79 protein-coding genes, 4 tRNA genes and 2 pseudogenes are annotated in these 99,897 nt (G+C 63.4%); 37 read left to right on the forward strand and 48 right to left on the reverse strand.

The genetic code is table 11. The features are described 5' to 3' along the window. The 4 genes and pseudogenes from AC19YT_RS13660 to AC19YT_RS13675 all read left to right on the forward strand — a co-directional run. Positions 1–120, forward strand: a pseudogene (locus AC19YT_RS13660) (IS30 family transposase); the annotation flags it as partial. Between the two features lie 191 nt (positions 121–311). Next, a complete protein-coding gene (locus tag AC19YT_RS13665; protein WP_500610449.1) occupies positions 312–1,148 on the forward strand; it encodes a CvfB family protein in 837 nt (278 codons plus the stop codon). 200 nt (positions 1,149–1,348) lie between these two features. After that, entirely contained in the window at positions 1,349–1,477 is a 129-nt protein-coding gene (locus AC19YT_RS13670; RefSeq protein ID WP_003184145.1) for a PA1414 family protein, read from the forward strand. A gap of 94 nt (positions 1,478–1,571) precedes the next feature. Then, positions 1,572–2,165 (forward strand): tRNA-uridine aminocarboxypropyltransferase, encoded by a 594-nt coding sequence (locus tag AC19YT_RS13675; protein ID WP_500610450.1) that lies wholly within the window; start codon positions 1,572–1,574, stop codon positions 2,163–2,165. Here AC19YT_RS13675 and AC19YT_RS13680 read toward each other — a convergent pair. The 3 genes from AC19YT_RS13680 to AC19YT_RS13690 are packed head-to-tail and all read right to left on the reverse strand — an operon-like array spanning position 2,162 to position 7,066. Further along, positions 2,162–3,517: an HlyD family type I secretion periplasmic adaptor subunit gene (locus tag AC19YT_RS13680; protein WP_500610451.1), complete on the reverse strand. Its 1,356-nt coding sequence runs from the start codon at positions 3,515–3,517 to the stop codon at positions 2,162–2,164. The genes AC19YT_RS13675 and AC19YT_RS13680 overlap by 4 nt on opposite strands. 9 nt (positions 3,518–3,526) lie before the next feature. Beyond that, positions 3,527–5,686, reverse strand: a complete 2,160-nt coding sequence (locus AC19YT_RS13685; RefSeq protein WP_500610452.1) for a type I secretion system permease/ATPase — start codon at positions 5,684–5,686, stop codon at positions 3,527–3,529. A 21-nt stretch (positions 5,687–5,707) separates the two neighbouring features. Further along, a complete protein-coding gene (locus AC19YT_RS13690; RefSeq protein ID WP_095107357.1) occupies positions 5,708–7,066 on the reverse strand; it encodes a TolC family outer membrane protein in 1,359 nt (452 codons plus the stop codon). A 548-nt stretch (positions 7,067–7,614) separates the two neighbouring features. On the opposite strand from AC19YT_RS13690, the gene AC19YT_RS13695 reads away from it, so the two are divergent. Beyond that, entirely contained in the window at positions 7,615–18,462 is a 10,848-nt protein-coding gene (locus AC19YT_RS13695; RefSeq protein WP_500610453.1) for a retention module-containing protein, read from the forward strand. An 80-nt stretch (positions 18,463–18,542) separates the two neighbouring features. Here the strand turns inward: AC19YT_RS13695 and lapD are convergent, their stop codons facing one another. The 4 genes from lapD to AC19YT_RS13715 form a co-directional block, all read right to left on the reverse strand. Further along, a complete protein-coding gene (lapD, locus tag AC19YT_RS13700) occupies positions 18,543–20,483 on the reverse strand; it encodes a cyclic di-GMP receptor LapD (protein ID WP_500610454.1) in 1,941 nt (646 codons plus the stop codon). Between the two features lie 21 nt (positions 20,484–20,504). Continuing rightward, a complete protein-coding gene (gene lapG, locus AC19YT_RS13705) occupies positions 20,505–21,209 on the reverse strand; it encodes a cysteine protease LapG (protein ID WP_095107361.1) in 705 nt (234 codons plus the stop codon). A 74-nt stretch (positions 21,210–21,283) separates the two neighbouring features. Next, positions 21,284–21,682, reverse strand: coding sequence for a YbaN family protein (locus AC19YT_RS13710; RefSeq protein ID WP_176465045.1), 399 nt, complete (start codon positions 21,680–21,682; stop codon positions 21,284–21,286). A 10-nt stretch (positions 21,683–21,692) separates the two neighbouring features. Next, positions 21,693–22,280 carry a UPF0149 family protein gene (locus tag AC19YT_RS13715; RefSeq protein WP_095107363.1) on the reverse strand — a complete coding sequence of 196 codons (588 nt, stop codon included), beginning with the start codon at positions 22,278–22,280 and terminating at the stop codon, positions 21,693–21,695. A gap of 275 nt (positions 22,281–22,555) precedes the next feature. Between AC19YT_RS13715 and recQ the strand changes: the two genes are divergently transcribed. Further along, positions 22,556–24,682, forward strand: coding sequence for a DNA helicase RecQ (gene recQ, locus AC19YT_RS13720; RefSeq protein ID WP_500610455.1), 2,127 nt, complete (start codon positions 22,556–22,558; stop codon positions 24,680–24,682). A 120-nt stretch (positions 24,683–24,802) separates the two neighbouring features. After that, positions 24,803–25,237, forward strand: coding sequence for a MarR family transcriptional regulator (locus tag AC19YT_RS13725; protein ID WP_095107365.1), 435 nt, complete (start codon positions 24,803–24,805; stop codon positions 25,235–25,237). A 56-nt stretch (positions 25,238–25,293) separates the two neighbouring features. Here AC19YT_RS13725 and AC19YT_RS13730 read toward each other — a convergent pair whose 3' ends face one another. Then, positions 25,294–25,809 (reverse strand): cytochrome b, encoded by a 516-nt coding sequence (locus tag AC19YT_RS13730; RefSeq protein WP_095107366.1) that lies wholly within the window; start codon positions 25,807–25,809, stop codon positions 25,294–25,296. 391 nt (positions 25,810–26,200) lie between these two features. After that, on the reverse strand, positions 26,201–28,390 hold the full coding sequence (locus AC19YT_RS13735; protein ID WP_095107367.1) for a patatin-like phospholipase family protein: 2,190 nt from the start codon (positions 28,388–28,390) through the stop codon (positions 26,201–26,203). 71 nt (positions 28,391–28,461) lie between these two features. Between AC19YT_RS13735 and AC19YT_RS13740 the strand changes: the two genes are divergently transcribed. Then, positions 28,462–28,749, forward strand: coding sequence for an Rdx family protein (locus tag AC19YT_RS13740; protein WP_500596936.1), 288 nt, complete (start codon positions 28,462–28,464; stop codon positions 28,747–28,749). Between the two features lie 41 nt (positions 28,750–28,790). Here the strand turns inward: AC19YT_RS13740 and AC19YT_RS13745 are convergent, their stop codons facing one another. After that, the gene (locus AC19YT_RS13745) at positions 28,791–29,081 is read right to left on the reverse strand and encodes a hypothetical protein (RefSeq protein ID WP_095107369.1); all 291 of its coding nucleotides are present in this window, start codon (positions 29,079–29,081) and stop codon (positions 28,791–28,793) included. A 151-nt stretch (positions 29,082–29,232) separates the two neighbouring features. Beyond that, positions 29,233–30,117: a DMT family transporter gene (locus tag AC19YT_RS13750; RefSeq protein WP_095107370.1), complete on the reverse strand. Its 885-nt coding sequence runs from the start codon at positions 30,115–30,117 to the stop codon at positions 29,233–29,235. Between the two features lie 192 nt (positions 30,118–30,309). On the opposite strand from AC19YT_RS13750, the gene AC19YT_RS13755 reads away from it, so the two are divergent. Next, positions 30,310–31,131, forward strand: coding sequence for a UDP-2,3-diacylglucosamine diphosphatase (locus tag AC19YT_RS13755; protein ID WP_095107371.1), 822 nt, complete (start codon positions 30,310–30,312; stop codon positions 31,129–31,131). Here AC19YT_RS13755 and AC19YT_RS13760 read toward each other — a convergent pair. Further along, entirely contained in the window at positions 31,128–31,439 is a 312-nt protein-coding gene (locus AC19YT_RS13760) for an Mpo1-like protein (RefSeq protein ID WP_095107372.1), read from the reverse strand. The two genes, AC19YT_RS13755 and AC19YT_RS13760, sit on opposite strands and share 4 nt — an antisense overlap. 166 nt (positions 31,440–31,605) lie before the next feature. Between AC19YT_RS13760 and AC19YT_RS13765 the strand changes: the two genes are divergently transcribed. Then, entirely contained in the window at positions 31,606–32,667 is a 1,062-nt protein-coding gene (locus tag AC19YT_RS13765) for an AraC family transcriptional regulator (RefSeq protein WP_095107373.1), read from the forward strand. On the opposite strand, the gene AC19YT_RS13770 is transcribed toward AC19YT_RS13765, so the two are convergent. Further along, the gene (locus tag AC19YT_RS13770) at positions 32,624–34,078 is read right to left on the reverse strand and encodes a TrkH family potassium uptake protein (protein ID WP_095107374.1); all 1,455 of its coding nucleotides are present in this window, start codon (positions 34,076–34,078) and stop codon (positions 32,624–32,626) included. The genes AC19YT_RS13765 and AC19YT_RS13770 overlap by 44 nt on opposite strands. Positions 34,079–34,198: 120 nt before the next feature. Here AC19YT_RS13770 and AC19YT_RS13775 point away from each other — a divergent pair, with 120 nt between their 5' ends. Then, positions 34,199–34,771: a nitroreductase family protein gene (locus AC19YT_RS13775; RefSeq protein ID WP_500610456.1), complete on the forward strand. Its 573-nt coding sequence runs from the start codon at positions 34,199–34,201 to the stop codon at positions 34,769–34,771. 119 nt (positions 34,772–34,890) lie between these two features. On the opposite strand, the gene AC19YT_RS13780 is transcribed toward AC19YT_RS13775, so the two are convergent. The 6 genes from AC19YT_RS13780 to AC19YT_RS13805 all read right to left on the reverse strand — a co-directional run bounded on the left by AC19YT_RS13780 (position 34,891) and on the right by AC19YT_RS13805 (position 39,060). Further along, on the reverse strand, positions 34,891–36,234 hold the full coding sequence (locus tag AC19YT_RS13780) for a sensor histidine kinase (RefSeq protein WP_500596944.1): 1,344 nt from the start codon (positions 36,232–36,234) through the stop codon (positions 34,891–34,893). 105 nt (positions 36,235–36,339) lie between these two features. Continuing rightward, positions 36,340–36,777, reverse strand: a complete 438-nt coding sequence (locus tag AC19YT_RS13785; RefSeq protein WP_500610457.1) for an LTXXQ domain protein — start codon at positions 36,775–36,777, stop codon at positions 36,340–36,342. Positions 36,778–36,957: 180 nt separating this feature from the next. Further along, positions 36,958–37,635 (reverse strand): response regulator transcription factor, encoded by a 678-nt coding sequence (locus AC19YT_RS13790; RefSeq protein WP_500610458.1) that lies wholly within the window; start codon positions 37,633–37,635, stop codon positions 36,958–36,960. Between the two features lie 7 nt (positions 37,636–37,642). Further along, positions 37,643–38,053 (reverse strand): SH3 domain-containing protein, encoded by a 411-nt coding sequence (locus AC19YT_RS13795; RefSeq protein WP_500596948.1) that lies wholly within the window; start codon positions 38,051–38,053, stop codon positions 37,643–37,645. Between the two features lie 109 nt (positions 38,054–38,162). Beyond that, positions 38,163–38,462, reverse strand: coding sequence for a YciI family protein (locus tag AC19YT_RS13800; protein WP_095107380.1), 300 nt, complete (start codon positions 38,460–38,462; stop codon positions 38,163–38,165). A 1-nt stretch (position 38,463) separates the two neighbouring features. Further along, positions 38,464–39,060 carry a septation protein A gene (locus AC19YT_RS13805; RefSeq protein WP_095107381.1) on the reverse strand — a complete coding sequence of 199 codons (597 nt, stop codon included), beginning with the start codon at positions 39,058–39,060 and terminating at the stop codon, positions 38,464–38,466. An 87-nt stretch (positions 39,061–39,147) separates the two neighbouring features. Here AC19YT_RS13805 and AC19YT_RS13810 point away from each other — a divergent pair, with 87 nt between their 5' ends. The 8 genes from AC19YT_RS13810 to arfB all read left to right on the forward strand — a co-directional run bounded on the left by AC19YT_RS13810 (position 39,148) and on the right by arfB (position 46,863). Further along, positions 39,148–40,011, forward strand: coding sequence for a PHP domain-containing protein (locus AC19YT_RS13810; RefSeq protein ID WP_500610459.1), 864 nt, complete (start codon positions 39,148–39,150; stop codon positions 40,009–40,011). Positions 40,012–40,024: 13 nt separating this feature from the next. Further along, positions 40,025–40,654: an L-threonylcarbamoyladenylate synthase gene (locus AC19YT_RS13815; protein ID WP_095107383.1), complete on the forward strand. Its 630-nt coding sequence runs from the start codon at positions 40,025–40,027 to the stop codon at positions 40,652–40,654. Further along, entirely contained in the window at positions 40,655–41,473 is an 819-nt protein-coding gene (locus tag AC19YT_RS13820) for a segregation and condensation protein A (RefSeq protein ID WP_095107384.1), read from the forward strand. It begins immediately after the preceding gene. Between the two features lie 12 nt (positions 41,474–41,485). Further along, the gene (scpB, locus tag AC19YT_RS13825) at positions 41,486–42,436 is read left to right on the forward strand and encodes an SMC-Scp complex subunit ScpB (RefSeq protein WP_500610460.1); all 951 of its coding nucleotides are present in this window, start codon (positions 41,486–41,488) and stop codon (positions 42,434–42,436) included. A gap of 7 nt (positions 42,437–42,443) precedes the next feature. Further along, a complete protein-coding gene (locus tag AC19YT_RS13830) occupies positions 42,444–42,635 on the forward strand; it encodes a DUF1289 domain-containing protein (protein ID WP_500596952.1) in 192 nt (63 codons plus the stop codon). A gap of 142 nt (positions 42,636–42,777) precedes the next feature. Further along, complete coding sequence (rluB, locus tag AC19YT_RS13835; protein WP_095107387.1) at positions 42,778–43,980, forward strand: 23S rRNA pseudouridine(2605) synthase RluB; 1,203 nt, start codon at positions 42,778–42,780, stop codon at positions 43,978–43,980. 875 nt (positions 43,981–44,855) lie between these two features. Then, positions 44,856–46,277: an amino acid permease gene (locus AC19YT_RS13840; RefSeq protein ID WP_095107388.1), complete on the forward strand. Its 1,422-nt coding sequence runs from the start codon at positions 44,856–44,858 to the stop codon at positions 46,275–46,277. Between the two features lie 172 nt (positions 46,278–46,449). After that, entirely contained in the window at positions 46,450–46,863 is a 414-nt protein-coding gene (gene arfB, locus AC19YT_RS13845; RefSeq protein WP_500610461.1) for an alternative ribosome rescue aminoacyl-tRNA hydrolase ArfB, read from the forward strand. A 62-nt stretch (positions 46,864–46,925) separates the two neighbouring features. Here arfB and AC19YT_RS13850 read toward each other — a convergent pair whose 3' ends face one another. From AC19YT_RS13850 to phhA, 5 genes are all read right to left on the reverse strand, one after another. Beyond that, positions 46,926–47,102, reverse strand: coding sequence for a hypothetical protein (locus AC19YT_RS13850; protein WP_095107390.1), 177 nt, complete (start codon positions 47,100–47,102; stop codon positions 46,926–46,928). Between the two features lie 71 nt (positions 47,103–47,173). Then, a complete protein-coding gene (locus tag AC19YT_RS13855) occupies positions 47,174–47,305 on the reverse strand; it encodes a hypothetical protein (RefSeq protein ID WP_256576508.1) in 132 nt (43 codons plus the stop codon). 149 nt (positions 47,306–47,454) lie between these two features. After that, positions 47,455–48,651, reverse strand: a complete 1,197-nt coding sequence (locus tag AC19YT_RS13860) for an amino acid aminotransferase (RefSeq protein WP_500596957.1) — start codon at positions 48,649–48,651, stop codon at positions 47,455–47,457. Continuing rightward, positions 48,651–49,007, reverse strand: a complete 357-nt coding sequence (locus AC19YT_RS13865; protein WP_095107392.1) for a 4a-hydroxytetrahydrobiopterin dehydratase — start codon at positions 49,005–49,007, stop codon at positions 48,651–48,653. The genes AC19YT_RS13860 and AC19YT_RS13865 overlap by 1 nt, the downstream gene beginning before the upstream one ends. 106 nt (positions 49,008–49,113) lie before the next feature. Then, on the reverse strand, positions 49,114–49,899 hold the full coding sequence (phhA, locus tag AC19YT_RS13870) for a phenylalanine 4-monooxygenase (protein WP_095107393.1): 786 nt from the start codon (positions 49,897–49,899) through the stop codon (positions 49,114–49,116). Positions 49,900–50,269: 370 nt separating this feature from the next. Here phhA and AC19YT_RS13875 point away from each other — a divergent pair, with 370 nt between their 5' ends. Then, positions 50,270–51,820 (forward strand): sigma-54-dependent transcriptional regulator, encoded by a 1,551-nt coding sequence (locus AC19YT_RS13875; RefSeq protein WP_095107394.1) that lies wholly within the window; start codon positions 50,270–50,272, stop codon positions 51,818–51,820. 228 nt (positions 51,821–52,048) lie between these two features. On the opposite strand, the gene AC19YT_RS13880 is transcribed toward AC19YT_RS13875, so the two are convergent. Beyond that, a complete protein-coding gene (locus AC19YT_RS13880; RefSeq protein WP_095107395.1) occupies positions 52,049–55,519 on the reverse strand; it encodes a hybrid sensor histidine kinase/response regulator in 3,471 nt (1,156 codons plus the stop codon). 187 nt (positions 55,520–55,706) lie between these two features. Between AC19YT_RS13880 and AC19YT_RS13885 the strand changes: the two genes are divergently transcribed. The 3 genes from AC19YT_RS13885 to AC19YT_RS13895 all read left to right on the forward strand — a co-directional run bounded on the left by AC19YT_RS13885 (position 55,707) and on the right by AC19YT_RS13895 (position 59,234). Continuing rightward, complete coding sequence (locus AC19YT_RS13885; RefSeq protein WP_095107396.1) at positions 55,707–56,018, forward strand: cupin domain-containing protein; 312 nt, start codon at positions 55,707–55,709, stop codon at positions 56,016–56,018. Positions 56,019–56,122: 104 nt separating this feature from the next. Beyond that, entirely contained in the window at positions 56,123–57,274 is a 1,152-nt protein-coding gene (locus AC19YT_RS13890) for a TDT family transporter (protein WP_500596961.1), read from the forward strand. 85 nt (positions 57,275–57,359) lie between these two features. Further along, on the forward strand, positions 57,360–59,234 hold the full coding sequence (locus tag AC19YT_RS13895) for an MFS transporter (RefSeq protein ID WP_500610462.1): 1,875 nt from the start codon (positions 57,360–57,362) through the stop codon (positions 59,232–59,234). 55 nt (positions 59,235–59,289) lie between these two features. Here AC19YT_RS13895 and sugE read toward each other — a convergent pair whose 3' ends face one another. Beyond that, positions 59,290–59,607, reverse strand: a complete 318-nt coding sequence (sugE, locus tag AC19YT_RS13900; protein WP_095107399.1) for a quaternary ammonium compound efflux SMR transporter SugE — start codon at positions 59,605–59,607, stop codon at positions 59,290–59,292. Between the two features lie 116 nt (positions 59,608–59,723). Beyond that, positions 59,724–60,644: a recombination-associated protein RdgC gene (rdgC, locus tag AC19YT_RS13905; RefSeq protein ID WP_095107400.1), complete on the reverse strand. Its 921-nt coding sequence runs from the start codon at positions 60,642–60,644 to the stop codon at positions 59,724–59,726. A gap of 160 nt (positions 60,645–60,804) precedes the next feature. Here rdgC and AC19YT_RS13910 point away from each other — a divergent pair. From AC19YT_RS13910 to AC19YT_RS13950, 9 genes are all read left to right on the forward strand, one after another. Further along, positions 60,805–60,880 (forward strand) — tRNA-Val (locus AC19YT_RS13910). Between the two features lie 19 nt (positions 60,881–60,899). Beyond that, positions 60,900–60,976 (forward strand) — tRNA-Asp (locus AC19YT_RS13915). Between the two features lie 187 nt (positions 60,977–61,163). Beyond that, positions 61,164–61,239, forward strand: a tRNA-Val gene (locus AC19YT_RS13920). Between the two features lie 19 nt (positions 61,240–61,258). Next, positions 61,259–61,335, forward strand: a tRNA-Asp gene (locus AC19YT_RS13925). Between the two features lie 251 nt (positions 61,336–61,586). Next, positions 61,587–62,300, forward strand: a complete 714-nt coding sequence (gene bamJ / locus AC19YT_RS13930) for a BamJ family beta-barrel-assembly machinery protein (RefSeq protein WP_095107401.1) — start codon at positions 61,587–61,589, stop codon at positions 62,298–62,300. A gap of 285 nt (positions 62,301–62,585) precedes the next feature. Next, positions 62,586–63,041 carry a YkvA family protein gene (locus AC19YT_RS13935; protein WP_500610463.1) on the forward strand — a complete coding sequence of 152 codons (456 nt, stop codon included), beginning with the start codon at positions 62,586–62,588 and terminating at the stop codon, positions 63,039–63,041. A 113-nt stretch (positions 63,042–63,154) separates the two neighbouring features. Further along, positions 63,155–63,496 carry a helix-turn-helix domain-containing protein gene (locus AC19YT_RS13940; protein WP_095107722.1) on the forward strand — a complete coding sequence of 114 codons (342 nt, stop codon included), beginning with the start codon at positions 63,155–63,157 and terminating at the stop codon, positions 63,494–63,496. Further along, positions 63,493–63,864, forward strand: coding sequence for a hypothetical protein (locus tag AC19YT_RS13945; RefSeq protein WP_003179080.1), 372 nt, complete (start codon positions 63,493–63,495; stop codon positions 63,862–63,864). Before AC19YT_RS13940 ends, AC19YT_RS13945 begins: the two co-directional genes overlap by 4 nt. Next, complete coding sequence (locus tag AC19YT_RS13950) at positions 63,865–64,266, forward strand: SEL1-like repeat protein (RefSeq protein WP_095107403.1); 402 nt, start codon at positions 63,865–63,867, stop codon at positions 64,264–64,266. On the opposite strand, the gene AC19YT_RS13955 is transcribed toward AC19YT_RS13950, so the two are convergent. Together AC19YT_RS13955 and AC19YT_RS13960 are read right to left on the reverse strand one after the other, a co-directional pair. Beyond that, positions 64,232–66,043, reverse strand: coding sequence for a bifunctional diguanylate cyclase/phosphodiesterase (locus AC19YT_RS13955; protein WP_095107404.1), 1,812 nt, complete (start codon positions 66,041–66,043; stop codon positions 64,232–64,234). The genes AC19YT_RS13950 and AC19YT_RS13955 overlap by 35 nt on opposite strands. A gap of 122 nt (positions 66,044–66,165) precedes the next feature. Further along, positions 66,166–68,241: a carboxy terminal-processing peptidase gene (locus AC19YT_RS13960; protein WP_176465046.1), complete on the reverse strand. Its 2,076-nt coding sequence runs from the start codon at positions 68,239–68,241 to the stop codon at positions 66,166–66,168. Between the two features lie 139 nt (positions 68,242–68,380). On the opposite strand from AC19YT_RS13960, the gene AC19YT_RS13965 reads away from it, so the two are divergent. After that, a complete protein-coding gene (locus AC19YT_RS13965; RefSeq protein WP_095107406.1) occupies positions 68,381–69,343 on the forward strand; it encodes a zinc-binding dehydrogenase in 963 nt (320 codons plus the stop codon). A 128-nt stretch (positions 69,344–69,471) separates the two neighbouring features. On the opposite strand, the gene AC19YT_RS13970 is transcribed toward AC19YT_RS13965, so the two are convergent. The 6 genes from AC19YT_RS13970 to AC19YT_RS13995 all read right to left on the reverse strand — a co-directional run bounded on the left by AC19YT_RS13970 (position 69,472) and on the right by AC19YT_RS13995 (position 74,791). Further along, positions 69,472–70,125 carry an HAD family hydrolase gene (locus AC19YT_RS13970; protein WP_500596968.1) on the reverse strand — a complete coding sequence of 218 codons (654 nt, stop codon included), beginning with the start codon at positions 70,123–70,125 and terminating at the stop codon, positions 69,472–69,474. 34 nt (positions 70,126–70,159) lie between these two features. Beyond that, positions 70,160–71,149: an ABC transporter ATP-binding protein gene (locus AC19YT_RS13975; protein WP_095107408.1), complete on the reverse strand. Its 990-nt coding sequence runs from the start codon at positions 71,147–71,149 to the stop codon at positions 70,160–70,162. After that, positions 71,146–71,946, reverse strand: a complete 801-nt coding sequence (locus tag AC19YT_RS13980) for an ABC transporter permease (protein ID WP_095107409.1) — start codon at positions 71,944–71,946, stop codon at positions 71,146–71,148. The genes AC19YT_RS13975 and AC19YT_RS13980 overlap by 4 nt, the downstream gene beginning before the upstream one ends. Further along, complete coding sequence (locus AC19YT_RS13985; protein ID WP_500610464.1) at positions 71,933–72,778, reverse strand: ABC transporter permease; 846 nt, start codon at positions 72,776–72,778, stop codon at positions 71,933–71,935. Before AC19YT_RS13985 ends, AC19YT_RS13980 begins: the two co-directional genes overlap by 14 nt. After that, positions 72,775–73,581 (reverse strand): alkaline phosphatase family protein, encoded by an 807-nt coding sequence (locus tag AC19YT_RS13990; RefSeq protein ID WP_500596971.1) that lies wholly within the window; start codon positions 73,579–73,581, stop codon positions 72,775–72,777. The genes AC19YT_RS13985 and AC19YT_RS13990 overlap by 4 nt, the downstream gene beginning before the upstream one ends. Before the next feature lie 142 nt (positions 73,582–73,723). Continuing rightward, positions 73,724–74,791, reverse strand: a complete 1,068-nt coding sequence (locus AC19YT_RS13995; protein WP_095107412.1) for an ABC transporter substrate-binding protein — start codon at positions 74,789–74,791, stop codon at positions 73,724–73,726. Positions 74,792–75,117: 326 nt separating this feature from the next. On the opposite strand from AC19YT_RS13995, the gene AC19YT_RS14000 reads away from it, so the two are divergent. Further along, entirely contained in the window at positions 75,118–75,831 is a 714-nt protein-coding gene (locus AC19YT_RS14000; protein ID WP_095107413.1) for a UTRA domain-containing protein, read from the forward strand. Here the strand turns inward: AC19YT_RS14000 and AC19YT_RS14005 are convergent. The 12 genes from AC19YT_RS14005 to minC all read right to left on the reverse strand — a co-directional run bounded on the left by AC19YT_RS14005 (position 75,807) and on the right by minC (position 94,746). After that, a complete protein-coding gene (locus AC19YT_RS14005) occupies positions 75,807–78,173 on the reverse strand; it encodes an efflux RND transporter permease subunit (protein WP_500610465.1) in 2,367 nt (788 codons plus the stop codon). The genes AC19YT_RS14000 and AC19YT_RS14005 overlap by 25 nt on opposite strands. 19 nt (positions 78,174–78,192) lie before the next feature. Then, a complete protein-coding gene (locus AC19YT_RS14010) occupies positions 78,193–79,374 on the reverse strand; it encodes a hypothetical protein (RefSeq protein ID WP_500610466.1) in 1,182 nt (393 codons plus the stop codon). Further along, the gene (locus AC19YT_RS14015; RefSeq protein WP_500596976.1) at positions 79,371–80,174 is read right to left on the reverse strand and encodes an outer membrane lipoprotein-sorting protein; all 804 of its coding nucleotides are present in this window, start codon (positions 80,172–80,174) and stop codon (positions 79,371–79,373) included. Before AC19YT_RS14015 ends, AC19YT_RS14010 begins: the two co-directional genes overlap by 4 nt. 55 nt (positions 80,175–80,229) lie before the next feature. Continuing rightward, positions 80,230–81,525: an aminotransferase class I/II-fold pyridoxal phosphate-dependent enzyme gene (locus AC19YT_RS14020; RefSeq protein ID WP_500610467.1), complete on the reverse strand. Its 1,296-nt coding sequence runs from the start codon at positions 81,523–81,525 to the stop codon at positions 80,230–80,232. A gap of 25 nt (positions 81,526–81,550) precedes the next feature. After that, positions 81,551–87,628 carry a type I polyketide synthase gene (locus tag AC19YT_RS14025; protein WP_500610468.1) on the reverse strand — a complete coding sequence of 2,026 codons (6,078 nt, stop codon included), beginning with the start codon at positions 87,626–87,628 and terminating at the stop codon, positions 81,551–81,553. 479 nt (positions 87,629–88,107) lie between these two features. Next, on the reverse strand, positions 88,108–90,261 hold the full coding sequence (locus AC19YT_RS14030) for a mechanosensitive ion channel family protein (RefSeq protein ID WP_500596980.1): 2,154 nt from the start codon (positions 90,259–90,261) through the stop codon (positions 88,108–88,110). Between the two features lie 75 nt (positions 90,262–90,336). Beyond that, the gene (locus AC19YT_RS14035) at positions 90,337–90,513 is read right to left on the reverse strand and encodes a hypothetical protein (protein ID WP_500596981.1); all 177 of its coding nucleotides are present in this window, start codon (positions 90,511–90,513) and stop codon (positions 90,337–90,339) included. Positions 90,514–90,606: 93 nt separating this feature from the next. Beyond that, complete coding sequence (locus AC19YT_RS14040) at positions 90,607–91,896, reverse strand: M18 family aminopeptidase (protein ID WP_095107420.1); 1,290 nt, start codon at positions 91,894–91,896, stop codon at positions 90,607–90,609. 85 nt (positions 91,897–91,981) lie between these two features. After that, positions 91,982–92,617, reverse strand: coding sequence for an RluA family pseudouridine synthase (locus tag AC19YT_RS14045; RefSeq protein WP_095107421.1), 636 nt, complete (start codon positions 92,615–92,617; stop codon positions 91,982–91,984). 133 nt (positions 92,618–92,750) lie between these two features. Then, on the reverse strand, positions 92,751–93,005 hold the full coding sequence (gene minE / locus AC19YT_RS14050; protein ID WP_019693048.1) for a cell division topological specificity factor MinE: 255 nt from the start codon (positions 93,003–93,005) through the stop codon (positions 92,751–92,753). Further along, on the reverse strand, positions 93,005–93,817 hold the full coding sequence (gene minD / locus AC19YT_RS14055; RefSeq protein ID WP_020295538.1) for a septum site-determining protein MinD: 813 nt from the start codon (positions 93,815–93,817) through the stop codon (positions 93,005–93,007). Before minD ends, minE begins: the two co-directional genes overlap by 1 nt. 191 nt (positions 93,818–94,008) lie before the next feature. Then, positions 94,009–94,746, reverse strand: coding sequence for a septum site-determining protein MinC (gene minC, locus AC19YT_RS14060; RefSeq protein WP_095107723.1), 738 nt, complete (start codon positions 94,744–94,746; stop codon positions 94,009–94,011). Between the two features lie 119 nt (positions 94,747–94,865). On the opposite strand from minC, the gene AC19YT_RS14065 reads away from it, so the two are divergent. The 3 genes from AC19YT_RS14065 to AC19YT_RS14075 all read left to right on the forward strand — a co-directional run bounded on the left by AC19YT_RS14065 (position 94,866) and on the right by AC19YT_RS14075 (position 99,790). Beyond that, on the forward strand, positions 94,866–95,795 hold the full coding sequence (locus AC19YT_RS14065; RefSeq protein ID WP_095107422.1) for a lipid A biosynthesis lauroyl acyltransferase: 930 nt from the start codon (positions 94,866–94,868) through the stop codon (positions 95,793–95,795). A 30-nt stretch (positions 95,796–95,825) separates the two neighbouring features. Continuing rightward, positions 95,826–96,977: a patatin-like phospholipase family protein gene (locus AC19YT_RS14070; RefSeq protein WP_500596984.1), complete on the forward strand. Its 1,152-nt coding sequence runs from the start codon at positions 95,826–95,828 to the stop codon at positions 96,975–96,977. 95 nt (positions 96,978–97,072) lie between these two features. Next, positions 97,073–99,790: an RHS repeat-associated core domain-containing protein gene (locus AC19YT_RS14075; protein WP_500610469.1), complete on the forward strand. Its 2,718-nt coding sequence runs from the start codon at positions 97,073–97,075 to the stop codon at positions 99,788–99,790. Here AC19YT_RS14075 and AC19YT_RS14080 read toward each other — a convergent pair. Further along, positions 99,780–99,897, reverse strand: a pseudogene (locus AC19YT_RS14080) (IS30 family transposase); the annotation flags it as partial. The gene AC19YT_RS14075 and the pseudogene AC19YT_RS14080 sit on opposite strands and share 11 nt — an antisense overlap.

The following is a 99,897-nucleotide window of genomic DNA, read 5'->3' on the forward strand; positions in this document are numbered from 1 at the left end:
CTGACCGTCGAAGCCGTCAATCGGACAGTAGCGAGGATCAATCTACGCCCGCGCAAGCGCTTGGGCTGGAAGACGCCGTACGAAGTGCATACAGGGGTGAGCGTTGCACTTATGTGTTGAATTCAGGACTCAAAAGAGGCGGCAAATAAATACGGGCGTTGCGCCGATTGCCCCAAGCGCAGCCTGACGAGCGGCTCGTCCGTGCGCTAAATTCAGGCGCCACAAGGACTTTTTTCCGCCGCGCCCGCAGCCTGCAGAACGGCGCCGGTAAACTCGGGTAGAATGCCGCCCACGCAATGAGGGTATTGGAAATGGCTTTAGTCGGACGCTACAACAGTTTGCAAGTGGTTAAACATACTAACTTCGGTTTGTATCTGGACGGCGGCGCCGATGGCGAAATCCTGCTGCCCAATCGTTATATTCCAAAAGATATTCCCAGCGAAGATGAAGACTGGCTCAACGTTTTTATTTATTTGGACAGCGATGACAAACTTATCGCCACCACCGAAACACCCAAAGTTCAGGTCGGTGAATTCGCCAGTTTGAAAGTGGTTGAAGTCAACAGCATCGGCGTGTTCCTCGACTGGGGCCTGCCCAAGGACCTGTTGCTGCCGTACTCCGAAGAAAAACGCCAGATGACCGCCGGCGAGTACTGCGTGGTGCATGTGTACCTCGACAAACACACCCGCCGCATCACCGCCACCGCGCGCCTGGACCGTTACCTGGACAAAACCCCGGCCAACTACCAAGTGGGCCAGGAAGTGGACTTGCTGGTGGCCGAAGCGACCGACATGGGCTTCAAGGCCATCATCAATAACAAGCACTGGGGCTTGATCCACAAGAACGAAATCTTCAAGTTCATGCGCGCCGGTAAAGAAGAAAAAGGCTTTATCAAAGAGATTCGTGCCGACGGCAAGATCAGCCTGAGCCTGCAACCGGTGGGTGAAGAAGCCGCCAGCAGCCTGAACTCCAAGATCCTCGCCAAGTTGCGCGAAAACAACGGCAGCCTGCCGGTCAGCGACAAAAGCGACCCGGCCTTGATTAGCAGCCTGTTTGGCGTCAGCAAGGGCAACTTCAAGAAAGCCATTGGCGCGCTCTACAAAGGTGGGCAGATCGTGATCCACGCCGACCGCATCGAGTTGAGCTGATTGCCTGAGGGGGATAGTGGCATTGAGCCGCCTAGCGCGGCGGTTTGCCGGCGTTTACGTGGGATGCGGGGCCTATTGCTGATGGATTCAGTAATAGATCATTGTAAGAACGAGCGAGCATTGCGTAGGAGTTAGGACTATTCTCTGTGAGAACACGTTCAAGACTCTCGATCGCACCGCATTACCCTGAAGGGGGCACCATGAAAGAGAAAATTCAAAACTGGCTCCACGACCTCGGTGTTGCGCTGGGTCTGATTGAACCGCCGCTGCAACCGGTGCCTATCCGCACGGACGACGAGCAACGCCGTCGCCAGCCGCGCCGCCGCTAACCCCCGCCCTTGAAGTGACCCAGGGCCTGATGCCGGTCAGGCCCACCGGTTTTCCCCTGTGCCCGCCCCGGGCTTTTTCTTTGTCCAGAAGCTTATGCCCCGCCCACACTGCCCGCGCTGCCTGCGCCCCGACACCCATTGCCTGTGCCCGCTGATCCCCAGCCTCGACAGCCGCACCCGGGTGCTGTTGTTGCAGCACCCCAGCGAGGTACGCCACGCGCTGAACACCGCGCGCCTGGCGGCGTTGGGCCTTAATAACGCTGAGTTGATCGTGGGCGAGGTGTTCGCCGACCTGCCGGCGCTGCTCGACCGCCCCGGTTACCAGGCGCGGTTGTTGTTTCCGGGCGAAGAATCCCAGGCGCTGCTCGCCTATGGGCCGGCGGAGCTACCGCTGTTGCTGGTGGTGCCGGACGGCACCTGGCGCAAGGCGCGCAAGCTGTTGCACCTCAATCCGCTGCTGGCCGCGCTGCCCCGGGTCAGCCTGGCGGCGGGCGCGGTGTCGCGCTACCGCTTGCGCAAGGCGCCGGGGCCGGGGGCGTTGTCCACTGTGGAGGCGATTGCCCAGGCGTTGCAGGTGCTGGAGGCGCCGGCCTCGTTCGAGCCATTGCTGCGCCCGTTCGAGGCGTTGATCGAGGGCCAGATCGCGGCGATGGGTGATGACGTTTACCAGCGCAACCACGGCGTCTAGCGTTCGCGCATCGCCTCGGTGCGAGCCTTGAGCACCGGTTTGAGCAGGTAATCGAGCACACTTTTTTCGCCGGTGATGATGTCCACGGTGGCCACCATGCCGGGGATTATCAGCAGCGGTTTGACGTCGCCGCCCAGGTGGTTTTTGTCGGTGCGCACCTGGATCAGGTAGAAACTGTTGCCCTTGTCGTCGGTGATGGCGTCGGCGCCGATCAATTCCAGCTTGGCGCTCAGGCCGCCGTAGATGGTGTAGTCGTAGGCGCTGAACTTGACCATAGCTTTCTGCCCCGGGTGCAGGAAGGCCACGTCCTGCGGGCGGACTTTGGCTTCGATCAGCAGGTTGTCTTCCAGGGGCACGATTTCCACCATGTCGCTGCCGGGTTGGACCACGCCGCCGATGGTGTTGACCTTGAGCTGCTTGATGACCCCATGCACCGGGGAGGTCACCGTGGTGCGGGTGACGCGGTCGTCGATGGCGATGCTGGTGGCGGTGATTTTCGACAGTTCGGCGCGTTTTTCGTTGAGTTCCTTGGCCGCCTCGGAGCGGAAGCTCTGCTCCGATTCATCGATCTTGCTCTTGATCTCATTGATCGCCGATTCGGCCCGGGGAATGGCCAGGGTGGTGGCATTGAGGGAACCGCGGATTTCCACGGCGGCGCGTTTGAGGCGCAGGATTTCCACCGGCGACACCGCCCCGGTGCCCACCAGGGGCGCGGACATGTTCATTTCCTGTTGCAGCAGCCCCAGGCTTGAGCTGAATTGCCCTTGTTTTGAGCGAAATTCCGCCAGTTCTTGGGTTTTTTGCCGAAGTTGCTCACTCAAGGTCCGTTGTTCGCTGGCCAACCTGCGTTGGCGCTGCTCGAACAGCGAGCGTTCGTCCTCGGCCACTTGCGGGGCCTTGGCCACCACTTCGTCGGAGAGCTTGAAGGGCCGGCCCTCGGCTTCGGCCGACAGGCGTTCGACCTGGGCGGTGAGGGTGAAGCGGTCCACCTCGCTTTCGCCCTTGTTGGAGCGAAACCGCGTGTCATCCAGGCGCAGCAGGGTGTCGCCCTTGTTCACCATTTGCCCTTCGCGCACGAAGATCTCGGTGACGATGCCGCCCTCCAGGTTCTGGATCACCTGCACCTTGCTCGACGGAATGGCCTTGCCTTCGCCCATGGTCACTTCTTGCAGCACAGCGAATTTGGCCCACAACAGGGCGCTGATGATAAGCGCGGCGGCGATCCACACCGTCAGGCGCGACCAGCGCGGCGAGTCTTCCTGGGCGACGCCGGCCACTTCGGGCATGAATTCGCTGTCGGCGTTTTTGTTGAAACGAGCGAAGTAGCCGCGCGGGGCAGTGGGGTTGGACATGGGCGCCTCCTAGACGGCCGCAGAGCCGACACGGCCCTTGCGCAGTGCATCGATGACCGCTTCCTTGGGACCGTCGGCGACGATCTTGCCGTTGTCCAGCACGATCAGGCGATCCACCAGGCTGAGCATTGAGGTGCGATGGGTGACCAGCAACAAGGTCTTGCCCGCGACCCAGGTGTGCAGGCGTTGGCGCAGGGTGTCTTCGCTGCTGTTGTCCATGGCGCTGGTGGGCTCGTCGAGCACCATGATCGGCGGGTCGAGCAGCAACGCCCGGGCCAGCAGCACAGCCTGGCGCTGGCCGCCGGAGAGTAATTGGCCGCGCTCGCCCACCGGGCGGTCGAAGCCTTGGGGGTGCTGGCGGGCCAGTTCGGTGACGCCGGTCAGCTCCGCCACTTCAAGCATCCGCGCGTCACTGATGTAGCGTGCGCCGAGGGTCAGGTTGTCGCGCAGGCTGCCGGCCAGCAGCGGCAGGTCATGGGCGACATAGCCGATCTGTTGGCGCAGGTCGGCCACGTCCAGTTGCCGCAGGTCCAGGCCATCGAGCAGCAGTTGGCCTTCGTCGGGGGCGTAGAAACCCATCACCAGGCGCCCCAGGGTGCTTTTGCCCGAGCCGCTGCGGCCGATGATGCCGATGCGCTCCCCCGGTTTGACGCTGAAGCTGATGTTGTGCAGCGCCGGCGCGCCTTGCCCGGCGTACTGGAAGGTCACCTGGCTGACGTCCAGCGCGCCTTGCAACTGGGTGCGTTCCAGCGGCCGCTGCTTGGCGTCGCGTTCCTGGGGCAGGCCCATCAGGGCGTCGGTGCTGCGCATGGTCAATTGGGCTTGCTGGTAGCGGGTGATGAGCCCGGCGATCTGCCCCAGGGGCGAGAGCACGCGGCTGCCGAGCATGTAGGTGGCCACCAGGGCGCCGACGCTGAGGCTGCCGGCGATGATGCTGTAGACCCCGGCGATGATGGTGGTCATGCCACATAACTGCTGGATGAACAGGGTGCCGTTGGTGGCCATGGCCGACAGGTTGCGGGCATGGCTGTCCAGGCGCGTGAGGGCGCCGTGGGTGCTTTCCCATTTGTGCTGGCGCTCGCTTTCGGCGCTGCAGGCCTTGAGGGTTTCCAAGCCACTGAGGGTTTCGATCAGCAGGGCCTGGCGTTCGGCGCCCAGGGACAGGCTTTTTTGCACGGTGTCGCGCAGGCGTGCCTGGATCACCATGGCAAAGCCGATGGTGATGGGGAACGCCAGCAGCGGGATAACCACCAGCCAGCCGCCGAGCAGGCCGATCACCACCAGCATCAGCACCGCGAAGGGCAGGTCGATGAGGCTGGTCAGGGTCACGGCGGTGAGGAACTCACGCAGGCCCTGGAAGTCATGGATGCTCTGGGCAAAACCGCCGATGGTGGCCGGGCGGGCCTTCATCGACATGCCGGTGATGCGCTCAAACAGCGTGGCGGAGAGGATCACGTCGGTTTTCTTGCCGGCGGTGTCCAACAGGTGCGCGCGCACCACCCGCAGCACCAACTCGAACCCGGTGCCGATCAACAGGCCCACCGACAGCATCCACAGGGTGGACGTGGCCTGGTTGGGCACCACGCGGTCGTAGGTCTGCATGACGAACAACGGCACCATCAGGCCCAGCAGGTTAATCAGGAAACTGGCGAGGATCGCGTCGCTGTACAGCCAGCGCGACAGCTTGAGGGTGTCGCGAAACCACGCCTCTACCCGGGGCACCAGGGGCGTGCGCAGGTCTTCGAGTTCGTGGCGCGGCCGGGCGAAGAGGGCCTGGCCGCTGTATTCCTCGGCCAACTCTTGGCGGCTGACCCACTGCTCGCCGCCCTCGGCTTCGCTGGGCAGGATCAGCGCCTTGTCGTCCTCGCTCCAACGGCGCAGTACGGCGGTGCGGCCGTTGTTGAGGATCAGCAGCACCGGCAGGTTTAGCGCAGAAATGGCCGACAGGTCCCGGCGCAGCACCCGCGCCTGCAACCCGGCCCGGGCCGCGGCCCGGGGCAGCAGGTCCAGGCTCAGGCGTTGCTGGGCCAGGGGCAACCCGGCGCTCAGGCTGGCACGGCTGACGGTGCGGTCGTGCAGCTTGCACAGGATCATCAACCCGTCCAACAACGGGTCGTCGAAGCTCAGACGCGGGTCCACGCCAGTGTTGCCGGGTTCCATGCTGGTCAAGTTGCGCACTCCTTGTACCGACTACTTCATTTCAGGCAAACGGGCTTCGTTTCTCACTTCGGTCTGGGCGATGGCTTCGGCGGGGACGACGACTTTCTCCTTGTTCAGCAACTCCCCCATGTTGGCCAGCACGCGGTACATCGAGAACTCTTCGGTGTAGCGCACTTCGGTGTAACGGCGGTTGGCGTTGTACAGCTCGTTTTCACTGTCGAGCAGGTCGAGCAGGGTGCGTTGGCCCAGGCCGAACTGGTCTTGGTAGGCGGCGCGCACACGGGTGGTGGTTTCGGCGTATTCGCGGGCGGTGGGGGTTTGCTTCTTGGCGTTGACCATGGCGTTCCAGGCCAGGGTGATGTTCTCGTTGAGCATGCGCAGCGCGTTGTTGCGGATGTCCATGGCCTGGTTGATTTTGTGCGCGTCCGATTGCAGGCGTGCCTTGTCGCTGCCGCCCTTGAACAGGTTGTAATTCATGATGACGCCCACGCGCCATTCGTTGTCGTGGCCCTTGTCGCCCTGGATGTTGTCGTTGGCGCCCACCGCAGCCTCTGCATCGAAACGTGGGTAGAACGGCGACTTGGCCACTTCATATTGGCTTTCGGCGGACTGCACGTCGGCCTGGGCGGATTTGAGGTAAGGGTTGTTCTCCAACATGCTCTGGCGCGCGTCTGGCAGGCTGGCGGGCACTTCACCACGAATCGAGGGCAGGGTTTCCAGTTCGTCGGGCATGCGGCCAACGGCGCTGAAGAAGTTCGCCTCGGCATCGGCCAGGTCGACGGTGGCGGTGTCAAAGTTGTTTTCCGCCAGGGCACGACGGGCGGCCGACTGGTCGAGGTCGGCGTTGCTGCCCACGCCGCGCTGGGTGCGCAGGCCAATCTGGTCGTTCACCCGCAGGTGCGCTTGCAGGTTGTTCTTGGCCAGGGTCACCAGTTCACGGCGCTTGAGCACCTCCAGGTACACCTCGATGGTACGCAGGGCCAGGCTTTCGGCGGTGCCGCGGGTGTAGTAGGCGCGGGAGTTGACCACCGATTGGGTGCGGCCCACTTCATTGGCGGTATTAAAGCCGTCGAACAGCATTTGCCGCAGGCGCAGTTCCGACTGGGTGTAGTTCAACGTTTCAGTGTGGTGGTTGCCCTGGCCACGGGTGGTGCTGTTGTCGCTATAGCCACGGCCATACCCGGCGTTGAGATCCAGCGAAGGGTAAAAACCACCCTTGGCGACCTTCACGTCTTCATCCGCCGACAAACGGCTGTTCTGGGTCGAACGAAGCTCGGGGTGATTATCCAGCGTGCTTTGGATGGCTTCAGTCAACGACATGGCCTGGGCCGCGGGGGCGCAGGCGATAGCCAATAAAACCGCGCTGCAGAGGGGTGTCAAAACGCGCATGGGTACTTCTCCCTGGTCCTGATGGTGCTTAGCAGTCGCCAAAAAGTTGACGAATTTTTTAGTTCAAACCGTTTCAGGTTTGTAACATGAGAGCTAAGAACACTTTTGCGCCGACCTAAGAAGAATTTCTCATAATACTTATGCCAAAAAAAACTTATGCACTCTGCCAGATCCAGCACATTGTTGATTGCGCGGGCCCTTATTAACCAAGCCCTCTGGAGCTTTTAAGGGGTTTCGCAAAGTTCAATCAATTTTGCAGTACAGGTCGGGAAAGGAGTGAAAAGGCGAGGGCGGCATCGTTTTTCGGGCGGCGGTTTTTTGTCACTTGCCCCTGGTTAGCGCTGTGACGCCCCTTCCCTTGAACGGTTTTGAGGCGGATGAGCTTGATTTTGTTTGGCTTGTTCCGCTTTCACCGGTAGTTCGGGAGGTGTAAGGGGTGACGGATTTGTGCCGCGCTTAGAGACGCGGCGCAGATCGGTCGCCCCGTGCCATTCACGCTTTCTCTGCATACGTAGATGCCGATAGCTGTCGGCGGCGGAGGAATGGATATGGCAACGCTCATCGGTATCGTCAGTCAGGTAGTGGGTCAGGTTTACGCAGTGGCGAGCAACGGTGCCAAGCGCGCCCTGGTCGAGGGCGACCGGCTGTTTGCCGGGGAAACGCTGGACACCGGCGCCTCCGGCGCGGTGGCCGTGCGCTTGCAGAACGGCCAGGAATTGACCCTCGGCCGTGGCAGCGAGCTGCAATTGAGTGCCGACCTGCTCAGCGACAAGGTGCCTCACGTCGTCGCCGCTGAAAGCACCACGCCGAGCCAGGCGCAATTGACGGACGTCGAGCAATTGCAAAAAGCCATCGCCGCTGGCGCCGACCCCACCCAAACCGGCGAAGCCACCGCGGCCGGCCCCGGTAGCCCCGGCGGTACGGGCGGCGCGGCGGGCGGCGGCCACACCTTTGTATTGCTCGAAGAAGTGGCGGGCCGGGTGGACCCGGTCATCGGCTTCCCCACCGCCGGGTTCAACGGTATTCCCGAATTCGTCCCGCAGATCATCGACCCGGTGCCAGAGGACAACACGCCCCCCATCGTGCCGCCCAACAACGAAGTGAGCCTGGGCGGGCTCGCGGTGGAGGGCGGCGAACTGACCCTCAACGAAGCCAACCTGCAACAGGGTTCGGCCAGCGACCCGGCGGCCCTGACCCAAAGCGGCAGCTTCAATGTGTCGGCCCCCGATGGCCTGCTCAACCTCAGCGTGGGCGGCATCAGCGTGGTCAGCGGCGGAGTGGCCGCGCTCTTTCCGCAGTCGATCACCACCCAACTGGGCAACACCCTGACCATCACCGGCTACAACCCGGCCACGGGCGTGGTCACCTACAGCTACACCCTCAACGGCAACGAAACCCACTCAGCGGCCGACGGCGCCAACAACCTGAGCGAACAGTTCACGGTGGTGGCCAGCGACACCAACGGCGACACCGCCACCGGCTCGCTGGACATCAACATCACCGACGACCTGCCCAGCGCAGCCAACGACAGCAACGCCGGCGTCGGCTCCGAAAGCCAACTGACCCTCACCGGCAACGTGCTGACCAACGACATCCAAGGCGCCGACCGCGTGGCCAGCGGCCCGGTCACGGCCGGCACCTACACCGGCACCTACGGCACCCTCGTGCTGGCGGCCGATGGCAGCTACACCTACACCCTCAACCCCACGGGCGCGGCGTTTTTGGCCCTCAAGGGCGATGGCAGCGGCACCGAGACCTTCACCTACACCCTCACCGACTCGGACGGCGACACCAGTACCGCCAACCTGGTGCTCAACGTCCACAACAACGATGACCCCGCGACCCTCGACGGCCTCAAAGTCGAAGGCGCCGAACTGACCTTCTATGAAAACGCCCTGAGCGACGGCTCGGCGCCAGGCAGCAGCCCGCTGACTCAGGGTGGCTCCTTCACCGTGACCGCACTGGACGGCGTACAAACCCTCACCGTCGGCGGCATCAACGTGGTGACCGGCGGTCTGGCGGCCACTTTCCCACAGGTGTTTACCACCGACCTGGGTAATACCCTGACCATCACCGGGTACAACCCGACTACAGGCGTGGTGACTTACACCTACACCCTCAACGACAACGAAGCCCACGCCCCGGGCGCCGGCACCAACAGCCTTGGGGAAAACTTCACGGTGACCTTGGTGGATAGCAACGGCACCACGGCCACCGATTCTTTGAACGTGAATATCGTCGATGACGTCCCCACCGCGAAGGACGACAGCAACACCCAAACCGCCACCGAAACTCTGACGTCATTGACCGGCAACGTGCTGGACAACGACATCCAAGGCGCCGACCGCGTGACCACCGGCCCATCGGCTGGCCCCATTACTGGCGGTACATTCACCGGCACCTACGGCACCCTGGTTCTAGGGGCGAACGGTACTTACACCTACACCCTCGACCCCAACAATCCCGCCTTCAAGGCACTGACCACGGATTCCACCGAGACCTTTACCTACACCTTCACCGACAAGGACGGCGACACCAGCACTGCGAATTTGGTGCTCAACGTTCACAACAACGATGACCCAGTGGTAATCGATGGCCTGAAAGTGGACGGCGGGGAAGTCACGTTGTACGAAAAAGCCCTGGGCGATGGCTCCGCTCCCGGCAGCAGCCCGCTGACTCAGGGTGGCTCCTTCACCGTGACCGCACTGGACGGCGTGCAAACCCTCACCGTGGGTGGCATCAACGTGGTGACCGGCGGTGTGGCGGCCACTTTCCCACAGGTGTTTACCACCGACCTGGGTAACACCCTGACCATCACCGGGTACAACCCGACTACATGCGTGGTGACTTACACCTACACCCTCAACGACAACGAAGCCCACGCCTCCGGCGCCGGCACCAATAACCTGAGCGAAAGCTTCACCGTGACCCTGGTGGACGGCAACGGCACCACGGCCACCGACTCGCTGGACGTGAACATCGTCGATGACGTACCAACGGCCAAAGACGACAGCAACACCCAAACTGCGACTGAAACCCTCACCAGCCTCACCGGCAACGTGCTGGACAACGACATCCAAGGCGCCGACCGCGTAACCACCGGTCCATCGGCCGGCCCCATTACCGGCGGTACATTCACCGGCACCTACGGCACCTTGGTTTTGGGGGCGAACGGTACTTATACCTACACCCTTGACCCCAATAATCCCGCCTTCAAGGCACTGACCACGAACGCCACCGAGACCTTTACCTACACCTTCACGGATAAGGACGGCGACACCAGCACCGCGAACCTAGTGCTCAACGTCCACAACAACGATGACCCAGTGGTGATCGATGGCCTGAAAGTGGACGGCGGGGAAGTCACGCTGTACGAAAAAGCCCTGAGCGATGGCTCCGCTCCCGGCAGCAGCCCGCTGACTCAGGGTGGCTCCTTCACCGTGACCGCGCTGGACGGCGTACAAACCCTCACCGTCGGCGGCATCAACGTCGTCACCGGCGGCGTGGCGGCCACTTTCCCACAGGTGTTTACCACCGACCTGGGTAATACCCTGACCATCACCGGGTACAACCCGGCGACTGGCGTGGTGACTTACACCTACACCCTCAACGACAACGAGGCCCATGCAACGGGTGCAGGCACCAACAACCTCAGTGAAAACTTTACGGTCACTTTGGTGGACAGCAACGGCACCACGGCCACCGATTCGCTGGATGTGAATATCGTCGACGATGTGCCAACGGCCAAAGACGACAGCAACACCCAAACTGCGACTGAAACCTTGACGTCATTGACCGGCAACGTGCTGGACAACGACATCCAAGGCGCCGACCGCGTGACCACCGGCCCATCGGCTGGCCCCATTACTGGCGGTACATTCACCGGCACCTACGGCACCCTGGTTCTAGGGGCGAACGGTACTTACACCTACACCCTCGACCCCAACAATCCCGCCTTCAAGGCACTGACCACGGATTCCACCGAGACCTTTACCTACACCTTCACCGACAAGGACGGCGACACCAGCACTGCGAATTTGGTGCTCAACGTTCACAACAACGATGACCCAGTGGTAATCGATGGCCTGAAAGTGGACGGCGGGGAAGTCACGTTGTACGAAAAAGCCCTGGGCGATGGCTCCGCTCCCGGCAGCAGCCCGCTGACTCAGGGTGGCTCCTTCACCGTGACCGCACTGGACGGCGTGCAAACCCTCACCGTGGGTGGCATCAACGTGGTGACCGGCGGTGTGGCGGCCACTTTCCCACAGGTGTTTACCACCGACCTGGGTAACACCCTGACCATCACCGGGTACAACCCGACTACAGGCGTGGTGACTTACACCTACACCCTCAACGACAACGAAGCCCACGCCTCCGGCGCCGGCACCAATAACCTGAGCGAAAGCTTCACCGTGACCCTGGTGGACGGCAACGGCACCACGGCCACCGACTCGCTGGACGTGAACATCGTCGATGACGTACCAACGGCCAAAGACGACAGCAACACCCAAACTGCGACTGAAACCCTCACCAGCCTCACCGGCAACGTGCTGGACAACGACATCCAAGGCGCCGACCGCGTAACCACCGGTCCATCGGCCGGCCCCATTACCGGCGGTACATTCACCGGCACCTACGGCACCTTGGTTTTGGGGGCGAACGGTACTTATACCTACACCCTTGACCCCAATAATCCCGCCTTCAAGGCACTGACCACGAACGCCACCGAGACCTTTACCTACACCTTCACGGATAAGGACGGCGACACCAGCACCGCGAACCTAGTGCTCAACGTCCACAACAACGATGACCCAGTGGTGATCGATGGCCTGAAAGTGGACGGCGGGGAAGTCACGCTGTACGAAAAAGCCCTGAGCGATGGCTCCGCTCCCGGCAGCAGCCCGCTGACTCAGGGTGGCTCCTTCACCGTGACCGCGCTGGACGGCGTACAAACCCTCACCGTCGGCGGCATCAACGTCGTCACCGGCGGCGTGGCGGCCACTTTCCCACAGGTGTTTACCACCGACCTGGGTAATACCCTGACCATCACCGGGTACAACCCGGCGACTGGCGTGGTGACTTACACCTACACCCTCAACGACAACGAGGCCCATGCAACGGGTGCAGGCACCAACAACCTCAGTGAAAACTTTACGGTCACTTTGGTGGACAGCAACGGCACCACGGCCACCGATTCGCTGGATGTGAATATCGTCGACGATGTGCCAACGGCCAAAGACGACAGCAACACCCAAACTGCGACTGAAACCTTGACGTCATTGACCGGGAACGTGCTGGACAACGACATCCAAGGCGCCGACCGCGTAACCACCGGCCCATCGGCCGGCCCCATTACCGGCGGCACCTTTACTGGCACCTACGGCACCCTGGTTCTGGGGGCGAACGGTACTTATACCTACACCCTCGACCCCAACAATCCTGCATTCAAAGCGCTGACCACGAACGCCACCGAGACCTTTACCTACACCTTCACCGACAAGGACGGCGATACGAGCACCGCCAATCTGGTACTCAACGTTCACAACAACGACGACCCGGTGGTGATCGATGGCCTGAAAGTGGACGGCGGGGAAGTCACGTTGTACGAAAAAGCCCTGAGCGATGGCTCGGCGCCAGGCAGCAGCCCGCTGACCCAGGGCGGCTCCTTCACCGTGACCGCACTGGACGGCGTGCAAACCCTCACCGTGGGCGGTATCAACGTGGTGACTGGCGGTGTGGCGGCCACTTTCCCACAGGTGTTTACCACCGACCTGGGTAATACCCTGACCATCACCGGGTACAACCCGACTACAGGCGTGGTCACTTACACCTACACCCTCAACGACAACGAAGCCCATGCCTCCGGCGCCGGCACCAATAACCTGAGCGAAAGCTTTACCGTGACCTTGGTGGACGGCAACGGCACCACGGCCACCGATTCGCTGGATGTGAATATCGTCGACGATGTGCCAACGGCCAAAGACGACAGCAACACCCAAACTGCGACTGAAACCCTCACCAGCCTCACCGGCAACGTGCTGGACAACGACATCCAAGGCGCCGACCGCGTGACCACCGGCCCATCGGCCGGCCCCATTACTGGCGGTACATTCACCGGCACCTACGGCACCCTGGTTCTGGGGGCGAACGGTACTTACACCTACACCCTCGACCCCAACAATCCCGCCTTCAAAGCGCTGACCACGAACGCCACCGAGACCTTTACCTACACCTTCACCGACAAGGACGGCGATACCAGCACCGCCAATCTGGTGCTGAACGTCCACAACAACGATGACCCGGTGGTGATCGATGGCCTGAAAGTGGACGGCGGGGAAGTCACGTTGTACGAAAAAGCGCTCTCGGACGGTTCCGCTCCGGGGAGTTCGCCGTTGACCCAGGGCGGTTCCTTTACCGTGACCGCGCTGGACGGGGTACAAACCCTCACCGTCGGCGGCATCAACGTCGTCACCGGCGGCGTGGCGGCCACTTTCCCACAGGTGTTTACCACCGACCTGGGCAACACACTGACCATCACCGGGTACAACCCGACTACAGGCGTGGTGACTTACACCTACACCCTCAACGACAACGAAGCCCATGCAACGGGTGCAGGCACCAACAACCTCAGTGAAAACTTCACCGTGACCCTGGTGGACAGCAACGGCACTACAGCCACCGACTCCCTGGACGTGAATATCGTCGACGATGTGCCAACGGCCAAAGACGACAGCAACACCCAAACCGCCACCGAAACCTTGACGTCATTGACCGGGAACGTGCTGGACAACGACATCCAAGGCGCGGACCGCGTAACCACCGGTCCATCGGCAGGTCCTATCACTGGCGGTACCTTTACTGGCACCTACGGCACCCTGGTTCTAGGGGCAAATGGCACTTACACCTACACCCTTGACCCCAACAATCCTGCATTCAAAGCGCTGACCACGAACGCCACCGAGACCTTCACCTACACCTTCACCGACAAGGACGGCGACACCAGCACCGCGAATTTGGTGCTCAACGTCCACAACAACGACGACCCGGTGGTGATCGATGGCCTGAAAGTGGACGGCGGGGAAGTCACGCTGTACGAAAAAGCCCTGGGCGATGGCTCCGCTCCCGGCAGCAGCCCGCTGACCCAGGGCGGCTCCTTCACCGTGACCGCACTGGACGGCGTACAAACCCTCACCGTCGGCGGTATCAACGTGGTGACTGGCGGTGTGGCGGCCACTTTCCCACAGGTGTTTACCACTGACCTGGGTAATACCCTGACCATCACCGGGTACAACCCGACTACAGGCGTGGTGACTTACACCTACACCCTCAACGACAACGAAGCCCACGCCTCCGGCGCCGGCACCAACAACCTGAGCGAAAGCTTTACCGTGACCTTGGTGGACGGCAACGGCACCACGGCCACCGATTCGCTGGACGTGAACATCGTCGATGACGTGCCAACGGCCAAAGACGACAGCAACACCCAAACTGCGACTGAAACCCTCACCAGCCTCACCGGCAATGTGCTGGACAACGACATCCAAGGCGCCGACCGCGTAACCACCGGCCCATCGGCCGGCCCCATTACCGGCGGTACATTCACCGGCACCTACGGCACCTTGGTTTTGGGGGCGAACGGTACTTACACCTACACCCTTGACCCCAACAATCCCGCCTTCAAGGCGTTGAAAACCGACACAACGGACACCTTCACCTACACCTTCACCGACAAGGACGGCGACGTCAGCACGGCGAAACTGGTGCTTAACGTCCACAACAACGATGACCCGGCGGTTATCAATGGCCTGAACGTCACGGGCGGGGAGTTGACGCTGTATGAAAACGCCTTGAGCGATGGCACTGCGCCGGGCAGTTCGGCCCTGACGCAAGGCAGCACGTTCAGCGTGACGGCCCTGGACGGGGTGAAAACCCTGACCGTGGCCGGGATGAATGTGGTCAGCAATGGCGTGGTGGCGAACTTCCCGCAGGTGTTTGTCACGCCTCTGGGCAACACCCTGACGGTCACGGGCTACAACCCGGCGACCGGGGTGGTGAGCTACACCTACACCCTCAACGACAATGAGAACCACAGCGGCGGCAATGGCACCACCCTGGCCGAGCCGTTCACCGTGACCCTGGTGGACGGCAACGACAGCACGGCCACCGGCACGCTGGACGTCACCATCGTTGACGATACGCCGCTGGCCAAGGCAGATACCGGCACGGTGATCGAAGGCAGCACCCTCAATATCGCGGTGCTCGGCAATGACGTGCTCGGTGCCGACGGCGCGACGCTGGGCGGTGCGGTGGTGGGGGTGAAGGCGGGCAATGGCACCGGCACCCCGGTGACCACCGGCCTGAACAGCAACATCGCCGGCAACTTTGGTTACCTGACGCTGGATGCGGCGGGCAACGCGGTGTACCACAGTTACGCGAACTCGGTCAGCGGCACGGTGACGGATACCTTCACCTACACCATCCGTGACGGCGACGGCGACCTGAGCACCACCACCATCACCGTGACGATCAATGACAGTGGCCTGAAGGCCATCGTCGATCAGGACGTGACGGTGTACGAAAAAGCCCTGGACCTGGGCAAGGATGGCCTGGACCTGGTCGGCGGCACGGTGGTCGGCAGCGATCCTACGTCCACCGGCGAAACCGCCACCGGCACCCTGGTGGGTTCGGTCACCGGTGGCGTCGGCGCCATTACCTACACCCTGGTGGGCAGTGCTACCGGTGCCTATGGGCAACTGTTGCTCAACCCCAACGGCACCTACACCTACACCCTGAGTTCGGCGCCGAAAACCACGCCCAATGCCAACGACGGCATCACCACCAACCAGACCGAAACCTTCACCTACAAGGCCACGGACGCTGCGGGCAACACCCAGACCAGCACCATCGTCATCAACATCGTCGACGACGTGCCCAAGGCTGTGGCCGCCGAGCGTTCGATGACCACGGTGGAGGTCGATACCAACCTGCTGATCGTGCTCGACACCTCCGGCAGCATGGACTGGGAGTCGGGGGTGGCGGGCAAATCGCGCCTGCAACTGGCCAAGGAAGCCATCACCGCATTGCTCGACAAGTACGACGCCATGGGCGATGTGATGGTCAAACTCGTCACCTTCAGCTCCACCGGTGTCGAACAGGGAACGACCTGGGTCAGTGTGGCCGTGGCCAAAAGCCAAATCGCCGGGCTGATCGCCGACGGTGGCACCAACTACGACGGCGCTGTGGCCAAGGCGATGACGGCGTTCCTCAAAAGCGGCAAGCTCACGGGCGCACAGAACGTCGGCTACTTCTTCTCCGACGGTGAGCCTTCCGCTGGCCAGGAAATTTCTGGCAGTGATATCACCAACTGGCAGAACTTCCTCAACACCAACGGCATCAACAACTACGCCATTGGCCTGGGGCCGAACGTTTTTGCCTCCAACCTTGATCCTCTGGCGTACAACGGCAATACCGGGACAGACACCAACGCGGTGATCGTCACCAACCTGGCGCAACTGGACTCGGTACTCGCCGGCACTGTGCAGGGCACGCCGGTTACCGGCACGTTGCTTGGCGAAGGCGGCTCGTTCGGCGCCGATGGCGGCTTTATCAAATCCATCGTGGTCGATGGCATCACCTACACCTACGACCCCAAGGCCTTGAACAACCAGGGCTCGGTGACCGCCACCGGCGTCGGTACAGTCACCGGGATCTTCAACACGGCGAACAACACCCTCAGCGTCTCCACCACCAAGGGCGGCACCCTGTTGGTGAACCTGGATACCGGCGAATTCACCTACACCTCGCAAACTGTCTCGACTACGCAAAAGGTCGAAAACTTCACCTACACGGTGAGCGACAACGACGGCGACCTGGCCGGTTCCACCCTAACCATCAAGGTCAACCCCAACGCGGCGCCCGTGGCCGGTGACGACAACATCATCACCAACGTGGCCTCTAGCACTATCGTGATCCCCGGCGATGTACTGCTGGCTAACGACAGCGACGCCAATGGCGACCCGTTGACGCCGTCCACCACCAGCTTCGCCACGGGGTGGATCGCCCGAGGGGCGGACTTCTCGGGCACCGGTTCGGTGAGTTTCGCCGGGACCCAAAACAACTCGGGCAACCAAAACCTGGCGAACGTGCGCACCAACTTCGCGCGCACCCCGGGCACCATGACGGCGGCGCTGGCCATCAGTGCCTTCTTGGGCGCGGTCAACGCCAACAACGCCAACGACGAGGACTTGGTTACCGTCAACCTCAAGCAGGGCGAGGTGCTCAAGGCCTCCCATAACCTGGGGGCAGGCCAGGTAACACTGGCGTACTCGATCAACGGTGGGGCTTTCGTGCTTATCAACAGCGGCGATTTGATCCCGGCGGCCACGGGGGCCAATGACGTGTATCGCATCCGTGTGGTTAACGTGGCCGACACCCCCGGCGGCGACACGGGCTCGGAAACCTACACCCTGAGCCTGTCCATCGATTACACCGCCACGTCCCCCATCACCCCGGACGTCAACGCCAGCTACACGGTCAATGACAACCACGGCGGCAGCGACAGCGCCGCGGTAAACATCCACTACCAGGACGGCCTCACCCTGACCGGCACCAGTGGCAACGATGTGCTGGTGGCCGGCGAAGGCGACAACACCCTCAACGGCGGCGCCGGCAACGACGTACTCACCGCGGGCTCGGGCAACAACACCCTCAATGGCGGCGATGGCAACGACCTGCTGTTCAGCGGCATCGGCAACGACACCTTGATCGGCGGCAGTGGCAACGACACCGTCAGCTACGCCCACGCCACTTCGGCGGTAAACGTCAGCCTGCTGGAGGGCGGTGGGCAGATCACCGGCGGGGCGGGCACGGACATTCTGAGTGGCATCGAGAACCTGATCGGCTCCAACTACAACGACACCCTGACCGGCGACAACAACGCCAACGTCATCACCGGCGGCTTGGGCAACGACATCCTCAACGGCGGTGGCGGTGACGACTTCCTGATCGGCGGCCCGGGCGACAACACCCTGACCGGCGGCACGGGCAGCGACACCTTCCAGTGGGGTGCGGGCAACACCGGGCACGATGTGGTCACGGACTTCACGCCGGGCACCGACAAGCTCGACCTGTCCCAGTTGCTGCAAGGGGAAAACGCCACGGCGGCCTCCCTGGATGACTACTTGCACTTCAAGGTCACGGCGGCGGGCACCACCATCGACGTCAGCGCGGCGGCGGGGGCAGCGACCACCCAGACCATCGACCTGGCCGGCGTCAACCTGGCCACCCAGTACGGGGTCACGCCGGGGGCGGGCGGGGTGATTGCCGCCGGGGCGGACACCGCGACCATCATCAACGGCATGCTCAACGACCACTCGTTGAAGGTCGATACGGTGTAAGGGAGCAAGCACCAAAAACCCGCCATCCTCAGCCAAGGGTGGCGGGTTTTTTTTGCTTTCTTTGTTGGAGCAAGCGTTGCCTACATGGGTTCGGGCGGGCCGATGAGGCGGCCCATGACGCCGAACAGGCCCAGGGATTTGATGGCGTCCAGTTCGCCCTGGGTTTCGACCATTTCTGCGATCAGGGGCAGGTCGATGCTGTTGGTGGCGCGGAAAATCGCCTCGATGAACAGGCGTTTGTCGCTGTGTTGGTCAATGCCGCGCAGGTAGCTGCCGTCGATTTTCAGGTATGCCAGGCCCAGTTGGGTGAGGTTGCCAATCTGGCTGAAGCTGCCGCCAAAGTGCTGCAGGCCGATGGCGTAGCCGGTGGCTTGCAGGCTTTTGCTCAAGGCTTGCAACTCGCCCGGGGGCGGCAGTTGGCGCTCGTCGATTTCCAGGGTCAGCAGCGGCGCGAGCTCGGGCTGGGCCTGGAGCAGGTCCAGCACGCTGCGCAGCGAGGCACTGTCGCGCAGGGTACTGCCGCTCAAGCTCAAGGCCAGGGGCCAGGGGTGTTCTGCCAGGTAGTCGAGGGTGTGCCGCAGCATCGCCAGGTCCAGGCGCGACGACCAGCCCAGGCGTTCGATCCAGGGCAGGAACTGCCCGGCGGCGATGGCTTCGCCTTGGGGGGCGAGCAGGCGCGCAAGGACTTTGTGGTGCAGCACTTGGCTGGTGTCGGCGCATTCGACCACCGGTTGGAAGTACAGCTGCATCTTGCCCTGGGTGAGGGCTTCGTCGATCCAGGTGCGCCAGTCCTGCGGGGCCTGGCCTGGGGCGCCATGGAAGTGCTCCAGGTGCGCCCAGGGTTTTTGCGGTTGCTGCTGGGCCTGGGCCAGGGCTTGGTCCAGGTGCAGTAGCACCGTTGGCGCGGTGTCGCCGGGTTGGTAGGCGACCACGCCCAGGTGGGCCACCGGGGTGCAATCACTGGCGCCGGTCAGGCGCAGGTTTTCCAGGGTGGCGCTGAGTTCGCCGGCCAGGCGTGCGGCGTCGCGGCTGTCCAGGCCCGGGGCGAGCAGGCTGAACTCGCCGCCGCGATTGCGCGCCGCCAACCAGTGGCGGCGCTCGGGTTGTTCGAGCAAACGCTTGAGCACCTGGCCGATGCTGCTTATCAAGGCATCGGTGCGCTGCCCGCCCAGGCGCTGGTTGAGCCCGGCCAGGTCATTGACCCGCAGCAGCAGCAAGTGGCCGGCGCGGCTTTGTTCGGTCACCAGCAATTGGTCGGCGAGTTGCTCGTCGAGCAAGCGGCGGTTGGCCAGCCCAGTCAGGCGATCCTGATAAGACTCGGCCCGCAGGGCTTCGCTGCGCGCCGCTTCTTCGGCGAACAGGGCCTTGAGTTTTTCCACCATCTGGTTCATCGCCAGCACCACGCGCTTGAGCTCCGGGGTGCGCGGCAACTGGGGCAGGCTGAGGAACTCGCGTTTGCTGATGGCTTGGGCCTGTTTGACCATGTTGTCCAGCGGCTGTAGCTGTTTGCGCAACAACCAGCCGCCGAACGCCGCGCTAAGCAGGCCACAGGCCAGCAGCCAGGCCAGGCTACCCAGGGCGCTGTCCCACAGGCGCGCCAGGGCGAATTGCGGGTTGCTCAGCACCTCCACCCGCGCCGCTTGCTCCCAACCGCGCATCACCAGTGCATCGCCCCCTTGCGGGCGCAGGCCGACCAGGTTGACGAACCAGGCCGGCACGCCTTCGGCGCTGGCCGCTGTGCTGCGCTCGGCCAGTACTGCGTTGTCGGCGATGTTGACTACGCGGATGCTGGTGAAATAGCCGCTGTCGAAGATCGAACTGACCAGCAATTCGGTCATGGCCGGGTCGTCGATTTCCCGGGTCAGGGTCAGCCCCAGGGCGGTGGCCGCGTCTTGGGCGTGGGCGCGCAACTGGCTGAGCATCTGCCCGCGGGACGCTTCCAGGCTGACAAAAAAACTGCCGCTAAAGGCCACCAGCAAGAACAGGCAAATGGCCAGGAAGAGTTGCTTGAGTAGAGACATGCGGCGCTCCTTTTCGTGCGGTCAGCCATCGCCCACGGCGAAGCCTTCGGCCTGCATTTTTTGCAGCACATCCTGCCAGCGCGAGAGCTTCTTCGAGTCGCTGCTGCGCTTGCCGCCATTGGCGCCGGGCAGGTACAGGCCTTCGGCATTGAAGGCGTAAACCGGTAGCAGATCCTTGCGTTGGGAGGCGGGGCGGATCTCGCCGATCAGGTTGTCCAGCACCAGGGGGTCGGCGGTGGGGTTGGGGTAGTAGGTGAGCACCATGTGCGCCTGGTTTTGGGTCAGGGCCTTGACGTAGGTGATGCGCAGCTTGTCGCTGGCTACCCCCAGTTTGCGCAGGCTGAAGTACTTGGCCAGGGCGTAGTCCTCGCAGTCGCCGGCGCCCTTTAGCAGGGCTTGCACGGGGGTGGCCCAGTAGTCGGTCTGACGCCAGATGCGGCGGTCGTCCTGGAAGGTCAATTGCCGGTTGAAGAAGCGGTTGACCGCGTTCAGTTGTTCGCGCTCCGCTTGCCCGGCCTCGCCTTGCAGCAGGCGGCTCCAGGCTTCGATCCGGGCCTTGCCGGTGCCCAGGCTGCCGTAGCGTTGCTGGGCGGTCTCGAGAATGCGCGAAAAATCCCAGGTGGCCGCCACACTGGCGCTGGCCAGCAGCCAAATCACCACCCACAGCCAGGCACCGAGCCCAAGTCGGGGCGCTGACCATCCTGGACTACGCGCACTTCGGACCATATCGAGCTGCTCGCCTGCAGATGCCTGAAGTCTAGGCGTTATGCAGGCGAAGCGAGGGCAGGTCGTCGGGTGGCTCAGGGCCGTTGCAGGGTTTTCTGGCGCAGGATGTAGAGGCTCACCAGCACTGCGCTGGTCAGCATGAAAGCACGCGCCCAGGGCAGCGGTACCAGGTAGCAGGACAGGCCGATGCTCAGCCACATCAGGCCAATGGCGTAGACCTTGCCCTTGAGCGGGATGCCGTTGCCATCGAGGTAGTCGCGGATCCACGGGCCCAGGCGCGGGTGTTCCACCAGCCATTGGTAGAAGCGCGGGGAACTACGGGCGAAACAACCGGCGGCGAGCAGCAGGAACGGGGTGGTCGGCAGGACTGGCAGGAAGATCCCGACCACCCCCAGCACCACGCTCAGCCAACCGATGGTCAGCAGAACGTAGCGCACGAGCAGGGAGCGGTCGCCTATGGGCGTGGGCGCCACAGGCACGACCTTAGTGGTGGCGGGGCTTGAGGATCGCCGGTTTTTCGTCCGGGGCCTGGCACAACAGGTACAGCGCGGTCAGCGCCTCGGGGATCTGCACGATCATGTCGTCCATCAGGTTGGCATCGCTGGCGATGTCGGAGAACTCTGGCTGCTCATCGAACAGGCCAGAACCGACCATGATCGGCAGGAGCATTTCGCTGACTTCGTCTTCGGCGGTCTCGAACCAGGCTTCTTCACGCAGGAACACGCCTTCCATGAACCCGATGCACCAGCCGCGCAGTTCGGAGTCGTCCGGATCGTCGCCCAGGTCCAGGTCGCACGGCAGCTCGAACTCTTCGTCGGCGGCCAGTTGGCGGGCGATGTGGGCCTTGAGCTGGATCAGCGTGGCTTCGATCATTTCGCGCTCGGCGTCGTCGGCGTAGTGCGGTTCTTCGGAGAACAGGGCGTCGATCCATTCACGGTCCGGCACTTCTTCGGCACAGATCGACAGGGCGGTCAGATAGCCGTGGGCGGCCACGTAGTCCAGCGCCTCGTCATGCAGCTCGTCGGCGTCGAGGAAGACTTGCAGGCGGGTTAGTTGCTCAGCGAAGGACATTAAGGGCTACCTTGGGGAATAAACGATGCTGAATTCTAGGCCTTCTTGCGGCCCCAGGCCAGCCGCCGCGCCGATTTGCCCGGTAATGCCTGCGGGCGCCTATTCGCAGGCGGCGCCCTGCGCCTGGGAGCGCTCGGGTATACTGCCGCGTTTTGCAATGCCCTGCGGGTGTGGTTGAGGGGGGCGGACACGTCCGCTTACCGATTGGCCCAGGAAGAATCGCTCGTTTTGAGCCAGCCTGCCCCAGGGATATTCGGCGATATTTGGAGTTTTTCATGCTCGAACAGGCTCAACGCGTCCTCAAGGACATCTTCGGCTACGACAGTTTTCGCGGTCGCCAGGGTGCAATCATTGAGCGCGTGGCCAGTGGTGGCGATGCGTTGGTGCTGATGCCCACCGGCGGCGGCAAGTCGCTGTGCTTCCAAGTGCCGGCGCTGTTGCGCGAAGGCCTGGCGGTGGTGGTTTCGCCGCTGATCGCGTTGATGGACGACCAGGTGGCGACCCTCGAAGAACTGGGTGTGGCCGCCGCCGCCCTGAACTCGACCCTGAGCGCCGAGCAGCAGCGCGAGCTGGCGGCGCGCATCCGCCGTGGCGAAGTGAAAATGCTCTACCTGGCCCCCGAGCGCCTGGTGCAGCCGCGGATGCTGGCGTTCCTGCAGAACCTCGATATCGCCCTGTTTGCCATCGACGAAGCCCACTGCGTGTCGCAATGGGGCCACGACTTCCGCCCCGAATACCTGCAATTGGGGCAGTTGGCCGAGTTGTTCCCCAACGTGCCGCGCATCGCCCTGACCGCCACCGCCGACAAGCGCACCCGTGAAGAAATTGTCACGCGCCTGCACCTGCAAAACGCCGAGCGTTTTCTGTCGAGCTTCGACCGGCCGAACATTTTCTACCGCATCGTGCCCAAGGAGCAGGCGCGCAAGCAGTTGCTCGCGTTCCTCGGCGAGCGGCGCAGCGACGCCGGCATCGTTTACTGCCTATCGCGCAAGAAAGTCGACGAAGTGGCGGCCTTCCTCTGCGACCAGGGCTTTCCGGCGTTGCCTTATCATGCCGGGCTGCCCAGCGAAACCCGGGCGGCGAACCAGAAGCGCTTTCTCAATGAAGAAGGCCTCATCATGGTCGCCACCATCGCCTTCGGCATGGGCATCGACAAATCCAACGTGCGCTTCGTCGCCCACATGGACCTGCCCAAGTCCTTGGAGGCGTACTACCAGGAAACCGGCCGGGCCGGCCGTGATGGCTTGCCGGCAGATGCCTGGATGGTCTACGGCCTGCAAGACGTGGTGATGCTCAAGCAGATGCTGCAAAACTCCGAAGGCGACGAACGCCACAAGCGCTTGGAGCAGCACAAGCTCGACGCCATGCTGGCCCTGTGCGAGGAAACCCGCTGCCGCCGTCAGACGTTGCTGGCGTACTTCGACGAAGACATGCCGCAACCCTGCGGGCACTGCGATAACTGTGTCGATGGGGTACAGACCTGGGACGCTACCGAGCCGGCGCGCCAAGCCCTTTCCGCGATCTACCGCACCGGCCAGCGCTATGGCGTCGGCCACTTGGTGGACGTGCTGCTGGGCAAGGACAACGAAAAAGTCCGCAGTTTCGGCCATCAGCATCTATCGGTGTATGGCGTCGGCAAGGCCCGCAGCGAAGGTGAATGGCGGTCATTGTTCCGGCAGTTGGTGGCGCGTGGTCTGGCGGATATCGACCTAGAAGGCTACGGCGGCTTGCGCTTGAGCGACAGTTGCCGGCCCCTGCTCAAGGGCGAAGTGACCCTGGAACTGCGCCGCGACCTCAAGCCGCAAACCACCACCAAGACCAGCACCAGCCAGGCCAGCCAACTGGTGCGCGGCGAAGAGCGCGAGCAATGGGAGGCGTTGCGCGCCCTGCGGCGCAAACTGGCCGAGGAGCATGGCGTGCCGCCCTATGTCATCTTCCCGGACTCGACCCTGCTAGAAATGCTGCGCAGCCAGCCCACCTCCCTGGCGGACATGGCCCGGGTCAGCGGTGTCGGCGCACGCAAGCTGGAGCGTTATGGCGAAGCCTTCCTGCAAGTGCTGGGCGGCGCGGCCGAGGCGCCTGCGGTGGTCGCCGACATTCGCCACGAACTCATCACCCTGGCCCGCGCCGGGATGACGCCGACCCAGATCGCCGGGCAATTGCAGTGCTCGGAGAAAAACGTCTACACCTTGCTGGCCGAGGCCATCGGCAAGCAGCAGTTGAGCCTGGAGCAAGCGCTGGATCTGCCGGAAGACCTGCTGGGGGAAATCCAGGACGCTTTCCTCGACGGCGAGGGCGAGCTGCCCCCCGCGGCCGAGGTGATGGCGCTGTTTGCCGGGCGCGTGCCAGAGGGCGTGCTGTACTGCGTGCGGGCCGCGTTGCAGTCGGAGTTCGAGGTTTAAAACACCTTATAACCAAGATGTAACGATTCAGTACATACCCGACCTTGCCTCGGCTCGGAGGGCATGCTTAGCTGACTAATTATTAGTTTCTATTAATTTCAGTCAGATCATGAGTGTTCTATGCCGTTAACCGATCAACACCGTTTTGGCATGCAGTTGGCGCAGATGTCCCGGGGCTGGCGCGCCGAGTTGGACCGCCGCCTCGCGGGCCTGGGGCTGTCCCAGGCCCGTTGGCTGGTGCTACTGCACTTGGCGCGTTTCGAGGAAGCGCCCACCCAGCGCGAGTTGGCGCAGAGCGTGGGTGTTGAAGGGCCGACCCTGGCGCGGCTGCTCGACAGCCTGGAAAGCCAGGGCCTGGTGCAGCGTCAGGCAGTGGTAGAAGACCGCCGTGCCAAGAAGATTGTCCTCTGCGCCAGCGCACGCCCCCTGATCGAGCAGATTGAAACCATCGCCACCGCGTTGCGCCACGAGCTGTTTGTGGGCGTCAACGAAGAAGACCTGGCCGTGTGCATGCGCGTGCACGGCCATATCCTGGGCAACCTGGAAAAATCCTGAGGTTATGTGAGCGCGAGCTCTTGTCCTGGAGGCGGTACGCACGCAGCCGTATCACCTCAGCGAAAGCGCATTCGCTCGAGAACGGGTTTGCCGCACATTTCGTGCTTAATCACAGCGGCGATGTGCAATAGAACCAGCAGTGCCAGTAACCCACAGGCCCAAATATGCAGGGTAAAAAACTGAGTGATGAGTACCCGGTCTTTCAAGGGGTGAGGAACCTGGAATAGTCCAAAGACGTTGATCGCCTGATCCATCATTAAGAACCCCGTCAGCATTACTGTGGCGGTGGTGAAATGAATCAGCATGTGGATACTCGATGCCAGATAATCGGCAAATTTTCGGTGCAAGCCTTTCATCTGGCGATAATAGGCCTGCGTCGCATATAGCCTGGCAATGAAAAAAGGCAAATACACCGTTGTCAGTGAAATGTTAATAAATGACACCCATTCTTTTAATGTCGCCGAGACATTGAATAGCGATACATAAAAGCCACTTGTAAGCGCCCAGATAATCACCGCGGCCGACAGCCAGTGCAGAAATTTATGCACGCGTGAGTACTGCGGTTTACTCATGCTTTGATCCCCGATCGTTAGTAAATAGATGTCGCTTGCGCGGATACTTGTGCGCGATAAGTGCTCATTAGTTTTATGCGCAAGTCATGGTGTTAATGGGTGAGGGGATTCTGTATGAGGAAAATGATCTGGCCTACAGTAAGCATCTTCAGAATTTGTAGGTTGTTTCGTAGATTTTATTCAGAGGTGTGTGGCCTATATGTGGGGGATGTGTTTTCGGTGTCCCATTCCCGGGCGAGCGCAAACATAGCCAACTGAAATTAGGGAGGCTGTTCGGGTTTACGGTCGGCGGCGATTCCTGGAAAACGCTCGCGGGGGTAGTGCCTCGCCGCAGGTCACGCGGCGAGGGGGGCACGGCTATGGAGTGGGGAAGATTGCGGCAGTACAGCGCCTAGAACGTTTGCCCCAGGTTCAAGTAGAGGGCTTGCTGGTCATCATCGTTAAAGCCATAACTGAAATTCAACGGCCCCAGCGGCGTATCGAAACCCAGGAAAACACTGGCAGCATTGATGTAGCCGCTGTCGAACTCGTTGTCGTTGTTCCACGCTCGGCCCCGTTCCAGGGACGCGCCCAGGTACAGCGGGAAGTCCAGGGGCAGGTAGGCCCTGGGTGTGAGGCGTCGGTAGTAGACGGCGCGGGCGAGGCTGATGTTCTGCCCCGATAGCGCGTCCTGGCGAAAGCCCGACAACTGCCGCGCACCGCCCAACTGGAAGCTGGAAATCACCACCTCGGCGTCATCCAGGGTGCGCCCGTAGCGCCCGCCGAGGATGAAGGTGTTCGGCCCGCTGCTCAGGGCTTTGTCGAACTTGATTTCCCATTGGCGATAACGCTGGTCCGAGCCCAGTTCCGGCTCGTATTGGCGAAAGGCCACGCCCACATCCTTGCCCGCATGGGGGAAGTAGACGTTGTCCAGCGAGTCGTAGGAATACTTGAGTTCGTAGAAGGCTTCAGTGAAGTCCTCGCTAGGTTGGTCGTGGTCGCCGATGCGCACGTCTGCCTTGCCCCAGGTTTCGCCGACGCCAAAGCGCAGTTCGCCGTTGTTGCCGATCTGGCGGCCCAGGTTCAGGCCAAAGCCGTAGCGCTCGAGGCGATATTGGGCGATGGGGTCGTTGTCGAGTACCGCGTCGACGTTGCGCGATTCCATACCGGCATAGGGCGCGACGAAGTAGCGCGAGCCCACGTCCAGCGGCTGGTAGAACTCGCTGTACAGTTCCTGTTCGTTGCCGATCTGCACCCGGGTCAGCCATTCGGCGCCGAGGCGGTTGATGCCGTTGACGCGGTAGCTGGCGCCGATGTTGTAGGCGCTGTCGCCACGCATGTCATCGGACAGGTTGATGCCCAGGCGCAGGTAGTCGGTGCCGCTGCGCTTGCCCCGGGCGCTGATGACCAGGGTCTGTTGCTTGCCCTTGTGCGCCACACGGTATTGCACCTGCTCGAAGTAATCGAGGCCGTACAGGGTGCCCATGTCGCTTTGCAGGCGCCCCAGGTCCAGGGGTTGGCCAAGCTGCTGGCGGATGTAGTAGCGGATCACGTCGTCGCCGACCTTGGAATCGTTTTCGATCTTGATCGCGGTGATGACCGGCGTGCGCTGGCTCGGCGTGCGTGCGGCCACCAATTCGGCGTCCATGCCTTCCTTGGGCCGCAGGCCGGCCAGGCGTGCGTCGAGAATGCGCGTGGCGCGGTAGCCGGCGTCGATCATGTCCTGGGCACGGCCGAAGTCGGTGACGCCGAAACTGGCCAGTGACGGCTGGATCAGTACGTCCTCGGGGCGTAGGGCGGCCAGTTGTTCCTCGGAGTTGCGCCGGGTCATCAGGGTGATCGACTGGTTGAGTACATCCACCACCGTGGCCAGCTGTTTGCGGCTGCGCAGCGGGGTGCCGATGTCGACGACGATGGCCAGGTCCACGCCCATCTCCCGGGCGACGTCCAGGGGAATGTTGTCGGTCATGCCGCCGTCCACCAGCAGCCGCCCGTCCAGCTCCACCGGAGCGAATACAGCCGGGATCGACATGCTGGCGCGGATCACCTGGGGTAAATGGCCTTTGCGGAACACCACTTTTTCGCCGCTGGCGATGTCGGTGGCTACGGCGCGGAAGGGGATCGGCAGTTTGTCGAAGTCCCGGGTGTCGCTGGCGTGGGCGAGCATGCTTTCGAGCAGCAGCGCCAGGTTCTGGCCCTGGATCACCCCCAGGGGCAGGCCCAGGCTGCCGTCGTCGCGGAAACTGAGTTTTTGTTTGACCAGGAAGTCGCGGTCATCTTGCTTGCGGCGAAACGGCACGTCCTCACGCGGCGGGGCGTCGGACAGGGCCTGTTGCCAGTCGATGTTGAGGGCCAGTTTTTCCAGCTCGTCGATCTTGTAGCCGGAGGCGTAGAGCCCGCCGATCACCGCGCCCATGCTGGTGCCGGCAATGGCGTCGATCTTGATGCCTTGCTCTTCCAGGGCCTTGAGCACGCCGATGTGGGCCAACCCGCGGGCGGCACCGCCGGACAGCACCAGGCCGACTTTGGGCCGCGGCGCTTCGCCGGCGTGCAGGATCACGGGCAATAGGCACAAGAACAGGCAAGACAGCAGACGGCGCATCACGGGACTCGGGCTGGGCGAAAAAAGGCGGCTATTATAGCGGCCCATCGCGTCCAGGAGACTTCTCGAACATGAGCGCCCAAAAACCGCACATCGTCATTACTTACTGCACCCAATGCCAATGGCTGCTGCGCGCTGCATGGCTGGCCCAGGAGTTGCTCAGCACCTTTGGCGACGACCTGGGAATGGTATCCCTGGTGCCGGGCACGGGCGGGGTGTTTCACATCCAGTGCGATGGCGTGCAGATCTGGGAGCGCAAGGTGGATGGCGGGTTCCCGCAGGCTCAGGTGCTCAAGCAACGGCTGCGCGACCAGATCGACCCCGAACGCGACCTGGGGCACAACGAAGCCAAGGTCTGAAGGGGGCGCGGCAGGGCCTTGGCTGGCCGTGCCGCGCACCTTTACTTGGGCGCGAGTTTGGACTTGATAAGGCCCACGACGAAGGTCAGCACCGCGCCGCCGATACCGCCGCCGGCGATGCTGCTGATGATGGCGGGTAGGTCCAGCGCGCCGCCGGCGGTGGCCGCCGTAGGCTCGCCGGTGATGGCGGCCAGGATCTGCCCCAGCACCACACCGCCCACGCCGCCGACGACGGAGTTGAGCGCCGGGCCCATGCCTTGTTTGCTCATGCCGGCCACGTTGCCGCCGATCACACCGCTGATGATCTGAATAATCAGGCTGACGATATCCATAGAAAACCCCTTGTAGAGCGTTGATGGAGGACGACTCGCATCCAGCTACTTCAAGGGGTGGCGCCGCTGTATCGAGCTGTCGGTATCCGGAGAACGACGGCGAACTGTTGCGGATGCCTGGAGTATAGGTATAGCAAAGTGCCTGCGCCAATCAGGTGGCGGCGGCCCCGCGTTTGCCCGGCCCTGCGGCGCTTTGGCGGCTGGAAATGACGATAGCGACTACGATCACCGCGCCGCCGATCAGCATGCGCAGGGTGGGATTTTCGCCAAACAGCAGCCAGGCCACGGTGATGCCGTACACCGGCTCCATGGCGAACACTACGGCCGCGGTGCGCGCCTTGACCACCGTGAGGCTGGCGACGAACAGGCTATGGGCCAGCCCTGTGCAAAAAACTCCGAGCAGACCGATCCACAGCCAGTCAAGTGCACGCACCTGGGGCAACTGAGGCGCGGCGAAGGGCAGCAGGCACAGGGCGACCACCAGGTTTTGCCACAGTGCGGCCTGCACCGCCGGCACCTTGCCGGAGCCGGCGCGGTTGGTCAGCGACAGCAGGGCGAACAGCAGGCCCGAAGCCACGGCCCAGAGCAACCCGGCAGTGGCTTCGCTGGCAAGGTCAAAGGCCGGGGTGACCAGCACCAGGCCCACGCTCACTGCCAGCACCAGGAACAGTTCATTGGCGCGGATCCGCTCGCGGAAAATCAGCCCTTCAAGCAGCACAGTAAAAGCCGGGAAACTGGCAAAGCCTAAGGTTGCAATCGCCACGCCGGCCACCTTCACGGCAATGAAAAAACTCACCCAGTGCCCGGCCAGCAGCAGGCCACCGAGGGCCAGGCGCAAGCCGTCGGCCAGGGTGAGCCGATGCCAGCGGGTCTGGCGGGCGAAACTGGCGAAGCAGGCCAGGGCCGCCACGGCAAACGCGGCCCGGCCAAAGGTGATGACGGCGGGGGAGGCGGCGGCGAGTTTGCCCAGCACGCCGGTCAGGCCGAACATCAGTGCGCCAATGTGCAGGGCGCCAAGGGCGGTACGCGGCGTCATTGCAATCCTTACCGGGGGCGGAGCGACAGGGCGGCCATTCTAGAGCCTCGCACCGTTGCCGTCTGTCGCCATTGCGGGTTTTTTTGGCCAGGGGTTAAGGCCATGGCGCGCTGTCATCGCCGTGCCGCATTTCTGTCATGGGCGCTTCACCGCCCGGGTGCAAGCTCGCGAAAACTAGCCCGGAGCCTGCCCATGACCAGTGCCGAACGTGCCAGACCCAGCCGTAAACAGCGGGTGCGCACCCTGTGGATCTCCGATGTGCACCTGGGTACCCGCGATTGCCAGGCCGAGCACCTGTCGCAATTCCTCAAGGGCTACCACGCCGACCGGGTGTACCTGGTGGGCGACATTATCGACGGCTGGAAACTGCGCAGCGGCATGTACTGGCCCCAGGCCCACACTAACGTGATCCGCCGCCTGCTGACCATGAGCAAGCGCGGCACCGAAGTGATCTACGTCACCGGCAACCACGACGAATTTCTGCGCCGCTATTCCAAGCTGATCCTGGGCAACATCCAGTTGGTGGATGAGGCGGTGCACGTGACCGCCGACGGGCGCCACTTGCTGGTGATCCACGGCGATCAGTTCGACGTGATTACCCGCTATCACCGCTGGCTGGCGTTTTTGGGCGACTCGGCCTACGAATTCACCCTGACCCTCAACCGCTGGCTCAACCATTGGCGCGCCCACTATGGCTACGGCTACTGGTCGCTGTCGGCGTACCTCAAGCACAAGGTGAAAACGGCTGTCAGTTTTATCAGTGACTTCGAAGAAGCCATCGCCCACGAATGCACCAAACGGGGCCTGCACGGGGTGGTGTGCGGGCACATCCACCATGCCGAGATGCGTAAGGTCGGCGAGGTGGATTACCTCAATTGCGGGGATTGGGTGGAGTCCTGCACGGCGTTGATCGAACACTGGGACGGCTCGATTGAATTGTTCCGCCTCGCCGACGCCCAGGCCCGGGCGGCGCAGTTGCTGGCCCAAGCGCTGGAAGAAGCCCAGCCGAGCTAGAAAGGCACCTTGCCCAGGATCATGTCGCGGTACATCACGAAATCCCCCAGCAGGCTGTAGAACGGGTGCTGAAAGGTGGCGGGGCGGTTCTTCTCGAAGAAAAAATGGCCGACCCAGGCAAAGCCGTACCCCGCCACCGGCACGGCCAGCAGCCAGGGCCAGGCACCCTTGCCGATGACAAACGCCAGAATCACGATCACCAGGGTGGTGCCGATAAAATGCAGGCGCCGGCAGGTGCTGTTGCCGTGCTCCCTGAGGTAGTACGGGTAAAAATCCTTGAAGCTATTGAAATGCTTGGTGTTTTCCACGGTCGGCGTCTCTGCGGTTATTGTTCTGATTGCCAGATGCTCGGCGGGTAGCCTGAATGAGTCTAGAGTCATCGGGGGCTGTGGCCAGTGACAATGGGCGCCACTTTAGTATCCTTGCAAATCCGCCGCATCCGGCGGTTCACCTGTCATAAGTTAAGCAAACACCATGAGTGAACGAACGACCTCTGCAAGCTGGGCGATGGGAATTGTCAAAGCGCTGGAAATGGACGGCCTGGATTGTCGTGTGCTCTTCAAGCAATTGGGGCTCGATTACGCCGCGCTGGACGACCCGGACGCGCGCTTTCCCCAGGACTCGATGACGCGCCTGTGGCAGCGGGCGGTGGAGTTGTCGGGCAACCCGGCGATCGGCTTGAACATGGGCAAGGTGGTGCGCCCGGCGTCTTTTCATGTGGCCGGCTATGCATTGATGTCCAGCCAAACCCTGGCCGAAGGCTTTCAGCGTTTGGTGCGGTACCAGCGAATCATTGCCGAAAGCGCCGACTTGAGCTTCCGACTTTTACCCGAAGGCTATGCCCTGATTCTGACGGTGCACGGCGATCACCTGCCGCCGACCCGGCAAAGCGCCGAAGCCTCGCTGGCCTGTGCCCTGGCGCTGTGCGGTTGGTTGACCGGGCGCAGCCTGCAACCGCGTAAGGTCATGCTGCAAGGCGACCAGCCGCTGAACCAAGAGCCTTACAAACAAGCCTTCCATGCGCCGCTGGTGTTCAACGCGCCTTACGACGCGCTGATTTTCGAGCGCGCCGACATGGAAGCGCCGCTGCCCACCGCCAACGAGGCCATGGCCCTGCTCCACGACCGTTTTGCCGGGGAATACCTGGCGCGGTTTTCCGAGAGCCGGGTGACCCACAAGGCCCGTCAGGTGCTGTGCCGCTTGCTGCCCCAAGGCGAGCCCAAGCGCGACGCGGTGGCGCAGACGCTGCATCTGTCCCAGCGCACTTTGCAGCGGCGTTTGCAGGAGGAGGGCACCAGTTTCCAGACGTTGCTCGACGATACCCGCCGTGAACTGGCCGAGCAGTACCTGGCGCAGCCGCGCATGACTTTGCTGGAAATTGCCTACCTGTTGGGCTTTGCCGACCCGAGTAACTTCTTTAGAGCGTTCAGGCGTTGGTTCGACGTCACGCCCGGCGAGTACCGGGCGCGGTTGACAGGCACGCCCGAGGCGATCAATGACGCCAGAACGCCGGAATACACAGCACGAACACCGTGATGATCTCTAACCGGCCCAGCAGCATGCCCAGGGATAGGATCCACTTGGCGGCGTCCGGCAAGGTGGCGAAGTTGCCCGCCGGGCCGATGGTCTCGCCCAGGCCCGGGCCTACGCCGGACACGGTGCTGGCAGCGCCGGTCAGGGCGGTCATCCAGTCCACGCCCAGCAGCGAAAGGGCCAGGGCGATCACGCAGATGGTGATGGCGAAGAAGAACGAGAAGGTCAGGATCGAACGCACGATCTCTTCGTCGAGGCGATGGCCGTTGTACTTCTGCTTGATGACCGCCCGTGGATGAATCAGTTGATTCAAGTTGGCCTTGAGCAGGATGTAGGCCACCTGGAAGCGGAAAATCTTGATCCCGCCGGCCGTCGATCCCGAACAGCCGCCGATGAAGCCCAGGTAGAAGAACAACATCAGTGAGAAATTGCCCCACAGGCTGTAGTCGCCCAGGGCGAAACCGGTGGTGGTAACCACCGAGGTTACGTTCAGCGCCACGTGGCGCAGGGCGTCGAGCCAATGCAGTTGGGTGGTCCACCAGTACCAGGTGCCGAGCACCAACCAAGTAGCCAGCAGCAGTGCCAGCAGGCCCTGCACCTGTTGGTCCTTGATAAGCGCCCGGCGATGGCCGCGCAGGGTGGCCACGTACAGGGTGAAGGGCAGGCTGCCGAGGATCATCACCACAATCGCCACCCAGTGCACCGCCGGTTGGCTCCACTTGGCCAGGGACTGGTCGGAGGTGGAAAACCCGCCCGTGGAAATCGCCGACATCGCGTGGTTGATCGCGTCGAACAGGCTCATCCCCGCCCACCAGAACGCCAGGCTGCCGAGGATGGTGATGCCCACGTAGGTGGCAACGATCAGCCGCGCCACCATGTGCGAGCGCGGCATGACCTTCTCCGAGCGGTCCGAGGACTCGGTCTGGAACAGGCGCATGCCGCCGATGCGCAGCAGCGGCAGGATCGCCACCGCCATGCCGATAAAGCCGATGCCGCCCAACCAGTGCAGCAGCGAGCGCCAGATCAGGATGCCCGGCGACATGTCGTCCAGGCCGCTGAGCACGGTGGCGCCGGTGGCGGTGATGCCGGACATGCTCTCGAAGAAGGAGTCGGTGTAGCTGATGTGCTGGGTCAGCAGGAACGGCAGCGCGGCGAACACACACACCACCACCCAACTGCTCACCGTCAGCAGGTACATGTCCCGCGGGCGCAGGTGCACATGCTCGGGGCGCCCGGGGATCACCAGCGCCAGGCCGGCGAGGAAGGTAATCAGGCTGGCCCACAGGAACGAGGGCAGTTCGCGGGTGCGCTCGAAGAACACCAGTGTCGCCATGGGCACGACCATGGCGACGGCCAGGGTAATCAGGAAGATGCCGATAATGAAACCGATGATGCGTAGGGTCGGCAACGCCATGAAGTGGGCTCGGGCTGGTGGGCAAGGGCGCCATTCTACCTGCGGGGCGAGGCATGTAAACCGGCACCTTGCGCGGCGTTGCCGCTAGAATGGCGGCACATTTTTCTCAGGAGGTGGCCGATGCAGGCTCTCGACGCTTTGCTCAACCGTGTTTCCGTACCGCGCCTGCTCGACCCGGCGCCCAGCGCCGCCCAGCGCGAAGTGCTGTTTGCCGCGGCGTTGCGGGCGCCGGACCACGGCCAATTGCGGCCGTGGCGCTTTTTGACCGTCGAGGGCGCGGCCCGCGAGCAGATGGGCGAATTGCTGGCCCAGGCCGCGTTGCTCAACGACCCCCAAGCCTCCGAAGCGGTGCTGGACAAGGCCCGCAAAGGCCCGTTGCGCGCGCCTTTGGTGGTGGTGGTCGTGGCGCGCCTGCAAGAGCACTTCAAGGTGCCTAAGGCCGAGCAACTGTTGGCGGCCGGTTGCGCGGCCCATGGCATTCTGCTGGCGGCTTATGCCCAAGGCATTGGCGCGGTGTGGCGTACCGGCGAGTTGTGCTACTCGCCCCACGTCGCCCAAGGCCTGGGCCTGGCGCAAGGGGAAGAAGTGATCGCATTCCTGTACCTGGGCACCCCGCAGAACGAACCGCGTGTGGCGCCCAAGGTAGACGTCGCGCCATTCGTCAGTGCCTGGTCGGGCCGTTCCGACACCTGAACCCCTTGGGAGCCTTCGTGGGAGCGAGCCTGCTCGCGATGACGGTCGTTGGGCCGGTGGCTGTGCCTGGCCCATCGCGGGCGGGCCCGCTCCTACACCGGGCTTAGTGCAGGCCCCATTCAGGGTTGGCCGGCGGCCTTGGGTGTGAGAGGCAGTTCCAGGCTGGCGACAAAGCCGCCCTCTGGGTGGTTGGCCAGGACCAGGCTGCCGCCATGGCGCTCTGCCGCCCGGCGTGCGATGGCCAGCCCCAGGCCATGGCCGGCCGCGGTCTGCCCCGGCGCGCGGTAGAAGGGCTCGCCCAACTGGCTCAAGTGCTCGTCGGCCACGCCTGGGCCGTGATCGCGCACACTGATGACGATTTTCTCGCCCTCGCGCCATGCGCTCATCTCGATCGGTTGCCCGGCCGGGTTGAAGCGCTGGGCGTTGCGCAGCAAGTTATCCACAGCTCGCTCGATCATGGTGGGCCACCCCTTGAGCTGCAATGGCGACGGCGCCTGTAACTGCACGTTGGCGTCGACGGTGTTGAACTGCGCTTCTTTTTGCAGGGTGGCGAGCAGGGCGCTGAGGTCGATATCTTCGGCGCTGGCGTTGTCGGCATCGACCCGCGCCAGAACCAGGATTTCGCTGATTAAGGCTTCCAGGCGATCGCATTCGCGGGTCAGGCGCGGCCAGAGTTTTTCCCGCTCCTGGGGGCTGGCCCGCTCCGCTAGGGCCAGGGCGATGCGCAGCCGTGCCAGGGGCGAGCGCAGTTCATGGGATACGTCGCGCAGCAGTTGGCGCTGGCTGCCGATCAGGCTTTGCAGGCGTGCGCCCATGCGGTTGAAGTCGTTGGCCAACACGCCGAATTCATCGCGCCGGTTGGCCAGGCGCGCCAGGCTGTTTTGCTGATACGTGGTCTGGCCCAGGTCATGCACGGCGCCGCGCAAGCGGCTCAAGGGGCGGGTGATGGACAGGGTCACCAGCAGGCTGAACAACGTCAGCACCACCAATGCAATCCCCAGGGCACTGAGGGGCCAGAGCAGGCTTTCGCGATGCCAGGCGTCGAGTTCCGGGTGGGCGATGCGGTAGATCAGCAGGTAGGTGTCGCCGGTGGAGGGGCTGGTGTATTCGGTGGTCAGGCGCCGCCAGGGTAGGTTGCGGTCGTTGTGGTCATTCTGGCGGGCTTCGAACGCCGCCGCGCGGCGCGGGAAAGTGCCATGCACCACCGGCTCGCCGCTTTCGTTGAGTACCTGAACGTCAATGCGATAGCGCCGCTTGCGGTTTTCCAGCAGGCGTTGGGCGGCGTCCTCGCCCTGCGTTTCGTAAACCTGGGTCCACTTCTGGGCCAGGGTGCTCAGGCCCGGGTGGCGGCTGAGAATCCAGGCGTCCTGGTTGAGCATGTGCCCCAATGCGATGGATAACCCTGCGACCAGGGCAATAGCCAGCCAGAAGCTGGCAAGGATGCGCCAAAACAGTGATCGCACGGGGTGTCCTCAAGCAGAGAAAGCCCGATGGCGGGGACCATCGGGCTCTGGGGGGCTGTGTCGCCAGGGAGGTCAGCCGACGTGGCTGGCCGACCCGGTGGCGGGTTATTGCGCCTTTTGCGCTTGCTGAGCTTTCCAGGCCTTGAACTGGGCCCATTCGGCGCGGCGCTCGGTTTGCTTCTTCTGGATATCGTCGAACTGCTTCTGCTGTTCAGGCTTGAGCAGGCCACGAATCGCCGTGTCGGTTTTCTGGTGGGTGGCGGCCAATTGGTCCTTGAGGGCCTTTTGCTCGGCGGCCGGGAGTTTTTCCAGGTAGGTGTCGACCAGTTGCTTGCGTTCGCGCATTTGCTCGCCCATCAACTTGCCGATCTGCTGGCGCTGTTCGCGGCTCAGGTCCAGTTCGCTGTAGGGGCCTTTGCCGTGCATCTGGCCGCCGTGGCGCGGGCCGTCATGGCCGGTCATCGGGCCTGCGCCTTCAGGCATGGCCATGGCAACGGTGGGCAGGGCCGCGGCGAACATCAGAGCGATCAGGGTCTTGCGCATGGTGTATCTCCTTGTCTCGTTCCCGGTCAGTTCCGGATGTCTGCAGATTACGCAGATCAAGGTCAGCGGCGGTCAGGGCAAGGTAAAGATAGGGTAAAGAGGAGGGCAAGGGGTAAGCGGCAAGCTTCAAGCTGAAAGAGGGAGAGGTCATGCTTTTACTTGCCGCTCCCAACTTGTCGCTCAAGGGCTGTAATAGTAGCCGCGGCTGCGCAGGGCGACGATGCGCGGGCGGCCGTCGGCGTGGGGGCCGATTTTTTTGCGCAGGTTGCTCACGTGCATGTCCAGGCTGCGGTCATAGAGGGTCAGTTTGCGGCCCAGGGCGATCTGCGCCAGTTCCTGTTTGTCCAGCGGTTCGCCCGGTTGCTTGAGCAAGGCTTCGAGCAGACGGCTTTCAGAGAGGGTCAGGGTGAACTCCTGAGCGTCGATGTTGACCACGCCACGCACGGGGCTGAAGCATAGGTCGCCCAACTCCATCTGGCTGGACACGGCGGCGGGGTGGCTGCGGCGCAGCACGGCACGCAGGCGTGCGGTAAGTTCGCGGGGGTCGCAGGGCTTGGCCAGGTAGTCGTCGGCGCCCAGTTCCAGGCCGAGGATGCGGTCCAGGGGTTCGCCGCGGGCCGAGAGCATCAGCACCGGCAGCTCGGGGTGGTCGTGGCGCAGTTGCTTGAGCAACTCCAGGCCGCTGCCGTCGGGCAGCATCACGTCCAGCACGACGGCGGCCGGGGCGGTCTCGGCCAATGCCGCGCGGGCGCTCAGGCCATCATGGCAGGCGCGTACCGCAAAGCCTTCCTGGCTGAGCCAGCTCGACAGCAGTTCGCACAGCTCCTGGTCATCGTCAATCAGTAACAGGTCGCTCATGACTCACTCAATTTAGCCATTGTCGGCGTTGTCTACGCCCGCCACTGGCGAAGATACCGCACAGCAACGCCAACAGCGCTACGCCGCCGCCCGTGACGAACCACTGCTGCTGATCGGTCAGCAGGCGCGGGCCGGCATTGGCCTGCAACTCTTTGAGTTGCAGCTTCAGGCGCTGGTTCTCTTGGCGCAGGCGGGCGAGTTGGGCGCTTTCGCGCTCGCCATCGGCTCGTTGCAGTTGGATGTTCAGCTCATCGCGCAGCCGTTCGCTTTCTTTCAAACGCTGCTGCAACTCGGTGATCTGGGCGCCGGCGCTCAGGGACAGGGGCGTTGAATTGCCCGCATCCGTACCGGGTTCGGCTTGGGCGTAAGCCCCGATCGACAACGTGACCAACAGCAGACACAACGGACTTAAGCGCATCGGAACTCCTGATTCCAAACGAGTGTTGGGCAGGTTGTCGGCCGCGGAACGAGAATAATGAGCGATTGAGAGGCCGATGAGCCCATAAGGTTCATCGGCCAGTGTTTTTTTACGGCAGCACTTGCTTGAACGGTTTGACCGTAACGCTGGCGTAGACGCCTGCGCTGATGTACGGGTCGGCGTCCGCCCAGGCCTGGGCCGCGCTCAGGGAATCGAACTGGGCCACGATCAGGCTGCCGGTGAACCCGGCGGCGCCGGGGTCATTGCTGTCCACGGCCGGGTTGGGCCCGGCCAGTACCACGCGGCCTTCGGCCTTGAGCTGTTGCAGCCGTTCCAGGTGGGCGGGGCGGGCAGCGAGGCGGTTTTCCAGGGAGTTGGCGACGTCGGTGGCAACGATGGCGTAGAGCATGTCAGTCCTCGGTTTTTGGCGTGGTGGGGTCGGCGTCATGCAGGTGGCGCGACAGGTAGATGCCCTGGCCGACCAGGAACAGCACGGTCATGCCCAGGCTGCCGAACACCTTGAAATCGACCCAGATGCTCTGGAAGGTGAACGCGACGAACAGGTTGGCCGCGCCGCAGAACAGGAAGAATGCGATCCAGGCCAGGTTCAGGCGCACCCAGACTGGCTCCGGCAGGGTCAGCGCGTGGCCCATGATGCGTTTGATAAGCAGGCGGTCGCCGATGAAATGGCTGCCGGCAAAGGCCAGCGCGAACAGCCAGTTGACCACCGGCGCCTTCCATTTGAGGAAGGTTTCGCTGTGGAAGGCCAGGGTCAGGCTCCCGAACACCAGGCAGGCGATCAGGGTCAGCCATTGGCTTTTTTCCAGTTTGCGTTGGGAGATGAACAGCGCGCCGTAGACCACCAGGGAACTGACGATCAGCATGGCCGTGGCGCTGTAGATGCCACCGACCGTCAGCTCATGGCCGGCGATATCGACGACCCGTGGGTCGATTTTGTAGACGATGAAAAACAGGAGCAGCGGGATGAAGTCGATGAATTGTTTCACAGTGGCAGCCAGAAGCAGGATGTGGCGGCATAATAACAAACATCCATGACAGCGATAGCGCTGGCTAATTTAAGGTTGAACCCTCCCGTGAATGTTGATTTGCACTGCCATAGCACGGCCTCCGATGGCGCATTGGCGCCTGAAGTTCTGGTGGCGCGTGCCTTTGAAAAAGGCGTGCGAGTGCTGGCCCTGACCGACCACGACACCCTCGAAGGCCTGCACGAGGCCCGTGTGGCGGCCCAGGCGTTGGGCATGCAACTGGTCAACGGCGTTGAGCTGTCGTGCACCTGGGGCGGTGCCACCATCCACATTTTGGGCTACGGCTTTGACGTCGATGCGCCGCCGCTGGTGGACGCCATTGCCCAGTTGCACGACGGCCGCTGGCTGCGTTCCGAAGAGATCAGCCGCAAGCTCGCGCTTAAGGGCATGCCCGGTGCGCTCGACGGCGCCCGCGCGATCCAGCAGGAAGTGGGCGACAGCGGCAATGCCCCGGCCCGCCCGCATTTCGCCGACTGGATGGTGCGTGAAGGTTTCGTCAAGGATCGCGCCGAAGCGTTCCGCAAGTGGCTCGGCGCCGGTAAGCTGGGGGACGTCAAGCAGCACTGGCCGACCCTGGAGGATACCGTCGCGACCCTGCGTGCCGCCGGCGCCTGGGTCAGCCTGGCCCACCCCTGGCATTACGATTTCACCCGTAGCAAGCGCCGCAAGTTGATTGGCGACTATATTCAAGCGGGCGGCCACGCGATCGAAGTGGTCAATGGCCATCAGCCTGCCGAACAAGTGGGCAGCCTGGCCATCCTGGCCCGCGAGTTTGGCCTGCTGGTCAGCGCCGGCAGTGATTTCCATGGCCCTGGGGGCTGGTCGGAGATTGGGGAGTACCGTCCGCTGCCAGACGATCTGCCACTGCTTTGGTCCCGTTTCAAACATGAGCCAGCCGTTATCGCCGTCTGAACAGGTAGACAATGTGAGTCAATTTTTCCAGATTCATCCGGAAAACCCGCAAGCGCGCCTGATAAAACAGGCGGTGGAGATCATCCGCAAGGGCGGTGTGGTCATCTATCCAACCGATTCTTCCTACGCCATTGGCTGCCAGATCGGCGACAAGAACGCCGTGGAGCGGGTGCGGCGCTTGCGCCAATTGGACGATAAGCACAACTTTGCGCTGATCTGCTGCGATCTGTCGCAATTGGGCTTGTTCGCCAAGATCGATACCGGCACCTTTCGCCTGCTCAAGGCTCACACGCCAGGGCCCTATACCTTCATTCTCAACGCCACCCGGGAAGTGCCGCGCCTGTTGCTGCACCCGAAAAAACGCACCATCGGCCTGCGCGTGCCCAGCCACCCCATTGCCCTGGCGCTGCTGGCGGAACTGGGTGAGCCGCTGATGAGCGTGACCCTGATCCTGCCCGGCGAGACCGAGCCCCTGGAAGACCCCTACGAAATGCGCCAACTCCTGGAAAAACAGGTCGACCTGATTATCGACGGCGGTTTCGGCGGCAATAAGGCTTCTACCGTCATCAACCTGGCCGACGGCGAGCCCGAGGTGATCCGCGTCGGTTGCGGCGACCCGGCGCCGTTTTTGGTCGAGGCCTAGATGTCGGCGGCGGAAACTGTCGATAGCCAGGCCGGCGCCCAGCAGGAACTGCCGTTCGCCATGGTGTACGGCCAGGCTGTTCTGGAAATGCCCCTGGACCTGTACATCCCGCCCGATGCCCTGGAGGTGTTCCTCGACGCCTTCGAGGGGCCACTGGACTTGCTGCTGTACCTGATCCGCAAGCAGAACATCAACATCCTCGACATCCCCGTGGCGGAAATCACCCGCCAGTACATGGGCTATGTCGAACTGATGCAGTCGGTGCGCCTGGAACTGGCCGCCGAGTACCTGGTAATGGCCGCCATGCTGGCGGAGATCAAGTCACGCATGCTGCTGCCGCGCTCGGCCGAAGTGGAGGCCGAGGAAGACGACCCCCGCGCCGAACTGATCCGCCGCTTGCAGGAATACGAGCGCTTCAAGGCCGCCGCCGAAGGCATCGATGGCCTCAGCCGGGTCGGCCGCGACGTGGTGGTGCCCAAGCTCGACGCACCCGAGGCGCGGGCGCGTAAGCTGCTGCCGGACGTCAGCCTGGAGGAGCTGCTGATGTCCATGGCCGAAGTGCTGCGCCGTGGCGATATGTTTGAAAGCCACCAGGTCAGCCGCGAGGCGCTGTCCACCCGCGAGCGCATGAGCGATGTGCTCGAACGCCTCAAGGGCGGCGGTTTCGTGCCCTTTGTCGAGCTGTTCACCGCCGAGGAAGGGCGCCTGGGTGTGGTGGTGACCTTTATGGCGGTGCTTGAACTGGTCAAGGAATCCCTGGTCGAGCTGGTGCAGAATGACGCCTTTGCACCCATCCATGTGCGGGCGCGAGCCGAATAACGAGCCAAATCCATGAACCTGAACGAACCCCGCGAGCTGGCGCCCCTGCTTGAAGCCTTTCTGCTGGCCTCGGGAAAACCCCAATCCCTGGAACGCCTGTTCGAGCTGTTTGAAGAGGGCGAACGGCCCGAGCCGCCGGTATTCAAGAAAGCCCTGACCCTGCTGGCCAAGTCCTGCGAGGGGCGTGCCTTCGAGCTTAAAGAGGTGGCCTCGGGCTATCGCTTGCAGATCCGCGAGAAATTCTCGCCCTGGGTCGGCCGCTTGTGGGAAGAGCGGCCGCAGCGTTACTCGCGGGCGATGCTGGAAACCATGGCGCTGATCGCTTATCGCCAGCCGATCACCCGGGGCGAAATCGAGGACGTGCGCGGCGTGGCGGTCAACAGCCACATCGTCAAGACCTTGCTGGAGCGCGAGTGGATCCGCATCGTCGGCTACCGCGACGTGCCCGGTAAACCGGCGATGTTCGCCACCACCAAGGGCTTTCTCGACCACTTCAACCTGAAGAACCTCGACGACCTGCCGCCCCTGGCCGAGCTGCGCGAGTTGGAGCCCGAGCCGGTCCTGGACTTCGACGACGCCCCTGTGCCCCAGGCCCTGCAGGCCTTGGCCGACGCCAGCGCCGAGGCGGACGAGCCCAAGGACGAAACCAGTTTCCACACCCTGCTGCTGGAACTGGACTCGATGGAAGAGGGGATCAAGACCGATTTCGACGACTTGCTGCGCGATGGCGCGGGCGAGGCGCAGGCCGAGGTGGACGTGGCTGAAGTTGAACGTCCGGCCCCGGCCCAAACGCCACAGGCGCAGGAAGACGACGTGCTGGGCGTGGCTCAGGCCCGGGAACAACTCCTGGCCGCCGTCGCCGCCCTGGAGCAACCCAAACCCCAGCTGAGCGACGAAGAAGCCGAAGCCTTGGCGCTGGCCGAAGCTATCGAAAACGAACGACGCCAGTTCGACGACGAATGACCCCCCCATGACCTCAACCAAAGACCCGTGCATCAGCGTCTGCAAGTTCAGCGACGATATCTGCGTGGGCTGCGGGCGTAGCAAGCGGGAAATCAAGGCCTGGAAGAAACTCGACAAGGCCGGCAAACGCGCGATCCTCGCCGACGCCGCGCTGCGTCTGCTGGCCCTCAAGGCCACCGGCCGGCGGAAAAGCAAATAAGCCGGCGCTTATCCACTAGTCTGTGATGCGCATAGGCCTGCATGGGCGTATGATTCGCGACCCTTTGGCGATCCCTTCGCCAGACGACCAGATTCCAACGCTTCAGGCCAGGCCTGAACAGACCACACCGGGAGGTGCCCAGATGAGTATCAACGACCAGAAAGACGACCAGGAAATCGGCCCCGCAGGCGAAAAACTGCAGAAGGTATTGGCCCGTATCGGCGTCGGTTCGCGCCGCGACGTCGAAGCCTGGATCAGCCACGGCCGCATCAAGGTCAACGGCAAAGACGCCACCCTGGGGCTGCGCGTTGACATGCACGACGCCATCACCATCGACGGCAAAGTCATCAAGCGCGAAGAGGCGGCCGAGTCAGTGCGCCGCGTCATCATGTACAACAAGCCCGATGGCGAGATCTGCACCCGCGACGATCCGGAAGGCCGCCCGACGGTGTTCGACAAGATGCCGCGCCCTAAAGAAGGCCGCTGGATCAACATCGGTCGCCTCGACATCAACACCACGGGCCTGTTGATGTTCACCACCGACGGTGAGCTGGCCAACCGCCTGATGCACCCCTCCTATGAGATGGACCGTGAGTACGCGGTGCGTGTGCGTGGTGAAGTCGACGACGAGATGATCGAACGCCTGAAGGCGGGCGTGGTGCTCGAAGACGGCCCGGCCAAGTTCACCGACATCAAGCAAGCGCCGGGTGGCGAAGGCTTCAACCACTGGTACCACTGCGTGGTGATGGAAGGCCGCAACCGTGAAGTGCGGCGCCTGTGGGAATCCCAGGGCCTGGTGGTCAGCCGCCTCAAGCGCGTGCGTTTCGGCCCGGTGTTCCTCAACTCCGACCTGCCGATGGGCCGCTGGCGCGAAATGAGCCAGTACGAGGTGGACATCCTCGCCGCCGAAGTGGGCCTGACCCCCGTGGCCATGCCGCAGATGAACGCCAAGAGCAAAGACAAGCTTGAGCGGATGCAGCGTAAGTCGTCCCGCCCGGTGGGCAAGAGCGAGCGTGTGCGCACGCTGCGCCCGGTGGCCGGAACGCCGGCGACTGGGCCACGCCCAAGCCGCGAGCCGCAGATCGAAGGCGAGCGGCCGGCCCGCAAGCCCGCGCCACGCCAGGACGGCGAACGCGCACCACGCCCAGCCAAGGGCCGCGGTGCCCCGGCAACCGGGCGCGGCACGCCGGTGGCCGATCGTCCCGCCGACACCAAACGCCCGGCCAAGCCAGGTGCCAAGCGCCCGGGCATTGCCCTGGTCGACCGCGACGCACCGTCCGGCAAGCGCCGCGGCGCACCGGCAGGCTCCGGCCAGCGCCCGGGGTTTGGGCGTAAGAAGCCTTGAGGGCAGCGGCTAGGGTTTAGCGGCAAGCGGCAAGAGAGAGCGCCAACCTTTGGGTTGGCGTTTTTTTTTGGGCTGGCGCAATGGCTTTTGCCAGCCAGATATGTTCTCCGGTGGAGCACTTCCCCTTTGTGGGCTGGGTCCGGGCGGCGATCCGACGTTGGCGCTGGTATACCCGGCAGTGATATTGGCCGAACTGGCGCCATCGCGAGCAGGCTCGCTCCCACGGGTGTGGGCGATGGAAAGTTATCGTGACGCCCCGTAAAGGCTGCTTGACGAAGCTCCCCGCGCTGCCAGGTCGCTGCGGCATTTGCGCGCAGCTGTAAGCAAAAGCTGCCAGATATGACCTTCAGTAAAGTTCCGCGCCGCTCGGGCGTGCTTGTTTCACCGGGCCTTCCCCGGTCTGATGCGCGCCAAGCCTGGTGTGTAGGCATATAACAAGAAGGAGGCGCAATGAACGCCGTGTATCCATTTCCTCTCTCCCCGTGGGGCCGCTCGTGCGTGGCTCCCGTCCCCGGCTCGCAAGGGCCTGACTGCGTTTTTGCAGGTGCCCGAGGCTGTCGTGGCGCCCACAGGCAATCCCGGCAAGGGCCGCGCTGATTTAGCGAGGCCTGGCAACAGGGGGTTACAGGTGTACAATGCGCCGCGTTTTAGCTGTGACCCTCTGCGTTTTCGCCAAAACTCAGGCTACCCGCCTTGGTAACTCCGCCGCGCCACAAGCGTGACGGGTTCGATTTCGTCACAGATAAAAACAAACAGGTGACGTATGACCGTTAGAAAAACGTTGGATTCCTGGTGCCTGCGCTGGGGTTTGAGTCGCTTCTCTGTCAGCGGCGACGTGAAGCGATCCTCATCAAACCTTGCGTGAGACTCTTTCCATGAGTGGACAAAATGCCCCTTCAGGCGAACTGAAACGCGGCCTGAAAAATCGTCATATTCAACTGATCGCCCTCGGTGGCGCGATTGGTACAGGCTTGTTCCTGGGCTCGGCGGGCGTGCTGAAATCGGCCGGCCCTTCGATGATCCTGGGCTACGCGATCTGCGGTTTCATCGCGTTCATGATAATGCGCCAACTGGGCGAAATGATCGTCGAGGAGCCGGTGGCCGGCTCGTTCAGCCACTTCGCCCATAAGTACTGGGGCGGTTTCGCCGGCTTCCTGTCGGGCTGGAACTGCTGGATTCTCTACATCCTGGTGGGCATGTCGGAGCTGACCGCGGTCGGCAAGTACGTGCACTACTGGTGGCCGGAGATCCCGACCTGGGCCTCGGCGGCGGTGTTCTTCCTGATGATTAACGCCATCAACCTGGCCAACGTCAAAGTGTTCGGCGAGGCGGAGTTCTGGTTCGCCATCATCAAGGTGGTGGCCATCGTCGGCATGATCGCCCTGGGCAGCTACCTGCTGGTCAGCGGCAGCGGCGGCCCGCAGGCGTCGGTCAGCAACCTGTGGGAGCACGGCGGGTTCTTTCCCAATGGCGTCAGTGGCCTGGTGATGGCCATGGCGATCATCATGTTCTCCTTCGGCGGCCTGGAAATGCTCGGCTTCACCGCTGCCGAGGCGGACCAGCCCAAAACCGTGATCCCCAAGGCCATCAACCAGGTCATCTACCGCATCCTGATTTTCTACATCGGGGCCCTGGTGGTGCTGCTGTCCCTGACCCCATGGGATAGCCTGCTGGCGACCCTCAATGCCTCCGGCGATGCCTACAGCGGCAGCCCGTTCGTGCAGGTGTTCTCGATGCTGGGCAGCAACACCGCGGCGCACATCCTCAACTTCGTGGTCTTGACCGCAGCCTTGTCGGTGTACAACAGCGGCACCTATTGCAACAGCCGCATGCTCTTGGGCATGGCCGAGCAGGGCGATGCCCCCCGTGCCCTGGCCAAGATCGACAAGCGCGGCGTACCGGTGCGTTCGATCCTGGCCTCGGCCGCGGTGACCTTCGTGGCGGTGCTGCTCAACTACCTGATCCCGCAGCATGCCCTGGAGTTGCTGATGTCCTTGGTGGTGGCCACCCTGGTCATCAACTGGGCGATGATTAGCTACTCGCACTTCAAGTTCCGCCAGCACATGAACCGCACCGCGCAGACGCCGCTGTTCAAGGCCCTGTGGTACCCCTACGGCAACTACGTGTGCCTGGCGTTCGTGGTGTTCATCCTGGGCGTGATGCTGCTGATCCCGGGTATCCAGATTTCCGTCTACGCGATCCCGGTGTGGGTGGTGTTCATGGGTGTCTGCTATTGGATCAAGAACAAGCGCAGCGCACGCCTTGCGCTGGATGCGGCGGTGCCGGCCATGAAGTAACGGCCCCACACCTCCCGGCAAACCCCTGTGGGAGCGGGCTTGCTGGCGATAACGGACCTCCAGTCAACCTCAAGGTTGGCTGGCAGGCCGCCATCGCCGGTGGGTCCGCTCCCGCATTCGTTTTACCTGCGGCTCGCGCTATCCTGTGCACCCTTCACCCGGACCCTCTTCCATGCTGGTGATTTCCAACAACGTGCATCTGCCGGATGCCGAGATCGAGTTGACGGCCATTCGCGCCCAGGGCGCGGGAGGGCAGAACGTCAATAAGGTCTCCAGCGCCGTGCACCTGCGCTTTGATATCCCGGCGTCGTCCTTGCCCGAGTTCTACAAGGAGCGCCTGCTGGCGCTGCGTGACAGCCGTATCACCAGTGATGGCGTACTGATTCTCAAGGCCCAGCAGTACCGCACCCAGGATCAGAACCGCGCCGATGCCCTGGAACGGTTGGTGGAGTTGATCCACAGCGCCACCAAGGTGGAAAAGAAACGCCGCCCGACCAAGCCCACCCTGGGCTCGAAAAAGCGTCGGCTGGAATCCAAGACCAAACGCGGCAGCATCAAGGCCGGGCGCGGCAAGGTGGATTTTTAGCCATCGGCGCGCAGCCCTGGCTTGCTACAGGGAGGCAGTGTTTTTTCGGGCGTCTACAACGCCTACAAAGGCGCGAGGAGACGGGTGGCGATGAGGGCGGCCAGGGCGTTTTCCGGGGTGCCGAAGCGCTGGAGCAGGGCGGTTTGTTTTTCTGTGCTGAGGCGGCTCCAGATCTCGACCATTTGTTGGGCGGTGTCGATCAATTGGCTGGCCTGGGTGTCGCTGAAGGTATCGGTCATGGGGCGGGGTCCGGCGGGGTTCAGGCGGTGTGGAAAGCGCGTAATACAGCGCTTTCCACACGGTCTGGGTTTCACTCTTCGCTGTCGGCCTTGTGGCTGTCGGCTGCTTCTTTACGCTCGGGCTGTTGGGCGCCGGCTTGTTGCGGGGTTGTCTGCTCAGTCTCGTGCAGGCTTGGGAAGGGGAGATTAGGGATTTCGTGCATCGTCGTCGCTCCTCGCAAGGTCTGTTTTTAAATCGCTGGTAGATCCGCGCTTTTAAAAAGCTTGGGCAGGATACAGCAGCGAAGATGACAAACAGACTTTTATCTTGGTGGGGGAGATGAAAGGGTCAGCGGCCACGGCCGCTGACGATTCAGCTCACGCAGACGTCAGCAATGGCCACGGCCAGCAGGTCCAGGCGTGTGGCGTCGATGCCGGCGACGTTGGCCCGCCCGGAACTGACCATGTACACGCTGTGTTCTTCTCGCAGGCGTTTGACCTGTTCGGCACTGAGGCCGGTGTAGGAAAACATCCCGCGTTGCACGCCGATATGGGCAAAACGTTCGCCCAGGCCGTGTGGCCCCAAGGCCTCCACCAAGCCGCTGCGCAATTGTGCGATGCGCAGGCGCATGGCTTCTACTTCGTCGGCCCACAGGCTTTTCAGCTCGGGGTCGCCGAGGATGGTGGCCACTACTGCGGCGCCGTGATCCGGTGGCGTGGACCACAGGTTACGGGCCAGAAACGCCAGTTGGCTGCGGATATCCAGCAGCTTGTCGGCGCTGCCGGCGCAGACGATCAGCGCGCCGGTGCGGTCGCGGTACAGACCGAAGTTTTTCGAGCAGGAGCTGGTGATAAGCAACTCGGGCAACTCCCGGGCAAACAGGCGCACCGCCCAGGCGTCTTGCTCCAGGCCATCGCCGAAGCCCTGGTAGGCGAAGTCGATCAGCGGCAGCAGTTCGCGGCGGCGCACCACGTCCAGCACCCGGTGCCAGTCGTCCTGGCTCAGGTCGAAACCGGTGGGGTTGTGGCAGCAGGCGTGCAGCAGCACCACGTCGCCCTTGGGGATCAGCTCCAGGGTGGCGAGCATCGCCTCGACGTCGAGGCGGTTGTCGCTGCCTACGTAGGGGTAGTGGCTGACCTTGATGCCGGCCGCCGCGTAGAGGGTTTCGTGGATCGGCCAGGTCGGGTTGCTCAGCCAAATGCCACGGCCCGGCAGGCAATGGGCGATGAAGTCGGCGCTCAGGCGCAAGGCCCCGGTGCCGCCCGGGGTCTGGGTGGCACCGGCGCGTTGCTGGCCGATCAAGGCGTTGTCGGCGCCCAGCACCAGGTCATTGATGACCTTGCCGAACGCCGCATCGCCGTGGCCGCCGATGTAGGTTTTGGTGGTCTGGCGTTCTACCAGGCGCTGCTCGGCGAGTTTCACCGATTGCAGGATGGGCGTCAGGCCCAGGGCATCCTTGTACACGCCCACGCCCAGGTCGAACTTGCGCGGGTTGCTGTCGGCCGCGTAGGCCTCCATCAGGCCCAGGATCGGGTCGCCAGGCACCCGGCCAATGGCATCGAAGTGCATTATTTACGGCCCTCGGCGTCCTTGGCCACGTCATCGGTGCGCGCGGCCATGATGAAGTCGTTGCGGTGCAGGCCTTTGATGGAGTGGCTCCACCAGGTCACGGTAACTTTGCCCCACTCGGTGAGCAGGCCAGGGTGGTGGCCTTCGGCCTCGGAGATTTCGCCCATGGCATTGGTGAAGGCCAGGGCAAATTTGAAGTTCTTGAACAGGAAGACTTTTTCCAGCTGCATCACGCCATCGCGTACTTCGATGTTCCAGTCCGGGATCTGCTTGATAAGGCTCGGCAGTTCTTCGTCGCTGACTTGGGGCGCATCGGCACGGCAGGCTTCGCAATGGGCTTGGTTGAGTGTGTTCATGGTGTATTCCTGAATTCGATTGTTATGGGTGCAGCAGGGGCCGGTTGCCCACGCTAGAGCAAATCGGCCCGTTAAAAAAGACTCACCCGCAGGTGAAAGTCGCGGTTCACGCCGCCTTGGGCGGGAATTTCGGGCTGTGCAGGCCCAGGGCGCGGCCTTGCTGGACCATGCCCATGATGTCTTCGTGGGCCAGGTCGAACAGGCGTTTCATGTTCGGTAGCACGAAATACAGGGGCTGGAGGATGTCGATGCGGTAAGGCGTACGCATCGCTTCGAGTGGGTCGAAGGCCTGGTGCTCGGGCTCGGAGGAGAGGCTGTAGAGGGTCTCCTTGGGCGAGGAGAGGATACCGCCGCCGTAGATGCGCAGGCCCTCTGGCGTGTCCAGCAGGCCGAACTCGATGGTCATCCAGTACAGGCGCGCCAGGTAGACCCGTTCTTCCTTGCTGGCTTGTAGGCCGAGTTTGCCGTAGGTGTGGGTGAATTCGGCAAACCACGGGTTGGTCAGCAGGGGGCAGTGGCCAAAGATCTCGTGAAAAATGTCCGGCTCTTGCAGGTAATCCAGCTCTTGGGGCGTGCGAATAAAGGTCGCCACGGGAAACTGCTTGTTGGCGAGCAATTCAAAGAAGGTCTGGAAGGGAATCAGCGCCGGCACCCGGGCCACTTGCCAACCGGTGGTGGCGCCCAGCACTTGGTTGATTTCGTCCAGTTGTGGGATGCGGTCGTGGGGCAGGGCGAGTTTTTCGATGCCGTCCAGGTATTCCTGGCACGCGCGGCCTTCCAGCAGTTTGAGTTGGCGGGTAATCAGGGTGTTCCACACGGCGTGTTCTTGCTCGCTGTAGTGGATAAAACCCTGCGCATCGGGCTCGCGGGCCACGTAGTGCGTCTGTTTCATGCTGCTCTCCTGCAAGGGATACGTTCTTGTTATGTGCCGCTATGGCTATTACAGATACCGCAGTGGTGAACGGCTTGCAGTGGGGCGTCAGTCTTGGGTGTAGGATAAATCTGGTTTTTTCGTAAAGTAATCGTTACGTTTTGCCAGGCGGCCATCGGCTATGGGGCGTTGCGGGTTTGGAGGGTGGCTCGTTCGTAACGTAATATTTACGACTAAATGTGCGGGTGGCCAAAAAATTTGGCAAACCCGCCTTCCCCCTCCCTGTGGGAGCCTGCTCGCGATAGCGGTGTACTTGACGCTGCGCCATCGCGAGCAGGCTCGCTCCCACAAAGGAGACGGATTGTTTCTCTCACCTTTGCCAGGCCTTTTTATGCGTATCAAAGTTCATTGCCAGAACCGCATCGGCATCCTGCGCGACATCCTCAACCTGTTGGTGGAATACGGGATCAACGTCGCCCGCGGCGAAGTGGGGGGCGAGCACGGCAACGCCATCTACCTGCTGTGCCCGAACCTGGTGAACCTGCAATTCCAGGCCCTGCGCCCCAAGTTCGAGGGGATTGCCGGGGTGTTTGGGGTCAAGCGTGTGGGCTTGATGCCCAGCGAGCGCCGGCACATGGAGCTCAATGCGCTGTTGGGGGCGCTGGAGTTTCCGGTGCTGTCCATCGACATGGGCGGCTCCATCGTCGCCGCCAACCGCGCCGCCGCGCAATTGCTGGGGGTGCGGGTGGATGAGGTGCCGGGCATTGCCCTGTCGCGCTACGCCGAGGATTTCGACTTGCCGGAACTGGTGCGCGCTAACAAGTCGCGGATCAACGGTTTGCGGGTCAAAGTGCGGGGCGACGTGTTCCTGGCCGATATCGCGCCGTTGCAGTCCGAACACGACGACAGCGAAGCCATGGCCGGCGCCGTGCTTACCCTGCACCGCGCCGACCGCGTCGGCGAGCGCATCTACAACGTGCGCAAGCAGGAGATGCGCGGCTTCGACAGTATTTTCCAGAGTTCCAAAGTGATGGCCGCGGTGGTGCGCGAGGCCCGGCGCATGGCGCCCCTGGATGCGCCGCTGTTGATCGAGGGCGAGACCGGCACCGGCAAGGAACTGCTGGCCCGCGCCTGCCACCTGGCCAGCCCTCGCGGGCAATCGCCGCTGATGGCGCTCAATTGCGCCGGGTTGCCCGAGTCCATGGCCGAGACCGAGTTGTTCGGCTACGGGCCTGGGGCTTTTGAAGGCGCGCGGGCCGAAGGCAAGCTCGGGCTGCTGGAATTGACGGCGGGCGGCACGTTGTTTCTCGATGGCGTAGGGGAAATGAGCCCGCGTTTGCAGGTGAAATTGCTGCGTTTCTTGCAGGACGGCTGCTTTCGCCGTGTGGGCAGCGATGAGGAGGTTTACCTGGACGTGCGGGTGATCTGCGCCACCCAGCTCGACCTGTCGCAGTTGTGCGCCGCTGGCGAGTTCCGCCAGGACCTCTACCACCGCCTCAACGTGCTGTCGCTGCATATCCCGCCGCTGCGCGAGTGCCTCGATGGTTTGGAACCGCTGGTGGAACACTTTCTCGACCAGGCCAGCCGCCAGATCGGCTGCGCCTTGCCGGCCCTGGCCCCGGCGGCGATGGAGCGGTTGCGCCACTACGACTGGCCGGGCAACGTGCGGCAACTGGAGAACGTGCTGTTCCAGGCGGTTTCGCTGTGCGAGGGCGGGGTGGTCAAGGCCGAGCACATCCGCCTGCCGGATTACGGCGTGCGCCAGCCCCTTGGCGATTTTTCCCTGGAGGGCGGTTTGGACGCGATTGTCGGCCGCTTCGAGAAAGCCGTGCTGGAGCGCTTGTACGCCGACCACCCGAGCAGCCGGCAACTGGGCAAGCGTTTGGGGGTGTCCCACACGACCATTGCCAACAAGTTGCGTGAGTACGATTTGGGTAAGTGATTGGGGAGCCGCCATCGCGAGCAGGCTCGCTCCCACAGAGGAAAAATGAAAACCTCATCCGCACCACTGTTCAACTGTGGGAGCGGGCCTGCCCGCGATGAGGCCGGTACAGCCGATGCCCCTCTAGCGTTTGCAAGGCCGCCATCGCGGGCGGGCCCGCTCCCACAAAAAAACCGGCAACGCGGCCCCTGTGGGAGCGGGCCCTCACAAACCCTTGCACAGTGGGCCTCAGAGCGGTAAATGCCGGCTCAGCAGCGCCCGCAGGGCCGCCGGTTTCACCGGTTTGGCCAGGTAGTCCAGGCCGGCGGCGTGGACTTGGGCGATCATTTCCGGGCGCCCGTCCGCGCTGATGACCACGCCGGGCACCGGTTCGCCCAGTTCGGTGCGCAGCCAGGCCATCAGCCCGGTGCCGGTTTCGCCGTCGTCCAGGTGATAGTCCACCAGCGCCAGGTGCGGGCGCAGCCCATCGTTTATCAGTGCCGCGCATTCTTCGCGGTTACGCGCCGTCCAGACTTGGCAGCCCCAGCGCGTCAGCAGGCTGTTCATGCCGATCAGGATGCTATCTTCGTTGTCCACGCACAGCACCCGCGCGCCATTGGGCAGTTGGCCGTTTTGCTCGGCGACTTTCGCCGGTGCGCTGGCCTGGCTGCGGGCCAAGGGCACGCTGACGCTAAAGAGGCTGCCCTTGCCCGGCCAGGAGCGCACTTGCAGGCTATGCCCCAGCACGCGGCATAGGCCGTCGGCAATCGCCAGGCCCAGGCCCAGGCCTTTTTCGGCGCGGGTCTGGTGGCTGTCCAAACGCTTGAATTCCTCGAAAATCACCTGCCGCTTGTCTTCCGGAATGCCCGGCCCGCGGTCCCACACTTGCAGGCTCAGCTCATTGCCGCGGCGGCGCACGCCTAGCAGTACCGGGCCTTTGGCGTAGCGGAAGGCGTTGGTGAGGAAGTTTTGCAGGATGCGCCGCAGCAACTTGATATCACTGTCCACGCGTAAACGGCTGCCCCGCAGGCGGAAGGTCATTTGCTGTTCGCGGGCCAGGGCCTGGAACTCGGCGCCCAAGGTGTCGAACAACTCGTTGAGGGCGAAGGGTTTGCGGTCGGGGTTGATCTTGCCGTTTTCCAGGCGGGAAATGTCCAGCAGGTCGCTGATGAGGTCTTCGGCCGAGCGCAGCGAACTGTCCAGGTGCTGCACCAGTTTTTGTGCTTCTGCCGATAAGCCGTCGTCCTGGTGGGAGAGGGCGGCGGAGAACAGCCGCGCAGCGTTCAAGGGCTGCATCAGGTCGTGGCTGACGGCGGCCAAAAAGCGCGTTTTGGACTGGTTGGCGGATTCGGCGGTGCCCTTGGCTTCGGTCAGTGCCACGTTGAGTTGGGACAACTCGTGGGTGCGCTCGGTGACCCGTCGCTCCAGGCCTTCGTTGGCTTCGGTGAGGGCTTGCTCGGCTTCGCGGAACGCGGTGATGTCGGTAAAGCTCATGACGAAACCGCCGCCGGGCATGGGGTTGCCGATCAACTCGATCACCCGGCCATTGGGGAACAAACGTTCGGAGGTGTGGGCACGGCCCTGGCGCATCCAGTGCAGGCGGCGGGCCACATGCACTTGCGCCTCGCCCGGGCCGCATAGGCCGCGTTCGGCGTTGTAACGGATGATGTCGGCAATCGGCCGGCCCACGCTAATCAGGCCTTCGGGGTAGTTGAACAGCTCCAGGTAGCGGCGGTTCCAGGCCACCAGTTTCAGCGATTGGTCGACCACGCTGATGCCTTGGGTGATGTTCTCGATCGCCCCTTGCAGCAGGGCGCGGTTGAATTGCAGCACCTCCGAGGCTTCGTCGGCGATGCGCACCACGTCTTCGAGCTGCATTTCCCGCCCTTCGATGGCGGCTTTCACCACCGCCCGGGTCGAAGAGGCACCGAGTACGCCGGCCAGCAGGCGTTCGGTATGGGCGATCCATTCGCCATCGGCGTTCTGGTTGGGGTTGAAGCCTTTGCCCTGGCGATAGGCGAAGCGGATAAAACTCTGCCGTGCGCGCTCTTCGCCGACGAAGCGGGCGGCGAGGCTCAGCAGGTCGTTGATCTGTACCGCGAGCATGGAGCGGGCGTTGGGCCGCGCGTGGATTTCCTGGCCGATAAAACGCCCGGCCTGCCAGTGCTCCGAAACCCGGGTGCGCGACAGCACCGAGACCCAGGCGAACAGGGTGAAGTTGCCCGCCAGCGACAGCACCACGCCTTGGGTTAGCGGGGTGATCGGCAGGTTCAGCGGGTTGCCATGCAGCCACGCCAGCCCGGGGAAGGTACTCAGCGACCAGCCCAGGCTGTGGGCGGCGATCGGCAGCACCAGGGTGTAGAACCACAGGAAGGTGCCCGCCGCCAAACCGGCGAACACGCCGCGGCGGTTGGCCTGTTTCCAGTACAGCGCGCCGAGCATCGCCGGGGCCAGTTGGGTGACGGCGGCGAAGGCGATCTGGCCGATGGTCGCCAGGCTTGCGGTCGAGCCCAGCAGGCGATAGCTGACGTAGGCCAGCAGCAGGATCACCACGATGCTGACCCGGCGCACCGAGAGCATCCAGTGGCGGAACACCTCGAACGGGCGCTCGGCGTTTTTGCGCCGCAGCAGCCAGGGCAGCAGCATGTCGTTGGACACCATGGTGGACAGCGCCACGCTGGCCACAATCACCATGCCGGTGGCCGCCGAGGCGCCGCCGATAAACGCCAGCAAGGCCAGCGCCGGGTGGGCCTGGGCCAGGGGCAGGCTGATGACGAAAGAGTCAGGCAGCACCGAACTGGGCAACAGCATTTGCCCGGCCAGGGCAATCGGCACCACGAACAGCGCGGCGAGGGCGAGGTACGCGGGGAACACCCATTTGGCCAGGCGCAGGTCCGCCGGCTCGATGTTTTCCACCACCGTGACGTGGAACTGCCGGGGCAGGCAGATGATGGCCATCATCGCCACGCCGGTCTGTACCACCATGGAGGGCCAGTTGATGGTTTCCTTCCAGTACTGCTCCAGACGCGGGGCCAGCATGGCTTGGTCGAAGAGGTCGTCGAAACCGTCGTAGAGGCCGTAGGTAACGAACGCACCGACGGCCAGAAACGCGAACAGCTTGACCAAAGATTCAAAGGCAATCGCCAGCACCATGCCCCGGTGGTGCTCGGTGGCGTCCAGGTTGCGCGTGCCAAAGACAATAGTGAACAGGGCCAAAATCAGCGACACGATCAGCGCCGTGTCCTGGGCGCGGGTGCCCATGGCGTCGGCACCGGCGCCGATCAACAGGTTCACGCCGAGCACTATGCCCTTGAGTTGCAGGGCGATGTAGGGCAGCACGCCCACCAGGCAGATCAACGCCACCACCACCGCCAGGGATTGGGATTTGCCATAGCGCGCGGCGATGAAGTCGGCGATGGAGGTGATGTTCTCTTGCTTGCTAATCATCACCATTTTTTGCAGCACCCAAGGTGCCAGCACCAGCAACAGGATCGGCCCCAGGTAGATCGGCAGGAACGACCACAACTGCTCGGCAGCCTGGCCCACGGCCCCGAAAAAGGTCCAACTGGTGCAATAGACCGCCAGCGACAGGCTGTACACCCAAGCGCGCACCCGTGGTGGCAGGGGTTTGCTGCGCCGGTCACCGTAGAAGGCGATGGCGAACATGATGGCCATATAGGCCAGGGCGACGGCGGCAATCAGCCCGCTGGACAACGACATGGAAGCTCCCGGCAAAAGACACCGGGCCTCAAGCCCGGTCGGACAGTCTCGCACGGCCCCGGGCGTTCGTCAGTCTCGACCAAGGTCTCAGCGCGGTGTGGTGTCGCAGCGCTCTGGCCGGTGCGGTGTCGAGTAATTAGTAGCACAATGCCCGGCCCGGTTTCCTTCTTACTCGGCAGGCTTATTCATGCGCGTCATCCGTAGCAAATCCTTCATCGGCGAGCGCCCCTGGGCGGCGTTGGATATCGCCACCATGAACGGCATCACCACGCGCCTGCACTGGACCGACCAGCCTTATAAATGGCACATCAACGATGGCCAGGAAGTCTTCGTGGTACTCGACGGGCAAGTCGAGATGCACTATCGCGAGCAGGGCGTGGAACAACGGGTGCTGCTGGACGTGGGGGACATTTTCTACGCCACTGTCGGCACCGAGCACGTGGCCCATCCACAGGGCGTGGCGCGGGTGCTGGTGGTGGAGAGCGAGGGCAGTGTGTAGGGCATATAGGTAAAACAGATAACAGTTAGAGAAATTACCCGTTATATAGATATTCGATTCGGGTCTAGCATGGGCGCTACCTCATCAGAGCAGCGGAGTCGCCCATGACGTGCCCCAATACCCTGGCTCGCAGCTATCGCCCGTTGCGGCATTTGCCCCATCCGCGCGAAGCCATTCGCCAATTCACCCCTAACTGGTTCGCCGCCACCATGGGCACCGGCGTGCTGGCCTTGGCGCTGGCGCAACTGCCGTTGCCTCTGGCGGGCCTGCACGCGGTGGCCGAGGGCCTGTGGTGGCTGACCATCGCCCTGTTCGTGCTGTTTTCGGCGCTGTACGCCGCCCGTTGGTGGCTGTTCTTCGACGAAGCACGGCGAATTTTCGGCCATTCCACCGTATCGATGTTCTTCGGCACCATCCCCATGGGCCTGGCCACCATCCTTAATGGCCTGTTGTTGTTCGGCCTGCCACGCTGGGGTGCAGGCGTCGTGCCGCTGGCCGAGGCGATCTGGTGGCTGGACGTGGCCATGGCCCTGGCCTGCGGGGTGTTGATCCCGTTTCTGATGTTCACCCGCCAGGAGCACAGCATCGACCAGATGACCGCAGTCTGGCTGCTGCCAGTGGTGGCGGCGGAAGTGGCGGCGGCCAGCGGGGGCCTGCTGGCGCCGCACCTGGCCGATGCCCACGGGCAATTCGTGATGCTGGTGACCAGTTACGTGCTGTGGGCGTTTTCTCTGCCGGTGGCGTTCAGCATCCTCACCATCCTGGTGCTGCGCATGGCCCTGCACAAACTGCCCCACGAGAGCATGGCGGCGTCGAGTTGGCTGGCCCTGGGGCCGATCGGCACCGGCGCTTTGGGCATGCTGCTGCTGGGCGCCGATGCCCCGGCGATCTTTGCCGCCAACGGCTTGCCCGGTATCGGTGAAATCGCCGCCGGGCTGGGGCTGGTGGCGGGGATCACGCTGTGGGGGCTGGGCCTTTGGTGGATGCTCATCGCCGTGCTGATTACCCTCAAGTACCTGCGCAGCGGTATTCCCTTCAACCTGGGCTGGTGGGGCTTCACCTTCCCGCTCGGGGTGTATGCCCTGGCCACCCTGAAACTGGCCGAGACCCTGCACCTGGGCTTTTTCAGCGTGGTCGGCTGCCTGCTGGTGGCGGCGCTGGCGCTGATGTGGCTGGTGGTGGCCACCCGCACCGTGCAAGGGGCTTATCGCGGTGAGTTGTTCGTCTCGCCTTGCCTGGCCGGTTTGCCCCGCTAGAACGCCGGGGGGTTGGCGAAGTGTGTGGCTTGGGCCAGTATTCGACCCTCTAATAAGGCATCCAAGCCACTCAGGGACATGGACGATGAGTCACCCTTCGCAGTTCACCTTGCTTCGCACGCGGCGTTTCTTGCCGTTTTTCATCACGCAGTCCCTCGGGGCGTTCAACGACAACATTTTCAAGCAGTCGCTGATCCTCGCCATCCTCTACAAATTGGCCATCGAGGGCGACCGCTCGATCTGGGTCAACCTGTGCGCGTTGCTGTTTATCCTGCCGTTTTTTCTGTTCTCGGCGCTGGCCGGGCAGTTTGGCGAAAAGTTCGCCAAGGACGCGTTGATCCGCCTGATTAAACTCGGCGAAATCGCCATCATGGCCGTCGGCGCGGTGGGTTTTCTGTTCAATCACCTGTGGCTGATGCTCCTGGCGCTGTTCGCCATGGGCACCCACTCGGCGCTGTTCGGCCCGGTGAAGTACTCGATCCTGCCCCAGGCTCTGCGCGAAGAGGAGCTAGTGGGCGGCAATGGCTTGGTGGAAATGGGCACCTTTTTGGCGATCCTGGCGGGCACCATCGGTGCTGGCGTGATGATGTCGTCGACCCAGTACGCCCCCGTCGTTGCCACGGCCATTATCGCGGTGGCGGTGTTGGGCTACCTGGCCAGCCGCGCTATTCCGAGGGCTGCGGCCTCTACGCCTGAGCTGCGCCTCAACTGGAACATCTTCAGCCAGTCCTGGGCCACCTTGCGCCTGGGCCTGGGGCAGACGCCTGCCGTGTCTCGTTCGATTGTCGGCAACTCGTGGTTCTGGTTTGTCGGCGCGATCTACCTGACGCAGATCCCGGCCTACGCCAAAGAGTGGCTGCACGGCGATGAAACCGTGGTCACCCTGATCCTCACGGTGTTTTCGGTGGGCATCGCCCTGGGTTCGATGCTTTGCGAGAAACTTTCGGGGCGCAAAGTGGAAATCGGCCTGGTGCCGTTCGGCTCCTTTGGCCTGACGGTATTTGGCTTGCTGCTGTGGTGGCACTCCGGCGGTATCCCGGCCAGCGCCTCGGGCCACGACTGGCTCACCGTGCTGGGCTTCGGCCAGGCCTGGTGGGTGTTGGTGGATATCCTCGGGCTGGGGGTTTTCGGCGGCTTCTATATTGTGCCGCTGTACGCGTTGATCCAGTCGCGCACCGCCGAAAACGAGCGGGCGCGGGTGATTGCCGCCAACAACATCCTCAATGCCTTGTTCATGGTGGTCTCGGCGATTGTCTCGATCGTGCTGCTGAGCCTGGCGAAGCTGTCGATCCCCCAGCTGTTTTTGGTGGTGTCGCTGCTCAACGTCGCGGTCAATGCTTACATCTTCAAAATCGTCCCCGAGTTCAGCATGCGCTTCCTGATCTGGCTGCTGAGCCATTCCATGTACCGAGTCGAGCATCGCAACCTGGAGCAGATTCCCGATGAAGGCGCGGCGCTGTTGGTGTGCAATCACGTGTCCTTTGTCGATGCCTTGCTCATTGGTGGGGCGGTGCGTAGGCCGATTCGCTTTGTTATGTACTACAAAATCTACAACCTGCCGGTGCTGAACTTTATCTTCCGCACCGCCGGGACCATTCCGATTGCCGGGCGGCAGGAAGATATCCAGATCTACGAAAAGGCTTTCACCCGGATCGCCCAGTACCTCAAGGACGGCGAACTGGTGTGCATCTTTCCCGAAGGCAAGTTGACCTCGGACGGTGAGATCAGCGAGTTCAAGGGCGGGCTGACGCGGATTCTCGAAGAAACCCCGGTGCCGGTGATTCCGTTGGCGTTGCAGGGGTTGTGGGGCAGCTTCTTCAGCCGCGACCCGGGCAAGGGCTTTTTCCACCGCATCTGGTCGCGGGTGACGCTGGTGGCTGGGCAACCGGTGCCGGTTGTAGACGCCGCGCCTGAGCATCTGCGCGAGTTGGTGGGCGGGTTGCGCGGTAGCCTGCGTTAGGTTTTCGGCGCATACAAAAACGCCCGCGATTGCGGGCGTTTTCATGCCTGGCTACTTAGCTGGCGCTGACTTTCAACCCCACCAGCCCGGCGATAATCAACGCCACGCTGGCCAGGCGAAACAGCGCCATGGATTCGCCGAACAGGATGATCCCGGCGATTACCGTGCCGATTGCGCCGACCCCGGTCCAGATGGCGTAGGCCGTGCCCAGGGGCAACTCCTTCATGGCCAGCCCCAACAAACCGAGGCTGATGGCCATCGCGACGATGGTCAATGCCGTGGGCAGCGGGCGGCTGAAGCCGTCGGTGTACTTCAGGCCGACGGCCCAGCCCACTTCAAAAAGACCGGCGAAAAACAGAATGATCCAGGACATGATGCCCCCCTATCCAATGGTGGGGTCGTCCCCGGATTGAAAGTTCGATAGAGCCGCGGGGTCGTCCCCGCGGTGGGTCGTATGGTGCCCGGCATTAATCCAGGGGGCAAGTTGGCCTAGATTCCCTGAGGCGTCTCTTCGCCGCCAAGGGCTTCGACCAGGGCCGGGAGGAACTCGCCGAAGGTCAGCATCATCAGGGTGAAACTGGCGTCCTGTTGGCCCAGGGCATCATCGCCGCCGTCCTGTTCGGCCTGGTCTTGCAACAGGTCCTCGAATTTCAGGCGCTTGACCACCATTTTGTCGTCCAGCATGAACGACAGCTTGTCCTGCCAGGCCAGGGACAACTGGGTCACGACTTTGCCCGTGCTCAGGTGCAACTGGATTTCTTCGCCGGTCAGGTCCTGGCGCTTGCAGCGCACGATGCCGCCGTCTTCGTGGGTGTCGCGCAGCTCGCACTCGTCGAGGACGAAGAAATCGTCCGCGGCTTTCTGGGTCTTGACCCAGTCGGTAAGGGTGGCGCTTGGCGCAACCTTGACGGTCAACGGGCGCACCGGCAGGGAGCCGATCACTTCACGCAGGGTCGAGAGCAGGTCTTCGGCGCGCTTGGGGCTGGCGGAGTTGACGAGGATCAGGCCCTGTTTCGGCGCAATCGCGGCAAAGGTGGACGAGCGACGGATAAAGGCGCGGGGCAGGAAGGCCTGGATGATTTCATCCTTGAGCTGGTCGCGTTCCTTCTTATAGACCTTGCGCATTTGCTCGGCTTCGATCTCGTCGACTTTTTCCTTCAAGGCATCGCGCACCACGCTACCCGGCAGGATGCGTTCTTCCTTGCGTGCGGCGATCAACAGGAAATCCTGGCTGACGTGGACAAGCGGGGCGTCTTCGCCCTTGCCGAACGGCGCGACGAAACCGTAGGTGGTCAACTCCTGGCTTGCACAGGCACGGGCCGGTTTGGTCGCCAGTGCAGTTTCCAACGCCTCGGCATCAAAAGGCAGATCTTGGGTCAGGCGATAGATAAGCAGGTTCTTGAACCACATGGGGCGGGTCTCTCCTTTATACAAAGGTGCGCATTATTCGCTTCCAATTCCGATAGGCCAACCCTTCGCTAAGCCTTTGGAAGGCCTGAAAAAATTATTTTAAAAAGTGCTTGCCAGAGTAGGGGGTGCTCCGTAGAATGCGCGCCACACCGAACGTGAAGGGTGATTAGCTCAGCTGGGAGAGCGTCTGCCTTACAAGCAGAATGTCGGCGGTTCGATCCCGTCATCACCCACCATTCGCATTCAGTGTTACGCGCAGCGGTAGTTCAGTCGGTTAGAATACCGGCCTGTCACGCCGGGGGTCGCGGGTTCGAGTCCCGTCCGCTGCGCCATATTCGGTAACCTGGAACGCTGAACGCCAGGTCACCACAGAGAAGCCCGCTCACGCGGGCTTTTTTATGTTCGAGGTTTGTGTAGGGCGCGTCGATTCACGATTTTTCCGTTTTTTTAATAAATTTATTAATTAAATCAACACGTTATGAAAAACTGTGGCACAATGCGCCCCGCATCGAAGGTAAAGGGTGATTAGCTCAGCTGGGAGAGCGTCTGCCTTACAAGCAGAATGTCGGCGGTTCGATCCCGTCATCACCCACCACTTGCTTTCAACGCTACGCGCAGCGGTAGTTCAGTCGGTTAGAATACCGGCCTGTCACGCCGGGGGTCGCGGGTTCGAGTCCCGTCCGCTGCGCCATATTCAAGTTTCCTGGCCCTCTGAACGCCAGGTCACGCTAGAAAGCCCGCTCAATGCGGGTTTTTTTTCGTCTGTGGTTTGGCTTATTCAGTTCGCTCCTAACGAAATCATCGCGATGCCCTCAAATGCGCGGCAATGCCTGAACTTATCAGCCATATCCGGCTCTTATGCCGGTAGCCATTGGTCGTGGCCGCCTGATAAGCTCGCGGCTTTACTCGATTGCCCTCTCGGCGCATGAACAAGGAAATAGCATGAAACAGCATCGGTTGGCGGCGGCGGTTGCCCTGGTTGGCCTGGTTCTGGCGGGTTGTGACTCGCAGACCAGCGTAGAGCTGAAAACCCCGGCGCAAAAAGCTTCCTACGGTATCGGCCTGAACATGGGCAAAAGCCTTGCCCAGGAAGGCATGGATGACCTGGACTCCAAAGCGGTAGCCCAGGGCATTGAAGATGCCGTCGGTAAGAAAGAACAGAAGCTCAAGGATGACGAACTGGTCGAAGCCTTTGCTGCCCTGCAAAAGCGTGCTGAAGAGCGCATGGCCAAGTTGAGCGAAGAGTCGGCAGCCGCCGGCAAGAAGTTCCTTGAAGACAACGCCAAGAAAGCCGGCGTGGTCACCACCGCTTCCGGCCTGCAGTACGAAGTGGTGCAGAAGGCTGACGGTGCCCAGCCTAAGCCGACCGACGTAGTGACCGTTCACTACACCGGCGCACTGACAAATGGCAAGGTGTTCGACAGCTCCGTCGAGCGCGGCAGCCCGATCGATCTGCCGGTCAGCGGCGTGATCCCAGGTTGGGTCGAAGGTCTGCAACTGATGCATGTCGGTGAGAAGTACAAACTGTACATTCCAAGCGAACTGGCCTATGGCGAGCAGAGCCCGAGCCCGGCGATCCCGGCTAACTCGGTGCTGGTATTCGACCTGGAACTGCTGGCAATCAAGGATCCGGCAAAGCCGGAGGCCGCCAAGTAAGCAGCCGCGTCTGAGTCCACGACAACGCCCCGTTCCTGCGGGGCGTTGTCGCATCCGGCGTATGGAAAAACGAACCGATGGCACGGATAGGAGTCACAGGGAGAACTGGCGCCGCGCTAGAGGGTGATGGGCGCCAAGTCAATGAAATATTGGATTTTTTTATGTGAGTGAAAAACGCCCGATCTGAGTCTGGCCCTTGTAAAACGGGGCTCTCAGCAGGTTTATGAGGCTCTGTTCACAAGGTTATCCACAATTTGTGTGGATAACATTTCAGTGGGAGAAATGATGAAAACACCCTGGAGTTTCGCCCGTTTCCTCCCTATGGCTGGTCGGCTCCTGAGCCGTGGCCGTTTGCCTACCCTGTTGTTCGCCGTGGCCAGCAAAGGCGCGAGCCAGGGCAATCGCCTGGGCAAGCTCAAGGACGATCTGCGCTTGCTGCAGGCGCTGTGCCTGGCCTACTGGCGGGGCGAGTACCGCGCCATTAGCCCCAAGGCTTTGCTGTCGGTGGTGGCGGGGTTGATGTATTTCCTGAGCCCGGTGGATGCGATCCCGGATTTCATTCCGATGTTTGGCATGCTCGATGATATCGCCGTGCTGGCCTGGCTGATGAAAACCCTCACTGGCGAACTCGATGCCTTCCGCGCTTGGCGCAGCCGTCAGGTGCCGGAAAAACTGGCGGTGGTGGAGCGGTTGCCCGATACGCCGCAGCAGTTGCAACTGGAGCGGCCGAAAAAAAATTGATGGGTTTTCGCAACGGTTTGGATTGATCCCCCATTACGCTCTTGGCCGCTGTTAGGATTACACTCCTAAGGAAAGTGCTGACGCGCTAAGTGTTGTTGTCCTACGGGGTGGTAATGGATATTCAGATAATCGCACGCGATGGCGAGCCCGAGTACGCAGTGGTGCCATGGGCTCAGTATCAGGCTTTATTGAAGGCCGCCGGCCAGGACCCGGCACCGCCACAACCCGCGCCGGCCCGTCAAGCGCCAGCGCCAGACCAGGTTCTGCCGAGCCTGGGTCAACTGCGCAGTCTGCGCGAAACCAAGGGCATTGCCATTGAGGCGCTCGCCCGTACCGTCGGTATCAGCCCGTCCTACCTGGCCTTGATTGAAAGCGGCGAGCGTCTGCCCGACGCGGCGATTCGCCGGAGCCTGGCGTGGGAATTGACGGTGCCAGGATGGAGAGACGAGCTATGAGCGTGCGCATCAGTCGACAGCATTGGGACGGTTTGCTGGGCGAGTTGGACCAGGCCCGCCGCCAGCGCCACTTACTGACTTACCGCGCCCTGTTGGAGCGTCTGCAACTGCCCAGCCCGGCGATGCAGACCCTGACTGCCGCCTTGGAGCATTTGGCGGCGCTGGACGCCCGGGCGGAGCAGCCGCTGCGCAGTTCCCTGGTCATCAGCCAAGGCGCCAGCCGTTTGCCGCGCACCGGTTTCTTTGAGTGTGTGGAGCGTCTGGGGCGGTTCTCCGGCCCTTCCGATGGTGTGGCTGCCGCGTCGTGGCACGCCTCGGAAGTGGTGCGGGTTTTTGAATATGAATATCCCGAATCGGCGGAGGCTTAAGTGTTCTTGCGACTCAAAGCACGTGTCAGCTATTGGCTGGCGCGCCGGCTGTTTCATTGGTCCTGGCTGGTTCGCCAGCCGCGCGGTTGGAGCTGGATGGAAGGGCAGTTCGCGCGCATGGCCAACCTGGGGGATGTCGGCGCCCAGAGTTTCTATGGCCATATCCTGGCCTTCCGTGGCCAGGGTTTGGGCGCACGGGAGGAGGGCGTGCGCCTGCTGCGCTTGGCAGCGCTGGCCGGTGACGGCAAGGCCGCGTATCAGGTGGGCGTCTTCAGCCTGGCGGGAACGCCTAGCAAAGCGCCGGACCCGGCCGAAGCCGCGCGTTTCTGGAGCCTGGCGGCCAAGGCCGGGCACCCGTTGGCTGAGCTCAAGCTGGCGCAGTTGGCAGCGTCCGCGCACTAGGTGCCGGGTGGCTGTCCCGCGGTTTCAGGGCCAGGCTGTCGATCACATGGATGCTATGGCCGGGCACGTTCTTGGCGTGGTGCTTGGCCTGTGACGCCAGCTCGGCCAATTGGCTGGCGTCGAGGTGCTCGCAGGCCTGTGGGTACAGGTGCACGACGCCGATGGACAGCGACAGCAGGGCAAATTCCTGACGCACGCCTTGGCGGTTGGGCGCGATAAAGCAGCCGGCCTCCAAGTGCTCGCTGCGATAGAAACGCCGGCACTGGCTGTGAAAATCCTCCAGCAACTGGTTCAAGCGTTTGCGCCAGTCTTGCGGCCCCAACACCAGCAAGAAGTCATCGCCGCCAATGTGCCCGACAAAGTCGCGGCTGGGGTCGATGCGGTCGTTCAGGCATTGAGCGAGGCACAGCAGCACTTCGTCACCACGGCCGTAGCCGTAGATATCGTTGAAGGGCTTGAAGCTGTCGATATCCACATAACAGATCACCGATTCGCGTTGCTGCTGGAGTAGCCGCGTCAGGCACTGCTGGATCGGCACGTTGCCGGGTAGCAGGGTCAGCGGGTTGGCGTAGCGCGCCTGTTGGATTTTCAGCTCGGTAATCAGCTTGAGCACGTCGATTACCCGGCCCAGGCCCAGGTAACTGCCGTTGAGGGTGATGATGAAATCCTCCTCGATGCGCTGGCGGGCGCGGCTGGTTATCAGGCGGCTGACCTGTTGCAGCGACTGGCTCAGCTCCACGGCGAGAAAGTCGTCGTTCATCAGGCGGCTGATGGGCTTGCGGGCAAACAGGTCGGTGGCGAAGGGCTTGAGCAGGGCGTCGGACAGCGAATGGCGGTGGACGATGCCGCAGGGTTGGTCCAACTCGTCCAGCACCGCCAGGGAGTTGAGGTTGGCCTGGCGGCGAAAGGCCTCCAGTACCGTGGCGGTGGGTGTGTCGCGGGCCACGGCGGGTTGTTCGTTGAGCAGGGCGCTGAGGTCGCCGGCCTCTTCGGTCAGTGAGGCCGCCGGGTTGTCGAGCTTGGGCATCATGGGGTGGGCGTCCCGCGGCGGCTGTTCCTGGGGCCGGCAGAGCAGATACCCCTGGACCAGGTCCACGCCCATTTCGGTCAATACTTCCAATTCTTCCGGCAGCTCGATGCCTTCGGCGATCACCTGTGCCCGCGAGGCCCTGGCGATTTGCAGAATGGAGCCGACGAACTCGCGCTTGAGGGCGTCCTGGTGGATGCCGTCGATGAAGTGTCGATCGATCTTCACGTAATCGGGGCGTAGTTCCGACCACAGGCGCAGGCTCGAATAGCCGGCGCCCAAGTCGTCGAGGGCAATCGAAAAACCCATGGCGCGGTAGTGATGCAGGGCCTTTTGCAACAGTTGGAAGTCGTCGATGGGGGTTTGTTCGGTCAGCTCGATCACCACCTGGCTGGGTGGGATGCCGAAGTCCTGGAGCAATTGCAGGGTACGCCCGGGTTGGTGGGCGGCTTCCAGTAGGGATTCGGGGGAGACGTTGAGGAACAATTTGCCGGGCAGTTGCTGCTCATTGAACCGCCGGCAAGCACTGCGCCGGCAGGCCATTTCCAACTCGCTCAGGCGCTCGGCCTGGCGGGCCACGGCGAACAGGGCGATGGGGGAGTGCAATGGGCTGTTGGACGGGCCGCGGCTGAGGGCTTCGTAGCCGACGATGCGCCGCGCCGACAGCGAGATGATGGGCTGGAACAGGCTGTGCAACGCCCCTTGCGCGAGGATTGAACTCAGGGCGCTCAGCTGTTCGGTCGTGGTCATGGCGATCTCTGTCGAAAAAAAAGGACCGGGCTCCTTGGGGAGCCCGGTCCTGTATTTCACGACAGGATGATGACTGTTTAATGACGCTCCACTGGAGCGCCAATATTAAATTGCCACTACTGTCAGTGCTTGGCGATCGCCGTGTTCAACTTGAGGTAATCGAGCAGGATGCGCCCGGTTTCGCTCAGGTAGGCATCGTCTTCGGGCTTGGTTTTATCAGGCTCGGCGGCGATCACGTCTTCGTCTTCTTTCTTCAGTTCCTTGAGCGGCGCTTCGCCCTTGGCCTTGCGCCGGATGTTTTCCATCACCAGTTGCTGGGCTTCGATATCGGTGTGCTGGGCGCGGCGTTCGGTTTCGTTGAGGCTGACGGTTTTTTCCGCCATCAGCTTCTGGGCCAGGGCCAGCTTATCGCGGATGAACACGAACTCGGCGTCTTTGGCCGAACGGCTTTCATGCTCGGCCTTGAGCTGGGCCAGGAACGGCTTGAACGGGTCGAGCGCGGGGCGGATGGCCGGGCGGATGGTGTCCCACGGCATGGCTTCGGGCAGGGCGCTTTCGCCGATTTCCTTGGTGTCGATCAGGGACGGGAAGTCCAGGTCTGGCAACACGCCCTGGTGCTGGGTGCTCTGGCCGGAAACCCGGTAGAACTTGGCCAGGGTCAGCTTCAGCTCGCCATGGTTGAGCGGCTGGATGGTTTGCACCGTGCCCTTGCCGAAGGTCTGGCCGCCGATGATGAGCGCGCGGTGATAGTCCTGCATGGCGCCGGCGAAAATCTCCGAGGCCGAGGCCGAGAGGCGGTTGACCAGCAGCGCCATCGGGCCTTTGTAGAAGGCACCGGGGTTTTCGTCTTCGAGTACATCGACCCGCCCGTCGGCATTGCGCACCAGCACGGTAGGGCCCTTGTCGATGAACAGGCTGGTCAGCTCGGTGGCTTCCTGCAACGAGCCGCCACCGTTGTTGCGCAGGTCGATAACCACGCCATCGACCTTGTCTTTCTGCAACTCGGTCAGCAGTTTCTTGACGTCGCGGGTGGTGCTCTTGTAGTCCGGGTCGCCCGCGCGGAACGCCTTGAAGTCCAGGTAAAAAGCCGGGATCTCGATCACGCCCAGCTTGTAGTCGCGGCCGTCCTGCTTGAGGTTGAGCACCGATTTTTTCACGGCCTGGTCTTCAAGCTTCACCGCTTCGCGGGTGATGGGCACGATCTTGCTGGTTTGGTCGTTGGGCGCGTTGCTGGCGGGGATCACTTCCAGGCGTACCACGGTGCCCTTGGGGCCGCGGATCAGCTTGACCACTTCGTCCAGGCGCCAGCCGACCACGTCCACCAGCTCTTTGTCGCCCTGGGCGACGGCGATGATCTTGTCGGCGGGGGCCACTTGCTTGGTCTTGTCTGCGGGGCCCGCGGGCACCAGGCGCACAATCTTGACTTGATCGTTGTCGCTCTGCAGCACCGCGCCGATGCCTTCCAGCGACAGGCTCATGTTGATGTCGAAGTTTTCCGCGTTATCCGGCGACAGATAGTTGGTGTGCGGGTCGTAGGACATCGCGAAGGTGTTGATGTACGCCTGGAAGATGTCTTCGCCGCGGGTCTGGTCCAGGCGCACCAATTGGTTCTTGTAGCGCTTGGTCAGCAGTTCCTGGATGGCCTTGGGTTCCTTGCCGGCAATCTTCAGGCGCAGGACCTCGTCCTTGACACGTTTGCGCCACAGGTCGTCGAGTTCGGCGGTGTTTTTCAGCCATGGCGCGTCCTTGCGGTCGATCAGCAAGGTTTCCTTGGCATTGAAGTCGATCTTGTCCACGCCTTTGTTCAGTTCGGCCAGGGCGAAGTCCAGGCGCGACTTGACGCGGTCCAGGTAGCGTTTGTAGATGGTGAAGCCCGGGTTCAGGTCGCCGCTTTTGAGCAGGTCGTCGAACTGGGTCTTCCACTTGTCGAATTCGCTGATGTCGCTGGCCAGGAAGTAGCTGCGCGAAGGGTCCAACAGCTTGATGTAGCTGTCGTAGATGATGACCGAGCGGGCATCGTCCAGCGGCGGTTTGCTGTAATGATGGCGTTTGAGCAACTCGACGACGTTAAGGCTGGCAATCACCTCGTCACGATCGGGCTGAAGTTTGTCCCAGCTGTTGGCTGCGAACGTTTGGCTGGGCAAAAGGCCCAGGCCAATGAAAAGAGCGAGTGCGGTGCTGGGGAACAAATGCTTCATGCTGATTCGACGCGGGGGCAATTGATAACGCATATTAGGCCGTCTTTGAAGTCGCCGGTTCCATAGGGGCCGGTCGCATAATGCAAAAAGCCCGACGCTACAGCGAACGGGCTCAGTCCGGACTCACTATGGAGGCACTGTGAAGGCATTGCAAGGCGTTGAAGGTCATGTGGAGTGGGTTCAAAGCCCGCGTCCTACCTGTGATGTAGGGCAAGTTCGTATCCGTGTGGCGGCGGCGGGTTTGAATCGCGCCGATTTGCTGCAACGCGCGGGGCTCTATCCGCCGCCGCCCGGCGCTAGCCCGGTGCTGGGCCTGGAATGCTCCGGGGTTATCAGTGAAGTGGGCGCCGGGTCGTCCTGGCAGGTAGGTGACCGGGTATGCGCGCTGCTGGCCGGCGGCGGTATGGCCGAGGAAGTGGTGGTGGACGGCCGCCATGTGCTGCCGGTGCCCGAGGGCTTGTCCCTGGCCGAAGCGGCGGCGTTGCCGGAGGTGTACAGCACGGCGTGGCTGAACCTGTTCCGCTTGGCGGCGTTGCAACCGGGCGAAAAAGTGCTGCTGCACGCCGGCGCCAGTGGCGTGGGCTCGGCGGCGATCCAGTTGTGCAAGGCGTTCGGCAACCCGTGCTGGGTCAGTGTCGGTTCGGCCGACCGCTTGGCGTACTGCGAAACATTGGGGGCCCAGGGCGGCGTGGTGCGTACCGATGGCCTGGAAGGCTTGGGGGACTTCGGCCCGTTCGACGTGATCCTCGACCCGGTGGGTGCCAACTACGCCCAGCTCAACCTCAAGTTGCTGGCCCAGGATGGCCGCTGGGTGTTGATCGGCCTGATGGGCGGCCGCGAAGCGCCGTTCGACCTGGCGCAGGTGCTGGCCAAGCGCGTGCAGTTGCTGGGCTCGACCCTGCGCAGCCGCGACGAGCAGTTCAAGGCAGACCTGCTCAGCGACCTGGGCCGCCAGGTCTGGCCGCTGTTCAGCGAAGGCCGCCTGAGCCCGCAACTGGCCCGCACCTTCGCCATCCACGATGCCGAAGCCGCGTTCGCGCAACTGGCGGGCAACCAGGTGTCGGGCAAGTTGGTGTTGGTGATTGACGATAGTTTGGTGTGAGTTAACCCCAGCGGTTGGCTGTGGGAACCGTGGGAGCGAGCCCGCTCGCGATAGCAATGGACCGGCCCCTTAAGAGTTGACTGACAGTCCGTCATCGCGAGCGGGCTCGCTCCCACAATGCACGCCAGCTACTTCCAGTGATGCACCGGCCACCCCGCCTGTTCGGCATGGGCACGCAGTACCGGGTCGGGATTGACCGCGTGGGGGTGGTCGACCTTGCGCAGCAGCGGCAGGTCATTGCGCGAGTCGGAATAGAACGCCGCGCCTTCCAGGTTTTCCTCTTCCTCATCCAGCCATTGCAGCAAACGGGCGATCTTACCTTCGCGGTAGGTCAGGGTGCCGACCGTGCGCCCGCTGTAGACGCCCCTGGCCACTTCCAAGTCGATCGCCAGCACTTCGTCGATGCCGATGCGCGCGGCAATGGCGCTGACCAGGTGGGTGCCCGAGGCAGAGATCACCAGGATGCGGTCGCCGGCCTTGCGGTGGCGGGCGATGGTGGTGGTGGCGTCGCTGTAGATCAGCGGCTCGATGACGTCTTCCACCCAGGGTTCGACCAAGTGAGTGATTTCCTCGGGGGTGCGGCCGATCATGGGTTCCAGGCTGAACGCCATGTAGTCCTCCATGGCCAGTTCGCCGCGGCTGTAGGCGTCCATCAGCTCATTGTTGCGGCGCATGAAGGGCTCGGGGTCGACCCAACCCAGGCGCCCCATTTGCTCGCTCCATAAGGTGGCGCAGTCGCCGTGAATCAAGGTGTCGTCCAGATCGAAAATTGCCAACGCCATCAGTGCGGTTCTCTCTTAAAAAGCGCGAAGGCCATCAGGCTACCTCACACAGGGCCGAAGGATCGATGCTCAATGCCAGGCGCTGACCGTCGGCATAGAGGTCCGCCGCCGAGCGGTTGAGCACGTCCACCACCAGTTCCACGCCACGGGCTTCGATGCGGTAGCGGATGACGTTGCCCAGCAGGCTGTGGCTGCGTACCTGGGCGTCGAGGTCGCCGTGCAGGCTCAGGGCGATGGCTTCCGGGCGTATCGCGATGCGGCTGGCGATGGGCCGTTGCAGTAGGCTGCTGGCGCTGGCGGCGTCGAGCAGGTTGTAGTTGCCGATAAACCCGGCGGCGAACAGGTCCACCGGCGCCGTGTAGAGGGTTTCGGCATCGCCGCTCTGGACGATGCGGCCCTGGTTCATCAGGAAGATACGATCTGACATGGTCAGCGCCTCTTCCTGGTCGTGGGTGACGAAAATCGTGGTCAGGCCTAGCTCACGCTGGATCTGGCGGATCTGTTCGCGCAGGTGCTTGCGGATGCGCGCGTCCAGGGCCGACAGCGGCTCATCGAGCAGCAACAGGCGCGGGCGGGTCACCAGCGAGCGGGCCAGGGCCACGCGTTGGCACTGGCCGCCGGACAGTTGATGGGGGTAGCGGCTGGCGAAGTCGTTGAGTTCCACCAGGCGCAGCACCTCCTGTACCCGCTGGCGGCTGTCGTCGGCCTTGACCTTCTGCATGCGCAGGCCGAAGGCGACGTTTTGTTCCACGGTCATGTTGGGGAACAGCGCATAGCTCTGGAACACCATGCCGATCCCGCGTTTCTGCGGGCTCAGGGGCACCAGGTCCTGGCCATCGAGGAGGATCTGCCCGCCGTCCACCGCCGTCAGCCCGGCGATGCAGCGCAGCAGGGTGGATTTGCCGCAACCGGAAGGGCCGAGCAGGGTGACGAATTCGCCCTTGGCGATTTCGCAATTGATGTCACTGAACACCGGGGTGCCGGCGTAACTTTTTTGCAGGTGTTGGACGCTGACAAAACTCATTGGCTTTTGTCCTTGTTCAAGATGTTCGCCGCCCAGGTCAGAACCAGCACGAAGAGGAAGTAGGAAATCACCACGGCACTGGTGAAGTGGCCGCTGCTGTTGCGCATGTTGTTGAGGAACACCTGCAGGGTTTCGTAGCGCGTGCCCACCAGTATGTTGGCGAACACGAACTCGCCGAACAGGAACGAGAACGACAGCAACAGCGCCACCATCAGGCCTTTGCGCAGGTTGGGCAGCACCACCAGGAACGCCGCCTGCCAGGTGCTGGCGCCGAGCAATTGGGCGGCGTCCATCAGGTCGCGCAGGTTGATCGCTTGCAGGTTGTTGGTGATCGCCCGGTACATGAAGGGCAGTGCCACGGTGAAGTAGCAGCCGATCAGGATCCACGGCGTGCCCACCATCGCCAGCGGCCCGGAACCATAGAGCTGCAACAGCCCCACCGAGGACACCACCGGCGGCACCGCAAAGGGCAGCAGGATGAGGATGTTCATCAGCGCATCGAGCCTGGGGAAGTGGTAATGCACCACGAACAGCAGGGGCAGGATCAGCACCACCGACAGCACCAACGCGCCGACGCACACCAGCAGCGACTGGCCGAACGCGGCGAGAAAGCGCGGGTCGCTCCACAACTGGGTGTACCACTTGAGGGTAAAGCCGCTGGGCAGGATGGTCGCCGACCAACTGCTGGCCAGGGAATACACCAGGGTGCCAGCCAGGGGCAGCAGCAGGATTATCAACAGCACATAGACCACGGTGCGGTGATACAGCGTGGCAGGGCCTCCTTCAACGCGAGACATGGTAGCTCCTCTTCAACAGCAACTGATGGACGATGGTCACCAGGGTCATCAGCGCCACCAGTACCACGGCCAGGGCGCTGGCCATGTTCGGGTCCAGGGAGATATCGCCCGACACCATCGCCGCGATGCGGATCGGCAGCACGTTGAAGTTGCCGGTGGTCAGGGCGTAGACCGTGGCATACGCGCCCAGGGCATTGGCCAGCAGGATCACGAAGGTGCCCAGCAGCGCCGGGGTCAGCACCGGCAGGCCGATGTGGCGCCAGAACTGCCAACTGTTGGCCCCCAGCAGGGCGGCGGACTCGCGCCAGTCCTCGCGCAGGGCGTCGAACGCGGGAAACAGCAGCAACACACCCAAGGGAATCTGGAAGTAGGTGTAGAGAATAATCAGCCCGGTCTTGGAGTAGAGGTTGAAGTCCTGGATGATCCCGGCCTGCTTGAGCATCAGGGTGAAGGTGCCGTTGAAGCCCAGCAGGATGATGAAGGCGAAGGCCAGCGGCACCCCGGAGAAATTGCTGGTCATGTTGGCGAACGCGGTGACGAAGTTGCGCAGCCGCGAATCGACCCGGTGCAGCGAATAGCTGCCCAGGATGGCGATGATGATGCCGAACAGGCTCGACCAGAAGGCCAGTTCCAGGCTGTACCGGATGGCCTGCATATAGAAGCGCGAACTGAATATCTTGCTGAAGTTGGCCAGGCCCCAGCCGAACTCTTCGGACTGCACGCTGTGGATCATCACCCAGGCCAGCGGCGCGATCTGGAACACGATAAAAAACAGGGCGAAGGGCAGCAGGCACAACACGGCCAGCCACTTGCCACGGGTGATGGCGTTCACTTGAGTAGCCCCCGGCATACAGGTTTGTCGTGGGTGACGCCCAGCAGTTCGCAGACCGTGCCGCACAACTCCACCTGCCGGGGCGCGGCGCCGGGGTCGAGGCTGAAGGCATCGCCCAGGACAAACAGCGGCACCTGGCGTTCCTCGGCCAGCAGGCCATTGTGGGAGCGGTCGTTGTTCATGCCGTGGTCGGCGGTCACCAGCACCTGGTAGCCGGCGTCGAGCCAGCCTTGCAGGTAGTCGGCCAGGATGATATCGGCCGAGCGGGCGCTGTTGCGGTATTGCGGGGTGTCGAGGCCGTGCTTGTGGCCGGCGTCGTCGATGTTCATGGGGTGCACCAGCAGAAAGTTCGGCGCATGGCGCAGGCGCAAGTGCTCGGCGTCGGCGAACAGGTGGGCGTCGGGATAATGGTCGCTCCAGTAGAAGTGGCCGTGCTGGATCGCCAGGCTCGGGTCGTCGGTGTGGCGGTCCCGGGCGGCGTTGAAGGGCGAGCGGTTGTACAGCTCGCTGACCCAGTGATAGGCCGCCGCCGCTGTGGTCAAACCGGCCGCGCGGGCGTAATGGAAAATGCTGCGTTGGCTCGACAGGCGCGACACCTGGTTATGCACGATGCCGCTGTCGATGGGCGCCACGCCGGTGAGGATGCACTCGTAGAGCGGTCGCGACAGGGCCGGCAATTCGCAGTCGAGCCGATAGAGCGCGGCGCGCCCGGCACCGACATAGGCCTGTAGATGGCCCATGGCATGGCGCGCGACCTCATGGTTCAAACCGTCGAGCACCACCAGGATGACGTTGTGCTGCATGGGTTGGGGGCTCCGTGACAAAAAGAGGAATCGCAGTAGCGGTGTGCGGGAGCGGGCCGGGCGGCGCCCGCGAGGGCGGTGTATATGACCCACCGCCCTCGCGAGCAGGCTCGCTCCCACGGGCTCGGTGTGGCTAACCGCCTTACGGCATTTCGACGATGACCTGTTCCTGCCATTGCTGTGGCAGGGCCTTGGAGGTTTTTTCCCAGGCGTCGGCGTCCTTGATCGGCGTGACTTTTTTGTACTGCTCGTTGGGCAGCAACTGCGCCTGGACGTCGGCGGGCAGGGTCAGGTGTTCGGCGCGGATCGGCCGGGCGTTGCCGCGGGCCAGGTTGGTTTGCCCGGCGTCGCTGAAGATGTACTCACGGGCCAGTTTCGCGGCATTGGGGTGCTTGGCGTATTTGTTGATGATCGTGGTGTAGCCGGAAATCACCGAGCCATCGGCCGGGATCAATACGGTGTAGTCATCCGGGTTGGCCATTTTGGCTTTGTAGCTCAGGCCGTTGAAATCCCAGACCACGCCCACTTCCACTTCACCCTTTTCCATGGTCGCGATGGTCGGGTTGGCCAGGGACAGACGCCCCTGCTTGGCGATCTCGGCGAACATCAGCAGCGCCGGTTGGATGTTCTTTTCATCGCCGCCCTTGGCGATGGCCGCAGCCAGCACGCCGTTGGCCGCTTGGGCGGCGGTGCCGACGTCACCGATGGAAACCTTGTACTTGCCCTTTTCCAGGTCGGCCCAGTTCTTCGGCGCTTCGGAGCCGTGCAGCAACTTGTTGTTGATGATGAACGCGATGGTGCCGGTGTAGGCCAGGGCCCAGTGGCCGTCGGCGTCCTTGGCCCACGCCGGGACCTGCTCCCAGGTGCTCGGTTTGTACGCCTGGGTCACGCCCTGCTTGACCGCGATGGGGCCAAAGGCGGCGCCGACGTCACCGATGTCGGCGCTGGCGTTGTCTTTTTCGGCGGCGAACTTGGCCACTTCCTGGGCCGAGCTCATGTCGGTGTCGATGTGCTTGAGGCCGTAGAGCTTGGCCAGGTCGTCCCAGGTGCCTTTCCAGTTGGCCCAGTTGTCGGGCATGCCGACGCTGTTGACTTCACCTTCGGCCTTGGCGGCGGCTTCCAGGGTTTTCAGATCGGTTCCGGCGGCCAGGGCGGCGGTGCTCATGGCAAGGGTCGTGCCTAACAGTGAAGCCAGGAAAAGCTGTTTCATCGAAAGCTCCTTTGGGCGTTTTCACGCGGCGTACTAGCGACAGCTGGGGTGGGGTTGGTCTAGGTCAGCAAACCTTGAGCCAATTTAGGCGTGTTGGATGACACTTTGATGTCGGTGGCCCGGCTCGCGGGCAATGCGAGGTAAGCGTAGACCATGGCCGCACGGCCGCAGCGCCTGGACTTGGCGGCGGTTTTGCAGGCAAATGGCGGGCGCCTGTCATGGATCAGTCACATGCCGTGCCTAGGCTGGCGGCAGGCCTTTCGGGGCATTCGAGAGGGCGAGGGTGCCCTGAAACAGTGCTGGTCTAGTCCAGATAGGTAACGTTGATGCGCGTCGATGCCAGTAAAACGGTGACAACCATAGGCCAAGCCCTGCAAGAGCAGATCGACCACGGCTTGCTCGCCCCGGCCAGCCAATTGCCGGCCGAACGCAAGTTGAGCGAGTTGTTCGCCACCACCCGCATCACTGTGCGCGAAGCGCTGTTGCAGCTCGAAGCCCAGGGCCAGATCTACCGCGAAGAACGCCGTGGCTGGTTCGTCTCGCCGCCGCGCCTGGCCTACAACCTGATGCAGCGCAGCCACTTCCACGCCATGGTCAGCGCCCAGGGCCGCAGGCCGTCCACCGAGGTGATTTCGGCGCGCCTGCAACCGGCGTCGGCGGCGGTCTGCGCCTGGCTACGGATGCCGGCGCTGTCGAGCGTGATCCAGATCCGCCGCGCCCGGCGCATTGACGAGCGCCTGGTGCTGTACGTCGAGCACTACCTCAACCCGCAGTATTTTCCCGGCATCCTCGATTTCGACCTTAACCAGTCCATCACCGAACTGTATGCCCGCCACTACGACCTGCACTACGGCCGCGTGCGCTTCGAGATCGTGCCCACTTCACTGCCGGTGGAGGCCGCCGCCGCGCTCAAGGTCTCGGCGGGCAGCCCGGGCCTGCGCATTGCCCGGGTCAATTACGACCAGCACGAACGCCTGATCGACTGCGACCTGGAGTTCTGGCGCCACGACGCCATTCACGTCGGTGTGGACGTGGTCTGAGTCGCGCCCCTGCGCCGACACACCAGCAGCACGCAGGGGATGAACAGCACGTCGAACACCAGGGCAATAAGGATGGTGATAGACGCCATCAAACCCATCCAGGCGTTGATCTGGAACCCGGAAAACGCCAGGCAGGCAAACCCGCCGGCCAGCGCCAGGGTCATGGCGATCATCCCGGCGCCAACCTGTTTGAAGGTGACGTGCAGGGCCTCTTCCACCGCCAGGCCCTGGCGGCGCAGGCGTGCATAAGCAGTGAGCAGGTGGATGGTGTCGTCCACCACCACGCCGAAGGTCACCGAAGCCACCGTCGCCACCGCCATGCCCACTTCGCCATTGACCAACGCCCACACCCCCAGGGTCGCCAGGGACGGCACGATGTTGGCGACGGCGCCCACCAGGCTCAGGCCCAGGGAGCGGAACGCGCCGAGGAAAATCAGCCACACCACCACAGCCGCCACGGCCATCCCCTGGTACATCTGCTCGATATTGCGGTTGCCGATGTGGGCGAACAGCACCGAGGTGCCGGTGGCCTTGGCGCTCGCTGCCAGCAACGGCGTGTGCTCGTTGGCCCAGGCCTGGGCGCTGGCCTGTAACGCGGCGATGGCGGCGGTGGACATATCGTTAAGGCCCACGCTCAGACGGCTGCTGCGCTTGTCGGCGCTCACCAGGTTTTTCAGGTCGGCGCCGGCGGGCAGGGACATTTCATACAGGGCCAGGAACTGCGCGGCGTTGTCCCGCGACTCGGGCAGGCGAAATTGCGCCGCGCCACCGCCGTGCAAAGCGCGGTTCACGGTTTTGAGAATGTCCGTCAGGCCATGCACGTGGGTCACCCCCGGTTGCTGGCGCAGCCATTGGCCAAATTGCTCGGTTTGGTGCAGGTACTCGGGGGCCCAGATGCCCTCGGCCTCCTGGGCATCGAGGGAAAACTCCAGTGTGTAGAACCCGCCCAGGGCCTGGTTCAAACGGTCGGTGGCCTGGCGAAACTCATAGCGCTGGTCGAAGTAGCGCACGTAGCGGTCATCCAGCGTGTTGGAAAACGCAAAAGCGCCTAACACACCGCCGGCCAGCACCACGCCCGCCAGCGCCTGGCGTGGCCGGCCCAGCACCTGGCGGGCCAGCCACAGGCTCAGGGCCTGGGCCGGTGCCGGGCGGGTCGAGCCTTGCCACGGCAACACGCACATCAGCGCCGGCAGAAAGCTCAGGCTCAGCAGCCAGGCCAGCAGTGCACCGATGGCGACAATCGCCCCCAGGTGGGCAAACGGTGGCACCGCGCTGAACAGCAACGACAGAAAACCCGCCGCCGTGGTCAGGGTGGTCAGGGTCACCGGCCACCAGCACTCGACCAGCACCTCGCGCACCGCCTCGCGCCGGCTCAGGCCTTCACCGCGCAGGCGCAGCATGCCGGCGCACAGGTGCAGGCAATCGCAGCAGGCGATGGTGAGGATGATGTTGGGCGCGATCACGCTGGGCGACGACAGCGGCACCCCCAGTAGCGCCGCGGTGCCCAGCGCCGCCAGGGTGCTCATGAGAATTACGCTGAACGTGGCCAGGGCCCCGGCGAACGAGCGCAGCACCAGGACGATGATGCCCAGCAGCACCAGCACCATGATCGGCAACAGCACGCTGCTGTCGAAGGTGCTCGCCTCGACGAATGCCTGGTCCAGGGCCACCGAGCCCGACAAACCGATGTGCAGGTCCGGGTGCTCGGCCGCGAACCGGCCCATCAGCGCTTGGGCCGCGGCCATGGCCTGCGCAGCCTGGTCCGCACCCTGAGTGGCATCGAGGCGCAGGTTGGCGGCCACCAAGGCCAGGCGCGCATCGGCGGACAACAAGCGGCCGACTAGCAGGGGCTCATCGTTGATCTGCTGGCGCAAGTCGCGGGCCTGGTTGTCGCTCAGGCGATCGCCGGAACGCAGCAATTGGTCGATGTGGATATCGTCCGCCAGGGCCTGCACGCGTTGGAAATTGGTCAGCGAATCGACGCGTTTGACCTGGGGCAAGTGCCACGCGGCATCCGTCAATTGGCTGATGGCGTGTAGGCGCGCGGCGCTGAACAGGTCGCCGTCGCGGGCGCTGACCACGAACACCAGGGTGTCGTCGCGGCCGTAGGTTTGCTCGAACTGTTCCAGCGCTTGCAGGTCGGCGTTGTCCTGGGCGAAAAACACCCGGCTGTCGCTGCGAAAACTCAACTGCGCCATGCCCAGGCTCAGGGCGACGACCAGCAGCAACGACGCCGCCAGCACCCACCACGGGTGGCGGGTGACCCCGCTCGCGTAGGCGTGCAGGAGGGCGGTGAACCGGTGCTGCGCGCCGAGGGGCGCAGCTGCGGGGGGAGTGTGCATCGAAGGGGTTCCTAACAAATCAGAAGTACCAGGCCAATCCCAGCTTGAGGTAGGTGTCGTTGCCATAGCCGTTCAGCGCGGGATCGCGCCGGGCCTGGCTGGGCGCGAGCAACGCGGCGGAGAACACCGTGCTGGCGAACACCCGCCGGCTGGCGCGCAGTTCGAACAGGTGCGAGGACCACTGCAGGTCGTGGCTGGCGCGCAGCTCCAGGACGCTGTCCTGGGGGTCGTTGAGGCTCAGGCGCGCGCCAAAAAACAGGTCGCGCTGAAACGGCGTGACCGGTGCGTCGGCACTGCGGGCGTCGTAGTAGAACTCGCTGTAAAGGGTCAGGTCCGCCGTGCTCGCCCCGACACGGCTGAACGTCGTCTCGGCGCCCACGCCACCGCCCCAGAAGCGCTCGCCGGTGCCGCGCTGGTGGATGACTTCGCTCTTGAGCACGCTGTCGCCCACCACGTACTGGGCTTGCAAAGCGGTTTGCTCGATTTGCGCGTAGGTGGCGCGAAAGCCGCGCAGGCCCCTGGCATCGACCAGCGGTTGCAGCAGCGGCTCGCGGGCGTGGCCGCGGTAATGGGACAGCGCCAGCTCCAGGTCGCTGCCCAGTTTGAACGCGGCGCGGGCAGCGAAGCCGGGGGCCCAGCGGCCGTCCTCGAAGGCTTCTTCGCGCACGGCGGCCGGCAGGCTGCGCAAGCGGTCGCGACCCTCGCCCAGGCGCTGGCCACGGGCGTAGGTCAGGGCGTACAGCGACAGCACCGTGTCGTCCAGGTTGAGGCTGACCATCGCCCCGGGTTGGCCCAGTTTGGCTTTGCCTTGGAAGTCTTCGGCGAGGTCGCGGACGTTGATGACGTCTACCGGGTTCCACGCTTCGAGCACGCCCCAGGTCTGGCTCAGCACCCCCACTTGCCAGTCGCTGGCATCGCTGCGCAGGTTCCAGGTGGCTTGGCGCAGGTCTGCGCTCCAGGCCTGTTCAGCATTGGCCGAGGCGCGGCTGAACAGCTCCAGGTGGTAGTCGCGGTCGCTGAGGGTCAGGTTCAAGGTGGCCGCGGCGTTGCGGTATTCGTCGGCCTGCCCGGCAAACTGCGGCGGTTCGGCGAATACCAGGCTGTCGAGCCCCAGGCTGCCCCGCAGGCTGGCCCCCTGGGCCACCGGCAGGCACAGGCTGGCCGCAAAGGCCAGGCACAGGAGGGAGGCGGGCCGGCTCATCGCGACCATGAAGGCAGGCGGCTGTCGGTCATGTCGGCGGCTTTGAGGCCGGTGTTGAAGCGGTAGTCGTCCCAGATGATTTGCGAGCTGGCGTTGTCCTGCAGGTTGGTCATGACAATCCGCCCTGGCCGCCAATACGTGCCGTACTGCTGGTAGTCATGGAAATCCAGGCGTTTGGCGGCTTGGCCGACCTTGTCGTAGTAGACGATGCGCACCGGTTGCCAGATGCGTGGGTCGATGGTTTCCACCAAGCGCGAGTAGCCGGAGTGAGCGTATTTGGGCAGGTTGGCGATGGTGTGGCAGGTCGCCTGGGGCTCGCCGCAGGGTTCGTCCTGGACGAACTCGTAGTCGTAGTTTTCGACTTGCCAGGTGGTGATGTCTTCGTAGGTGAATTCCGATCCGCCGAAGGAGCCGGTCTTGTCCCGTGCCGCCAGGCGCTTGACCCGTTTGACGGCAGGCAGGTAGATCCATTGGTCATCCGCGGCCTGGGCGTTGCTGAAGGTGAGCGAGGCGAACCCGGCCAGATCGCGCGGCTGGGAAAACACCACCAGGCGTTTATCGCCCACGGTGTCGCCTTCCAGGGTGCTCATCTGGAAGCTGCGTTCGGTGCTGCGCCCGTCGGGGCGGTTGAGGGTCATGCGCCCGTTGACTACGTAGTCGCCGTAGCCACTGTCGTTGCGGTCGACGGTGAGGGCAATTTCCCGGCCCCGCTCACGCAGCTCGGGGGTGCTGGCGCTGACGGTCGGGGCGAGCAGCAGGTGGCCCGCCGCCAGGGCGAGCAGGGGAGGCAAAGTGTTCATCGGTGTTCCTTGGATACGGCGCTCGACCCTGTTGCGGTCGAGCGCGGCGTTGGGCTTAGAGAGGTTGGGTGAGCAGGTCGAGGGTGTGGGCGATCATCGCTTCGTCGTGCTCGCTACTGATGAAGCAGCGCAGCCGCGCCTCGTTGTGCGGCACCACCGGGTGCATCACGGCGTGGGCGATCACGCCGTGGTCCAACAGCCTCGACATCAGGCGCAGCGCCCGGTCGTCGTCGATCATCAGCGGCACGATGGGCACCCCGGGCACTGCACTGCCGCACTCGAAGCCGCGCTGGCGGGCCTGTTCGACGAAATGCCGCGCATTGCTTTGCAGGCGCGCCACCCGCTGTGGCTCGGCGCAGGTCACGCGCAGGGCGGCCAGGGCGGCGGCGGTATTGGCCGGGCTGATGCCGGTGCTGTAAAGCTGCAGGCCGGGGCAGAAGTGATGGAGCAGGTCGATCCATTCCTTCTTCCCGGCGACAAACCCCCCACAACTGGCAAAGCTCTTGGACAGGGTGCCGACGATCAGGTCGACCTCCGCCGGGGCGATGCCGAAGTGCTCGCACACCCCGCGCCCGGTGGCGCCGACGGTGCCGCACGAGTGCGCCTCGTCGATCATCAGCCAGGCGTTGTGACGCTTTTTCAGGGCCACCACTTGGGGCAGGTCCACTAGGTCGCCGTCCATGCTGTAGGCGCCTTCGACCAGAATCAGTACGCGCCGGTAGCCGTCGCGGTGCTCCGTGAGCAGGGCCTCCAGGGCGGCCATGTCGTTATGGGGAAAGGCGATGCGCCGCGCCCCGGACATCACCGCGCCCATCAGGCCGCTGTTGTGCATGTATTCGTCATGCAGGATCAGGTCGCGCCGGTCCAGCAGGTAGCCGATCACGGTGACGTTGGCGCTGTAGCCGCTGACGCTCACCGTGGCCGCTTCGCACCCGATGAAGCGGGCCAGTTCGGTTTCCAGTTGGGCGTGCAGTTCGATTTCGCCGCCCACCATGCGCGCGGCGCCTGCATGGCAGCCGTAGCGGTCCACCGCCTCGTGCACCGCGTGCTTGACCCGAGGGTCGTTGGCCAGGCCCAGGTAGTTGTAGTTGGAGAAGCTGATGTAGTCGCGCCCGGCCATCTGCAAGGTCGCGGCCACGTCGCCGCTGCGCGCGCGAAAGTACGGGTTGATAAGCCCGTTGCCCTCCTGATAGCGAGCGCGCAGGCCCTTAAGCATGGCGTACTCGGGCGACTCGGTGAGGTTGCCCGACTCGCCCGGCGCCACCCTGTGCAGGGCGGGCTGCTGGCTGGTGATGTTGGCGCGCATCTTGGCCAGCAAAGTGTCGACGGCGGCATTGGAAGAACGGTTCATGGGTAAAGGTTTCCTCTTGGAAAAATCAGGCCGCGCTGGCCAGTTCGATCTTGCTGCGCACCTCGCTCAGGGCCCGTTGGGCGAGCTTGGCGATGGTGGCCTGGCCTTGGAGCTCGATCACCGAGTAGGTCACGCCCAGCTGCTGCTCCAGGAGGAACTTGATCTCGGTGGAGAGCAGGGAGTCGACGCCAAAGGAATCAAACGACTGCTCGGGTTTGAGGCGCTGGGCGCTGGTCTTGAGGCCGGCCGCCACGCACTCGGCAATCAGGCTTTGCAGGACGCCGCTGGCCTCGTTGTCATCGACACTGGCGACCACCGCATGCAGTTGCTCCACCAGGGAGCTGTTGTCGCTCTGGCTGGCGCGGCTGGCCTGGACCAGTTCGGCGAAGGTCGGCGAGGCGCCGCCGACGCTTTCGTATACCGCCCACTTGCCCCAATCGGCCTGCTCGGACACCGCCACCTGGGCCAGGCCCTTGGCCAGCGCTCGGCCAAGGCCGCGCAGAGCCACGTGCACGTCCAGCGGGGTGAGGCCGATTTGCGTGAGGTGCTGGCCGATGCGCTCGTCGCTTTCGAGCATGCCGACACCGGCGATGGCCCCGAAGTTAATGCTCAAGGCCGGCAGGCCCTGGGCGCGACGCAGGTGCGTGAGGCCTTCGAGGAAACCGTTGGCGGCGCAGTAGTTGGCCTGGCGGCTGTTGCCCACCAGGCTGGCGATGGACGAGAACATCACGAACTGCTCCAACGGCGCGCCGATGGCCAGGGCGCCCTGGTGCAGGGCCCAGGCTCCGCCGGCCTTGGGTTGCATGACGGTGCTGACGTGGGCGGGCGTCATCTGCTCCAGCAGGTGGTCCTGCAACACGCCGGCGGCGTGGTAGATGCCCAGCAGCGGTGCCTGCGGTTGGTGCAACTGGCCCAGCAGGCGCTGTACCTGGGCCGGGTCGCTGACGTCCAGGGCATGGGCGCTGGCCTGGGCACCGAGGTTGTGCAGGTGCGCCAGCAGGGCTTGGGCCTGGGGCGTGTCGGCGCCACGCCGGCCGACCAGGGCAATGTGCCCCGCGCCGTGGCGGGCCAGCCAGCGGGCCAGTTCCTGGCCCAGGCCGCCGAAGCCACCGGTGACCAGGTAGACCCCGTCACGGCGCAGCGCCGGCGTGTCGCTGGCGGCTGCCGTGAACGGTCGTTCGTCCCCGGCCACTTGCAGCTCGATCCAGCCGTGCAGCGCGGTGCCGTCCAACAGGTCGGCGAAGCCGGGCAGTGCTGTGGCGAGCGCCGCGGGCGGGGTGGCCAGGGCGCTGCGCAGGGCGGCGCGGTAGGCCTCGTCCTGGCGGCACGCCGCAAGGTCCAGGGTGGCGCGGATCAGGCGTTGGCACTGTACCGGCAAGGCGAAGGGCGCCGGGTCGTTGCCCAGGTCGAGCAACTGCCCGCCCGTGGCCAGGGCGAAGAAACCGGCCTGATGGCTCCACTGCGCCAGGTCGGCGGCGATCAGGTCAAAGCCTGGTGCGTTGGGCAGGTCACTCAGGTCCGCCGCGACGCGGGTGACGACGGCGCCGTGCTGGCTCAAGGCCGCGCTCAGGGCATCGCCCAGCACACCTTCGACCACCAGGGCACGCGCCCCGGGGCGCAACGCGCAGGTGCGGGCCAACGCCACGGCGCGGGCCTGGATGGGCGCGATCAAGGCCGAGGGCGTGTCGTGCTGGCCGATCGGTGCCAGCACACACTCGGCGGGGCGCAGGCTCAACTCGGTGCCAAGGTGGCGCGGGGCCAGGGCGACGATCCGCTCACCCACGTTGAACCCGCTCAGTGCCTGGCCAACGGCGGTCACCACCGCGACCACGCCCATGGGCTGTCCCGGGGGTTCCAGGGCCACGGCCAGGCGTTCGACCCGCACCTGCAAGGCCTCGGGGTCCAAGGCTTGCGGTATTTGCAGGTGGGCGCTGAAGGCGCTGTGGTGCTGGCGCAGGCTGATGGCCTGCGGTCCGGTGCAGCGGCTCGGCACGTGCCCTGGTTGCTGCAACAGCCCGCTGGCGATCAAGTGGGCGCCGTAGCGCTGCTGCTCGCGCAGGGCCACTTCGTCGATCAACTGATCGGCCATGACCTCGGCGAACAGTGCCGCCAGCCCTTGACCTTCGTCGATGTCCACCAGCGCCGCGTCCAGCGATGGCTGCTCGTTGCGCACCACCCGCACGAAACCGGCCACCGCCGCTTGCGCCGGTTGCACTGGATCGTCCTCGCGCACCCCATGGGCGCCCCGCGTCACGACCCGCAGCGGCAACGGCCGGCCCTGGGCCGCGAGGGCCTGGACCGCCAGCAGCAGCTCGCGCAGTTCATCTTCGCCGGTCACCGCCATGGCGGCATTTTGCCCGGCCCAGGACAAACCGATCACCCGGTCTACCGCGCCGAGGCCAGGGTGGGCCGGCACTTGGGCCCATGTGCAGCGCTCGCAGCCCAGGCCGCGTTCGCCGGCCAGTTGGGCGAAGCGCACCGCCAACGGGTCGTCGCCGTGGGCCACCAGCAGCAGCCGTTGCGCGCTCATGACTGGGTTGGCGAGGGCGGGCAATTCGCGCCAGGTGCGCTGATAGTCGCCAGCCGGGAACACCTGGGCCTTACCGCGGCCTTGCAGGGAGCGGCAGGTCAGGCCCTGTAAGTGGGCCAGGACAGCGCCGTTGCGATCGGTCAATTGGAAGTCGCAGACGATGCGCGAGGCGTCGCGCTCGACGATCTGCACCCGGCAGTCAATCGCCTCGGGCAAGGGGCCGTAGACGTGCAGCGCCGCGAGGCTCACCGGCAGGAACACGCCCTCCTCGGGGCGCATCAGTGCCAGGGCCGCTTGGAAGCAACCGTCCAGCAGCGCCGGGTGCAACAGGTAGGCCGGCGCGTCAGCGGCCAACTCGACGGGCAGGCTCAAGTGTGCCTGGGCCAGGCCCTGTTCGAGGTCGCGGTGCAGGCGGCGGATCGACTGGAAGGCCGGCCCGTACTGCAAGGATTGGCCGTGGAGTTGGGCATAGAAGGCGGCCGGCTCCAGTGCCTGGAGATCGCCGGTGGCCAGCAGCGCAATGGCCGTCGGGGCGGGTGTCGCCAGTGGGTGCAGGGTGGCCTGGGCATGCACCAGGGGCGCGGCGTCTTCGGCGATATCGTGGGAGGCGAGGGTGGCGCGATGGCGCGTGGCGTCGAACTGCACGTGCAGGCGCAGCTCACGGGCGTGGTCGAGCAGTAGCGATTGTTGGATATCGACGTCACGTACGCTCAGGCCCGTGCTGTGCGGCCAGCGTTCGCGGGCCTCTTCGCACAGGGCTTCGAGGAACCCCGCGGCGGGCATGATCGGCGAACCGTCGACGATGTGGTCGTAGAGGTAGTTGAGGCGCCGCAGGTTGAGGTCGATACCGCTCTGGGCGGCGTGCAGCGGCCAACCTTGGGCGTTGAGGCGGTCGTCGCGCTGCCATTGCGCTTCGCGCCACAGCAACTGGCGCTGCCACGGGTAGGTGGGCAATTGCACCTGTTGGCCGGCGGGCGTGCGCGCGGCCCAGTCGAGGGCGGCACCCTGGGCGTAGATGGCGCAGACAGCGCGGCGCAGTGCGTCGGTTTCCGGCTTGTTCATCGCCAGGGTGGCGCTGGCGCGGATCTCGATGTTGCGGGCGCTGGCGGTTTCCTCCAGGGAGCGGCGCAGCACCGGGTGCGGGCCGACTTCGACGAAATGGGTGTAGCCGTCGTCCAGTAGCGCGGTGATGGCGTCACAGAAGTACACCGGGTTGCGCACGTTGTCGCACCAGTATTGGGCGTCGTACAGGCGTTCGCCGTTCAAGCCGCCGCTGACGGTGGAGTACAGCGCCGTGGTCGCGGGCACGGGTTGCAGGCCGGCCAGGGCTTCGCGGATCTGCGGCTTGAGGGCCTCCATCAGCGGGCTGTGGTAGGGCACTTCAACGTCGAGCATCTTGGCGAACACCTTGCGCTCGCCCGCCTCGGCGAGTAGGGCCTGCAAGGCCTGGCGGTCGCCGGCGATGGTCACGCTGCGCGGCGAGTTGATGGCGGCCAGGGAGATCAAATCGCCATGGGGCGCCATCAGTTCCAGGGCCTGCTCGGCGCCCAGGCCCACAGCGAGCATCGCCCCGGTGCCGGCGGCCGTGGCCTGGATGCGGCTGCGTTCGCGGCTCACCCGCAGGGCGTCTTCGAGGGTCAACATGCCGGCGGCCCAGGCCGAGGCGACTTCGCCTACCGAGTGGCCGACCACCGCATCGGCCACTACGCCTTCGGCCTTGAGGGCGGCCGTGAGGCCGATCTGGATCATCAGGTTGGCGGGTTGGGCGAACTCGGTGTGCTTGATTCGCGAGGTTGCTTCATCGCGCAGCATTTCTTCCAGGATGGAGAACCCGGCAATGCCCTGGAACACGCTATCGGCTTGCTCCAAGGTGTGGCGGAACACCGGGTTTTCGCTTAGCAACTGGCGGCCCATGGCCCACCACTGCGGGCCCATACCGGTGTAGACGAAGGCAATGCGCGGGCTGGCGTTGAACGGGCGCGCCCCTTCAACGCCGGGGAAGTCCCCGCTGTCGGCGGCAAACGCGCGCAGGGCGCTGGCCAGTTGCCCGGGGGTATCGCCCCACACCGCGACGCGATGGTCGAGGTGGCTGCGGCGCAGGGCAGTGGTGAACAGCACATCGTTGAGGGCGGGGGCGCCGGCCGCCTCCAGCATCTGGGCCAGTTGCCCGGCGCGTTCGCGCAGGGCCTGGGTGTCGCGGGCACTCAGCGGCAGGATGGCCACCGAGGGGGCGCAACCAGGCTGGGGCACGCGCGGCGTGGTGGCGGGCGGCGAGCTGAGGATGGCATGGGCGTTGGTGCCGCCGTAGCCGAACGAGTTGATGGCGATGCGCCGCACCTGTGCGGGGTCGCCCAGGGTCTCGGTACGCCGGGGCAGGTCGATTTCCTCTGGGATTTGCGGGTTGACCACCTCCAGCCCCGCCACTTCAGGTACCTGGTTGTGGCGCAGCATCATCATCGATTTGATGACGCTGGCCACGCCGGCCGCGGCTTCCAGGTGGCCGATGTTGGCTTTCACCGAACCCACCCGGCAGCGCCCGCCCTGGGCGTAGACATCGGCGATGGCGCGGGTTTCCAGGGGGTCGCCCACGGGGGTACCGGTGCCATGGGCCTCGACGTAGTTCACCGACGCGGCGTCGATACCGCTTTGGGCCAGCACCTCTTCCATCAACTGGCGCTGGGCCTGGGGGTTGGGCACGGTGATACCGCTGGTGCGGCCATCCTGGTTGACGCCGGCACCGTCGACCAGGGCAATGATTTCGTCTCCGTCCCGCAGGGCGCAGGCATAGTCCTTGAGCACCACGACGCCACAGCCCTCGCCCCGGCCATAGCCATCGCCTCGGGCATCGAAGCTCTTGGAGCGGCCGTCCTTGGCGAGGAAACGGCCCTTGGCCATGGCCACCATGTACTCAGGGCGCAGCATGAAACTGGAGCCACCGACCAAGGCTGTTTCGCATTGCCCTGTAAGAATGGCGCTGACGCCCTGTGCGAATGCCACCAGGGAAGAAGAGCACGCGGTATCGACCGACAGGCTCGGCCCTCGGAAATCGAAGGCGTAGGAAATGCGGTTGGAGAGCATGGTCAGGGTCGAGCCTGCCGCACTGTGGGCACCGATCATGCCGCGGGCATGGCTGCCGAACTGGTTGAGTAGGTGGTCGACAGTGAAGCCGCCGACGAACACGCCGGTCTGCGAACCCGCCAAGGCCTCGACGCACAGCCCGGCGTTTTCCATGGCTTCAAAACTCAGTTCCAGCAACAGGCGCTGCTGGGGGTCGAGGAATTCGGCTTCGCGGGGGGAAAAGTTGAAAAAGTCCGCGTCGAAGCCACGAAAGTCGTACTCCTCGAGAAAGTGCCCGTGGCCGACGTAGGTTTTACCGCACACGTCCTGTTCATTCAGATAGGTATCGTTCGACCAGCGATCCGCAGGCACCGGGCGCACATAGTTGCGGCCACTCAATAGGCTGTCGAAGAACGCTTGCGGTGTGGTTGAACCACCCGGAAAGCGGCAGGCGGAACCAATGATGGCAACTTTGCGAGCAAGTGGAGTTGTCGGGTTATTGCGGGTGTTGGGCACGTAGATGCCTCCTGAGTTGTCAGAACTGATATTGCAACTTGTAAGTTGCTTATCTGGCTTTTGTAGGTGGCGGATTCTAACGAGGGGTATTTAGTGCGGGTAGATATCAATTTGACAAAAGCGGGAGTTTGTACAAGTCGTGTGTGTGCGGATATTAATGAATGTAGGAATAATTACTATACTCTGAGTTACTTGTGAGTTGCTTACGTAGTCATGTTTACGGGGTGTGGGTGATGTTTCTGAATGTGATGGTAAGTTTGGCGCTGTGTCTTGACTTATACCTCGTCTTGGTATTTGTGCAGCTTCGCGAGTTGCGAATGAAAGTTTGGGGTTTTGGATAGAGGGCGATGTCTTGAATTAACTTTAAAGTTTGTGGCGTTTTATAACGCCTGGCGTTGTGGGGGGGCATACGCCAGCAGCCCGGCAGTATTAATTGTCGGGCTGTGTTTTAGGCGTGGCGATGTAGAAGGGGCGTAGCGTTATTCCTTGGCCGGCCCCGCGCTGGTGGTCACCACTTGCACGCTCAGGCGTGGGGTGGCCAGGTCGAACCCGGCTTCATCGAGGTGGCGTTTGAGGGACAGGTTGAACGCCCGCGACACTTCCCATTGTTTGATTGGCGCCGTCTTGAAGCGCGCGCGCAGGATGGCGCTGCCGGACTCGAAGCTCTCCACGCCCTGGATTTCCAGGGGCGACCAGATATTGCGCCGTTGCAGCGGGTCGGTGCGCATCTTCTGGCCGACGTCGCGCATCAGCTTGATAGCGTCGTCGATGTCCATGTTGTACGGCACCGCCACCCGGAAGATCGCGTAGCCGAACTCGCGGGAGTAGTTCTTGATGCTCTTGATTTCGCTGAACGGGATGGTGTGTACGATGCCGTCGATGTCTCGCAGGCGCACGGTGCGGATGGTCAGGCCTTCGACGGTGCCCAGGTGGCCGCCGACGTCCACATAGTCGTCGATGGCCAGGGAGTCTTCGATGATGATGAACAGCCCGGTAATCAGGTCGGCCACCAGGGACTGGGCGCCAAAACCGATGGCCAGGCCGATCACCCCGGCCCCGGCCAGCAGCGGCGTGACGTTCATGCCCATGTTCGCCAGGGCGACGATTAAGGCAATGATGAAAATCGCCACGAACAGCACGTTGCGGATCAGCGGCATCATGGTTTGCGCCCGGGCATTGGCCAGGCCTTTGCGCGAGCGGGTGAGGGCGTGGTGCACGGCGGTGTCGCTGAGGATCCAGACCAGCCAGGCGAAAATCAGCGTGCCGGCCAGGCTGAACAACTTGACGCTGATTTCATGGCCGTCGCCCTCGGTAAAGCGGATCAGCGACATGCCCCACACCCGCAGGCCCAACTCGATGAACACCAGCCACACCACCAGGTGCACGAGGGTGTAGCAGAAGCTTTTCAGGCGTTCGGAATACAGCGCATGGCGCTTGTGCCCGCGTTGCGGCTTGAGGGCGTGGCGCCGTACCAAGCCGTTGATGACCATGCACACCACCAGCAGCACCGTGCAGATCAGCGCCTGGCGCAGGGCGGTGCTGGTGTCGCCGGCGGAGACGAAGGTGGCGAACAGGGAGATGCCCACCAGCACCAGTGCCGGCAAGTACCAGAAGGTGCCGATGATTTCGATGGTGTCGCTCAGCGCGCGGCGGGTCAGGCGCCGGGACAGCGGCTGGTTGCGGATCAGGTGAGCGATGGGGCGGCGGAAACGCAGGATGAACACCCCGGTGGACAACGCCGCCAGCACATTGGCGCAGGTTGCCGCCGCGTGGGCCAGGTGCGCGCCCAGGCTGGCCACCAGGCGCGGGTCGCCCAGGGCCTCGCCGAACGCGGCGAAACTGCCGATCAGCCACAACGGGCGGAAGGCCTGGTGGCGCAGGATGTACAGGGCGCGGTGGCGGTGCGGGCCGTCGAGTACGGAAAACGCCACCACGCAGATCGCCGAAAAACAGGTGCCGATTACCAGGGCATAGGCCAGCACCATCGCCAGGACTTTGCCCAGGGACGAAGGCAGGGCGTAGCTCAGGTACACGGTGATGACCAGTGCCACCAGCCACGGCCCGAGTTTGCGCAGGGCAAAGCGCAGCAGGTCCCAGGGCTTGGGGTGCTGGGGCAGTTCTTCGGTGAGGCCAAAGCGCCGGCGTACATGGTTGCCGACCCAGATCAGCGCGGCGGCCAGCAGGCTCCAGAGCATCAGGATCAGGGCGAAGGCAAAGATGATCGGCCCCCATTCGCTGGCCGGCAGCAGCAGGGCATCGAACTCCTCGCGGGCCAGCTCGAACTCGGCGGTCCAGCGGTTGAGGGGGCTGTCGGCGCCGGTGAACTGTTTCTCCAGGTCGGCCAGGGTGCCGCCGATCAGGCCCAGCACGCCGATTTCTGCCGGGGGTTGAGCCTGTTTCGTGGCATCGCGCAGTTTTTTCAGGTCGGCCAGCAACTTGCTGCGTTGCTGGTCGTTTTCCAGGGACTTAATGACTTCGTCCAGGGATTGCCCCAGGGGCTCGCTCGCCTGCGCCTGTTTGGTGGGGCTGGCGAGCAGGCCCGGCAAGCCGACAGCCTGGGCGCCGGTGGCGGGCAACAGCGCCATCAGGCACAGCAGAAAAACAGTCGGCAGGGACAACAGGCGAGCGAGCACGGGGCGGTCAACCTCAAACGGGGGGATTGACCGAGTGTACGAGTGGGGCAAACCCAATGCGAGCGTGGTGGGGTTTTATTCGTTGAGCTTGGCCAGGATCTTGTAGACCACCGTGGCCAGGATCAGCAGCATGCCCACCCACATGCTGAACACGCCCGCGTTCTTGTCGCGGAAGTTGAACCCGATGGCCAGCAGGAGCATGCCGGCAAGGATCGGGATAAGCATGGAGTGGAACGCAGACATCGAGATCATGGAGACAGCCTTGTCAGAAAGGATAAATAGAGTCTAGGCCGGTTCGCCCCGGCCCGGGTTGACCTGTATCGCCTGGTGTAGCAAGCGGGCGCACTAGGGCAAATCACGGCAGGCGTAGAACGCGCTCAGCACTTTGACCAAGTGGGCCAGGTCGTGGCTGCCGCACAGTTCACGGATCGAGTGCATGGCGAACGTCGGTAGGCCGATGTCCACGGTGCGCACACCCAGGTGGCTGGCGGTGATCGGGCCGATGGTCGAGCCGCAGCCCATGTCGCTGCGCACCACGAAGCTTTGCACCGGTACTTCTTCGGCCATGCACAGGTGGCGGAAGAACCCGGCGGTTTCGCTGTTGGTGGCGTAGCGCTGGTTGCTGTTGACCTTGATGACCGGGCCGGCGTTGAGCTTCGGGCCGTGGTTGGCGTCGTGCCGGTCGGCGTAGTTGGGGTGAATGCCGTGGGCGTTGTCCGCCGAGACCAGCAGGGATTTCTGCATCGCCCGCACGAACGCCTCGCCTTCGGGCAGCAGGCGGCGCAGGGTTTGCTCCAGCATCGGGCCGTCGGCACCGCAGGCGGAACAGGAGCCGACTTCCTCGTGGTCGTTGGCCACGAACACGCAGGTTTCCTCGCTCGGGGCAGTGAGCAATGCTTGCAGGCCGGCGTAGCACGACAGCAGGTTGTCCAGGCGCGCGCCGGCGATGAAGTCACCGTGCAGGCCAATCACCGCGGCGCTTTGGGTGTCGTAGAAGCTCAGCTCGTAGTCCAGCACCACGTCGGCGTTGAGGCCGTGTTCCAGGGCCAGTTGGTTGGTGAGCACGGCGCGAAAATCCACCCGCTCGTCACCGGCGAACTGGGCGAGGATCGGCGGTAGCTCGGTTTGCGCATTGATCGCCCAGCCCTGGTTGGCCTCGCGGTTGAGGTGGATGGCCAGGTTGGGAATGGTGGCGATCGGTGCCTTGAAGTCGATCAACTGGCTCTCGACCTTGCCGTCGCGGCGGAAGGTCACGCGCCCAGCCAGCGACAGGTCGCGGTCGAACCACGGCGCCAGCAGCGCGCCGCCGTAGACTTCCACCCCCAATTGCCAGAAGCCCTGGCGTTGCAACTCCGGCTGCGGCTTGACCCGCAGGCACGGGCTGTCGGTGTGGGCGCCGACCATGCGGATGCCGTCCTGCAGGGGCGAGTGGCGGCCCATCTTGATGGCGACAATCGAGGAGTCGTTGCGGGTCACGTAGTAGCGGCCGTTGGCTTCGGTGGCCCACGGCTCGCGCTCGTCGAGGCGCTGGTAGCCGGCGGCTTCCAGGCGCTGTGCCAGGCTGGCGGTGGCATGGAATGGGGTGGGGGAGGCCTTGAGGAAGTCGATCAGGCCTTGGTTCAACTCTTCGCGCATAAGTAGCTCCAGACAGCAATGGGCGCGAGTTTAACGTATTGGACTTGGCTTTTGTGGGAGCCAGCGGCTAGCTCCCACACGGGGGCTAAAACGGTGCCGGGCACTCGAAGCGCAGCCGCTCGCCACTTTGCGGGTGGGTGAAGCTGAGCATGCTGGCATGCAGACACAGGCGCGGCCACGCGGCCAGGGCCTGTGGGTGGGCGTACAAACCGTCGCCCAGCAGCGGGTGGCCGATGGACAGCATGTGCACGCGCAACTGGTGCGAGCGGCCGGTGATGGGGGTCAGCTCGACGCGGCACCAGTCGCCACAACGCTCCAGCACTTTCCAGAAGGTCAGGGCGTGCTTGCCGAACTCGTGGTCCACCACATGCCGCGGTTTGGTCGGCGGGTCATAGCGCAGGGGCAGGTCGATGCTGCCGCTGTCCAGTTCGGGTTGGCCCCAGCACAGCGCGGTGTAGGCTTTTTCGGTTTCGCGGTCGTGAAACTGCCGGGACAGTTCGCGGTGGGTGTCCGCGTCACGGGCCAGCAGGATGATGCCGGAGGTTTCCCAATCCAGGCGATGGACGATCCGGGCTTCGGGGTAGCCGTTTTCTTGCAGGCGGGTGATAAGGCAATCCTTGTTGTCTTCGGCCCGGCCGGGCACGGAAAGCAGCAGGGTTGGCTTGTCCACCACCAGCACACCAGCGTCCTGGTGGATGATGCGGATATTGGACAACGGCATTACAACAGCCTCATGACAAACGTATGGGAGCGGGCCTGCCCGCGAAAAGGTCGGTGACGACGCCTTCGCGGGCAGGCCCGCTCCCATATTGGATCAGCAGGTGTTCAGCCTGCTGTGGCCTCCACCGGTTCGATCAACGATCCGGCAGGGTGATGTTCAGTTCCAGGATCGAACAGCTGCCTTGGTTTTCCAGGGCAACGTGCACATCGTCGGAGCCGATGTTGACGTACTTGCGGATCACTTCCACCAGTTCCTTCTGCAGGGCGGGCAAGTAGTCCGGGGTGCTGCGCTGGCCGCGTTCATGCGCCACGATAATCTGTAGACGCTCTTTCGCTACCGACGCGGTGCTTACTTTTTTGTTGGCACGAAAGAAGTCAAAAAGATTCATTATCTACCTCCAAACAGGCGCTCGAAGAATCCCTTCTTCTCGACATCAAGGAACCGATGTTCCACGGTTTTGCCCAGCAAACGATCGACCGCATCGCTGTACGCCTGGCCGGCGTCGCTCTGGTCGTCGAGAATCACCGGCACGCCCTGGTTGGAGGCCTTGAGCACCGCTTGGGATTCGGGGATGACACCCAGCAGGGTGACGGCGAGGATTTCCTTGACGTCTTCAACGCCCAGCATTTCGCCGTTGCTCACGCGCTCAGGGTTGTAGCGGGTCAGGAGCAGGTGTTCCTTGATCGGGTCTTCGCCTTTCTCGGCGCGCCGCGATTTGCTCGCCAACAGGCCCAGCATGCGGTCGGAGTCACGCACCGAGGACACTTCCGGGTTGGTCACGACAATCGCCTCATCGGCGAAGTACATGGCCAGGTGGGCGCCTTTCTCGATGCCAGCAGGGGAGTCGCAGACCACGAACTCGAAGGTTTCCTTGAGTTCCATCAGGACCTTTTCCACGCCTTCGACGGTCAACGCGTCTTTGTCGCGGGTCTGGCTGGCGGCCAGGACGTAGAGGTTTTCCAGGCGCTTGTCCTTGATAAGGGCTTGCTGCAGGTTGGCCTCGCCGTTGACCACGTTGACGAAGTCGTAAACCACGCGACGCTCGCAACCCATAATCAGGTCGAGGTTACGCAGGCCCACGTCGAAGTCGACGATCACTGTTTTGTGGCCGCGCAGAGCGAGGCCGGTACCGATAGCGGCGCTGGTGGTGGTCTTACCCACACCACCCTTGCCGGATGTAACCACGAGAATCTTGGCCAAGGTGTTTCACCCCTAAGGAAAAAGGACTTTTAGCCCCTGAAAAACATCTCTGGAAAACGCCAACTGCCGAACAACCTTGGCTGAAATTTGAGCAAAAGCGCTATTAACGGCCGGCTTTGGGTCAATTTCCTACTTCGTTTGGGCTGTTTTCGCTACGCGTTAGAGATGTTTGGAAAATGCGGCAGTATCCGTTAAAGCCCAATGATGTTCAACACATCACCCGACAGACTGATCTGCACGCCAGAACCCCACAGCGGGTCGCGCCGCAGGTCTTCGCAAACTTTGTATTGGCCGGCAATCGACACCAGTTCGGCGCTCAATTGCTGGCAGAAAATCCGTGCCTTGGTATCGCCCTTGACGCCGGCCAGCGCCCGGCCGCGCATGGGGCCGTATACATGGATGTTGCCGTCGGCGAGAAGTTCCGCCCCCGGGCTGACCGAGGAAATCACCACCAGGTCGCTGCCCTGGGCGTAGATCTGCTGCCCGCCGCGCACGGGGGAGGTGATGATCTTGGTCGGCTTGATGGTGGGTTCTGGCGGTTTTTCCGGCTTTTTACGCGCCACGCCTTCCTGCGGGTCGAGCGGCCGCTCGCGGGCGCCGGAGGGGGGCAGCACGGGCAGGTCAACGGCAATGGCGGCGGCGATGTCTTCGATGCGGCTGGCGCGGATGGCCAGGGTCCGCAGGCCATGATGGCGGCAAATGCGCATCAGGCCGGGCAGGTCCACCGCGCCTTCCTGGGCCGGGAGTTTGTCCAGGGCCAGCACCAGCGGGGCGTTGCTGAAGAAATTCGGGGCCTGGGCGACCTTCGCGGCCAATTGGCGATCCAGCCCCTCAAGGTCATTGCGGGCCAGTTCCAGCACCGTTATGGCGAGCATGCTGCCCTTCAACTGGAACACAGGATCTTGGTCTAGCGGTTCGGTTTGGCTCATGGTCGGCATTAAACGGCTTGTCACTAAAAGTGCCGAGACTTATAACGAGAACGCCCGCGAGCCGCAACCCGCTGCGAACCGATGTAGAATGCGCGGCCTTTGTCTTGACGGAATCTTTAATGGATCGCCCGCGTTTACGAGCCGAATTTTTTCTTCCGCGTTTCTGGCCACTGTGGCTGGGCCTGGGGCTGCTGTGGCTGATCGTGCAGTTGCCGTACCCGCTGCTGCTCAAGATCGGCCGCGTCCTGGGCGCCCTGATGTACCGGGTGGCAGGCGACCGGCGGCGCATCGCCCAGCGCAATCTGGAACTGTGTTTCCCGGAAAAAACCGCCGCCGAGCGCAAGCGCCTGCTCAAGGAAAACTTCGCCTCCACCGGCATTGCCTTCTTCGAGATGGCGATGAGTTGGTGGTGGTCGCGCGCCCGTTTGGCACGCCTGGCCCATGTCGAAGGCCTGGAGCACCTCAAACAGGCTCAGCGCGAGGGCAAGGGCGTGATCCTCATGGCCCTGCATTTCACCACCCTGGAAATCGGCGCTGCGCTGCTGGGCCAGCAGCACACCATCGACGGCATGTACCGCGAGCATAAGAACCCGCTGTTCGACTTTATCCAGCGCCACGGCCGCGAGCGCCACAACCTCGATTCCCTGGCGGTGGAGCGCGACGATGTGCGTGGCATGCTCAAGCTGCTGCGCGCCGGGCGGGCGATCTGGTACGCGCCGGACCAGGACTACGGCGCCAAGCAGAGCATTTTCGTGCCGCTGTTCGGCATTCAAGCCGCGACGGTGACCGCCACTAGCAAATTCGCGCGCCTGGGCAAGGCCCTGGTGGTGCCCTTCACCCAGGAACGCCTGGCGGACGGCAGCGGTTATCGCCTGGTGATCCACCCGCCATTGCAGGGTTTCCCCGGCGAGTCCGAAGAGGCCGACTGCCTGCGCATCAACCAGTGGGTCGAAGCTTCGCTGCGCCAGTGCCCCGAGCAATACCTGTGGGCCCATCGCCGCTTCAAGAGCCGCCCGCCGGGCGAGCCGAAACTCTACGCCCAACGCTAATCCCTTCTTGACCTGCCCTGGAGCCTTGCAATGAGTCGTGCCGAACCGGTAACGGGTTTGATTCTTTCCGGGGGCGGGGCGCGGGCGGCGTACCAGGTGGGCGTGCTGGCGGCAATTGCCGAGTTGCTGCCGGCGGGGGCGGCCAACCCGTTCCCGGTGATCGTCGGCACGTCCGCCGGGGCGATCAACGCTGTGAGCCTGGCCAGTGGCGCGATGGACTTTGGCGCCGCCATCGAACGCCTGACCGCGTTCTGGCAAAGTTTTCGCAGCCATCAAGTGATGCGCAGCGACTGGCCGGGGGTGATCCGCCAGGCCAGCCGTTTTGTCGGCCATAGCCTGCTGGGCCTAGGCGCCCAGGTGCCGGTGGCGCTGCTCAACAGCAGCCCTTTGCGCGACTTGCTGCAAGAGCGCATTCACCTGGGCGGCATCGACGAGGCGATCAAGGCGCGGCAACTCAAGGCCGTGGCCGTCACCGCGTTTGGCTACGAGTCCGGCCATGCGGTGACCTTCTATCAGGGCGGCGGCACCATCGATGCCTGGTTGCGCCATCGCCGCATTGGCCTGCCGACGCCGTTGAGCGTCGAGCATTTGCTGGCCAGTTCGGCGATCCCGCTGCTGTTCGCGCCAGTGAAGATCGGCGACGAATTTTTTGGCGATGGTGCCGTGCGCCAATCGGCGCCCATCAGCCCAGCCCTGCACCTGGGCGCGAGTCGGGTGCTGGTGGTGGGCGTCAGCGGCAACCCGCGCGGCGCTGACCCCCAGCACCCTTTGCAGCGCAGCTACACCGGGCAACAGCCGACCCTGGCGCAGATCGGCGGGCACCTGCTCAATAGCACCTTCATCGACAGCCTCGAAGGCGATATCGAGCTGTTGCAGCGCCTCAACCAGTTCGGCCACCTGCTGCCCCACGGCACGCCCACCCGCAGCCTGGGCGCGGCGCCGGTGGACGTGCTGGTGATCGCCCCCAGCCAGCCCATCGACGAAATCGCCGCCCGTCACCGCCAGGAACTGCCGCGGGCCTTGCGCATGTTCTTGCGCGGGCCTGGTGCCACCAAGACCAGCGGGGCCGGGGTGCTCAGCTACTTGTTGTTCGAGGCCGGGTATTGCAGCGAGTTGATCGACCTTGGGCGGCGCGACGCGCTGGCCAAGGCCGATGAGTTGAAGCGCTTCCTGGGGCTGTAGGGCCTCTACCTACCTGTAAGTTCTGACAGTATCCGTGCCTCGATCCGTCAGGCATCGTAGGGCCTGTGTTCAGCCTGATGTGAACGAGGTGTCGCATGCCCCGCGCAACCCGGCTCCATGCCCATACGCCGACCCTGTCGGCGGTTGACCCGCGAGGCCTGCCGGTGCGCACAGTGGCCTATTGCCGCGAGCTTTCGCGGCAAGCCGCCGAGGCGCGGATCACCCGCCAGGTGTACGACGGTGCCGGGCGCCGCGTCGGCAATTGGGACCCGAGACTGTGGGGCCTTTCACCCAAGCCCAACCTGACCTCGGTGTACAGGTTATCCGGCCAGCCATTACTGACCGACAGCCTCGACGCCGGGTGGCAACTGAATTTGCCCGCGGTGGCGGGCCAGGTGCTGTCGGCGTGGGACAGCCGGGGCAGCCAACAGCATACCCAGCACGATGCGCTGCTGCGGCCGCTGGCGGTGCGCGAGGCTGTGGCGGGCGAGGCGGCCCGGTTCGTCGAACGCATGACCTACGCCGGCACCGATGCGGCGGCCCATAACCAGTGCGGCCGGTTGATTCGCCATGACGACCCGGCAGGCACGTTGCACCTGCGCGATTACGGGCTCGATGGCACGGCGCTGGCGGAGCAGCGCCAGTTCCTCGCCAGCCTGGAGCCGCCCGACTGGCCCATCGGCACCGGGCAGCGTGATGACCTGTTGGAGCCCGGGCCGGGTTTTATCAGCAGGCAAACCCACATCGCCACCGGCCAGTTGCACAACCAGGCCGACGCCATGGGCCACCTGCGTTCGTTCACCTACACCCGGGCGGGGCAGTTGAAGTCCGCCAGCCTGCGCCTGGTGGGGGCGGGCCAAGTGCCTCGCCTGCTGGTCAGCGCGCTGGCCTATGACGCCTTCGGCCAAGTCGAGGAAGAAACCGCCGGTAACGGCGTGCAGACCCGGGCCGAGTACGACCCTCGGGATGGGCGCCTGCTGCACCTGCGGGCGGCCGCTGCCCAGGTGCTGGCGGATGTGCATTACACCTACGACCCCATGGGCAACGTTCTGAGCATTGAGGACCAGGCCCAACCCGTGCGCTACCACGGCAATCGGCGCATCGAGCCGATCAACCGCTACCAGTACGACACCCTCTATCAACTGGTGCAGGCCAGCGGCCGCGAAGTCATCACCCCGGCCTATGGCCCGCAACTGCCGGCGTTGCAACCTTTGCCGGCCGACCCCAACCAACTGCGCAACTACACCCAGGCGTTTACCTACGACGCGGCGGGTAACCTGCGCAGCCGCCAGCACAGCGGCGCGCCCACCTTCGTCATGGCCGTTTCCCAGCGCAGCAACCGCAGCCTGGCCCAGCGCCCGGAGGGCAGCCTGCCCGGCGAGGACGACATCGCCCAGGGCTTTGACGCGCAGGGCAACCAGCAAACCCTGCAACCCGGCCAAGCCCTGCACTGGGACGCCCGCAACCAGTTGAGCCGGGTTACCCAGGTGCAGCGCCCGGACGGTACGGACGACGAGGAGCATTACGTCTATGACCGCCCCGGCCATCGCCTGCGTAAAGTCCGACTGGCCCAGGCGCACCGTCGCACCCTGCGTGGCGAAGTGCGCTACTTGCCCGGGTTGGAAACTCACCAGCACGGTGCCGAGCGCTACCACGTCATCCACCTTGAGGCCGGGCGCAACAGCGTGCGGGTGTTGCACTGGGAAACTGCGCCGCCGGCGGGTGTCACCAACGATCAATTACGCTACGGCATCAGCGATCACCTGGGCTCCTGCACGTTGGAGGTGGATGAACACGCTGCCCTTATCAGCCAGGAAAGTTACTACCCCTTTGGTGGCACGGCGTGGTGGGCGGGCAGAAGTGCGGTGCAGGTCAAACACAAGACCGTGCGTTATTCAGGTAAAGAACGCGACGCCACGGGGCTTTATTACTACGGTTATCGCTATTACGCGCCGTGGTTACAGCGGTGGTTAAGTGCAGATCCGGCGGGGGAAGTCGATGGGCTTAATTTTTATTGGATGGTCAATAATCGGCCCACTTATTTGACTGATAAGAAGGGGTTGGTAGGGGGGAATGACTTGCCTGTGCCTGCGCAACAGTTGGGCCGTTGGAAGTTGGAGAAACTTGAGTTGTCACATTCAGCTTTGAAGTCTCGGGAGTCTGAAGGGCATGATCTCAAGGTGAGGTTAGTATTGTCTTACAAGGGCAGGTGGTTGGATAAGGTAAGAGGCCGTATGGAAGAGCCACCTGCGTTGACTTGGGATGAAAGTATTCATGTAAATGATCTGGAGAAAAAAGAGTCCTGGCAATTCAATGTGAATATGTATGAACACAACCCGTCCAGCCGGACCCTTGAGGCTTGGCCAAGGAGGTACATCGAAGCCTATAACACCGCTGCGGGCCAGCCAGGACTACAACGGGGAAGTGTCCGTCTATTGGATGTCAATGATTCGCCGGTGAGTATCGCGAAACTGGGTGAAGGGGTCGAGGGTAATGAAAATAAAGCCAATGCGGTCAGGTCATATTTAATTGCTTCGGGTGGAAAGCTGGAATTTGAGATTCATGATGTTCCATCCATTGTGCTACGGGAAAATACGCACAAGGAACGCTTGCTTCAAATCAGTATTGGATTGCAAGGTGCGCAGGGGAGGGCGTTATTTAGCCAATATTTGCTCGTGGATAATACCCATGGAGAGGTTAGGCGCGAGAGTACAGTGAATGCCGAGTACATTAGGATGGACCGCGCCGGGCTGGTGAAAGTCGAGGCGCCAAGCATCGTGAGAACACCCAGAGCCCCTGAATTCAACACATAAGTGCAACGCTCACCCCTGTATGCACTTCGTACGGCGTCTTCCAGCCCAAGCGCTTGCGCGGGCGTAGATTGATCCTCGCTACTGTCCGATTGACGGCTTCGACGGTC

This window comes from Pseudomonas sp. MF08875 (assembly GCF_059862525.1).

What these genes read in the sequence shown, in the direction of transcription:
- AC19YT_RS13665 (WP_500610449.1), top strand. Translation starts at nt 312, where the DNA reads ATGGCTTTAGTCGGACGCTACAACAGTTTGCAAGTGGTTAAACATACT.
- AC19YT_RS13670 (WP_003184145.1), top strand. Translation starts at nt 1,349, where the DNA reads ATGAAAGAGAAAATTCAAAACTGGCTCCACGACCTCGGTGTTGCGCTG.
- AC19YT_RS13675 (WP_500610450.1), top strand. Translation starts at nt 1,572, where the DNA reads ATGCCCCGCCCACACTGCCCGCGCTGCCTGCGCCCCGACACCCATTGC.
- AC19YT_RS13680 (WP_500610451.1), bottom strand. Translation starts at nt 3,517, where the DNA reads ATGTCCAACCCCACTGCCCCGCGCGGCTACTTCGCTCGTTTCAACAAA.
- AC19YT_RS13690 (WP_095107357.1), bottom strand. Translation starts at nt 7,066, where the DNA reads ATGCGCGTTTTGACACCCCTCTGCAGCGCGGTTTTATTGGCTATCGCC.
- AC19YT_RS13695 (WP_500610453.1), top strand. Translation starts at nt 7,615, where the DNA reads ATGGCAACGCTCATCGGTATCGTCAGTCAGGTAGTGGGTCAGGTTTAC.
- lapD (WP_500610454.1), bottom strand. Translation starts at nt 20,483, where the DNA reads ATGTCTCTACTCAAGCAACTCTTCCTGGCCATTTGCCTGTTCTTGCTG.
- lapG (WP_095107361.1), bottom strand. Translation starts at nt 21,209, where the DNA reads ATGGTCCGAAGTGCGCGTAGTCCAGGATGGTCAGCGCCCCGACTTGGG.
- AC19YT_RS13715 (WP_095107363.1), bottom strand. Translation starts at nt 22,280, where the DNA reads ATGTCCTTCGCTGAGCAACTAACCCGCCTGCAAGTCTTCCTCGACGCC.
- recQ (WP_500610455.1), top strand. Translation starts at nt 22,556, where the DNA reads ATGCTCGAACAGGCTCAACGCGTCCTCAAGGACATCTTCGGCTACGAC.
- AC19YT_RS13725 (WP_095107365.1), top strand. Translation starts at nt 24,803, where the DNA reads ATGCCGTTAACCGATCAACACCGTTTTGGCATGCAGTTGGCGCAGATG.
- AC19YT_RS13730 (WP_095107366.1), bottom strand. Translation starts at nt 25,809, where the DNA reads ATGAGTAAACCGCAGTACTCACGCGTGCATAAATTTCTGCACTGGCTG.
- AC19YT_RS13735 (WP_095107367.1), bottom strand. Translation starts at nt 28,390, where the DNA reads ATGCGCCGTCTGCTGTCTTGCCTGTTCTTGTGCCTATTGCCCGTGATC.
- AC19YT_RS13740 (WP_500596936.1), top strand. Translation starts at nt 28,462, where the DNA reads ATGAGCGCCCAAAAACCGCACATCGTCATTACTTACTGCACCCAATGC.
- AC19YT_RS13745 (WP_095107369.1), bottom strand. Translation starts at nt 29,081, where the DNA reads ATGGATATCGTCAGCCTGATTATTCAGATCATCAGCGGTGTGATCGGC.
- AC19YT_RS13750 (WP_095107370.1), bottom strand. Translation starts at nt 30,117, where the DNA reads ATGACGCCGCGTACCGCCCTTGGCGCCCTGCACATTGGCGCACTGATG.
- AC19YT_RS13755 (WP_095107371.1), top strand. Translation starts at nt 30,310, where the DNA reads ATGACCAGTGCCGAACGTGCCAGACCCAGCCGTAAACAGCGGGTGCGC.
- AC19YT_RS13765 (WP_095107373.1), top strand. Translation starts at nt 31,606, where the DNA reads ATGAGTGAACGAACGACCTCTGCAAGCTGGGCGATGGGAATTGTCAAA.
- AC19YT_RS13770 (WP_095107374.1), bottom strand. Translation starts at nt 34,078, where the DNA reads ATGGCGTTGCCGACCCTACGCATCATCGGTTTCATTATCGGCATCTTC.
- AC19YT_RS13775 (WP_500610456.1), top strand. Translation starts at nt 34,199, where the DNA reads ATGCAGGCTCTCGACGCTTTGCTCAACCGTGTTTCCGTACCGCGCCTG.
- AC19YT_RS13785 (WP_500610457.1), bottom strand. Translation starts at nt 36,777, where the DNA reads ATGCGCAAGACCCTGATCGCTCTGATGTTCGCCGCGGCCCTGCCCACC.
- AC19YT_RS13790 (WP_500610458.1), bottom strand. Translation starts at nt 37,635, where the DNA reads ATGAGCGACCTGTTACTGATTGACGATGACCAGGAGCTGTGCGAACTG.
- AC19YT_RS13795 (WP_500596948.1), bottom strand. Translation starts at nt 38,053, where the DNA reads ATGCGCTTAAGTCCGTTGTGTCTGCTGTTGGTCACGTTGTCGATCGGG.
- AC19YT_RS13800 (WP_095107380.1), bottom strand. Translation starts at nt 38,462, where the DNA reads ATGCTCTACGCCATCGTTGCCACCGACGTCGCCAACTCCCTGGAAAAC.
- AC19YT_RS13820 (WP_095107384.1), top strand. Translation starts at nt 40,655, where the DNA reads ATGTCGGCGGCGGAAACTGTCGATAGCCAGGCCGGCGCCCAGCAGGAA.
- scpB (WP_500610460.1), top strand. Translation starts at nt 41,486, where the DNA reads ATGAACCTGAACGAACCCCGCGAGCTGGCGCCCCTGCTTGAAGCCTTT.
- AC19YT_RS13830 (WP_500596952.1), top strand. Translation starts at nt 42,444, where the DNA reads ATGACCTCAACCAAAGACCCGTGCATCAGCGTCTGCAAGTTCAGCGAC.
- rluB (WP_095107387.1), top strand. Translation starts at nt 42,778, where the DNA reads ATGAGTATCAACGACCAGAAAGACGACCAGGAAATCGGCCCCGCAGGC.
- AC19YT_RS13840 (WP_095107388.1), top strand. Translation starts at nt 44,856, where the DNA reads ATGAGTGGACAAAATGCCCCTTCAGGCGAACTGAAACGCGGCCTGAAA.
- arfB (WP_500610461.1), top strand. Translation starts at nt 46,450, where the DNA reads ATGCTGGTGATTTCCAACAACGTGCATCTGCCGGATGCCGAGATCGAG.
- AC19YT_RS13850 (WP_095107390.1), bottom strand. Translation starts at nt 47,102, where the DNA reads ATGACCGATACCTTCAGCGACACCCAGGCCAGCCAATTGATCGACACC.
- AC19YT_RS13855 (WP_256576508.1), bottom strand. Translation starts at nt 47,305, where the DNA reads ATGCACGAAATCCCTAATCTCCCCTTCCCAAGCCTGCACGAGACTGAG.
- AC19YT_RS13860 (WP_500596957.1), bottom strand. Translation starts at nt 48,651, where the DNA reads ATGCACTTCGATGCCATTGGCCGGGTGCCTGGCGACCCGATCCTGGGC.
- AC19YT_RS13865 (WP_095107392.1), bottom strand. Translation starts at nt 49,007, where the DNA reads ATGAACACACTCAACCAAGCCCATTGCGAAGCCTGCCGTGCCGATGCG.
- phhA (WP_095107393.1), bottom strand. Translation starts at nt 49,899, where the DNA reads ATGAAACAGACGCACTACGTGGCCCGCGAGCCCGATGCGCAGGGTTTT.
- AC19YT_RS13875 (WP_095107394.1), top strand. Translation starts at nt 50,270, where the DNA reads ATGCGTATCAAAGTTCATTGCCAGAACCGCATCGGCATCCTGCGCGAC.
- AC19YT_RS13880 (WP_095107395.1), bottom strand. Translation starts at nt 55,519, where the DNA reads ATGTCGTTGTCCAGCGGGCTGATTGCCGCCGTCGCCCTGGCCTATATG.
- AC19YT_RS13885 (WP_095107396.1), top strand. Translation starts at nt 55,707, where the DNA reads ATGCGCGTCATCCGTAGCAAATCCTTCATCGGCGAGCGCCCCTGGGCG.
- AC19YT_RS13890 (WP_500596961.1), top strand. Translation starts at nt 56,123, where the DNA reads ATGACGTGCCCCAATACCCTGGCTCGCAGCTATCGCCCGTTGCGGCAT.
- AC19YT_RS13895 (WP_500610462.1), top strand. Translation starts at nt 57,360, where the DNA reads ATGAGTCACCCTTCGCAGTTCACCTTGCTTCGCACGCGGCGTTTCTTG.
- sugE (WP_095107399.1), bottom strand. Translation starts at nt 59,607, where the DNA reads ATGTCCTGGATCATTCTGTTTTTCGCCGGTCTTTTTGAAGTGGGCTGG.
- rdgC (WP_095107400.1), bottom strand. Translation starts at nt 60,644, where the DNA reads ATGTGGTTCAAGAACCTGCTTATCTATCGCCTGACCCAAGATCTGCCT.
- bamJ (WP_095107401.1), top strand. Translation starts at nt 61,587, where the DNA reads ATGAAACAGCATCGGTTGGCGGCGGCGGTTGCCCTGGTTGGCCTGGTT.
- AC19YT_RS13935 (WP_500610463.1), top strand. Translation starts at nt 62,586, where the DNA reads ATGAAAACACCCTGGAGTTTCGCCCGTTTCCTCCCTATGGCTGGTCGG.
- AC19YT_RS13940 (WP_095107722.1), top strand. Translation starts at nt 63,155, where the DNA reads ATGGATATTCAGATAATCGCACGCGATGGCGAGCCCGAGTACGCAGTG.
- AC19YT_RS13945 (WP_003179080.1), top strand. Translation starts at nt 63,493, where the DNA reads ATGAGCGTGCGCATCAGTCGACAGCATTGGGACGGTTTGCTGGGCGAG.
- AC19YT_RS13955 (WP_095107404.1), bottom strand. Translation starts at nt 66,043, where the DNA reads ATGACCACGACCGAACAGCTGAGCGCCCTGAGTTCAATCCTCGCGCAA.
- AC19YT_RS13960 (WP_176465046.1), bottom strand. Translation starts at nt 68,241, where the DNA reads ATGAAGCATTTGTTCCCCAGCACCGCACTCGCTCTTTTCATTGGCCTG.
- AC19YT_RS13970 (WP_500596968.1), bottom strand. Translation starts at nt 70,125, where the DNA reads ATGGCGTTGGCAATTTTCGATCTGGACGACACCTTGATTCACGGCGAC.
- AC19YT_RS13975 (WP_095107408.1), bottom strand. Translation starts at nt 71,149, where the DNA reads ATGAGTTTTGTCAGCGTCCAACACCTGCAAAAAAGTTACGCCGGCACC.
- AC19YT_RS13980 (WP_095107409.1), bottom strand. Translation starts at nt 71,946, where the DNA reads ATGTCTCGCGTTGAAGGAGGCCCTGCCACGCTGTATCACCGCACCGTG.
- AC19YT_RS13990 (WP_500596971.1), bottom strand. Translation starts at nt 73,581, where the DNA reads ATGCAGCACAACGTCATCCTGGTGGTGCTCGACGGTTTGAACCATGAG.
- AC19YT_RS13995 (WP_095107412.1), bottom strand. Translation starts at nt 74,791, where the DNA reads ATGAAACAGCTTTTCCTGGCTTCACTGTTAGGCACGACCCTTGCCATG.
- AC19YT_RS14000 (WP_095107413.1), top strand. Translation starts at nt 75,118, where the DNA reads ATGCGCGTCGATGCCAGTAAAACGGTGACAACCATAGGCCAAGCCCTG.
- AC19YT_RS14005 (WP_500610465.1), bottom strand. Translation starts at nt 78,173, where the DNA reads ATGCACACTCCCCCCGCAGCTGCGCCCCTCGGCGCGCAGCACCGGTTC.
- AC19YT_RS14010 (WP_500610466.1), bottom strand. Translation starts at nt 79,374, where the DNA reads ATGAGCCGGCCCGCCTCCCTCCTGTGCCTGGCCTTTGCGGCCAGCCTG.
- AC19YT_RS14015 (WP_500596976.1), bottom strand. Translation starts at nt 80,174, where the DNA reads ATGAACACTTTGCCTCCCCTGCTCGCCCTGGCGGCGGGCCACCTGCTG.
- AC19YT_RS14020 (WP_500610467.1), bottom strand. Translation starts at nt 81,525, where the DNA reads ATGAACCGTTCTTCCAATGCCGCCGTCGACACTTTGCTGGCCAAGATG.
- AC19YT_RS14035 (WP_500596981.1), bottom strand. Translation starts at nt 90,513, where the DNA reads ATGATCTCGATGTCTGCGTTCCACTCCATGCTTATCCCGATCCTTGCC.
- AC19YT_RS14040 (WP_095107420.1), bottom strand. Translation starts at nt 91,896, where the DNA reads ATGCGCGAAGAGTTGAACCAAGGCCTGATCGACTTCCTCAAGGCCTCC.
- AC19YT_RS14045 (WP_095107421.1), bottom strand. Translation starts at nt 92,617, where the DNA reads ATGCCGTTGTCCAATATCCGCATCATCCACCAGGACGCTGGTGTGCTG.
- minE (WP_019693048.1), bottom strand. Translation starts at nt 93,005, where the DNA reads ATGAATCTTTTTGACTTCTTTCGTGCCAACAAAAAAGTAAGCACCGCG.
- minC (WP_095107723.1), bottom strand. Translation starts at nt 94,746, where the DNA reads ATGAGCCAAACCGAACCGCTAGACCAAGATCCTGTGTTCCAGTTGAAG.
- AC19YT_RS14065 (WP_095107422.1), top strand. Translation starts at nt 94,866, where the DNA reads ATGGATCGCCCGCGTTTACGAGCCGAATTTTTTCTTCCGCGTTTCTGG.
- AC19YT_RS14070 (WP_500596984.1), top strand. Translation starts at nt 95,826, where the DNA reads ATGAGTCGTGCCGAACCGGTAACGGGTTTGATTCTTTCCGGGGGCGGG.
- AC19YT_RS14075 (WP_500610469.1), top strand. Translation starts at nt 97,073, where the DNA reads ATGCCCCGCGCAACCCGGCTCCATGCCCATACGCCGACCCTGTCGGCG.